This window comes from Pandoraea sp. XJJ-1, assembly GCF_026802345.1.
In the GTDB taxonomy this organism is placed as follows: domain Bacteria; phylum Pseudomonadota; class Gammaproteobacteria; order Burkholderiales; family Burkholderiaceae; genus Pandoraea; species Pandoraea cepalis.
In genome coordinates this window covers 2,237,083-2,352,425 of sequence record NZ_CP113827.1, presented here as the reverse complement: position 1 = coordinate 2,352,425, position 115,343 = coordinate 2,237,083, and the positions used below count along the sequence as shown (strand labels likewise).

The following is a 115,343-nucleotide window of genomic DNA, read 5'->3' as shown; positions in this document are numbered from 1 at the left end:
GGCGTAGTCATCACGTAGCGCTCCTGAATATCGAGGGCATTGCCAAATAACCCACGATAATGGAAGATTATCGTTAGCTATTTGCTGATTTGATTATATTTAGTACATATTACATATTAAATCATATGTCCGGTAAAAAAATAACACCCACGCGACCGTGGCCGGCCGAATCGGCGCCCAGCGCAGCAATGGGAGGCGCGTCGGCCCTCGGTCTGCCCCCACCGCGAAATCCGGCGACGCTCCATGACGACGCGCTCAATGCGGCACAATCGCTCGCCCGGGAAGGCGACTCGCAGAACACGCGTCAGAGCTATCAATCGGCCATGCGCTACTGGATGGGCTGGTATCGCCTGAGGTACGGGCAGGCGCTCGTCGCGCCGCTGCCGGTCGCCGTGATCGTGCAGTTCGTGGTCGATCATGCGCTGCATCAAGGCAAGCACGGTCTCAGAACCGAGATGCCAGACGCACTCGACGCCGCACTCGTCGCTCAAGGCCTCAAGGCCCGTGTGGGGCCACCGGCGCTCGCCACACTGCTCCACCGGTTGAGCGTCATCGCCAAGCTGCACACGTCGCACCACCTGCCGAACCCGTGCGCGGAACCGGCGGTGCGCGAACTGCTGGCAAAGACGCGTCGCGCCTATGCAAAACGGGGCGTTCGCACGGCAAAAAAAGAGGCACTGACGCGCGAGCCTTTGCGTGCGCTATTGGCAACCTGCGACGACACCCTGCGAGGCAAACGCGATCGCGCGCTATTGCTGTTCGCATGGGCGAGCGGCGGCCGCAGGCGCTCGGAAGTCGTACGGGCGACATGCGAGAACGTGCGGCGCAGCGGACCCGACCATTACGTCTACACGCTCGCTTGGTCGAAGACGAATCAGCAGGGCGCAGACCTGCCCGAGAACGAAAAACCGGTCACGGGTGCGGCGGCCGTGGCGCTCACGGATTGGCTGACGGCGGCGGACATCACGGAAGGGGCGATCTTTCGGCGCGTTCGACGCGGCGGTCACGTGGGCGAACCGCTCTCCGAGGCCGCCGTGCGCGACATCGTGCGCGAGCGATGCGCACTCGCCGGTCTCGAGGGCGACTTCTCCGCCCACTCGCTGCGCGCCGGCTTCGTCACCGAGGCCGCGCTTCAGCAGGTGCCACTGGCCGAAACCATGTCGATGACGGGACATACGAGCGTGGCGACCGTCATCGGCTACTTCAGGCGGGCCGATATGCAGCGCTCGCGCGCCGCCGATCTGATGGGCGCCGAAGATACGGGCGGAACCCACGAAGGCCCCGGCGAACGTGCGGGCCCCAAAGCGTGACCCCGATATCGCGAGCCAATGCCCCCGCCGGTGCTGCGGGTGGTCGACATAAAGATACATTTTAGTGATATCTTTTGTCGCCCCGTGTGTATGCCATAGTGAATCTACTCCCTGCTGCGACGGGTCCGGTTTCCCCCTACCGAACACTCAAAGGTGCAGATCGTCATGTCAAGCTCCACCGTCTCGCAATCCCGCCACCGCGCACTCATAGAACGACTCGGCCTGTCGACGCCGATCGTTCAGGCCCCGATGGCCGGCACGTCCACCCCCGCCCTCGCGGCGGCCGTCTCCAACGCGGGCGGGCTCGGCTCGATCGGTGTCGCCGCGATGAATGCCGACGCCGCTCGCAAGGCCATTCACGATACGCGCACCCTGACGCGCAAGCCGTTCAACGTCAACGTGTTCTGCCATGCGCCCGCCACGCTCGACGCGTCGCGCGACGCCGCCTGGTTGGCGTATCTCGCCCCGGAGTTCGCGCGTTTCGACGCCGCGCCGCCGACCACGCTCGGCGAGATCTACAAGACCTTTGCGGCCGACGACGCCATGTTTGCCATGCTTCTGGAAGAACGCCCGGCCGTGGTCAGCTTCCATTTCGGACTGCCGTCGCAGGAGAGAATCGATGCACTGCACGCCGCGGGCATCGTGCTGTTCGCCTCGGCGACGAACCTGGCGGAAGCCAAGACGATCGAGGCTGCGGGGGTCGACGCTATCGTTGCGCAAGGGTATGAGGCAGGCGGTCATCGTGGCCGCTTTGAAGATCTCGGCGACCGTGTGCCGACCGATGACGAGCAACTGGGCACGCTGGCGCTGGTGCGGCTGATCGTCACACACACGTCGGTGCCGGTGATTGCCGCCGGCGGCATCATGGACGGCGCGGGCATCGCTGCGGCCCTCGCGCTGGGTGCGCAGGCCGCTCAACTCGGGACTGCCTTTGTCCCATGCCCCGAATCGTCGGCCGATGCAGCCTACCGCGAACGGCTGACCGGCGGCGCTGCGCCGCGAACCGCCTTGATTCGTGCGATCTCCGGGCGTCCGGCCCGCGGCTTCGTGAACCGCCTCTATACGCTGGAGCAAGCAGCCGACCGCCCCGACCTGCCCGCCTATCCGGTGACGTATGACGCAGGCAAGGCGATCAACGCCGCCGCCAAGGCCAAGGGCAACAGCGATTACGCGGCCCAGTGGGCCGGTCAGGCGGCACCGCTGGCTCGCGCCATGCCCGCCGCCGACCTCGTGGCCACGCTACGGACCGAACTGCGCGAGACGTTCAACACGCTACGCGAGCTTTCCGCCACCTACTGAGCGAGGTACGCCGGCAAAGGTCAGTGACTGCCGCCGAGATAAGCGGCGCGCACCTTGTCGTCGTTGCGCAGGTTTTCCGCCGGGCCGTGCACGGAAATCTGGCCGTTCTCCAGCACGTAGCCATAGTCGGCCACGGCCAGCGCGGCCGCGGCGAACTGCTCCACGAGCAGCATCGTCACGCCCTCCGACTTCAGGTTGCTGATAATGCGGAAGACCTCGTCGACCAGGATCGGCGCCAGCCCCATCGACGGCTCGTCGAGCAGTACGATATCGGGGCGCAGCATCACCGCGCGGGCCATGGCGAGCATTTGCTGCTCGCCGCCCGACAGCGTGCCGGATAACTGATTACGCCGCTCTTTCAGACGCGGGAACAGGTCCATCGCGCGCTCCAGATCGGCCGCCACATCGCCGCGTGGGCGGCTACCGGTCAGACGCGGAAAGGCACCCAGGCGCAGGTTGTCCATCACCGACATGGTCGAGAACACGCGTCGGCCTTCGGGGGAGTGCGCCAGGCCAAGCTTGGCGATGCGATGCGAGTCGAGTCCGTCGATACGCTTGTCACCCAGCGTGATCTCGCCTGCCGTCGGCTTGATCATGCCGGACACGGCACGCATGGTCGTCGTCTTGCCCGCGCCGTTCGATCCGATGAGTGTGACGACCTGGCCGCTCGGCACATTGATGTCGATGCCGTGCAGCACCTGCACCTTGCCGTAGCCGGCTTGCAGATTACGAATGGAAAGCATAGTGGTTCCGTTTGTCCGTCGTGGCTGCGGCGCAGGGCATCGTCCCCGCCGTGCGCCGCATGCGCGAATGTCGTCAGTGCGCCGTCGATGCGCCGCCCAGATACGCTTCGATCACCTTCGGATCGGCCTGGATCTGCGCCGGCAGGCCCTCGGCGATCTTCTGTCCGAAGTCGAGCACGGAGACCGTCTGGCACGTGCTCATCACCACGTCCATGTGGTGCTCGATCAGGATGACCGTAATACCGTGGTCGCGAATCTTGCGGATGATCGTGAGCAATTCACGAATGTCGGGGGCCGTCAGACCGGCGGCCGGCTCGTCAAGCAACAGCAGACGCGGATCGAGTGCCAGTGCGCGCGCGATTTCGAGCAGACGCTGCTTGCCATACGGCAGGTTGCGCGCCTCCTCGTCGGCGAGCGACGCCAGCCCCACGAAGTCGAGCAGTCGCATCGCCCGGGCCCGTGCCGCCCCTTCCTCGCGCTTGTAACGCGGCAGACGCAGCGATACATCGATCAGCGTCGCGCCGAACGTGTGATGCAAGCCGACGAGCACGTTTTCCAGCGCCGTCATTTCGCCGAACAACTGCACGTTCTGGAACGTACGGGCCACGCCCGAGAGCGCAATATCCGACGACGAGCGCCCCGCAAGCGACTGACCCGCGAACTCGATGCTGCCCGCCGTCGGCACGTAAATGCCCGTGAGCACGTTCATCATCGTGCTCTTGCCCGAGCCGTTCGGGCCGATCAACCCGTGAATGGTGCCGCGCTTCACACTCAGATCCACTTGATTGAGCGCTTTCAGGCCGTCGAACTGCATGAGCAACTGGCGCACGTTGAGCAGTTCGTCGGGACCGCCCGCCGCCGCTGTCAGGACCGGGTCGCGCTCGCCGTCGACCGACTCGTCGATTTGCGTGGCCGAGACGGTCAACGTGCGACGGCGATGCAGAATGCGCGAGCGCACGAAGCCGATGATGCCGTCCGGCAGGTAGTACACGACAAATAGAATCATCAGCCCGAAGATCGTCAGGCGCCAGTCGGTGATGCTGTCGCGCCACCAGGTTACGCCGGCCAGGGCCGCCGTCCCCACGATCGGCACCGCCGCCTTGGCGAGCGAGGTGCGCCCGCGGGCGATGGCGGTCACCGCCACGACGGCGGTCACCGCGGCGATGGCTGTCGCGACGATTCGGAAGGTGCCGATGTCGTCGAGCAATTGCGGCAACAAGACGACGATCGCCGCGCCTAACAACGCGCCGCTGCGCGTCTTGCGCCCGCCCATGATGACGGCGAGCAGGAACAGGATCGTCAGCTCGAAGTTATACGTGTTCGGCGAGATGTACTGCTCCGAGTAGGCGTACAGACTGCCCGCCAGGCCGGCGAATCCGGCGCTGATCACGAACGCATACACCTTGTAGCGATACACCGACACGCCCATGCAGTCCGACGCCACCGGTGAATCCCGCAACGCCTCGAAGGCCCGCCCGAGATGCGACTTGAGAATCCGGTGCGCCACGAGCATGCTCGCCAGCAGCAACGCGGCCACCAGCCAGTAGTACTCGGTCTCATTGATCGGATGCCCCCCGACGAGTGGCTTCGTGAGCGTGATGCCCATGGGCCCGTCGGTCAGGAAATCCATCTCGTTGATGAGAATCTGGATGATGGTGCCGAACGCGAGCGTCACCATCGCCAGATACGGGCCGATGACCCGTAGCGCGGGCAAAGCGAGCACGGCGCCGAACGCGGCCGTAATCAGGATCGAGGCCGGAAGCGCGAGCCAGAGCGTGAGTCCGAGCTTGGTGAAGAACACCCCCGCCACGTAGGCGCCGATGCCGAACAGGCCCGCATGGCCCAGCGACACCTGCCCGGTGTAACCCACGACGATATCCAGCCCGAACAGCAGGATCGCGTAGATCATGATCGTCTCGATCATGTGGATGTAATAAGGATTGCCGATGGCCATCGGAAAACCGAACAGCGCAACGATGCCCACGATGGCAGCCAGCGTCGTGGTCACGCGCAGGCCGCCGAGATCGCGGGCCCCGCGTGCGGTGGAGGTCTGAGCGGTCATGGTTACACCTTCTTGATGGCGGTCTTGCCGAACAGGCCCGCCGGCTTCACGGCCAGCACGAGCAGCAGCAGTACGAGACCCGGCACGTCTTTGTAGCCGGTCGAAATGTAGAACGCGGTCGTCGTCTCCGCGATGCCGAGAATCACGCCACCCACGAGCATGCCCATCCCGCTCGACAGCCCGCCGATGATCGCCACGGCGAACGCCTTGAGCCCGAGCACCGCGCCCATCGTGGCGCCGGTGAGCGTGAGCGGGGCGACGAGCACGCCCGCAAACGCGGCCGCCATGGACGACAGCGCATACGAGAACGTGATGACCAGACTGGTGTTGATGCCCATGAGACCGGCGGCGTCGCGGTCGTTGGACGTGGCCACCACCGCCTTGCCATAAATCGAGCGCCGGTTGAAGAACTCGACGGCGGCCATCATGAGCAGCGCGCCGACCACGACGAGCAGCTCCATCGGCAACACGTTTGCGCCGAACAGGTGGATGGGCGACTCTGGCAGCGGCGAAGGAAACTTGAGATCGTCGCGTCCCCAAACGTTTTCCGCGACGTTACGAAAGATGATGCCCAACGCGATCGTCGACATGATCCAGCCGAACTCCGACTTGATCCGCAAGGCAGGCTTCACGCCGATGCGCTCGACCAGCGCCCCTTGCACGAGACCGAACAGGCAGACGATGGGGATCATCAGCCAGTAATTCAGACCCAGGGTATCGACCAGTGTCAGGCCGACCAGTGCGCCGAGCATCAGCGATTCGCCCTGGCCGAAGTTCAGCGTGCCGGACGTCGCGAACGTCAGTTGGTAACCGAAGGCGATCACGGCGTAGATCATCCCCAGCGCGATACCGCTGTAGATGAGTTGAATCAGGATGGTCATGCGGTCCTCTCTCGCGAGTGCGAGCCTACGAGCGATGCACGGGAGGTATTCGAGACGTGTGCCATGCGCCGGTCCCGAGTGCCGGTGCATGGCCCGGTTGAACAGACGGCGCGCGCGCTGCCCCCGGACACCCCGTTGCCAGGGGCCCGGATCGCAAGCAACGCGCGCCGTTGTTCATCCGTCATGGCTGCAGAGCGCAACCGAAATGCAAGGCGGTGGGAGGGCGAGTTACTTCGCAGCCTTCTCGCGGACCTTGCTGCCCGCCTTCAGATCGCTGTCGTAGGCATACACGACACGGCCGCCCTTCACTTCGCCCATCACCGGAATATTGGCGGTGATGGCGTCGTGATCGTCATGCGTGAACGGGTGATCGTAGGTCGTGACCACGCCGTCGACCGGTGCCTTCAGATCTTCGAGCGCTGCACGTACCTTCGGGCCATCGGTGCTGCCGGCCTGCTTGATGGCCGCAGCCAGCAAGTAGATCGAGTCGTAGCCCTGCGCCGCCGACACCGCCGAGTCAATGCGATTGTTCTTCGGCTTGAACATGGCCAGGTACGCGTCGATGAAGGCCTTGCGCTTCGGCGTGTTGGGTTCCTGAATGAACGTTTGCGGCATGCGGGCACCTTCGCCGTTCGCCCCCGAGTTGTCGATGTAGTTCGACATCGCGAGCGTCCAGCTACCGACCAGCGGCAGCTTCCAGCCGAGCTTGGCCATGCCATTGGCGATCTGCGCCAGTTCCGGGCCAATGCCGTACGTGAGGATGACGTCAGCGCCGGCCTGCTTGGCCTTGAGCAACTGGGCCGTCATGTCGACGTCCTTGATGTTGAACTTCTCTTCGGCCACCGGCTTGATGCCCTTGGCGGCGAGCGCCTTTTCCAGATCCTCGCGGCCAAGCTGGCCGTAGTTGGTCGAGTCCGCGAGAATCGCCGGCTTCTTGAAGCCACGGCGCGTAATCGCCTCTTCCACGATCATCGGCGCCTGGATGCTGTCCTTGGCCGAGTTGCGGAAGACATAGTTATCGGCGTACTGAGGCGGTTTGAATTGCTGGGTGATGACCGTACCCGTCGCCACGTTGTTGAACACCGGAATCTTGGCGTCTTGATAGAAACGCTGCGAGGCAAGCGCCACGCCGGTATTGATGAAGCCGACGGTCGCGACCACCTTTTCCTTGTTGATCAGTTCCTGCGCGACCTGCACGCCGCGCTCGTTCTTCGCTTCTTCGTCGCGCTCGACCAGCACGATCTGGCGGCCCAGCACGCCACCCGACTTGTTGATTTCCGATGCGGCGAGACGCACGCCGTCGCGCATGGAAACGCCCATCGACGACGAGCCGCCGGTGAACGGGCCGGATACGCCAATCTTGATCGGATCGGCCGCCACAGCCATCGAGGCGGACAGGGCAAATGCCACGGCGCCAGCCATGACCTTGAATCGGAATTGCATAAGGGTCTCCTTCGGTGCGATGCGTTTCGATATGACGCTTTTCTGCTGCGATTTCCTGATGTCGCAGGCCCTGCCGTAGAATGCGCGACGCGCGAGTCGACTTCCCCCCGCCGCATCCCCCCGATGTTGTAATTCGTGTCAGGGCGATGCCGTACCGCACGCGTTGAACGACCAAGCTAGCGCGCCGATTATGTGTTCGCTGAGTTTTGCCCGCAAAGGCGGGAATACCCCTACGCTCGCGAGGGTATACGCGCTGCTATCGCCGATTGGCGCGGGTTTCCAAGGGGTTTGACGGCACGCGCCACGGGTGGCGCGTGTCTTGAGATCGGCACGGAGTGCCAAAGAGTTCGACTCGGAGGGCGGGTCGTAAGGCAGGTGTAAGGGATGGCGATTACTCGCCCGGTGCAATCACTTCGCGCGCGCCGTTTCGCCCCATCGGGCTGACGAGTCCAGCCGTTTCCATCTGCTCGATGAGACGGGCGGCGCGGTTGTAGCCGATACGCAATTGCCGCTGCACCGCGGAGATCGAGGCGCGACGGGAATTCAGCACGAATGCCGCCGCGTCGTCGTAGAGCGGATCGGCCTCGGCATCGCCCGACGATTCGCCGAACAGATCGGCGGAAGCGGCCTCGCTCGGGTCGCCCGCGAGGATCGCTTCATCGTAGTCCGGTTCGCCATATTGCTGCCAGTGCTGGACGACGCGATGCACCTCGTCGTCGGCAACGAACGCCCCATGCACACGTTGCGGATACCCCGTGCCCGGCGGCAGGAACAGCATGTCGCCCTGCCCCAGCAACGATTCCGCGCCCATCTGGTCGAGAATCGTGCGCGAATCGATCTTCGACGACACCTGAAAGGCCACCCGCGTCGGGATGTTCGCCTTGATGAGGCCGGTAATGACGTCAACCGAAGGCCGCTGCGTCGCGAGAATCAGGTGAATGCCCGCCGCGCGCGCTTTCTGCGCCAGCCGTGCGATCAGTTCTTCGATCTTCTTGCCCGCCACCATCATGAGATCCGCCAACTCGTCGATGACCACGACGATGAATGGCAGACGGTCCAGCGGCTCCGGTGCGTCCGGGGTGAGCGAGAACGGGTTGCGCACCTTGTCGCCCGCCGCGCGTGCGGCATCGATCTTCTCGTTGTATCCGGCCAGATTGCGCACGCCAAGCGCGGACATCAGCCGGTAACGCTTTTCCATCTCGCCCACGCACCAGTTCAGGGCATGCGCCGCCTGCTTCATGTCGGTCACGACCGGAGCGAGCAAATGCGGAATGCCACCGTAGACGGATAGCTCCAACATCTTCGGATCGATCATGATGAGGCGCACGTCGTCCGGGGTTGCCTTGTAGAGCAACGACAGGATCATCGCGTTGACGGCCACCGACTTGCCCGAGCCGGTCGTGCCCGCCACCAGCAGGTGCGGTGCACGCGCCAGATCGGCCACGACGGGCTCACCCGTGATGTCCTTGCCCATGGCGAGCGCAAGGTGCGAGCGATGGGTGTCGAACACGGGGGCGGTCAGGATTTCAGACAGGCGAATCATTTGCCGCTGCGCGTTGGGCAGTTCCAGTCCCATGCAGGTCTTGCCGGGAATCGTCTCGACCACGCGGATCGACGTCACGCCCAGCGCTCGCGCCAGATCCCGTACGAGTCCGACGACCTGCGCCCCGCGCACCCCCACCGCCGGCTCGACTTCGAAACGCGTGATGACCGGGCCGGCCGACGCGCCCACCACCGTGACCGGCACCTTGAATTCGGCCAGACGCTGCTCGATCAACTGGCTCACGGCCGCGAGCGCTTCGTCCGAAACGACATTGGCGACATCCAGCGACGTCACAGGCGACAGCAGGTCGAGCGACGGCAAGTCGTAATCGATGACGACGCGGGGCGGCGCAAGTTCGTAGGGGGTGTTCCCCGAGAAGCTGGCGGCGCGCGGCTCAGCCGTCGTCGCCATGCCGAACGGCGGTGACGCGGCGAACGCCGGAATGGCAGGCACGGCGGCCGCGGGCGACGGCATGGTGGGCGTCGATGACGAGATGGCGTCGTCGTGCGTCAACGGTGCGTAGGCCGGATGGCCGGGATGGGGAGACGCTTCAGCGCGTGCCCAGGTGCCGTCGGCACGCAAGACATAATGCGGCTTCGACGCTAACGCTTCGGCCTCCAGCGCGTCGGGTACGTCTACGGATGCAGCGTCCTCTGCCCGGTAGCCCGGTTCGTCGCGCGTGGCGTTGTGTGACACATCGAAAGGTACGTCGATCGGCACGTCCTTCGGCACATCGAAAGCTTCGACGCTGGCCAACACATCCGCAAAGACGAACGGACGATGTGGCGTCGAAGCCGCAGGGGCAGAAGGCGAATCGGGTGCGAACGGCGCCGCAGCGGTCATGTCGACGCGCCCGGCGGCCGGTGGCGATGGGTCGGACGCGGCCGACACCGGCATGGCTTTCGCAATGGCGACGGGTTCGATAACGTTCGCCACTTCCATGCTCAAGCGTTCCTCGTCTACCGCGACGCTTTCCCGGCGATCGACGGTGGTCGCCGGATACGCCGATGCCAACGCGGGTGCATCAGTTGCCTGCGCCGTGTCGGATGCTGTCCATTGACGCAAGTCGCGAAGCAACGCTTGCGCCTCGTCGCGCAGCACGGCCAAGGCCTGCACGCGCGCCTGTTCGGCGGCACGCGCGGCCGCTTGTTGGGCCAGCACCTCCGAGGTGGGGGCAGGCGGCAAGGCTTCGAAGACGGGTGCGTCAACGTCCTTCGCCGACAAATCGACGGGCGAAAATGCGGAGACGGCCGCGCAAAGCGGTGAGGCGGCATCGGTCGCGGACCAGGACGCGGCCCCCCGCATCGCAGGCGCCGCCGGGCGAGGCGCGACAGCGCCCGACGCCGCAACGTTGGCCGACGTGTCGACGATCGCCGGCATCCCGGCATCCGCCGGGGACGACGGGACAGGCGGCGCCCCCCGTGGCGGCATTTCTTCAAGCCCGAGCTGCGGCTTGCGGAACGGGCTATGCACGATCGTGCCGCGCAGATGGGCGGGCGCGACGCCCACGGGGCGGCGATATCCCGTCGCCCCAGAAATCGACGTCGAATTCAGCGGATCGGCGGGCATCGGCGGCTTCGCGGGCATGCCTGCCTTGGTTGCCGTGAGCGGCGCAGCAACACTAGAGGGAGCGGTCGACGCAACCGATGTCGCGGTCCTGACCGAAGCCGCAGATAAGGAAGCCCCGCTCGCCCTCGTGGTCGCTGCGGAGGCGACGGTGGCAGCCACGGCGGTCCCTGCACGTCCCACCGAGGCGCCCTTGCCTGTCGGACGAAGTCGCGCGCCATTCGCAAACGACGGCTCGGTGCGCGGCGCACCCGGCACCCTCAACGGCGGCGGTCGCATGGCGTCGAGCCGCGCGCGCTCCTCGTCGGACAACTTCCAGCGCGGCTGTGCCGCCAGACCACGGCGGCGCGGCACCGGGTCTTCCCTCAGGCTACCGACATCGTGATGCCCTTGTCCGAGCGTGGGCGTGAAACGCTCACCACGCTCACCACGCTCACTCGTGTCGAACGACATGTGCGAGAGACCCCGCGCCGGCTCGCGGGCGGCGCCATCGAAACGCGATTCGTAGCCGGGCGCCTCGATATCGTCGTCGGACGATTTGCCGCGCGCGAACATGCCCCACCAAGTGGTGCCGAAGACCAGCGGAAGGGAAAAGAGCAGGACGAAGCTGGCCACGCCCATCGCGAGCGTACCGCCCAACGCGACATGCAAGCCGTGAGACAGGGATTGGCCGACGCTGCCACCCGCGGTGTTGCCCTCCCCGCCCGTCAGCGCGGCGAGCGTGGCACTCGATCCGATCGCGAGCGGTATACCGAGCAGCATGCGCAGCGTGCCGGGGCCGAAGATTCGTATCTCACCGCCAAGCAGACCCCGCACGCCAGGCCAGCACAACGCCAGCAACCAAAACGTCGACAGTCCGAACCAGCCAAACCCCATAATCGCTCGTGCTTCAGGAAAACCCGGAGTGCGATTGTAGCAGGTAGACCACCGTGCGGAGGCCCTCTCGGCAAGGACTTTCGCGCATCGGCTGACGTGGGTGCCGCGCGTGGCAGACGTTACGGCCGACCGTGCGTGCCGGTCGAGCGCCACGTCGGCATGCTGCCGAGACCGGCGCTCTCGCCGCTCGCGTCCGGTACGACCAGACTCAGGTTCCGGCGACGCAGCGCGCGCCAGTCGACTTTGGCGAAGATGTCGTCCCCCAGCGCGCTCGCTTGTGACAGGTTCTCGACGCGCACACCGCGTGCGCGCAAGACCGCCGACGCGTGGCGGAACGACGGCTCGATCAGGCTGGAGAACTCCACGTCCAACCGCGTCGGCGCACGCGTTTGCAGGGTCTCGTAGAACCGTGGCGTCTGCGCGGCGTCGCGCAAGTCGACCCCATGCAGATACACCTCGGTGAAGCCCAGCCACGTCGCCACCTGGAGTGCAAAATACGCGACGGTGCCACCGTGGAAGAAGCCATGGTCGAGATCGAAGCTGTACCCGAGGCGGCCCTGCTCGCCCTGGAACGCCGCGCTTGCCGCGACCTGCGGGTTCGCGCGCAGCGCTTCGGGCGTCCTGGCCGCCTCCATCCCGCGCTTGAAAATATCGTCTACAAGATAGAAGCGGCACCCGAACGCCGACGCCGGGAACGTGTCCAGCAGACGGGCGAGCACGACCGGCGTGACGAACAACACCAGATCGCGCGCCACGACGCGGCGCGCCAGATCCGGACGCTGACGCACGAAACCGGCGTCGAGAATGCAGTAGAAATTGAATTTGACCGGCGCGTGGTCGGTCAGCGCGATGGCCCCATTCACGCCCATGACGTGATGCATCGGCAGCGCTTCATAATCGATATCGGCAACCGATGGGCCGCTGGCGATGATGTGGCACGGCAAGCGGCGCAGGCGCTGCAATTCGGCGCGCCGAACGAGTGGCACCCGGCGCGAGCGCCACGTAAAGCGCTCGATGGCTCCCATGGCATCGCGCTCGATGCGCGCGTGCGGCCAGAGGCGTTCGTTGTGCCGCCACTTCGCTGTATGGCTGTAGCGGTAGACGAGTTTGAGAAGCGTCGAGATCATTGTCGTTGTTCTGGCTAGGTCCTACGGTTGCGCCGCGCGCATCTCGTGAATGTGCGCGTTCCTAACCCCGTTGCATATCGCGTGCCTGTCATTTGCCGGACGCCGATGCGCCGCATTGCATTCCGCGTCATGCCCCACCCACGGATACGGCTCACCGGCGCATGGAGGATGCGCTCCACCACGTCGATGCGTTGATTCTGCCACCCGGCCTTTACCGGGGACAAGATTTATTCCAATTGGAATTCTTACTTCGGGTTACGTTTTGATGACGCCCCGAAAAAAATGACTTGACGCGGAAACGCCCGATTCATGGGGGTTTCCGGCATATTGGGCACTGCGGATCGAGTGCCGGGCGGGAATCGCGCGGGCAATACAGTATTGCGAAAAATACGGATAATTCGCACGACAAATCGTCGACTGATGCGACTTTTATCGGCTAACGGACGCACCTCGCCGACGGACTGTCGAAGCGTCGCGTCGGGAGAATCGAATCAGTGCAATGCCGAGTTGCTGCGATGACGCGGGTAGAACGCATCCCCCAACTCGAGCAGCAAAGATGCCAGTTGGGGATCGCGAACGAAACTGACGGCCGAGTCGGCGGCCAGGATAGCCTCGGGCGTTTGCGGGCGCGCAATCAGAAAGCCCTGAACATAGTCGACCCCCAGTTCCGACAAGGCTTCGAGCGTTGCGGTGTCTTCCACCCACTCCGCGACGCTGCGAATTCCGAGATTCTTCGCCAGCGCCACAATCGCTTCGACGATCGCCAGATTGGCCGGATGCGCCGCCATGCTTTTCACGAACGCGCCGTCGATCTTGATGGCGTCGACCGCCAGATCCTTCAGGTATGAGAAAGAACTGAAGCCCGCACCGAAGTCGTCCAGCGCGATGCGTCCGCCCAGTTGGTGAATCCGATCGACAAAGCGACGCGTATTGTCGAGATCGTGCAGCGCCACGGTTTCCGTGATCTCGATGCACAGCAACCCGACGGCACGCTCATGGGCCGCCAGCGTGGCGAAGATGTCCCGAATGAAATGTTCGTCGTTGAGCGACGCCCCCGACAGATTGACACACACAAACCGTGTTTTTGCGAGACGGTCGCGGTTCAGGTCGATCCAGGCGAGCGTGTTCGTCAGTACCCATTTATCGATCATGCCGATGCTGCCGTTCTCCTCGGCCGCGCTGATGACACGCGAGGCCGGTACGATGTTGCCGTCGGAATCGCGCATGCGCAGCAACACCTCGAAGTTGAGCGACTCGCCGGGCGACGCCATCTCCATGATCGGCTGCATTTCGAGAAACAGCGTGTTGGGCGTGAGTCCGGCGTCGAGCGCATCGATCAACCGCAATTCGGCGAGGCGCTCACGGAATGCCGCCGCCCCGCGCTCATAGACCACCAACTCCCGGCGACTCTTCTTGGCCTCGCGACAGGCGCGGTCGGCCGATGAAATCGCGTCGGGCACCCGCATATCGGCGGTCAGCTCGATGACCCCGGCCGACGCGCGCACCTGAAACGCGCGCTCCCCAATCTGATAAGGCTCGCCGCAAATCGCGTCGACCAGACGGCGCGCCACGGCGGCCGCCTCCTTGATCGTCGCATCGCGAAACACCACGATGAACTCGTCGCCGCCGGTGCGCCCCACGCTCTGATCCGTCGACAAGCGTGCTCGCATCCGATCGCATGCCTGGCGCAACACCTCGTCGCCCGCCGCATGGCCGAAGAGATCGTTGACTAGCTTGAACCGATCCAGATCCAGATAGGCCAATGCCGCCGGCCGGGCGTCGGATAAGGTACGGATGGCCTCGGCCAGCGCCTTTTCGATGCCGCGCCGGTTCGAGACGCCGGTGAGCGGGTCGTTCTCCGCCAGATAGCGCAATTGCTCCATCGTGCGAGCCCGTTCGGTGATGTCCTGCAACGAGCCTTCGATTCGTCCTGCGGAGAAAATAGCCTTGACGAGATAGCGGCTGGTGCGGCCGTCGTCGCGGGGCAGCGAGAGAATTTCGAGTTCCGATTCCTCGCTGTGCTGCGCGACGTCGAGCAGCATGCGCCAGGTGCTCTGGCCGAAGTACTGGTCCCAGCGGAACGTTCGCCCTTCGGTATTGGGAATGCCCAGCATGGTGTGCAACGCCGCGTTGCCACGAACGAAAACACCCTGATCGTCGAGGGTGAACAAGCCGACAGGCGTCACGTCGTAGGCGTTGCGCAGTTCGGTCTGGGCTTCGAGCTTGCCCTGGTGCTCGGCCCGCATCTGCTCGGCAATGGCCAGCGCCGCCATGAGGCTCGAGAACAGCGCCGCGGTCACGCTGTTGAACGCCGTCGCCAACGCGCGCGCATTGAACGCGGCGGCGATCACTTCGGAAAACGTGGCAAACAGGACGATGGACAGCGACGCGCTGTACCACATCGCGACCCGCGAGCGCGTCAGCACGAGAATGCGGGTCAGCAGCACCAGGACGATGGCGATGCCCAGGGCAGCCACAACCCACAGCACGGGGATGAAATGCGCATACGGCAATGCGATGGCCGCGCAGCAGAGCACCACGCCGGCCCATTGCAGCACCATCACCATCCACCGCCAGCCGATGCGGCGCAACTCCCGCTTGAAGAGCTGCGTGAACAGTGAATACGTCAGCACGTAGTAGATGGCGAATGTCGCCTTGCGCACCAGGGCGTCAAGGTCGGTCGGAATGGCGCGTTCCAGCCATTGCGTGTCGGCCCCGAGCGAGTTCGCCGCGAGCCGCAAGTTGCCGATCAGCCACGCCGCGAACAGGACGTAGAGCCATTCCTTGTTGATGATGGCGGTGACGAGCACGAATGCCGAAAGCGTCAACAGACCGCCTTCGAGCAAGCCGTTGCTGCGATGGAACTCGCGTTCGGAGACATTCAGTTCGGACGCCGGCCAGGCGACCAGCGTGAGATGCGCCGGCCCGGAGAATGTGCCCTCGCACAGGAGCGTTACCGGCGCGACGAGTTGCCCGAGATCGATCGCAAAGCCCGCTTTCGACATTCGGATCGCCCCGCGCACGGCGCTGCGGTCCGCGCGTCCGATGGCCGGGGCGTCGGGGTTGCGCCAGCAGATCAGCGTTTGCGCGTGGCGCGAGGGAAATTCGATGACCGTATGTTGGGCAGCGCCCACGGGCGGCACGGTGACCCGGAACCACACCGGCGCCTCGGACAGATGCGTGCTGAACTGCCGAACGGCGGGCGCGCGCTCAAGGACGCCCTGCACCATCGGCGGGCCGAAAGTCGCGGGTACATCGCCTTTCGCCTGAAAGGTCAACGATGTTTCACCCCGCACGGCGTACTGGCTCTCCTGGAACATCAGCACCAGGCCCGAGAGCAGCATGATGGCGGCGGGAACGGCGTACAGCGAAATCGTACGAAAAAGCTCGTCGAGCCGCGCGCTCACGCGCCAACGGCGCCGCGAACCGGAGCGTTCCGCCCACTCGTCGGCGAAATCGGTCGAATTGCGGCTGTAATCGTCACGCTCGTTGCCGAGTTCCCCCGCCATAGAAATCTTAAGCCCTTATCTTATTGGTCGCCCCCGCGAGCTTCGCCGGGCAAGGCGTACCCCTCGGCACGCCCTGCCGGCCGGGCCGGCCCTGGCCCGTGCGACCCCGATGCAGGTCGACACGGGCAGGTCTCTTTTGCCCGCCTTGCGCGTTATCGCCATCGCCCAAAAGACCGAATGCGGCAGGCGACGGGATAACGTTAGTTCGAATAACGGCATTACACCGACAAGCTGAAGCCTGATGCACCGCATCGTACCGCGTCGCCACCAAAAGATAAATCCCGCAAATGCGCGCCAACACTGGCTTCGCCTGATGACGCCCGCACAACGTCCTGCATTCCGGGCACCCCCAGCCGCAGGTCGGGATGATGGGTGAGGCACATATAGGCGAACAAAGGATGCTCCGCCGCCTGCCAACGCGTGCGTGCCTGCGCCACGTCCAGCGCCAGCACGCGGTGTCCGATGCCGCCGACGTGTGCCATCGGGATCAGGGCTTGCGACGGGAACACGTCGATAAACATCAGGGCTTCATACTGCCGATGCAGCGGCGGACGCGCCGTAATCACCATCCAGTCGACCCCGGACAGCAGGCAATACTGATAGAAGGCCTTGAACAGCGCCGTCTTGACGACACGTCCGGCCGGCCCGGCTACCACGCCCAGACGCGTCGCCTCGGCCAACGCGGCGCTGTCCAGCCACTGGGGCAACGGCGCCGAATCCTCCAGATGCAACGGCTGGTAACGGTTGGTCTGGATACGCATTGTGCCAAGGACCGCGCCGTCGAGCCGCGCGCGCGCCACGAGCACGATGGCCCCCGGCTCGCGGTCGCTGGGCTCCGGCTCGCTCAACGTGGCGGCCAGATCGGGAAGGTGGCGGCCGTAGGCGGCCTGACGCATGGCGACGGCGTCGCGCAACGCTGCGTCGTCGCTCGCGATGGTGACGATGAAGGGCAGACGCTCTTCTCGCATCGTATCGAGATCGGCCGCCGGGGCGCGCACCGCAGCCGGCAACGACGTGGGACGGCGCTGACCGGACGACAGGTCGGTCGGGGTGATGGACAGGACATCCGAGGCTTGGGCGAGGTCAAACATGATTGATACTCCTTAAGGTCAATAGAGGATGAGTGCCATGCACAGGCGTGCTCGCCGATACATCGCACATATCCTTTCTTGATCCGCCAAGGCGAAGTGTCAAGTGCTTATTTTTCTTGGCTTTTTCAGATTTTCACGGGCGGCGCAACAGCGTCTGTCCGGGGATTGTGCCCACCGCCCGCGAACCCTCGTCACACCGGGCGAAACCGGCCGACCACATTTCAGCGCCTTCGGCCGTCGAGTATGGGTGTCACCTATTTGCGACAGTTGCAGTCCGAAGAAAGTGTCTGGCAAAATGATAAACCTGTTTACTAATTGACCTTGCCGGGACTCCCCGAAGGCGACCCCGGCGCACCTTCCGATATGCCGAAAATCGATTGGTCTTCCCGTTTCGGCACGCTGGTACATGACGTCGCGCGCGTTCATTCGCGCCTGTTCGACCGGCGTGCCCGCGGCAACTTCGACCTCACGCGCGCGCAATGCCGCGTGCTGGTCATGTTGCATCGCTATGGGGTCCAGACACAGGCCGAATTGGCCGAACGCATGGAGTTGACGCCGATGGCGCTGGTGAGACTGCTGGACCGGCTCAGGGACAAGGGACTCGTGCGGCGCGAACGGGATCCGAACGACAAACGCGCGCACCTGCTCTATCTGACGGAGGCCTCGGAGGCCAAGATCGACATGATCGTCGCATTCGCCAACGCGACCGAACGCGAAGCGCTGGCCGACCTCACCCCGGCTGAACGGACCGAACTGTCGCGCTTACTGGGCAAGGTGCTGACGAACCTGACGCGCGCCGAAGCCGAATGCCCGTCACCGGCGCGTCGCGATAACCCTCACGATCCAGTAAAAGAATGACCGTGGCATCCCCCCAAACAGCTGACGATCCGGGCAAGCATCGCGCGCTCGTCAGCCTGTCCGTCATGCTCGCGACGGTGTTGCAGACACTCGACAGCACCATCGCCAACGTGGCACTCCCCCACATGCAGGGCAGTCTTTCCGCCTCGCAGGACTCCATCACCTGGGTATTGACGTCCTATATCGTGGCGGCCGCCATCGCCACGCCGCTCACCGGCACGCTCTGCGCGCGCTTCGGTCGCCGGCGCGTCTTCCTGTGGTCCGTCGCCGGCTTCACGATCGCCTCGGCCTTGTGCGGCATGGCGCATTCGCTCACGGAAATCGTGGCCGCACGGCTGTTCCAGGGGATTTGCGGCGCGGCGCTCGTGCCGCTGTCGCAGGCGACCATGCTCGACATCAACCCGCCGCACAAGCACGGCTCGGCGATGGCGGTGTTCGGCATGGGCGTGATGGTCGGGCCAATTCTCGGCCCGTCACTCGGCGGCTGGCTTACCGACAGCTACAACTGGCGCTGGGTGTTCTACATCAACCTGCCCATCGGGTTGATCGCGTTCCTCGGTATTGCCGCTTATCTCAGAGAGCCGCCGGAGCAGAAGGCCGGGAAATTCGATGTGCTCGGTTTCGTCACCCTCAGTCTGGCCATCGGCCTGCTGCAACTGCTGCTCGATCGCGGGGAACAGCAGGATTGGCTGAACGCCACCGAGATCTGGCTGGAGATGCTCGGCGCCATCATCTGCTTTGCGTACTTCGTCGTCCACACGTGGACGGCCGGCGAGCATTCGTTCTTCGACCGCGCGTTGCTGCGTGACCGAAACTTCAACACGGGCGTCGTCTACATCTTCGTCGTCGGCATCATTCTTTACGCCACGCGCGCCCTGCTCCCGCCGATGCTGCAAAGTCTGTTCGGCTACCCTGCGATTCTCACCGGGCTGGTGACGGCGCCCTCCGGCGCGGGGACCATGGCCGCCATGCTGATCGTCGGACGCCTGGTCGGCAAGGTCGACGTTCGCTACCTGCTGGGTTTCGGCTTCGCACTGACCGCCTATTCGCTGTATCTGATGGCCGGTTACTCGCTCACGCTGCGGCCGTCGGACATCATCTGGCCGGGGGTCATTCAGGGTTTCGGTCTCGGCTTCGTCTTCGTGCCGCTCACCACGGTCACGTTTGCCACGCTCGCCGGCACGCTACGCGCGGACGGCGCCGCCATCTACAGCCTGTCGCGCAACATCGGCAGCAGTATCGGTATCTCGGTCGTGCAGACGCTGCTCACCCAGAACACGCAGGTCAACCATGCGGTGCTCTCGGAGCGCATTACGCCGTTTACACAAGGCGTGGAAGCTTACGTGCAGACGTACGGTGCGGCGGCGATGGCCGCCCTGAATGCGGAAGTCACGCGACAGGCGGCGATGATCGCTTACCTGGACGACTTCCGGCTCATGATGGCACTCACGATCGCCGTCATGCCGCTGCTGCTCTTCATTCGGCTGAAAAAACGCGCCCCCGGCGAGATCGACAAGCACGACGAGATCGTGCACGTGGCGGCCGACTGACGCGGCGTCAGCTCTCCTGGCGCCGCCGCGCCGACAACGCACCAGCCGTCTGGATCACGAGGTCGGCGAAGCGCCGTTCATCGCGTTCGGCGTTCCACCGCACGCGCGGCACGGCAATGTTGATCGCCCCGATGGCCCGGCCGTCCTGGTTCACCACGGCCGCAGCCGTCGAAATGTCGCCCATGAAGAATTCGTCTTCCGTGTGCGCATATCCCTGCTTGCGAATGCGCGCGAGCCGTTCCTTGATCTTGCGCGGCTGCGCCACGGTCGCCGGCGTGAACTGCACGAGATTCGTGCGCGCAAGAATGTCGTCGACCTCGGCATCGTCGAGCGTAGCCAGCAACGCCAGCCCGGGTGCCGTGCAATAGGCCGGCAGGCGCGAGCCGACGATGACGTTCGCATTGAACACGCTGCGGCTCACAATACGCAGCACGAACACAATGTCCGTGTCGAGCCGCACCGTCAGGTTCGTCGCCTCCTCGGTTTCCGCCGCGAGTTGCTGAAGATACGGAGCGGCGCGGCTCACGAGTTCGTTCGAGACGAGGTAGTGATAGGTGAAGTCCAGCAGCTTCGGCGAGAGTTCGTACTTCTTGCTCTGCGCGTCCTTGAGCAGATAGCCCAACGCCGAGAGCGTGAAGGTGAAGCGCTGCGCCGCGCTGATGTCCAGCCCCGTGGCCGCGGCGATTTCCGAAAGCGACAGATGGCGCTTCGACCCGTCGAACGCCGTCAGCACCTTCATCGCCTTCTCCACGGACTGCACGTAAAGCGTGGATTCGGTCGATGGGGCGGGAGCAGCAGCTATCTCGCTGGCGGTTGCCGCTTTGGCGCGGGTGCGGGGTGTCTTGGTGGTGGCCACGATATCGAGGAAATGGGGCAGGCAGGGACGAATTATCTCATAAAAATAACAGTCTATCTTATACCGATAACGCCAGAATCACCGTCATCGTCGCCGCGCCGGTGACGACCGCGCTGCCCACACGGATTACGTTGCCTCCGTCACCTCCCACGCCTGCGAGGTATCGCGCGAGAGAAGATGCTTGCGAATGCGCTCCGAAGGCGTCGTTTCGAAACCTTCGGTGGCGCGATAGTAACGCGGGCGCTGGTAGCTGGCGAGTTTGTCGGCGGCCCATTGCGCGAGTACGGTCCAGTCCAGTGTCTGGCCGTCGCGGAACTGGACGTAAAGCATCACATCCTGCTCCCCGATGTCGCTTGCCACGCCGATGGCGGCACAGGCCACCACCGCCGGGTGTCGCGCAAACACACGCTCGATTTCCCAGGCCGACACGTTCTCGCCGCGCACCCGCATGCTGTCCGTGCGCCGGCCGATGAAGACCAGGCTGCCGTCGGGGCCACGCCGCGCACTGTCGCCCGTGAAAAGCTTGCCGTCGCGCAACGCCTTCGACGTGGCTTCCGGATTATCGAGATAGCCTGGCAGGAAGACGCCTTCCACGTCGCTCGACAGCACGATCTCACCGGGTTCGCCGTCGGGCACGGGCTGTCCCGCGTCGTCGAGCAACGCCAGCGTCAGCCACGGCAGGGTGTGGCCGATGGCACCCGGCACATCCGCGTCGTTGAGGGTGGCGAAGCTCGAGCACTCCGTCATCCCATAGCATTCGCGCAACGCGCATTGCAGCCGCTCTCGTGTGGCTTGCCAGGCGCTCGCCGACACGCCCGCGCCCCACGCCACGCGCAATGAGTTCTGCGCCGGCTGGGCCTCGCGCGGCAGTTGCATGAGGATGTCGAGGATGCCGCCGAGATAGTGCAGATGCGTGGCCTGCGCAGCGGCGCATTGCTGCCAGAAGCGGCTGGCCGAGAAACGCTCCACCACGTGCATCTCGACATCGGCGAGAAAGGGCAGCAGCAGCATCTGGGCACCGCCGATATGGCACAGCGGCTCCCACAGAAACAGCCGGTCGCCGTCGTGCGCGTCGGCCACGCGCAGCGCCGCCTCACTGGCGATGCGCATCATGCGGTGCGTGAACAGCACCCCCTTGGGCGCGCCGGTGGTGCCCGACGTGTAGATGATGCACAGCACCGACGCGGGCGTGAGCTCCGCCGCCGCCGGCGCGCTACCCATGTACGCCGCGGCCTGGGTCATGACGTCCGCGAGCCAGTGACGCACGACGCGTGTCCCGTGGTGCCCCGGCTGCTGTGCCGCGAGGGTGGCACCCGCGTCGAGCACGTCGGCGAAGGCCGGTTCGGCAATGAGCAGCGTCGGCTTGGCGTGGCCGAGCAGGTATTCGATACCGTCGCCCTTCAGGCGCGTGTTGACGGGCACCCACACCAGACCGGAAAGCATGAGCGCATAGATCAACGCCACCTGCGCCGCACTGTTGCCCAGCATCACCGCCACGCGGTCGCCCGGCACGAGGCCTTGCGCGGCAAGCCAGCCCTGCATGGCGCCCACGCGCGCGGCCATCTGGGCCCGGTCGATGGCTTCACCCTCGAACACGACGACCGGCTTGGCCGACGTGCCGTGGAGCCCTGCCAAGAGCAGCGGTACGACATCGAGCCGGTCGCCCTCGGCCCGCTGGGGAAAGTACTTCGTATAAGGATGCACGGAAGAAAACGTCTGCGCATTCACCGGCGCGACTCGGGCAACGTTGGACATGGACATACAGAGTTCCGCAGATATCAATAGCGCTTGCGTTTAAAGATCGACGACAGCCAGACGATGAACACCATCAGAAACACCAGCGAGGTCGCCACGGCAGCCAGCGTCGGCGTGACGGCCAACTGGATGTCGTCCCACATCTGCTTGGGTAGCGTGGTGTTGATGCCGCCAGACACGAAGATGGCGATGGTCAGGTCGTCGAACGACACGATGAAGGCGAACAGGAATGCCGATCCCAGGCTCGCCGCGAGCAACGGCAGCAACACGGTGCGCACGCGGGTAAAGGCCGATGCACCGAGCATCTTGGCGGCATCGTCGAGCCGCCAGTCGAAGCGCTTGAAGCTCGCCGAAAGCGTGACCACGACATAGGGAATCGCAAGCACCGTGTGGCCGATGACGAGACCGGCATTGGTGCCGGCGAGCCCCCAGCGCGCAAACAAATACAGCAAGCCGACGGCGACCACTATGCGCGGCACGATCAACGGTGCGATGAACATGGCGAACAGCGGCTTGCGCCACCGCGACGGCAGCCGCACGAGCGCCAGGCTGGCGCCGAAACCGAGGATGAGGGCAAGCGTCGCCGTGGCGAAGCCCACGCCGAGCGAGCGCAGCAACGCCGCCTGCCACACGCTCGACTCGATGAACGCCACAAACCATTTCACTGTGAAGAGTTGCGGGGGAAACGCCACGAACGACTGCTTGGTAAAGGCCAGCGGCACCACGAACGCAATTGGCAACACCAGGGCGAACACGACCGCCCCCGTGTACGCCTTGAGACCGAAGCCGCCCCCGGCCCGCGCGCGTCCGCCCGAGAGCGACACCTTGCCCGCGAGCCGCCCAATGGCGATGAGCATGGGCAACATGCGCCCACCGGTCCCCGCACGGCGTTCCGGCGCTTCGCCGGCGAGCGACGATAACCCCACGACGCGGTCGTACACGAAGAACACGACAATCGAGCACAGCAGCAGCACGCTCGAGAGCGCGCCGGCAAAGCGCAGGTCGAACAGATCGAGTACCGACGAGATGACGAGCTGCGCCACCATCGATTCGCGCGGCGAGCCAAGCAGTGCGGGCACGATAAAGAAGCCCAGGCTCGTGATGAAGACCAGCAACCCGGCCGCCGCCGCGCCCGCCCCGGACAGCGGCAGGAAAACGGTGAAGAAGCCCGTCGCGCGGTCGGCCCCGAGCGTTTGCGCCGCTTGCACCAGTTGCATGTTGATGCCGCGCATGATCGGCAACATCGTCATGACGGCGAGTGGCAGCATCGCGTGCACCATGCCGATCAGCACACCGGTGAGCGACGGCGCAAGCGTGCCCGCGCTATCGATCAGCCCGAGATGCGTGGCCACGACCGTGAGCAGGCCGGTCTTCGAGAGCAGCAGCATCCACGCATACGTCTTGACGAGATAACTGGTCCAGAACGGCAGCACGATCCATAGCAACCAGCGCTCACGCGAGCGCGCCGACAACCGCGCGAGCAGATACGCCACCGGATAACCGAGCAGGACAGAAAGCCCGGCGGTGAGAAACGCAATCCAGAACGTCGAAGCCAGCACTTTGATGTACACAGCCGAGTGCGTCATGCGGGCAAACTGAGCGACGGACAGCACGCCGTCGGCATCGTAGAGGCCGCCCTGCAGAATCTCGACGACCGGCACGATGAAGAACACCACGAGGAACAGCAACGCGGGCAAGGCCGGCAACCACCGGGCCACCTGTCGCGGCCAGGCAATACGAGGCCCCGCCTGAGGTAGGCGCTGAACAAGCCACATGACAAAAACTCCTGAAGCGGATGACGAGGGCGTTGACGAAATTTGCTCAGCGCGTGAGCAGCGTCGCACGGCCGTGATCCCACGCCAGTCCAACGCGCTCACCGACGCGCGGCGTCAGGTCGCGCGGGCAGCGCACGGTGAAGTCGGCCCCCTGCGCCCCATCGTTCCCGTGCCCCAGCGAGACAATGGCGCGCGTATCCGAGCCCACGAAAACGACCTGGCGAATCGTGCCGGCGAGCGCGCCGTCTTCGGGCGACGTCAGACGCGCCGCCTCCGGGCGCACCAGCAGACTGGCCTCTCCCGCCGCGGGCAAGTCGGGACTCGGGCCGATCGGCACCCAACGCTCGCCCACCCGTAGCGCAACACGGCCATCGTCCATGCGCTCGACCACGCCGTCGAGCAAATTGGAATGGCCGAGGAAATCCGCCGCGAAGCGCGTTGCCGGGCGGTCGTACAACTGTGTCGGCGTACCGATCTGCTCGATGCGCGCCTGATTCATTAGGCAAATGCGGTCGGACAGCGTGAGCGCCTCATCCTGATCGTGCGTGACGTAGATGAACGTCGCGCCCAACTCCTGGTGCAGACGCCGGATTTCCAGCTGCATGTGCTCGCGCAATTTCTTGTCGAGCGCGCCGAGCGGTTCGTCGAGCAAGATGATCGAGGGACGGAACGCGAAGCAACGGGCAAGCGCAATGCGCTGCTGCTGCCCACCCGACAACTCCGACGGCAGTCGCTGCGCGAACGCTTGCATCTTGACCATCGCGAGCGCGGCGTCGACGGCCGGCGCCAGTTCGGCGCGCGGCAGCTTGCGCATGCGCAAGCCGTACGCCACGTTGTCCCAGACCGTCATGTGCGGAAAGAGCGCGTAGCTCTGGAACACCATCCCGATGCCGCGCTTGCCGGGCGCTTCGTGCGTGGCGTCGCGCCCGTCGATGAGCAGTTGCCCGGCGCTCGGCTCGACCAGCCCCGAAATCATCTGCAACAGCGTGGTCTTGCCCGAACCTGACGGGCCGAGCAAGGTCAGAAATTCTCCCGCCGCGACCCGCAGGTCGGTCGGCAGGAGCGCGGGGGTCTCGCGATACGTCTTGGCAAGACCGATGGTTTCCAGTTTGGTACTCATAGTCGTCTCTTCCTGCTTCGCGGTGCTTGACGGCTTACGACAACAGCCATGCGTTGAAACGCTCGGTCGCCTTCGTACGGTTCTCGGCCCACCACTGCGGGCTTGGCAAACGCATGCCCTTCAAATTGGCCGGGGCCGTGGGCATCAACGGGGCGCGATCCTTCGGGATCGCGTCGAACGCCTTGAGGTTCGTCGGACCGTACGCAAGATCCTGGGTAATCAACGCCTGACGTGCCGGGTCGCCGCAGAACCGAACGAACTGCCGTGCGAATTCGGCGCGCGGCGTGCCCTTCGGAATGCCCCACCCTTCAATGGAATACAGCCCCTGGTTCCAGACGATCTTCACCGGCGCCTTGTTGTCGATGGCGGCCTGTGCGCGACCGTTCCACGTCGACATCATGTCGACGTCGCCGTTCTGGATCGCTTGCATGGCCTGCGCGCCAGACGTCCACCAAAGATCGATGTGCGGCTTGATCTTGTCGAGCGACTTGAAGGCGCGGTCGAGATCGAGCGGGTAGAGCTTGTCGATCGACACACCGTCGGCCATGAGCGCCTGCTCGAGCGTGTCGAGCGGGCTGCGGCGCAGCGAGCGGCGGCCCGGAAAGCGCTTTACGTCCCAGAAGTCCGCCCACGTCTGCGGCGCGTCTTTCGGGAATTTGTCGGTGCGGTAGGCCAGTACGGTCGAATACACGTCGACCCCCAGCCAGTCGGGCGTCACCGCCTCGGGCATGATGCCGGGGAAATCGGCGACCTTCATGCCGATGGGCTCGAGAAAGCCCTTCGACTCCAGATACGGAATGTCGGCGGAGAGCGTGAGCGTCGTCACATCCCACACGAAGTTCTTCGTCTGCACCATCGCGGCGAACTGCGCCACCGGCTGCGAATCGCGCGCCACGCTCACCACCTTGATGCCGGTGGCTTTCTCGAACGGATCGTAGAACGCGCGGCGGTACGCCGTCGTGTACGGGCCGCCCGGATCGGAGACGATCAATTGGCGTGCCTGGGCATACGCCGTGCGCGATGCGGCCAACGGCAAAGCACCTGCCAGCGCGGCGGTGCCGGCCATCTGCAGAAGGCGGCGACGGGACGGGTTTTGCGGGTCGTGCGAATGTGACATTAGAAACTCCGCTAGCGTGTGGACAGACGCGGTGCGCATGCCCTGTTATGGTTGCCGCCCGGCAATGCTGAGCCCAATGCCGAGCGGCGCGACGTGATTGAACAGTGGACGGAAGCGCTCAGGCCTTCGCTGTCTCGGCCTTGGCCGCGCGCTTGGCAAAGAACGCCGCCATCATGCGTGCCGGCTCGCCCGATTCATACGACTCGCGTTGAATGCGCATACCGGCGGCGATGGCATCCTGGAACGTCCCTTCGGTCATCTCGCGAAAGCGCTGCTTGTCCAGGCGCATGGCCACCGGCGGCTTTTCGGCCAGCTCGGAGGCGATCTCCAGGGCCTTCTCGAACACCTTCTCCTCCGGTACGAGGTGATGAATCAAGCCGAGGCGGTGGCACTCGTCAGCTTCCATCAGACGGCCGGTGAGCGTGAGTTCGATGGTGCGCGACAGGCCGAGCATGTGATTCATGATCCACGGGCCGGTCGTGCTGGCGATCCCGGCGTTGATCTCCGGCTGCCCCATGCGCACGCCTGGATGGCCGACGCGAATATCGCCAAGCAGCGACACCTGGAAGGCCGAACCCGCTGCCGTACCGTTCAGCGCCATGACAAGCGGTTTCTTCAGGCTGCGAATCACGTCGTAATAGTGCTCCCAGCCCTTGATCCATTCGATGGCGGTGTCACCGTCGAAATGCTTTGCCTCGGCCAGATCCTGCCCCGCGGAGAAGGCGCGCCCCGCCCCGGTCATGATCACGGCGGCCACGCTGTCGTCGGTATTGAACCGCTCGAGCGCATCGATGATCAGTTCGCGCATGGCGATGGTCCAGGCGTTGAGCGCCTGCGGGCGGTTCAACGTAATCACCGCGACACGACCGACCTGCGTGAAAAGAACTTCCTGCTCCGATTGCTTTGCTGTCTCGCTCATTTGAACTCCAAGGGCACGCCACGCGTGGCATCACGCGGGCATTGAGATGACGATCATGCGATGAACGCATTTCTCACTAAACAGTTATCTCAGTGCAATAACTGTTATCTGAGAGAAATATAGTTATTTCAAAAAGATGGCGCAAGTCGAATCGCTTCGGGGTTTACCTCAGGGGGTTGCACCTCGGGAGCGAGGGGCGAAAAAAAACGGGCAGCCCGTGAGGACTGCCCGTCTTGCTGGCGTTGGCGTTGGCGCCGATGCGCCGTGTCACTGGCTCAGCGAGACCCCTTTTGCTTGCGAATGCGTCGGATGGCCTGCAATTGCGCCACAGCTTCCGTCAGCTCCGCTTGCGCCTTGGCGTAATCGATATTGCTCGCCTGGGTTTCGAGCACCGCCTTGGCCTCCTCGCGCGCGCGCTCGGCGCGGGCTTCATCAAGACTCTCGGCGCGGATGGCGGTGTCGGCCAGAATCGTCACCCGATTCGGCTGAATCTCGACGAAACCGCCTGCGATGTAAAGAAACGTATCGGTGCCGTCACTCGCCTCGATCCTCACCGTGCCGGGACGCACGCCCGTGAGCAGCGGCGTGTGCCCGGGGAGCACACCCAATTCGCCCGCTGTGCCGGGCACCGCGATGAAACGGGCCTCGCCCGAAAATATCGCCCGCTCGGTGCTCACCACGTCGACCTTGAGTAATGCCATGCCTTTCACTTCTCCCTGCGATGCCGCGGACATCGCTTAAATCGATTCGCTGTTCACGTTGCGTTGCGTCGCGCCAAGATATGGGTTGCCACGCATGGGTATCGCTTTCCTCTGGGGATGATGTTTTACGGACGCATCAGGCGGGCTCATAAGGGGGCTGGGGGACGGAATGGCATGCCCGCCGTCGGCATGTGCTGAGGGAATGCCACACGTTGGCTGCGGATTCATGCTAACCGCATTGCGCTTGGCGAGGCAAGCTTGAGCGCAAGGCGCGCCAATGTGCCTGAAAGGCTGGGGGTGCAGGGCCGGCGCGGGTGCAATGCGCAGCGCGCGACGCGCGACTCGGCGCGCATAACGCATCGGATACCGATCAACTCGGCAGGGAATGCGGCATGCGCATTGCCCGTATCGCACCGGAAATGCATGGGTGTCCCGCGACGCGGCCGGTCGGCCGCGATGGGGCAGATGGAGCACAAGCACCCGATGGGGTTAGAAATGCAGCCCGAAATATTCAGGTGCGCCGGCGAAGAGTTGTGTGCTCGATGCAGGATTGGACAGCGCGCGATGCCAGACGGTTTGATACAGGCCCGTCAGCCCGGCGTGAGGTCCGGTGACCATGCCGTCGTCGGATCGCATCACCCCGGCATTCCCCAGCATGCCGCCGAGTGTGCCGCCGCTCACGACAATCGGATCCGACGCCCAGACGCCTGCATCCGTGAACACATCGTGCCACGGGGCCGGCGCGACACCGACGAGTGCCGGCGGCGGGGCGCCCGGCGGTGCGAATTCGGGCGCTCGGGCCGCACGCTTCATGCGTGCGGCCCGCGACAGCCGGACGCCATGCCGGGTGTGTGCGGCCGTGGTCTTCTTGCTTGCCGATGCTCCTGCATGTCGCAGGGTGCCCGACGGATTCGCGGCATGTGCCGATGCCGGTATCCAGAAGCAACACAGCCACGCCAGCGCTAGCATGGCGCCCATGAGGCGAAAGAGCGACTTCGTCATGACATCCTCGTCCACATCGTCTTCTGTCTGCGGTCAATCCCGCCTGTCCCGAGCGATTCACAGCAACTTTCGGACCACGATCCACAACCCATTGATTCTTAGACACTTCCATTTACGTGACATGCGCGCTGCCGCGGCGATACCCCCGAATTGTTTCATTTCAGAAACATCGGATGGCTACGCGTGACACGTCCGCGTGCGATCGGCGCCGGCGATGCGGCAATCGCCGACTCCGGCCTCGGACGGCTCTGAAATCGGGGTGCCCGCCGACGTCCCGAGCCGGTCTCTGGCACAATCGCTCATCGCCAGATGCCGTGCTCGTCGACACGCTGCGCGCACTTGCGCTGCCACGGTTCGACGCGCGGCACGACCAACAGGAGTCAGCAATGCCCCAGTTCGATGTGGACCTTTTCGTGATCGGTGCCGGTTCGGGCGGTGTGCGCGCAGCACGCGTCGCGGCGCAATACGGCGCCCGTGTGAAAGTCGCGGAGGAGTTTCGCGTCGGCGGCACCTGCGTCATTCGCGGTTGTGTGCCGAAGAAGTTGCTCGTCTATGCGAGCCGTTTCGCCGACGAGTTCGAAGATGCCGCCGGTTTCGGCTGGCAAGTGCCCTCCCCCACGTTCGACTGGAAAACGCTCATTGCACGCAAGGACAGCGAAATCGCGCGGCTCGAAGGCATCTATCGAGCCAACCTCGAACGCGCGGGCGCCGAACTCGTCGAGGCGCGGGCCGTGGTCGAAGGTCCGAACACGGTCGTGCTGCCCGCCACGGGCGAGCGCATCACGGCGCGGCACATCCTGATCGCCACCGGGGGAAAACCGGCGGACCAGCCGCACTTCATTGGCCGCGAACATGCGATTTCGTCGAACGAAGTGTTCCATCTTGAATCGCTGCCCGAGCGCATCACGATCATCGGCGGCGGCTACATCGCGCTGGAGTTCGCGGGCGTGTTTGCCGGACTCGGCTCGAAGGTCACACTCGTGCATCGCGGCCCGCACCTGCTGCGCGGCTTCGACGACGACGTTCGCACCTCGCTCGAAGCCGCGTACCGCGACCGCGGTATCGAAATCCTCCTCGAGCGCACGGTGGCACGCGTCGACAAAGCGCCAGGCCAATTGCGTGTGACGATGTCCGACGGCAGCGCGCACGACACCAATGTGTTGCTCAGCGCGGCAGGACGCGTGCCTTACACGCAAGGTCTCGGCCTGGCCGCGAGCGGTGTGGCGCTCAATGAAAAGGGCGCGGTGATCGTCGATGAGTTCTCGCGCACCAACGTGCCGTCGATCTTCGCCGTGGGCGACGTCACCGACCGCGTCAACCTCACGCCGATGGCGATTCGCGAAGGACAGGCATTCGCCGACACGGTGTTCGGGGAACGCACGACACGCGTCGATCACAAGCGGATTCCGACGGCCGTGTTCAGCACGCCCGAGATCGGTGTGGTGGGTCTCACCGAGAGCGAAGCGCGCGCCGATTATGCACAGCTTCAGGTGTACAAAGCGTCGTTCCGGCCCCTCAAGGCAACGCTGTCAGGCCGTCAGGAAAGGGTGCTGATGAAACTGCTCGTTGACGGTGCCACCGACAAGATCGTCGGCGCCCACATGGTAGGCGATCACGCCGGCGAACAGGTGCAGTTGCTCGGCGTGGCCCTGACGATGGGCGCCACGAAGGCCGACTTCGACCGCACGCTGGCGGTACATCCGACCGCCGCCGAAGAATGGGTGACCATGCGAACGCCGGTCGCGTGATTCGCTGGCGCGTCGCGTAGGTTGTCCAAGTCGCGGATGCGCGCGACGGTCCGTCGTGCGCATCAGAGGCTCTGATACCACACGCCAACGATGGCAATCGGCGTGAGCACGAGTAATAGCGCTCGCCACACAGGCACGAACCATTGCGCTCGCGTGCCGTCGAGTACGGTGCGCGCCGTTGGCCAAATCCGTACGCCGACGAAGCATGCTACGCACAACCCGCCCGCGGGCATCAGCAGATTGACAGTCGCATAGTCCATCAGCTCGAAAATCGTACGGTCGAAAATACGTATGTCCGACCACACACCGAACGACAATGCGGCGGGGGCACCGAAGGCAAACGTGGCCACCAGCACCGCCGCCACGGCCGGTCCGCGGCGCCATTGATATTCGTCGATGAGAAATGCGACGACCGGCTCGAACAGCGAAACGGCGGACGTGAGCGCTGCAAACAGGAGCAGCAGGAAGAATGCGATCGCCACGAGATGGCCGAATGGCATCTGCGCGAAAATGGCGGGCATCGTGATGAAGGTCAGACCAGGCCCTGCGTTGGGCGCCACGCCGAACGCGAACACCGCTGGCAGAATCATCAGCCCGGCGAGGCAGCAGGCCAGCGTCGCAAGCGTCGCCACCCAAACGGCCGAACCGGCCAGGCGTGCGTCTTTGGGCAGATAGGAGCCGTAGACCACGATCATGCCCGCGCCGAGCGACAACGAGAAGAACGCCAAACCCAGCGCTTCGAGCAGCGTGGCACCGGATATGACGGAAAAGTCCGGCGTCAGGAACCAGGCAACACCGGCCATCGCGCCTGGCAGGGTGAGGGCGCGCGCGATGACCAGCAGCATCAGCAGGAACAGCGCGGGCATGAGCCACTTGCCTGCCCGTTCGATGCCCTTTTGCACACCCGCGGCAACAATGACGGTCGTCAGCCCGAGAAAGACCCCCATGCTGGTCAGCGACGCGACCGGATCCGCGATGAACGCCGCGAATTCGCCAACCAGACGCTCGGTGTCGTTGGCCAGCACCGTGCCGGTCATGGCCCGGACGAGATACGCCACCGTCCAGCCACCCACGACGACGTAAAACGACAGAATCGCGAACGCGTTGAATGTCGCAATACGTCCGACCCAGGCCCAGCGGCGCCCGCCCAATTCACGCAGCGCCGTCGTGATCGACTTGCCCGTCAACCGGCCGATCGCCATTTCGGCAAGCAGCAGCCCGACGCCAAGCGTCAGCACGCAGCCCAGATATACCGCAAGGAACGCGCCACCGCCGTGCTTGCCCACCACGTAGGGGAATTTCCATACCGCGCCAAGTCCCACGGCAGAACCGGCCGCCGCGAGAATAAAGCCCAGCCGCGATCCCCAGGTGGCGCGGCCGGCGACGGCGAGCGCGTCGGGCGTGGCACACGCCGAGGCGACGGGCGGTACTACGGGCGTATCAGGCAAATGGGACACGGGGCTCCTCCGGAAACGGCCGTGCACGCCGTGTCAACCGGGGTCGACCTCAGCGCATCACGACACTTGTATGGAATGGCGTCAGGCAGATTACCGGCGTGGCACGGCATCGACGTCGGGACGATGCGACCCAGAAGTGCCAGCGCACAACACCATCAGGGTGGCCGGAGAGTCTACGCGGGAAAAGGTGCCGACCGAATTAGGAAAGCGCCCAAAATGATTGGCGACGCCGGAGAACGGGCGTTCCCGGCGCAAGGCACGTCAGTGGCCCAGTGCGACTTCGCCGGCCGACGCGGAGCGTGTGCCCGGCGTTGGCGGATTACTCTCGCCGCGATACGCAAACACGACGGAGAATTTCGTGGTATCGCCCTCGTTGCGCCCGGCCGCGTGGAACAGACCGCTGTGAAACAACACGACATCACCCTGCGCCAGGGCCACCTGCCGACCCCGTGCGACGAGCGGCTGATTGTCGGGCTCGTCGGGACGCAGGAAGTCCAGCGAATCGAGCTGGTGCGGCTGGAGTTGTTCGCGATGCGACCCGGGGATGAAGCGTAGCGCACCGTTCTCACGCGTTTCCGGCCCCAACGCCAGCCACACGGAGATCAGCGAATTCTGCGGGAATGACCAATACCGAATATCGCGATGCCAACCGGTCGCCGTGCCGAAATGGGGATGTTTGGTCATCACGCAATTGTGATGCGCCAGCGTGAGCACTACATCCTCGCCAAAGATTTGCGCAAGCGACTCGACCAGATCCGGACGCGTTGCCCAGCGACGCAGCGCATCGCCACGATCGTAGGCCTTGAGCAGACGACGAACGGTCTGGCCCCCCTGCGCGTCACGCGATGCCGGTGCTCCTGCATAGCCCACATCGGCTTCGAACTCGAGCGGTAACGTGGCCGAGGCCAGTTGCGCTCGCGCGTCGGCCAGCATCGCCTCGCAGTCGGCCTGCGCCACATAGCGCGGGAGAATCAGATAACCGTCGTTACGGAAGGTTTCGAGTTGCGATGCGGTAAGCGCCATGATGGTCGGCGAAGCGGGCAAGTAACTGGACGTTGAGGGAAATTCGGTGGCTTAACGAAGTCGATCGGGAGAACTGGCTCGGCAGGCTTTCCGAGACGGCGGACTCAGGCGGCGCGTTTGCGTCGTCGCGGCGGTAGTTCGGCGGCGGGCTTGCGCTCAAGGGCGAGTTCAGGCTGCGGCACGTCGGTGCCGGGCAGCGATGCTTGCGGATTTCCGACAGGGCGCGGCGTATCGACTACAGTGCGAAGTCGATCGAGTTCGCGCGTGAGCTTCGCCAACTGGTACTCGAGCTGACAATTTCGGCGGTACAACGTGCGCATCTTCTGGCTAAGCGCCTGCGTCTGCGTCCAGTACTCCGGATACATGACGAAACGCCCGTCGGGGCGCTCGACGACACCCAGTCCGCTCTGCCCCATCACATCGATGGTTTCCAGCGCGTAGCGTCGAACTTTTTTTACCGTACCTGCCGCCATTGAATTCCTACAGTCCCAGCCTGAGAGAGTCAGGCGCGGAATTTTGCCACGAATTCGCCCCGGCCGGGCGGCAAACCACCACCGGGCCGAGATTTATTTTCGGCCGCCAGCCCCGCCCGCGGGACCTGTCGAGTCACCCGATGTCGACTTGGGCGCCCGTTTTGGCTTGTCGATTTCGATGGAAACCGGGTCACTTGCCGGAAACGTCTCCTCAAGGGCTTCATCAAGGTCGCGTTCCACGACGTCCTCCGGCTCAGACTTCTGTTGGACCGGCTTGCGCGTCTGGGTATCGCTCATCAAGTCCTCCTCGGGTAAAGCCGCGCCGAAGCGCGACGGCAGCTCCCACTATACTGCGAGCGACGTGTCTTCGCCTGGAACCGGCCTCACCCAGCCGGCGTCAGCCGCTCACGATGGCGGACGAGCGCTTCACGCACCAGCACGTGCATCTCGGCGGAGACCGGCGTGTCGGCCAATGCGAGGATCTCGGCGCGCATGCGTGGATCCCAGAACTTGTGCAGATGCGCGGCGACTTCATCCAGCGCTTCGTCGCGATCAGGTAACGATTCAAAGAAGTCCGCGATGCGATTGGCCATGCGCACGAGGTTATTACCGTCCATCAGGAAGCTCCTGCTCGTTTGTTGGCGTCAGGCGCTGGCGTCGAGCGCCGCCCCGCCGGTGTAGATCACGCACTGCTCCCCGCGCACGAAGCCGACCAGCGTCACGCCCGCCGACGCTGCCGTTTGCACCGCGAGGGCCGTCGCCGCCGAAACGGCCGCGACCATCGGAATGCCGACCTGCGCGGCCTTTTGCACGATTTCGACGCTCGCACGACTCGTCATCAGCACAAAGCCACGATCGAACGGCTGTTCGCTGCGCGCGAGCGCGCCGATCAGCTTGTCGAGCGCGTTGTGCCGGCCGACGTCTTCACGCAAGCAAAGTATCTCGCCCTGCGGCGAGCACCAGGCCGCGCCGTGCACGGCGCCCGTCACGCCGTTCAGCGGCTGATGGCGCGCCAGCCCGGCATACGCGGCGGCCAGCGCCGCGTGCGACACACGCAGCGGCGCACCGGCGGCCGGCAACGGCCGCAGAACCTGATCGAGACTTTCCGTGCCGCACAGTCCGCAGCCGGTGCGTCCCGTGAGATTGCGGCGCCGTTCCTTGAGTCCGGCAAACGCGCGCGACGAGACGTCGAGATGCGCCGTCACGCCCTGTGTCGTTGCCGTCACGTCAATGCCGTAGCACTCGCGCCGGTCGTTGAGAATGCCCTCGGACAACGCGAACCCCAAGGCAAAGTCGTCGACGTCTGCAGGCGTGGCGAGCATCACCACGTGGGAGATGCCATTGAACTCCAGCGCTACGGGCACTTCTTCGGCCAGTTCGTCGCTCGCCGACTGCCACGTCCCATGACGGAAGCGCCGCACGGCAACCGTCGCACTCGGCGCGAGACTGTCCGGGTCGAGCACGGCGGGCGCCGCGTCGCACACCGGCGCGACACGTCCGCCAACCGTCTCGTCGATCACGTCGGCATCGCCCGGCCCCGCACGCTCGCCCTGCGGTTCGCCTGCAGGCTGCCGGTTGTCCCGGTCACCTAATGGGTTGAACATCGTCAAACGCTGACTCCACGTCAATTCACCGAACGCGCCCTACTTCGCCGGCACCGGCTCGGAGGGCACATGGGCCGCATCGAGCAGCGCGAGCTGCGTGCGGTTGAAGGTTGAGTATTCCGACTGCCATGCGGAGGGCTGTACCACCGGCAGCACTTGCACGGCCGTCACCTTGTACTCGGGACAGTTGGTCGCCCAGTCCGAGTTGTCGGTCGTGATGACGTTTGCGCCCGACTCCGGGAAATGGAAGGTCGTGTACACCACGCCCGGCTGCATGCGCTCGCTGATGACAGCACGCAGCACTGTTTCGCCCGCGCGGCTGCGGATGCCGACCCAATCGTTGTCCTTGATGCCGCGATCCTCCGCATCGACCGGGTGAATTTCGAGCCGGTCTTCATCGTGCCAGGCCACGTTGTGCGTGCGACGTGTCTGCGCGCCGACATTGTATTGCGAGAGAATGCGTCCCGTGGTGAGCAGCAGCGGGTAGCGCGGCGTAACCTTCTCGTCCGTCGGCACATATCGGGTGATGATGAAGCGTCCCTTGCCGCGCACGAACGCATGCACGTGCATGATCGGCGTGCCGTCGGGCGCCTCGTCGTTACACGGCCATTGCAGACTGCCGGCTTCATCGAGACGCGCGTAGCTCACGCCGCTGAACGTCGGGGTCAATCGGGCGATCTCGTCCATGATCTGCGACGGATGTGTATAAGGCATGTCGTACCCCAGTCGCTTCGCCAGCGCGATCGTCACCTCCCAGTCCGCCATGCCCGGCAGCGGCGCCATCACCCGACGCACACGTGAGATGCGCCGCTCCGCATTCGTGAATGTGCCGTCCTTTTCGAGGAACGTCGTGCCCGGCAGCAGCACATGCGCGTACTTGGCCGTTTCGTTCAGGAAGATATCCTGCACGACGAGGCACTCCATCGCCTCCATCGCCGCCGCCACGTGCTGCGTGTTCGGGTCGGACTGCACGATGTCCTCGCCCTGGCAGTAAAGCCCCTTGAAGCTGCCCTGCACCGCCGCGTCGAACATGTTCGGAATCCGCAGCCCCGGCTCGGCCTGCAGCGTGACGCCCCAAGCGGCCTCGAACGACTCGCGTACCAACGTATCGGAGACGTGGCGATAACCGGGCAGTTCATGGGGGAACGACCCCATGTCGCACGACCCTTGAACATTGTTCTGGCCGCGCAACGGGTTCACGCCAACGCCCTCGCGCCCGACATTCCCGGTGGCCATCGCCAGGTTGGCAATGCCCATGACCGCGGTCGACCCCTGAACGTGCTCGGTCACCCCCAGTCCGTAATAGATTGCCGCGTTGCCGCCCGTGGCGTACAAACGCGCCGCGCCGCGGATCTGCTCGGCGTCCACGCCGGTGACGACCGACACGGCTTCGGGAGAATTCTCCGGCAGCGCCACAAAGTCGCGCCATTGCGCGAAGGCCCGGTCTTCACAGCGCTCGGCGATGAAGTCCTCGGCCAGCAGCCCTTCGGTGACGATCACGTGCGCGAGGGCATTGACCATTGCCACGTTCGTTCCGGGGCGCAGCGGCAAGTGGAATGCGGCCTTCACGTGCGGCCCGTCGACGATGTCGATGCGCCGCGGATCGATCACGATGAGGTTCGCCCCCTCGCGCACACGACGCTTGAGTCGCGAGGCGAACACCGGATGCCCATCGGTCGGATTGGCGCCCATCACGAGAATCACGTCCGAGTGCTCGATCGACTTGAACGTCTGCGTGCCCGCCGACTCGCCGAGCGTCTGCTTGAGCCCGTAACCGGTCGGTGAATGACACACGCGCGCACAGGTGTCGACGTTGTTGTTACCGAACGCGGCACGCACCAGCTTCTGCACGAGATACGTCTCTTCGTTCGTGCAACGCGACGACGTGATGCCGCCAATGGCGTCGCGCCCATACGTCGCCTGAATGCGCCGGAACTCCGACGCCGCGTAGTCCAGCGCCTCGTCCCACGACACCTCGCGCCACGGATCGGTAATCTTGCTGCGGATCATCGGCTTGGTGATGCGCTCCTTGTGCGTGGCGTATCCCCACGCAAAGCGCCCCTTCACGCAGGCGTGGCCCTCATTCGCCCCGCCATCCTTGTACGGGGTCATGCGAACGACTTCCCCGCCCTTCATTTCCGCCTTGAACGCGCAGCCCACGCCGCAGTACGCACACGTGGTAACCACCGCGTGCTCGGGCTGCCCCATCTCGATGACGCTTTTTTCCTGCAGCGTCGCCGTCGGGCAGGCCGATACGCACGCGCCGCACGACACGCACTCCGAATCCATGAACGGCTGATCCTGCCCGGCCGAAACCCGCGCCTCGAAGCCACGGCCGGAAATCGTCAGCGCAAACGTGCCCTGCGTCTCCTCGCACGCCCGCACACAACGATTGCAGACGATGCATTTCGACGGGTCATACGTGAAATACGGATTCGACTCGTCCTTCGCGCTGTGAATATGGTTTTCGCCCTCGAAGCCGTAGCGCACCTCGCGCAGCCCCGTGACGCCCGCCATGTCCTGCAATTCGCAATCGCCGTTGGCCGCGCAGGTCAGGCAGTCGAGCGGGTGATCGGAGATGTAAAGCTCCATCACGTTGCGACGCAGATCCTGCAGCGCCGGCGACTGCGTGCGTACCTTCATGCCCGGCTCGACGGGTGTCGTACACGAGGCGGGAAATCCGCGCCGCCCCTCGATCTCGACCAGACACAAGCGGCAAGACCCGAACGGTTCGAGCGAATCCGTCGCACAGAGCTTGGGGATGTTGACGTCGCGGCCCGCCGCCGCCCGCATGATCGACGTGCCGGCCGGCACGGTTACGCGCTCGCCGTCGATTTCGAGGGTAATGCCGACATCGCTCTCACGCAGCGGCGTGCCCATGTCCAGGTCGTGGCCCGGGGTCACTGAGGTGCTCGGATGAATCATGTGTTCTCCTCCCTGCCTGACGCATGCGCGTCAGGCGGCTTCGGCGCGCCCGGCGCCATCGGGCAGACCGAAGTCTGCCGGGAAATGTTCGAGCGCCGAGCGCACCGGGAACGGCGTCATGCCGCCCATCGCGCACAGCGACCCCGCCACCATCGTGTCGCACAGATCACGCAGCAGTTTTACCTGACGCACGGAGGTGTCTCCGCGTCGGATCTGGTCGATCACCTCGACTCCGCGCGTCGCACCAATGCGGCACGGCGTACATTTGCCGCACGACTCGTGCGCACAGAACTGCATCGCGTAGCTCGCCAACGCCGCGAGGTCGGCCGTGTCGTCGTGGACGACCACCCCGCCGTGACCGACGACCGCGCCGAGCGAGGCATACGCCTCGTAATCCATCGGCACGTCCCACTGCGCGCTTGGCAGATACGCCCCGAGCGGGCCCCCGACCTGAATGGCCTTGGCAGGGCGCCCGCTGGCCGTCCCGCCGCCGAACTCGTCGAGCAGTGTGCGCAGCGTCACGCCGAACGCCAGCTCCACCAGCCCGCCGCGACGCACGTTGCCCGCGAGTTGCACCGCCAGTGTGCCTTGCGAGCGGCCCATGCCGAACTCGCGATAGGCGTCGGCGCCATGCGCGAAGATGAACGGCACGCTTGCGAGGGTAACGACGTTGTTGACGAGTGTCGGCTGCCCGAAGAGTCCGGCCACCGCGGGAATCGGCGGCTTCGCCCGGACCACGCCGCGCTTGCCTTCCAGGCTTTCGAGCAACGCCGTTTCCTCGCCGCAGATATAAGCGCCCGCCGCCTTGGCGACGCGCAACTCGCAAGCGCGTCCCGAGCCCAGCACGTCCGGGCCGAGCCAGCCTTCCCGGCGCGCGACGGCAATCGCCGACTCGAGTGCCGCAATGGCATGCGGATACTCGCTGCGCACGTAGATGATGCCCTCGCTCGCCCCCACGCAGAGCGCTGCGATGGCCATCCCTTCGATGAGAACGAACGGATCGCTCTCCATGATGAGCCGATCGGCAAATGTGCCCGAGTCGCCTTCGTCGGCATTGCAGACGACGTATTTGGTTGCCGCCTGGGCGCGGCTGACGGTTTGCCACTTGATGCCCGCCGGAAACGCCGCACCACCGCGTCCGCGCAGGCCCGAGTCGAGCACGGTCTGGCACCCTGCGGCCGCGTCGAGCGCCAGGCATGCGCGCAGTCCGACCAGGCCACCATGCGCTTCATAGTCCACCGGGCTGAGCGGGTCGGTCACGCCAATGCGCGCGAACGTCAGGCGCTGTTGCCGCGCCAGATACGGAATCGCATCGACCCGACCGACGCAGGCAGGCATGGGGGCGCCCCAACTCCCGTCGGGATTGTCCGCGGGAACCTCGCGCTCGGCGTCCTGAACAGCACATGCGGGCCAGCCGCTATCGAACAAGGCGGCGACCTGAGCGGCCTGCACGTTGCTGTACCCGATGCGCCCGGCGGGGGTCTCCACTTCGACGAGGGGTTCGAGCCAAAACAGCCCACGAGAGCCATTGCGCACGATATCGACGGCAATGCCTCGCTGGGTGGCTTCCGTTGCCACAGCGGCGGCGACCCGGTCCGCGCCCAAGGCGAGCGCAGCGGAGTCGCGCGGGATATACACGCGGTACGGACCGCGCTTCGAAGACTCAGACATGGTCACCTGCCTTGCGCGCCGGCAGCAGCGCATCGAAGCGCGCCGGACTCACGCGCGCGTGCAGTTCGCCGTTGATCATCACGGCCGGGGACAACGCACATTGCCCGAGGCAATACACCGATTCGACGCCGACGCCGCGACACGGCGCGCCGTCCACGGGTGCGCCGGTAGACGCCTCGATATGGGCCACGAGCGCTTCGCCACCCCGACTGCGACAGGCCTCCGCGCGGCAGACCTGCACCACGATCGGGGGCGGCGGCGCGCTGCGGAAGTGATGATAGAAGGTAATCACGCCATGTACTTCGGCGCGAGAAAGATTCAGCGCGGCGGCGATCGCCGGCACATGGGCGGGGTCGACGTAACCGTCGCTGTCCTGCAGGGCATGCAACAGCGGCAACAACTCGTGCGCACGGCCGGCGTGGCGAGCCAGCAGCGGCGCGAGCGTCGCGTGAGGGGTGGACACCATCTCGTATGTCTCCTGGGGCGAAACGGCGCCTCATATGTTCTACGTTGCATATGATGGCGGCGCGTTTCTGGGGGCTCGACAGTTAGGACATTAGTCCAAACGTCCCCTCCCAACAAGCCTCGTGGAAACACCGATAGCTTGCGTTGCTCGCTTTTCCCACGCTCGCCGCACAGCAGCATGCCAAAGCCGCATAAACCGCGCCGGCTGGCCGTTCGACGCGACCGATGCTCGGGCGCAACATATGCATATCATTGCATATTATTTTTCAACCCAACGAGGGAAACGCCTCAGACAGCGGGGCGATGCTACCGGTCGCCGCCTCGCTGTAGCCGGGGATGGCATGCACCGCCTGCCGATACGCGTCGCTTTGCAGAATTTCCAGCAGCGCCCGCAAATGCGCGGACTCGCTGCCGGTCTCGGGAAACATCAGGCAATAGCGCTCCGTCAGGATTGGCAGGAAATCGAGCCCGAACTGGCTTGCCGCTGCCTCGATGGCGAGACCCGCGTCGGCGCGTCCGCTGGCGATGTACGCCGCCACGGCGGCGTGCGTAAACTCGATGTTCTCCGCTCCCGCCACGGCAGCCGGATCGATTCCCTCACGCGCGAGCAGCAGATCGAAGATGATTCGGGTGCCGGATCCGCGCTCCCGGTTCGCGAAGCGCGCCCCCGTGCGCGGCAGGTCGGCCAGCGTATGAATGCCGAGCGGATTGCCGCGTGCAACGAGCAACCCGAGACGGCGCGAAGCGACGTCGGCCACCCGATACGACTTGCCCTTGAGCAAGGGCCCATAGTGATCGAGCACCGGTTCTGCAAGCGCGCCGATCGGCACGTGAAAACTCGCGACCTCGCACTCGTGCTTCGCGAGCGCGGCAATCGCTTCGATGCTGCCGCGATAGCTCACTTCGATGGGCAGGCCCGCGCGCCCCGCGAAATCGACCAGCGCCGCGATCGCCAGCCCATGACTGGCAAACAGCCGCAGTTGGTCGCTGTCCTGCAACAGCAGATCGTCAAGCTCGGTCTGCAACTCCGACGCCATCGTCTCCAGCAGGGGGCCGAGCCTAGCCTGCAGGCGCTTTTGCCCCCACAGCAGCCGCTGAGCAAGCGGCGTGAGCACCGCGCCACGGCCACGCGCCATCGTCAGCAAGGGCGCCCCCATGAGCGCCTCGACTTCCTTCACGTGGCCCCACGCACCTCGATACGATTGCCCGAGCGCTTGGCTGGCCGCCTGCAGGTTGCCGTGCGCCTGCACCTCGGCGAGTAGCGACAGCACCTTGTCGAGCGGAAGATCGTTGCCGTCGTGGTGAAACCGGAGTTGCGGGGCGATCGATATCTGCTTCATTGACTCACCTTATATGCTATTAATTGCATAAATCAATTTATGCAATATCCTGATAAGATGCCTGAAAACGTCGAATTCATGGGGCTTTCCAGATCGACGTCGGCACCAAAATACCGTTGCAACATCGTTAAATTATGCATCATTTTGCCTATTTAACGTTAACCGTTTGGCTATGGCCGAAGCATTCCCCAGATGCCGACGCGCCGCGCCACCTCTTCTCGTCAGAAAACGCACCATGTCCGCCTCGAAAATCGCCCCTTACGATCGCCCCGCCGGCGGCTGGGGAGCCCTCAAGAACGTTGCCATTCAACTTGTCACCCAAGGCATTCCGCTCAAAGGCGCCCGCACACTGCTCAGCGCAAACCAACCCAGCGGCTTCGATTGCCCGGGCTGCGCGTGGCCGGATCGCGAACACGCCTCGACGTTCGAATTCTGCGAAAACGGGGCCAAGGCGGTCGCCGCCGAAGCCACCAAGCGCCGCGTCACCCCTGACTTTTTTGCCGAGCACAGTGTGACCGACTTGCTCGCGCTGGACGATTACACGCTCGAAGGCTACGGCCGTCTCACGCACCCCATGCGCTACGACGCCGCCACCGACCGCTATGCACCGATCGCCTGGACCGACGCCTTCGCGTTGATCGGCGAGCACTTGCGCGCCCTGCCCGACCCCGATCAGGCAGCGTTCTATACGTCCGGTCGCACCAGCAACGAAGCCGCGTTCCTTTATCAGCTCTTCGTGCGCCAGTACGGCACGAACAATTTTCCCGACTGCTCGAACATGTGTCACGAGCCGACGAGCGTTGGCCTGCCGCCCACGATCGGCATCGGCAAGGGCACCGTCACCCTCGACGACTTCGAACAGGCCGATACGCTGCTGCTGTTCGGCCAGAACCCGGGCACCAATCATCCGCGCATGCTCGGTGAGTTGCGCGAGGCAGCCCGGCGCGGCGCGACCATCGTGTCGGTCAATCTGCTGCACGAACGCGGATTGGAACGCTTTGCCGACCCGCAAAGTCCGGCCGAAATGCTGAGCCTCGGCGGCACCGCGATCAGCAGCCATTACATCACGCCGGCGTGCGGCGGCGACTTTGCATTCGTGAAGGGCGTCATCAAGCGCGTGCTGGAGCGCGACGCCCTTGCGCGCGCCAATGGCGAATCCGCGCTGCTCGACGATGCCTTCATCGCGGAACACACACACGGTTTCGACGATTTCGCCGCCGACGTACGCAGCGAACGCTGGGACGATCTCACGCGCGCGTCCGGTGTCTCGCAAGCCCAGATGTGCCAGATTGCCGACGTCTATCTGCGCGGCGAGCGCGTCATTGCGACGTGGGGCATGGGCATTACGCAGCACAAGCACGCCGTCGCGACCATTCAGATGATCGTCAACCTGATGCTCCTGCGCGGCAACATCGGACGCCCGGGGGCGGGTCTGTGTCCCGTGCGCGGTCACAGCAACGTGCAGGGCGACCGTACCGTCGGCATCAACGAAAAGCCGTCGGCCGCCTTCCTTGACCGGCTTGGCCAAGCGTTCGCGTTTGCGCCGCCGCGACGCGACGGGTTGAGCGTCGTCGATACGATCTCGGCCATGCGCGACGGCCGCGTCAAGGTCTTCATCGGCATGGGCGGCAACTTCGCGATGGCCACACCCGACACGCCGCGCACCTGGGAGGGGCTTCGCCAGTGCGACCTGACTGTGCACGTGGCGACCAAGCTCAATCGCAGCCATCTCGTGCACGGGCGCGATGCACTGATCCTGCCGTGTCTGGGCCGCACCGAAATCGACATGCAGCAAGGCGCGGTGCAGGGCGTCACGGTGGAAGACTCGATGAGCATGGTGCACCTGTCGTATGGCATCAACGCCCCGGCGTCCGAGCATCTGCGTTCCGAACCGGCCATTGTCGCGGGCATCGCGCAGGCAACGATGGGCCGCGCGCTCGGCGGTGTCGAGGATTGGCACTGGTACGTGGAGGACTACGATCGCATTCGCGACGCCATGGCCGCCACCTTTGATGACTTTGCGGACTTCAATCGCCGCGTGCGCCATCCGGGGGGCTTCCGGCTGCCCGTGCCGCCGTCAACGCGTCAGTGGCTGACCGCCAACGCGCGCGCCAACTTCACGACACACCCGCTGCCGCACGAGATGCCGATCGACGTGGCACGGCGCCAGGCGGGTGAGCGTGGCGCCGATGTGCTGCAACTCGCCACGATTCGCTCCCACGATCAATACAACACCACAATCTACGGCCTGAACGACCGATATCGTGGGGTGTTCGGACAGCGCCGCGTTGTCTTCGCCAACTCGGAAGATCTGGATGCGCGAGGCTTTCGTGCAGGCGAGCACGTTGACCTCGTGGGTGTCTGGCACGACGGCATTGCGCGTCGCGCCGATGACTTCCTGCTCGTTGCCTACGACATTCCGCGTGGCTGCATCGCGGCATACTACCCCGAGACCAACGGACTGGTGCCGCTCGACGCTATCGCCGAGGGTGCTGGGACGCCGACCTCCAAGTCGATCCCGGTGCTGCTGGAGCGCCGTCCGGCCTGATGAGGCGAGGCGGCCTGACGCGCAACGCTTGCCGCCTCACGCCTGACGCTTGGCGCTTGGCGTTTACCGTTTGCCGTTTGTCGCCCGACGCTTGCCATCTGGCGCCTGGCGCCTGGCGCCTGACGTGTGCTCAGGCGTGGCACCCCATTTCCAGGTGCGCTATTTCGGGATTCTGACGATTCATGCTATAAATGCGAATCGTTTTTGTTACCATTCGCATAATCACCGAAAAATGTGTGACCGCTGCGTTTGCCCGGAACCGTTTTCGATCGGCCTCGACCGTCGCGTCGCCAAAGGGTGACGTCTTCGCTTGCGGGCCATATTTTCATGTGATTCCCGAGCATGTTGATTGGATTGGCTATTGCCCTGGCATGGCTTGCAGGCGGCGCCTGCTATCTCACCTCTGAGCACCAGCGTGTGTGCGCACGACGTTTGGCTGCGCAGCCCACCCGGTCACTCTCGCTGTTGGCCGCCATTGCCAGCCTGGGTTGCTGGTGGCTGGCGGCCGGCCCTTCGGCCGGCATCGCGGCGGCGTTCATGTCGCTGTGTTTCGGCCAGCTTTTCTGGCCGTATGCAGTGGGCGGCTGGCGCTCTTTGCGCGGAGACGCTCATGTGGAGTAGAACCTTCGCGGGCCTGGTGCTCGGCGGCTTCGCGGCGATGGCGCTGTGCGGCACTATCGCCCATCTGACGCCGGTCGGTTGGCAAACGGCGGTGATTCCCGTCATCGCCCTCTTCCCGCTCCTGTGGCTTGGCCTGTGTGCCGTCGCCTACGCGAGCCGCACCGCCAAACACGCGTGGGTTGGCCTTGGCGCCACCACCGTCGTCGCCTGGGTTGCGCTGCTGTTGGCGCACGCCGTCGGGTAAGGATTGTTCAATGCGCGCCCAAACCCTTCGCCAATATCTGAGTGTCCACACGTGGGCCGGCATCGTCGCCGGTTTCGCGCTGTTCATCGCCATGCTCGGCGGCGCCCTGACCGTCTTCCATCATGAGATCGAACGCTGGGAGCAGCCCGCCACGCGTCATGCACCGCTCTCGCTCGCGCAAACGGAACAGCTCGCCGAGCGGGTTCGCATGCAATTCCCGGCCGCGCGCGAGCAGATGGGCGTGGTGTTGCCCAATCACTCGCAAACGCCCTTTGCCTACTGGCAGGAACCGAACGGCGAATGGCAACAGGCACGCTTGCCCGCTAACGCCGAGGGTACCGCGCCGTCGCTCGTGATCGGCGAGGCGCGCCCGGGCCTGTCGGGCACGATCAATGCGCTGCACTACTCGCTGTCGATCCCGACCTACGGGCTATATCTGATGGGCGTGGTGTCGCTGTTCTACGGCATGGCGTTGATCTCGGGCGTGATCGTGCATCTGCCGCGCGTCACGCGAGACCTCTTTGCGTTGCGCCCGGGACGCAACGTCAAGCGCTTCTGGCAGGACGCGCATAACGCCATCGGCGTGCTGAGTCTGCCGTTTCATATTGTCTTCGCGCTGACAGGGGCGCTGCTGTGCCTCCTCCTGCCGCTGATGATGGCGTTCAACGTCGTGACGTTCGATAACAAGCTGCTGTCGCAAATTCCGCAGATAACGGGCGCAGTGCCGGCAACGATCGCACCGGTCGACGGCAAGCCGCTTGGTCTCACGGCCCTGCTCGCCCGCGCCGAGCACGCGGCGCCCGGCATGGAAGCGACCGCCGTGGCGTGGACCCGCTACGGCAAGCCGGACGCGGTGGCCGAAGTCTACGGCGAGGCCAGCGACTCGCTGGGAGTGTTCTCGGCCGTGGCCGTGCGCCTGAACGACGGGGCGATTGTCGGTCAGCACAGCCCCGGCGTACGGGACGCCAACCACGCGATGCTCAGCATGATCTACGGCGCCCACTTCGGTAACTTCGCGGGCGATGCCATGCGCTGGGTGTACTTCGTCCTGGGCCTGATGGGTGCGGTGCTCGTCTACAGTGGCAACCTGCTCTGGCTCGAATCGCGTCGCAAGCGCAACGCAGCCGTACAACCCGCCCATCTGCGAGGGATGGCCAAGGCCACCGCCGGCGTGTTTCTCGGCACATGCCTGGGGATTGCCGCGGCCTTCGTCGGTGCGATCGTCGCCCCCGACATGACGGCGCTCTCAATCTTCATCGCCACGCTCACCGCCTCGATGCTTTTCGCCGCGCTCGCGGCGCCGGCGGTGGCAGCCACGGGACTACTTGCAGCGACGGCGCTCGTCTGCCTCATTATCCCGGCCGCCGACGCCGTGCTCACGCCGGACAATCTCGTGCGCTCGATGGCTGCGGGCGATTGGGTGCTGGCCGGCGTTGACCTCGTCGCGATCGTCTTCGCGGGCGGCTTTGCACTGTTCGCGTGCGCGACCTGGAAACGCGCCCGCCGCGGCGATCCCTACAGCGTGTGGGCACGACCCGCGCCGACTTCCGCTGCCCCGACCTCAGAAGCCAGCGCTGACCTGAGCGCCAAGCCCTAGCAGCGAGTCGCACGCACGGCCACGTCGACGCGCGCCTGACCGGCTGCCGGTCGATCCGAGGCGCGCCGCCTTCCAAGATGAGTCAGGCCCCAGCCGGGTCCGGCTGGCGGCTTGCGTAGCGCGCTTGCCCCCACATTGGATCGCGCCATTCATCGCCCGTCGGAACGTCGCCTCGTCTCAACAGACGTCCACACAATCATTCCGCCAGCGCTCGTTGCTCACGCCATCGGCGCGTGTCCCGTCTCCAGCCAACGAAAGCGCATTTCACATTGCGGAATTCCCTCGAAATTTCGCTCGCCTCATTTTTCCGTCACCCGAAAACGTGTTTCGAATTGCGAAATATTGCACATATGTCATTGAAAAATAAGCATAAATTAACTCTTATGTCTTATATAAGACTTGACCCAATCGCGCCAAACGGCGGTACCATTTCGTCATGCAGTTCGCTTCGACATACGGGGGCGACACGCTGAACCCTTTATTCAAACGCGCTTTGCTCTCAGGAGAGGCACATGACCCAATATCAAGACGACATCACCGCTGTGGCTGGTTTGAAGCAGAAACAAGGCAGCGCCTGGGATGCCATCAATCCCGAATATGCCGCACGCATGCGTGCCCAGAACCGATTCAAAACGGGTCTGGACATTGCCAAGTACACGGCCAAGATCATGCGCGCCGACATGGCCGCCTACGATGCGGACCCGTCCAAGTACACCCAGTCGCTGGGTTGCTGGCACGGCTTCATCGGCCAGCAGAAGATGATCTCCATCAAGAAGCACTTCAACACCACCGACCGCAGCTACCTTTATCTGTCGGGTTGGATGGTTGCAGCACTGCGCTCGGAGTTCGGACCGCTGCCGGACCAGTCGATGCACGAAAAAACCTCCGTCACCGCGTTGATCCGCGAGCTGTACACGTTCCTGCGCCAAGCGGACGCCCGCGAACTCGGCGGCCTGTTCCGCCAACTGGACGCGGCCGACGGGGCTGCCAAGGCCGCCATCCAGGAGAAAATCGACAACCACGTCACCCACGTCGTGCCGATCATCGCCGACATCGACGCGGGTTTCGGTAACGCGGAAGCCACCTACCTGCTGGCCAAGCAGTTCATCGAAGCCGGCGCATGCTGCATTCAGATCGAGAATCAGGTGTCCGACGAGAAGCAATGCGGTCACCAGGATGGCAAAGTCACCGTGCCGCACGAAGACTTCCTCGCCAAGATTCGCGCGATTCGCTACGCCTTCCTTGAACTGGGCGTGGACGACGGCATTATCGTGTCCCGTACCGACTCACTGGGCGCCGGCCTGACCAAGCAGATCGCCGTGACCCACACGCCGGGCGACTTGGGCGACCAATACAATTCGTTCCTTGATTGCGACGAAATTTCGGCGGATGCCCTCGGCAATGGCGACGTCGTCATCAAGCGCGACGGCAAGCTGCTGCGCCCCAAGCGCCTGCCCAGCAACCTGTTCCAGTTCCGCCCTGGCACGGGCGAAGCACGCTGCGTGCTGGATTCCATCACCGCACTGCAAAACGGCGCCGACCTGCTGTGGATCGAAACCGAAAAGCCGCATATCGCCCAGATCGCCGGCATGGTCAGCGAGATTCGCAAAGTGATCCCGAACGCCAAGCTGGTGTACAACAACAGCCCGTCGTTCAACTGGACCTTGAACTTCCGCCAGCAGACGTATGACGCGATGAAGGCGGCCGGCAAGGATGTCTCAGCCTACGAGCGCGGCCAGTTGATGAGCGAGGAATACGATGACACCGAATTGGCGGCCGTCGCCGACGAAAAAATTCGCACGTTCCAGGCCGATGCGGCGCGCGAAGCCGGTGTCTTCCACCACCTGATCACACTGCCGACGTACCACACCGCCGCACTCTCGACCGACAACCTGGCCAAGGAATACTTCGGCGATCAGGGCATGCTCGGCTATGTGGCCGGCGTGCAGCGCAAGGAAATTCGCCAGGGCATCGCCTGCGTGAAGCACCAGAATATGTCCGGCTCGGACATCGGCGACGACCACAAGGAGTATTTCAGCGGCGCAGCGGCCCTCAAGGCAGCGGGGAAAGACAACACCATGAACCAGTTCTAACCGGTTCCGATGACAAAAAAAACCGCTCGATTGAGCGGTTTTTTTTCGTCCCAAGGAAGCAAGCGCTGCCTTGAGCGTAGGGGCCGACGGACTTAGCCGACGAACGCACGCTCGACGAGGTAGTGCCCCGGGGCGTGGTTGTGGCCTTCCACGAAGCCACGCTTCTCCAGCAGCTCGCGGGTGTCCTTGAGCATAGCCGGGCTGCCGCACAACATGATGCGGTCGTTTTCCGGCGAAAATTCCGGCAAACCGATGTCGGCGAACATCTTGCCCGACTCAACCAGCTCCGTGATACGGCCCTGGTTTTCGAATTCTTCGCGCGTCACCGTCGGATAATAGATCAGCTTGTCGCGCACGTATTCACCGAGATACTCGTGCGCCGGCAGATGCTGCGTAATGAGATCGCGATACGCCAATTCGCTGGTGAAGCGGCAGCCGTGAACCAGAATGATGTGCTCGTAGCGATCGTAGACTTCCGGATCGCGGATGATACTCATGAACGGCGCGAGGCCCGTGCCCGTCGAAAGCAGGTACAGATGCTTGCCCGGCAACAGGTTGTCGTCGATGAGCGTACCGGTCGGCTTGCGTCCAACGATGACCTTGTCGCCCGGCTTCAAGTGCTGCAGACGCGAGGTCAGCGGACCGTCCTGCACCTTGATGCTCAGGAACTCAAGCTCTTCCTCGTAATTCGCGCTCGCCATGCTGTAGGCGCGCAGCAGCGGTTTGCCTTCCACTTCCAGCCCGATCATCGTGAACTGGCCATTGACGTAACGGAACGAAGCGTCGCGAGTGGTCTTGAAGCTGAACAACGTATCAGTCCAGTGGTGGACTTCCAGCACGGTCTGTTGATTCTGAGTACTCATATTGGCTTGACGTATGACGACGGGCGGGGCGCGGCACATCGACGGAACTAATGCCCGAATCGCCTGACATGCGAATGCGCGAGCCGTCCTTGATGGCCCCGATGCCCGGACCCCAGGCGCGCCTAGCAGACGCACTTCCGGTTTTGGGCGGGAAAACTCCATTATTTTACCTCAAACGGGAATTGCTTTCATTTGTCCCCATCGGACCGCAAGGGTTTTGGCGGAATCGTGCGCCAACGCAGCGCGTCGACTCGACCGAACACGCGCGAAGTCCTTCGTATTCCGACCGATGTGACGCATCGAGCCGCTCGCAGGGCAAGTTGACGCCAACCAAAAGTCGCGCCAGTACGCAAGCCCCCATCGGCTAGGGAAACCCCCAAAGCCCGCCCAGCAAGGGATTGCGCCGGTGCATGACCGGAGATGCCCGTAGTTACCGTGTTTTTGTCATCATGAACGAGAAAGTACGCGGCATCGCACAACAAAATCGCCGCAAACCGTTGTCAGCACTGGCCCACAGCCCGCCGATGGCTCTATAATGCGGCTGCCCGGCCAGTGTCGGCGCCCTCTCGAGGCGTGACGGGATGGATCTTAGGATCGCGTTTGCGTGACGTGTCGCGATGGCGACTTTCTGGCATGTGCCGCGTGCCTTATGGCGCGGATACAACACCGACACTCGCCAAATGGCGAAAGTGTTAGAGTTGTCGCCGGTATTCACCACCTCTCAAGGGAAACACACATGAACAAACAGGAACTGATCGACGCCGTCGCCGGTGTTACGGGTGCTAGCAAGGCTCAAACTGGCGAAACCCTCGACACTCTGCTCGAGACCATCAAGAAGGCCGTCGCCAAGGGTGACGCGGTCCAGTTGATCGGCTTCGGCTCGTTCGGTTCGGGCAAGCGCGCCGCACGTACCGGCCGCAACCCGAAGACCGGCGAAGCGATCAAGATCCCGGCCGCCAAGACCGTGAAGTTCACGGCTGGCAAGGCGTTCAAGGACGCTGTGAACAAGAAGTAAAACCAGTTGCGCGCAGGCCGGCCTTCGGGCCGGCCTATCTTTTTTGCTCGCATGGCCGCGCCGCGGTGTGCAGCAATGGATAGGCGTCACGTCATCCTCTCGCGAGGTCCACGACTGATGTGACGCTGCGTGCCTCGCGGGTGTCCTGCACACCACAGCTCGGGCACCGGGCGCCCGCGACGAGACGCTCCCAGCGTCGTCTCCTGCCCCACTCCGGCAGCGACTCTCCTGTTGTCATCCCCTGCCGTCAACACCCACCGTCCTGACGCGCGTTGCCGATGGCTTTTTGCGAATCGCCGCACCTCGCGCAGCCCCCGCGCCACCCTGTCGCATCGGTCTTCCTTGGCGCTTGGCCCCAGGCAACTATGCTATGTTGCGTGACATGACACGCGTGACGACAGCGGCCATCGCCGCCGCCATCGAGGGACCGTCCGCTGCCGGCCAGGCCCCCACGGAGACGCGCACGGCGCTTGGCGCCGCGCGCATGCGGCGCATGTCCGCTGCACGCCTGCTCGTCACCCTCGCCGCGCAGATCCTGCAACAATGGCCATCGCTACCGAAGGCGGGCGAGGACAGCGACATCGCGTCCATCGACGCCGAGGTCGTGCACGAGTTGCGAATTGCGATACGTCGTCTGCGCGCGTTGATCGATGTCTTTTCGCCGTGGCTCAAGCCTCGCTGGCACCATCGGTTGAACGAGGAATTGCGCTGGCTGGGGCAATCGATGGGCCCTGCGCGAGATACCGATGTGTTAGCGACAACGACATTACCCGCGTTGCGCGCCGACTTTCCCGACATCGACTGGCCTGCGGTGGACAGGCACGTGGAACACCTGCGCCGCGTCGCCCGCGCACAAGTTGCCGCGGCATTGACCGGCGAGCGCCAACAGGCGTTGCATGGGTTGCTGCTCAGCGCCTTCGGGATGCGCGAGGACGGCCGATGCAAGATTCGCTCGGCCAAGGCATTGCGACGCCCCTCTCGTACGCCAGGCAAGCGGTCGCGCGCGTTGGCGAAGCATGCCCGCAACATGCTGCGCGCCCAATACATCGCGCTGTTTCCGGATTGTCGCCAGTTGGCCATGCTCGACACCGAGCAGTTGCACGCGTTGCGCGTGAAGATCAAGAAGGCCCGTTACAGCGCCGAACTGTTGGCGCCCTGGCTACGTAAATCGGTCTGCTCGCCCTACGAGAGCACACTGCATGCCGCACAGACGCTCCTTGGGCAACTCAACGATGCCGTCGTCGCGCAGCGAATGTGCGAAGCCATGCCGTTGCACGACGCGCAGCGCAGTGCCATGATCCGACGCCTCGATACGATCATCGTCAACACCACAAGCCGCGCGGCGCACGTGCTGGGCCAGTTGCCGGATGCGCACACGCTGGAGCGCGGCATGCGCGCCCGCTGAGCGCTCACGCCACCTTCGTGCGCAGCAGGCGCATGCCGTTTGCAATCACCAGCAGACTGGCCCCCACATCGGCGAACACCGCCATCCACAGCGACGCCAGCCCGACCACCGCCAGCGCGAAGAACACGGCCTTGATGGCGAGCGCCACGGCAATATTCTGCTTGAGCACCGTTGCGGCACGCCTCGACAGCGCCAGGAAGGCCGGCAGCTTGTGGAGGTCATCATCCATCAGCGTGACGTCGGCCGTCTCCAGCGCGCTGTCGGTGCCGGCCACTCCCATCGCGAAACCGACGTCGGCGGCTGCGAGCGCAGGGGCGTCGTTAATACCGTCGCCGACCATGCCCACGTACCCGTACGTCACTCGCAAGGCCGACACCGCCTGCCATTTGTCTTCCGGCAGCATTTCGGCACGCACGTCGCTCACGCCCGCCTGCCGACCGATCACTTCCGCGGTCGCACGATTGTCCCCGGTCAGCATCACCGTGTGAACACCCATGGCAGCCAGACGCGCGATGGCGTCACGGCTTTCCGCGCGCAGCGTGTCAGCCACCGCCAACACGGCGATCGCCTGCGTTTCGCTGGCCAGCACGATGGCCGTGCGGGCTTGCGCCTCGAGACGTGCCAACGTCGCCTCTACGTGCGCATTGCACACGCCGAGCGATTCGATCAGACGATGGTTGCCGAGGTAGTAAAGGGTCTGACCGACACGCCCCTTCACGCCCATTCCCGCGAGTGCTTCGACCTCCGTGACCGACGGTAATGCGCCAAGACCCGCTCGCGTATGACCGTCGACCACGGCGCGCGCCACGGGATGGGTGGTCTGCGCGTCGAGCGCGGCGGCGAGCGTGAGTGCCTCGTCGTGTGACGTTTCGCCCAACGGCACCACGTCGGTCAGGCGCGGCTCGCCACGCGTCAGCGTGCCCGTCTTGTCGAGCGCGACCGCGCGGACCAGACGGCCGGTTTCCAGAAACGCACCGCCTTTGATCAGAATGCCTGCACGAGCAGCAGCCGTCAGGCCGCTCACGACCGTGACCGGCGTAGAAATCACGAGCGCACACGGACACGCGATGACCAGCATCACCAGCGCCTTGTAGATCCAGGGCGACCATGCCAGACCGAAGGCCAGCGGCGGCAGGAGCGCGACGAGCAACGCGCACAGCACGACAACCGGCGTGTAGATCCGCGAGAACTTGTCGACGAAACGCTGCGTCGGTGAACGTTGCTGCTGTGCGGTCTCCACGATACGCACGATGCGCGCAAGCGTCGTATCGCCCGGCGCAACGCGCGTGCGATACACGATCAAACCGCTTTCGTTGATGCTGCCCGCGTAGACCTCGTCGCCCACTGTCTTGTCGACGGGGACGCTCTCCCCAGTGATCGACGCCTGATTGAGCGCCGAACTGCCCTGCTCGATCACGCCGTCGATGGCAATGCGCTCCCCCGGCCGTGCACGCACGCGCGTGCCTACCGCAAGTGACGCCGAGGGCACATCCAACCAGGTACCGTCCGGCTGTTCGACCGACGCCCGATCGGGCGCCAGGCGCATCAGCGCTTCGACGGCGCGGCGGGCACGCGTGAGCGATGCGGCTTCGAGCTTTTCCGACAAGGCGAACAGCACGATCACCATCGCCGCTTCCGGCCATTGACCGATGCACATCGCGCCAATCACAGCGAGCGACATCAGGAAATGAATGTTCAGCGTGAGGTGACGCAGCGCGATCCAGCCTTTCTTGAGCGTTGGTAGTCCGCACGCGAGAATGGCGGCCACGACCACAGCGCCGACCCAGGGACTGTGCTCAGGCACGCCGGACCAGACCGCGATCTCGCTTGCCGCAGCCAGCAAGACGCCCGCCACCAGACGGGCAATGTCTGCCTTTCGGCTCGCGGGGGGCGGCGGTGCATTGGTGTCGCCGGCGGCCAGCGGCACCGGCGTCATGCCAAGCTTGCGCAAGGTGTCGGCGACCGCCTCCCCATGCCGGGCAACGTCGGTCGACGACGCGTTGACGTCGAAAACGATCGTCAATTCTCGCTTGAGCAGGTTGAAGTACAGCGCATCGACGCCGGGCCGATGCTCAAGCTGATCGCGGATGAGACGCTCTTCCGTCGGGCAATCCATCTGATCGATTCGGAAACGGGCCTGCGGCGCCCCCGTCGCTGGCATCGGTTCGTCCGGCGCAAAACGCGCAGCGTCTGCGCAACACGACGCATCGTCGTGCGCATGCGCGGAACTTGGGGCGCATGGGGCGACATGATCGTGTGCATGTTCGCGGTCGTGGTCGTGCGAGTGGTCGTGCGAGTGGCCGTGTTCGCTATCGTTGGCGTGCGAGGGGTCGTGCCGATGCCCGTGATCGTGACGATGACCGGAGTCATGCGTGGGGTGATCTGTCGCCGTCGAGCCGGCCAGACGGGCCGAATCCGAGGGGTGGGACATGGGAACTCCTGATTGACTGATTCGTGTTACCCTCCATTCAAAACCCTGTAGTCACTACGGAGTCAAGCATGAAAATCGGAGAACTGGCCCGCGCGGCGGGCACCGATGTCGAAACGATCCGCTATTACGAGCGTGCAGGCCTGCTGGCGGCCCCGCCGCGCACGGACGCCGGGTATCGCGCCTACGGCGACGACCATCTTGAAGCGCTGCGTTTCATCCGCCACTGCCGCTCGCTCGACATGCCGCTCGCCGATGCGAAACGACTCGGCGAACTCGCCCACGACACGAACGTGACGTGCGAAGACGCGAACCAGTTGATCGAAGCCCACCTTACTCGCGTGCATGCCCGCATTCACGAGTTGCAGGCGCTCGAACAACAGTTGCTGCACCTTCAGGCGCAATGCCATAGCCGCCACGAAACCAGCGATTGCGGCATCTTGCGTGCCCTCATGCAAGGCGCGCATGGCGAAGCCTGCGCGTGCCACAGCGAAACCGATCCGATCGAAGTCGCCTGCGACCACAATCACTCGCCCATGTGAGCGTCGCGGGCGTCGCTGTCCTGCGGCGCCCCTCTGCCGACGCCTGCGGGTATCGGCATCACCTGTCACGACAAAGTGTGCACGCCTTGACAGCACCTCGCGCGTGCTCGCCACTCGCTCGCCAACCTCGGCTCGGTTCACCCTGAACGTGGCGACGATTATGAAGAATGGCGGAATTTCCCCTGAAAACAAGGGCAAACCGACACGGTTTCTATATACAATGTCCCGCACACGAACACGCAGGTAGGAACCTATTCGTGTGAGCCGCCATCGCGCGGCGTTCAGGATGGCCATCGATATGTCGGCATCCGTTTCAATTTTGCTTATTTGTCGGAGACCTTATGTCCAGCGATGTATCCGCTACGCCCACCCCCGCGACGGAAAGCACCGCCGACATCGTGATCATGGGTGCCGGGGCGGCGGGGATTTCCGTGGCGGCCAGTCTGCGACGCCGCCGTCCGTCGCTCTCGATCACGATCGTGGACCCTGCCGACACGCATTACTACCAGCCGGCCTGGACGCTCGTCGGTGCCGGCGAGTTCGATGCGGCACGCACGGCGCGTCCGATGTCGAGCGTCATTCCCAACGGCGTGACGTGGATTCAGGCGGCTGTCACCGCTTTCGCGCCGGACCACCAGCAAATCCTGCTCTCGGACGGTCGTCGCCTCGGCTATCGCTACCTCGTCGTGGCGCCGGGCCTGCAATTGAACTGGGAGGCCATCGACGGCCTGACCGACACGCTCGGACGTAACGGTGTCACGTCCAACTATCGCTTCGATCTCGCGCCCTACACGTGGTCGCTGGTGCGTGACTTCAAGGGTGGCAATGCGCTGTTCACGCAACCGCCGATGCCGATCAAGTGCGCAGGGGCACCGCAAAAGGCCATGTATCTGTCGGCACACACGTGGCGTCAGAACGGTGTGCACAACAAGACGAAGATTGAATTCCATCTTGTGGCCCCGGCCCTTTTTGGCGTGAAGGATTACATCCCCGCGCTCATGGAATACGTCAAGCGCTACGAGATTTCGCTCAATCATCTCTCGCACCTGCGCGCGGTTGATGGCGAACGTCGCGTGGCCCGCTTCGAGATTTTCGACGCCGACGGTCAATCGCAATTCGTCGACAAGCCCTTCGACTTGCTGCACGTCGTCCCGCCGCAAAGTGCACCGGATGTGTTGCGCGCAAGCCCGTTGGCCGACGCGGCCGGCTGGTGCGAAGTCGATCCGGCCACACTGCGCCACGCGCGCTTTGCCAATATTTTCGGCGCGGGCGATGCCATCTCCGCACCCAACGCGAAGACAGCGGCCGCCGCACGCAAGCAGGCGGTTGTCGTTGCCGAGAACCTGCTCGCCGCCATGGACGGCCGCCCGCAGCCCATGCACTACGACGGCTATGGCGCTTGTCCGCTCACGGTCGAACACGGCAAGATCGTGCTCGCGGAATTTGGCTATGGCGGCAAGCTCATGCCCACGTTCCCCCTCGACGGCACGAAAGCGAACCGTATCGCGTGGATGCTGAAAAAGTACGTGCTGCCAAAGATTTATTGGGATGTCATGCTTCGCGGTCGCGAGTGGCTGGCGCAACCCAGTCGTCCCGGCCATAGGTAAAACCCGAACTCAATTTTCAAAGACGGGTGCCGTTAATGGACATAGGACCCGGTTTCCCGACCGGGCACGAGCTTCTTGTCGGGCCACGCCTAGTGCGCGGTCTGCCCGAGCGCGAGGAACGCGGTGCCATGGCCGGCAAGCCTTATCCGCCTCCTCGCACGACGGCCGACACATTTTCGCGTCTTATGCAGAACATGATTCAAGGGCTTTCTGGCGGCACGACCTGTTCGACGCGTGAGCTTCCTCTGCCGGGTGGCACTGCCTGCGGCGATGACAAACGTTCAACCTTACGGGCGACGTCTGCCTGCTTGCCGAGATGAACGATACCAACGCGTTGCGACGGCAAGTCGTGCTCGCCGACCTACTGCTGGATCGCCAGCGGCTCCTGCGCGCCCTTAGCCTGGAGTTGCGCACACCAAACCCGCCGGGCTGCCATTGTGCGCTGGTCGTGCTGCACGTGGGCCGCGGTCAGCGCATGGCGACCCGCCAACCGGCCATTTCGGACGCCGATCTGCTCGCCACTGTTGCGTTTCGCGTCGGTTCGCGCATTCGTCGCCGCGACATCATCGGTCGCGTGTCCGATCAGCAGATCGCCATCTTGCTGCGCGATCTCGGCAGCCGCGACGCGGCGATACAGATCACCCGCCGCTTCATTCGCGCCGGCGAATCGCCGGTGCCCTGCGGTGACGGCCTGCTCTACCCGATCATCTCGGCGGGGATCACCCATCTGCCCCAGGTGCCGGTGTGGCCCGCCACACTGCTTGAGCACACGTCGGATGTCGCCGACCAGGCGATTCGCGAGAGCGCCTCGCGGTTTCTCGTGACCGAAGCCCCGGCGACGCCCACAGACAGTGTCAATCCGCCGGACGAAGCCGGCAACGAACATCACTGGCGCAACGCCATCGAACGCGCGCTGTCGGGGTCGGAATTCCGGCTGCACTACCAGCCACAGATCGACATGCGCACGCACCGGCTGACCGGACTCGAGGCGCTCATCCGCTGGCAGCGCGACGACGAACTGATCATGCCGGGCGAATTTATCCCGGCTGCCGAGCGTTGCGACGTGATCGGCCCGATCGGCGACTGGACACTGCACGAAGCCTGCCGTCAGCTCGATCAATGGCATACGAACGGTCACGAGTATCCGCGTGTGGCGGTGAACCTGTCAGCGCAACAAATGCGCGTGCACACCCTGGACACGATCCGCTACGCCCTCAAGCACCATCGAGTCCCGCCGGACAAGCTCGAAATCGAGATCACCGAGTCGTCGCTGATCTCGCACCTCGACGAGGCTGCAACGCTGATGAACGAACTCGTGGCGATGGGCGTGCGCCTCTCGCTTGATGACTTCGGCACCGGCTATTCAAGCTTTGTGCGGCTCAAGCGCTGGCCGTTCGGCACCGTCAAGATCGACTACCAGTTCGTGGCCGGCGTGCTGCTTGGCGGCTACGACACCGAGTTGATTCGCGCCATCATCGCCATTGCCCGCAAGCTCGAAATCGAGACGGTGGCGGAAGGCGTCGAAACCATTGCCCAGCGCGATGCGCTCGCGTCGATGGGTTGCCACGCATGGCAGGGGTATCATTGCACGCGCCCCCTACCGCCAGGACACATCGAGACGTTCATCCGCGACTGGCACGGGCGGCTGTAAGCGCGCCCGCCGCCTTCAACCGGCCCACCCGGGTCGGTGCGCGGTGCAATCGTCGCCGTCCACCGAAAGCCCGCCCCGGCTACGCCCGGGGCGAGTCGACCCAGACATCGGGCTCACGGGCCCGGGGTCGCCAACCCAGACAGGTCCGATGCCCAAGACGAATCCCGATGCATTCGCCCCATCACCGTTTCGCGCCATTTCACTCGTTGCCGCCACCCTCTGCCTGACCCTGAGCACCGCGGCACGTGCCGACCTATCGCTCTTGCAACCCCCGCGCGCCCTCTCGGGCGGTGCGCCGTTGCAACTGACGTTGCTGGCCACGCACGACGGCCCGGGGCACAAGACGCTTGCGTTGCCGAACAAGATCGTCGTGCGTATCTCGAACGACGACTTTAAACCCACGCTGATCTCCCTCAAGCGCGCGGCACTCGCGCCCGCGCACGTGACCCTCTCGAGCGGCCAGTTCCGGCGCATCACATACGCCGCCGACCTGCCGAAGGAGCTACGCGGCTCGGTGCGCGTCGAGCCGGTCGATTGGGATGCCTCGACCACCACGATCGTGCTCGATCGTGCCGCACCGACCCAGCCGATGGTCGCCGCCACCCCGGTCCCACGCGGCAGCGGTGCCGTGCCGGGTACCGCAGTCGGTGCGTCCGCGTCAGCCGCTGCGCTCACCGCGGCCGCCTCCGACGCCCTCGCCAGCACCGCTTCCGACGCGATTGCACCGACCAGCGACGCCGAGTTTGCGCGCATCTCCTCGAACGAGCCGATGTACATCGCATTCGGAAAGAATGGCGACGCCAACGCACGCTTCCAGCTCAGCTTCAAGTTCCATATCCTCAAGCCGGAAAATCCCGCCTCGAAGGCCTTCCTCGACAACCTGTACTTCGGCTATACGCAGCTATCGGTCTGGGATCTGGAGGCCGAATCGGCCCCGTTTCGCGACTCGAACTATCGGCCAAGCCTCTTCTACTACGTCCCCGACACCGGCGTGCGCGCGGGTTGGTTCTCGTCTCTGGGCGTCGCGGCAGGGTTCGAACACGAGTCCAACGGCAAGGCAGGCGAGGATTCTCGCAGCATCAACACACTGTTCGTCAAACCGATCTTCAAGTTCGGCAATCCCGCCGAGTACCACTGGACGGTGGCGCCGAAGCTCTATGCGTATCTCGAGAAGAAAGACAACCCCGACATCCAGGACTACCGCGGCTACCTGGATCTGCTCGTGTTGTGGGGCAAACCGAACGGGTGGCAGATCGGCGCGACCTTGCGCAAGGGCATGAAACGCAACTATGGCAGCGTGGACCTGCAGGTGACCTATCCGCTGGGCAAGCTGATACCGGGCACCGGCGGCTACCTGTGGCTCGGCTACTTCACCGGTTATGGCGAAGACATGCTCGACTACAACCGCCACTCTCGGTCGCAGGTGCGGGTCGGGTATAGCGTATTCCGCTGGTAGCCGAGCGAACGTCCGGCTGGGGCGGATCGTCACCGGACGGCCGCCCGGTGCCCCGCGTCGACATCATCCCCAGCAAAAGCTCAGAACACCAGCACGAGGGCGCCCGCGACGATCAGCGCACCGCCAAGGGCTTCCTTGAGCGAGAACGGTTCACCGAGCACGCTCCAACCAATGATCATCGCTATCGCCACGCTGAGCTTGTCGAGCGGCGCAACGCCCGACACGGGCCCCAACTGCAGCGCACGGAAGTAGCAAAGCCACGACAAACCGGTCGCCACGCCGGAGAGCACCAGAAACCACCATGTGTTTGCGCTCAGGCTCGCCGGCCGCTGCCACTCGCCGCGCATGCCCACGATCGCCAACGTCACGGCAAAGATGATGACCGTGCGTATCAGCGTGGCCATGTTCGAGTTCACCTGCGCCACCCCGAGCTTTCCGAAAACCGCCGTCAGCGCGGCAAAGAACGCCGAGCCCAGCGCAAACAGTTGCCAGCTACGCAACATAAATCGTCCTTATGGCTATCCCTTGGGCCGGCCCCGGCCCCCAACCTGAAACTCACCGGCATGTCCACCGCCAAGCCCCTGCCGTAGGGGATTCAACGGCAATCCGGCCATCAATGCGATAATGGCGCCTGCTTTGAACGCCCATCCCGCCTTTGGCCGACACGCCCCCTATGTCCGAATTGCACGACCGCCCCGACAGCCCCTGCATTGGCGTTTGCTCGACGCTCTTCGACGACGTCTGCAAGGGTTGCGGGCGCACCGCCGACGAAGTGTCGAACTGGGTATTCTTGACCGACGCCGAGAAGGCCGCCGTGTGGGCGCGCATCACCCGCGAGGGCAAGGCGATGCGTTTTTGCGAGAGCCGCTCTACGACTTCGCAGCCTTGAACTGAAGCGACTTGTACTCGAGGAACTCCTCGAAGCCGTACACGCCGTTCTCACGTCCGTGCCCGGACTGTTTGAATCCGCCGAACGGCGCCTTCACGTTGAATTCCCCGCCATTGATATCCACTTGTCCCGTGCGGATCTGACGCGCCACCCGCACCGCGCGTGCCTCGTCGCCCGACCACACGCCACCGCCCAGCCCGTAGATCGAGTCGTTGGCAATACGCACGGCATCGGCGTCGTCCTGATACGTGATGATCGAGAGCACCGGACCGAAAATCTCTTCCTGCGCGACCGTCGCGTCAGGCGCCACGCGGCCCAGCACCGTCGGCTGTACGAAGAACCCCGCCTCGAAGCCGGCCGGCACAGCATCCCCGCCCGCGATCAACTCCGCGCCTTCCGCCAGACCTTTGCGGATATAGGTCTGAACTCGTTCGCGCTGTGCGGCGGACGCCAACGGTCCGAGACGCGTCGTTTCCTCACGCGGATCGCCCAGCGTGAAGCGCGCGACAGCCTCCTTCGCCAATGCCTTGACTTCCTCATAACGTGAGGCAGGCACGAGCATGCGCGTGTGCGCCGAACACGTCTGGCCGGAATTCAGATAGCAGGCGTTGAGCGTGCCTTTGACCGCGGCGGCGAGATCGGCATCGTCGAGCACGACCGATGCCGATTTCCCGCCGAGTTCCAGTGCCACCCGTTTGACCGTCTGCGACGCGACTTCGGACACGCGCTTACCTGCCCGCGTCGATCCCGTAAAGGACACCATGTCGACGTTCGGATGCCGCGCCAACGCCTCACCGACCACCGGCCCGAGCCCGGTCACCAGATTGAACACCCCCGGCGGCAGCCCCGCTTCGGCGATGACCTCGGCCAGGATAAATGCGTTGAAAGGCGCCACTTCCGACGGCTTGAGCACCACCGTGCAACCGGCCGCCAGGGCCGGCGCCACCTTCAGCGTGATTTGATTCAGCGGGTAATTCCACGGCGTGATCGCCGCCACCACGCCGACCGGCTCGCGCACCACCAGCGAATTGCCGACGCGCGCTTCAAATTCGAATGTTTCGGCCAATTCGGCGTATTGATTCCAGTGATAGACAGGTCCGCCCACCTGAATGGCGCGAGCCAGCTTGATCGGCATGCCGGTCTCACCGGTGATGACTTGCGCGAGCGCGTCCGTGCGAGCCTTCAGGCCCGCAGCAATCCTGCGCAGGTAGACGGCCCGCTCGGCAGGCGGCGTGGCCGCCCAGCGATCGCGCGCATTCAGCGCGGCGGCAACGGCCGCCTGCACGTCGTCCGTTGCGCCCTCGGGAATGCGGCCCATGAGCGTCCCGTCAGCCGAATGAAAGACGTCCAGCGTTGCGCGCCCAACCGGCGTCACCCACCGGCCGTCGATGAAAAATTTGTCGTACGTGATCATGCGATGTCTCCTGCTGGGAGGTTCCCGACGAGCGATCATTGTAGTCCGCGCGCCCACGCATCTCGCACGCTTGCGACGAAATCAGTCGACTCCGACACGCAGCTTCCGAGATTCCTAAGTTGCGCTCAGATGACGCAAGCACCGATTGCCCACATCGGGCCGACGCGTCTACGCCATCGGGTGTCCAAAAGGCACGCATTCTCGTCAGAGTATTGGGCCCGCCCCATGCGCCACATAGCGCTATCGTCACGCCGCCCCCCATAAGGACATTTCTCCCAGATCGCCCAATGATGCGATAAGATGTATTTACGATACATCTTATCGCGGAGGTCGCGATGTCAATCAGCCAACCCACCACGAGACCATCGTCGCAATCAGTCCCCGGGCTGCCCCTGCTTCGGCTTGGCTTTCGCCCGTTTTACCTAGGCGGCGCAGGCTTTGCGGCATTGGCCATTGCGCTATGGCTGGCCGCGCTTCACGGCTATCCGGTCGCCGGTCGGGCCGCGCCCATGAACGGCCTCGTCTGGCACGTTCACGAGATGATATTTGGCGGCTTCGCCGCCATCGTTGTGGGATTTTTGCTCACCGCGGTTCGCGCGTGGACCTCGCTCGATACGCCCCGGGGTGCACCGCTTATGTGGCTGTGGGGCTTGTGGGCAGCGGGACGCGTACTTGTTTATTACGGGCCGGAATGGCTCGCCGCGGGCGTCGATTCCCTTTTTCTTCCCGTGGTTGCCATCGTGCTGATGCGCGTGCTGATCAAGGCGAACAATCGTCGCAACCTATTTCTCCCCGTCGCCCTCGGCGCTTTCGGCGCGTTGAACGCCCTCTTCCACTGGTGGGCGTGGCAAGGACGCGTTGATCTCTCATTACAGGCCGCTTACGCCGCCATCGGACTGGTCGTCATGTTCGTGACGGTGATCGCAGGGCGCGTGGTGCCGATGTTCACCACGAACGCGGTGCCGGGCTATTCCGCGAAGCGCTGGAAATGGATTGAAACGCTGGCCGCCCCGAGCGTCGTCATCACGCTCCTCGCAGATGCATTCCTGTCGGTGCCCGCCGTGACGATCGTGTGCGCCGGATTCACGGTGCTGATTCACGGTATCCGGCTGGCAGGATGGCGTTCCTGGCGTGTCGGGCCTCGACCGATACTGGCGATCCTGCATGTGGCCTATGCGTGGATTCCGATCGGCTTTGCGCTTCTGGCGCTCGCGGCGGCGGGAACGATTGCGCACTCCCTTGCGATCCACGCCTTGACGGTCGGCGCGATCGGGTGCGCCATCATGGGCATGATCACGCGCACGGCACTGGGACATACCGGCCGCGCGCTGATCGCCGGGCGCTTCGAGATGGCCGGTTACGGATTGATCATTGCCGCGGCGCTCTTGCGCGTCTTCGGCCCCTGGTTGGCGAGGGGTGCCACAAGCGTCTGGATTGACGCAGCGGGCGTGTGCTGGCTAGCGGCATTTTCCGTCTATCTGATGCGCTATGCGCCCTATCTGATGACGGCGCGGGTTGACGGAAAGGACGGTTGACCCGTCAGACCGCTCGGCAAACTGGAACGCCGCGGCGCCAATGAAAAAAACCCGCCGAAGCGGGTTCTTTCGTTTGAACGACGGAGGCCGAACGCGACTCAGACTTCCACGCCCTGGCTCGCCAGATATTCGTCGTACGTGCCTTGGTAATCAATGAGCGTACCGTCGTTCTTCACTTCGATGACACGCGTGGCCAGGCCCGACACGAATTCCCGGTCATGCGAGACGAACACCAGCGTGCCCGGATACTTGTCGAGCGCGATCTGCAGCGACTCGATCGACTCCATGTCCATGTGGTTGGTCGGCTCGTCCATCATCAGCACATTGTGACGGCCCAGCATCAGCTTGCCCCAGATCATGCGGCCCTTCTCGCCCCCGGAGAGCACACGCACCGATTTGCGCACGTCGTCGCCACCGAAGAGCAGACGGCCGAGCGAGCCACGAATCACCTGATCGTCGTCGCCCTCCTTGCCCCACTGCGTCATCCAGTCGGTGAGCGTCAGGTCTTGCGGAAACGCTTCCGACGTGTCTTGCGGCATGTAACCGATGTTCGCGTTCTCCGCCCACTTCACATCGCCCGCGTCGACCGGCAACGCCGCCATCAGGCTGCGAAGCAGCGTAGTCTTGCCTGCGCCGTTCTCGCCGATGATCGCCACACGTTCGCCGGCGCGCACGGCGCCGGAGACGTTCTTGAAGATCTGACGATCGTACGACTTCGAAATGCCTTCGAATTCGAACGCCAGATTGTGCAGCTTCTTCTCAAACTCGAAGCGGATGAACGGATTCTGACGCGACGACGGCTTGATGTCCTCCACCTTGATCTTGTCGATCTGCTTGAGACGGCTTGTCGCCTGACGCGCCTTCGACTTGTTCGCCGAGAAACGACGTACGAAGTCCTGCAGGTCGGCGATACGCTCCTTCGCCTTCGTGCTTGCCGCCATCTGGCGTTCACGGGCCTGGGCCGAGGCGAGCATGTAGTCGTCGTAGTTGCCCGGGTAGATCTTCAGCGTGCCGTAGTCCATATCCGCCATGTGCGTACACACAGCATTCAAAAAGTGGCGATCGTGCGAGATGATGATCATGGTGGAGTTGCGCTCGTTGAGCACGTCTTCCAGCCAGCGGATCGTGTTGATGTCCAGGTTGTTGGTCGGTTCGTCGAGCAGCAGCACGTCCGGATTCGAGAACAGCGCCTGCGCGAGCAGCACCCGCAGCTTCCAGCCCGGCGCAACATTGCTCATCGGCCCCTGATGCTGGTCCGTCGGAATGCCCACGCCGAGCAACAGTTCGCCGGCACGCGCTTCGGCCGTGTAGCCGTCGTACTCGGCGAACTTCGCCTCGAGCTCGGCCGCGTGCATGTAGTCGTCGTCCGTCGCCTCCGGATTGGCGTAGATGGCGTCGCGCTCGCTCATGGCCGCCCACATCTCGGTGTGCCCCATCATCACGACATCGAGCACGCGCATCTCTTCATACGCGAACTGGTCCTGCTTGAGCTTGCCCAGGCGAACGTTCGGCTCGAGCATGACGTTGCCCCCGCTCGGCTCCAGATCGCCGCCAAGGATCTTCATGAACGTCGATTTGCCGCAACCGTTGGCGCCGATCAGGCCGTAGCGGTTGCCCCCGCCGAACTTGACGGAGATGTTCTCGAAGAGCGGCTTCGCGCCGAATTGCATCGTGATATTGGCAGTAGACAGCACAGGTGGTATCCGGGAGATGAGGTGCGGCGGCACGAAATTGCGCCACGAAACCCGGTATTTTAACACCGATGCATGTCATGCGCCCCGGGCCGCCCCCAGCGGTTGTGAAGCATCCGAATTGTGGCGTACGCAGGGGCCGACAGGTCATCGACTGTCTTACGCTGCCCGAAGCCACGTCAATCGGTGCGTCGTCCGCGCCTGTGCCTGCGCGTATGCGTGCGCTTAAGTCTGCGCGGGCTCGGCACAGCAGCCGCTGTCGGTCGCCGCCCCCGACGCGGGCAAACTCGCGTGGGACCCGACCGTGCAGCCAGCCCGCGATTAACGTTGTTGTAGCGCCTGTCGCCTCGCGAACGACAGGCGCCAAGATCGCCGGTAGGGGCTTTCCGCTATAGAAGCGTATGGGAATTGTGCTTCATAATGATTTCCTTATGCAATTCACAGTCCGACATATGCGGATTGTTATATTCCTTATGAGCCAGAACCGCGAACCGATTGACACTTATTTGCTGCGCGTCCTTCATACCTTGCTGATCGAGCGCAGCGTGACGCGCGCGGCCGTCAAGCTGAACCAGTCGCAGCCGGCGATCAGCGCGGCGCTGCGGCGGTTGCGCGACATCACCGGCGATCCGCTACTGGTGCGCGGCAAATCGGGCATGGTGCCCACGGAGTACGGTCAATCGCTGCTGGAGCCCACACAGAACGCTTTGCGCGAGATTGAGCGCATCACGGTTCAGCAATCAAATTTCGATCCGGCGACGACAGTACGCACGTTCCGCATCGGCTCGCCCGACTATCTGAATACGCTATTCGTACCGACAGTCGTCGAGCGCTTTCGCCAGCAGGCACCCAACGCCCAGCTCGAACTCCATTCGCTGGGGCCCGCCTTCGACTATGAGCACGCCCTCGAAGACGGCAAGGTCGACATCGTGATCGGCAACTGGCCCGAGCCGCCGGAGCAGCTTCACCTCTCGAACTTGTTCGTCGATCAGATCGTTTGCCTGGTGCGCAATACGCACCCCTACGCCAAACGCGGCCTCACACTCGACCAGTATCTCGCCAGCCCGCATCTCGCTCCGACGCCCTATTCCGTTGCGCAACGCGGCGCGATCGATATGCACCTCGCGCGCGAGCGCCTGAAGCGCAATGTGGTCGTGACGATTCCGTATTTCAATCTGGCGCCGTACGTTTTGCTCAAATCCGATCTGATCTTCACCACGACGCGCCTGTTCGCCGACTATTACGCGGAGTTCCTGCCGCTCACCGTGCTCGAAGCGCCCATCGACTTCCCGCCGATGCAGTATTACCAGTTGTGGCACGAACGCACGCACTATTCGGATGAGGTGCGCTGGCTACGCAGCGTCATTTCCGACGCCACGCGGACTTTGCTTGAGATGCGCCCCCAGACCTAGGCCATCGCCGCAGTCGTCACCTGCCGTTACCCGCGCTTACCTGCGCCATCGATTCGCCTCGGGGTTCCCGCGAGGTTTTTACCGGCGGAGCGGCCCCCACCGCTCCGCCGAACCGCACGGCAGCATGCCCGAAGTCCAGGCACACCACCCCCGACGTCCCGCCGGCCCGTTGCCGCGCCGGGCCGCACACCGTGAAGGTGTGGCCGGTGCGGCAGGGCCTTATCGGGATGCCTCGGCCAGTTGCCGCGCCAGCGCGTTGTGACGCGTGACGAGCGACGGCAGGTCGAGCGTCGCCAGACGCCCTTCGCGCACCACCACCCGCCCGTTCACCACGCTGTAGGCGGCTTGTCCGGGATTACAGAAGACCAGCGCCGCCACCGGATCGTGCAGGCCACCCGCCATGCCGATGCCACGTGTGTCGAACGCCACGAAGTCCGCCGCCATGCCGGGCGCGAGCACGCCGATGTCGTCTCGCCCCAGCACGCGTGCGCCCCCCACCGTGGCGATCTCCAGGGCCTCGCGCGCGGTCATCGCGCTCGGGCCGAAGCCCACGCGTTGCAGCAGCAATGCCTGGCGCGCCTCGCCGATCATGTTGGCCGCATCGTTCGACGCCGATCCGTCCACCCCCAGCCCAACGGGCACGCCCGCGTCACGCATGCGTCGAATCGGGGCGATGCCCGATGCGAGCCGCATGTTCGAACACGGGCAATGCGCCACGCCGGTGCCGGTCTTGGCGAACAGCGCGATGCCCGCGTCGTCGAGTTGCACGCAGTGGGCATGCCAGACATCGTGGCCGACCCAGCCCAGATCCTGCGCATACTCGGCCGGCGTCATGCCGAACATCTCGCGGCTGTAGGCAATATCGTTGACGTTCTCCGCCAGATGGGTATGCATCGATACGCCGTACTGACGCGCCATCGTCGCCGACTCACGCATCAGGTCACGACTCACGGAAAACGGCGAGCACGGCGCCACGACCACGCGCAGCATCGCGTAGCGACCTGCGTCGTGATACGTCTCGATGAGACGTTGCGTGTCGGTGAGAATGTCGTCTTCGCGCTCCACGACACGATCGGGCGGCAGCCCGCCCTGGCTCTGCCCGACGCTCATGCTGCCACGGCTGGCATGAAAGCGCATGCCGATCTCGGCGGCCGCTTCGATGCTGTGGTCGAGCTTGCAACCGTTCGGGTAGATGTACAGGTGGTCGCTCGACGTGGTGCAGCCCGAGAGCAGCAACTCGGCCATGGCCGTCTGGGTCGAAACGCGGATCATCTCCGGCGTGAGGTTCGCCCACACCGGATACAGGTTCGTCAGCCAGTTGAACAGTTCGCCGTCCTGCGCCGCCGGAATGGCGCGCGTGAGGCTCTGATACATGTGGTGATGCGTGTTGACCAGGCCGGGAATCACGACGTGCCCGGTCAGATCGAGCACGTCGTCAGCCGTGTCCGGCAGCGTATCGCGGGTGCCGACCGCCACGATTCGGTTGTCCTCGATGTAAAGGCCGCCTCGGGCAATTTCGCGGCGGCCCGCATCCATGGTGACCAGCACGTCGGCATTCGTGACGAGCAGCGTTTTCATCAATGCGCCTCCAGTCCCATCGCCGACCCGTTCTGCTCGCCGTGGCCATTGGCGGCCGGCGCTTTGAAGCCATTGAAGTAGGCGTTCAGAATCACTGCCGAGAGCGTGGCCAGCAGAATCCCGCTGTGGAGCAACGGCGCGAGTTGTTCCGGCATCTTCGCGAAGAACTTATTCGACGCCACCGGAATCATCGCCATGCCGATGCTGATGGCCACAATGTACAGGTTATAGCGGTTGTTCGAGTAGTCGACCTTGGACAGAATCTTGATGCCCGTGGCGAGCACCATGCCAAACATGACCACGCCGGCGCCGCCCAGCACGAATTGCGGAATCGAGGCCACCACCACCGACATCTTCGGAATGAAGCCGAACACGAGCAGGATGGCGCCCGCCGCCACGCACACCCAACGACTTTTCACCCCCGTCACGCCCACGAGGCCGATATTCTGCGAAAAGGAGGTATGTGGGAACGTATTGAACAGGCCGCCGATCACGGTGGCCAAGCCGTCGACACGCAGACCGGCCACCAGCGCCTTCTCGTCGACCGGCTTGCCCACGATCTCGCCAAGCGCCAGGAACATGCCCGTCGATTCGATGAACGTGATCAGCATCACGATGGTGAGCGTCACAATCGCCCACGGATCGAACACCGGCATGCCGAAATGGAACGGCAGCACGACGTCGAACCACTTCACCTGATCGAGGCCGTCGAAATTGACTTTGTGAAGCATCAACGCAATGGCGAAGCCAAACAGAATACCGAGCAGCACGGCAATGTTCGAGAAGAAGCCCTTCACGAAGCGCGTGATCAACAAGATGAAGATGAGGACCGCGAAGGACACCCCCAGGTAGACCGGGTCGCCGTAATCGGGATTGCCCACCCCGCCCGCCGCCCAATTGATCCCCACGCCGATGATGGTCAGGCCGATCGACGTGATGACAATGCCCGTGACAATGGGCGGAAAGAAGCGCAGCAGCTTGCCAACGGCCGGCGCGAGCAGCGTACCGATGATACCGGCGGCGATGGTCGCCCCGAAAATGCCGGGCAACCCGAGCGATGGATTGGTGCCGATCGCGAGCATTGGACCGACCGCGGCGAACGTGACGGCCATGACGACCGGCATGCGAATGCCGAAACGACCCACGCCCACGCTCTGGATCAGCGTGGCAATGCCACAGCACATCAGGTCGGCGGAAATGAGAAAAGCGATCTGGTCCTTGGGCAAGCCAAGGGCGCCGCCGATGATGAGCGGCACGGCGACCGCCCCCGCATACATCACGAGCACGTGCTGCAGGCCCAGCATGAACAGTTTTCCGATCGGCAGTCGCTCGTCGACCGGATCCACGGTGTTGGTTGTCACACTCATTTCGTCTCCGTCCCAAGGGGGGCTGTTTGATTGCTATTTTTGGGTGACTCAATGGTGCAGGTCGACGCCTTTTGCGACAAGACCGTCGGAGGCTATAGTGTTTTTTTCATGGAACGTATGCCTGAATGCTTATCTTGCCGCTCGGGTTTTCCCGAGGCAGGTACGTCGCCATTGGGCTTTCCGGGCGATGCGCGTCCAGTGGCGGACACACATCATATGCACGGCGTTATACGGCGGATAAACGAAACAAATAGTGCTCCCAAAAATCCCCATCGCAGGGCACGCGGGGTACGCTGAGCACGTCGGCATGTCGCAGGGATGCCCGTCACGTATTTGTCCGGCGTGGCGTGGTATGTGCGCGTTTTTATCTTTGGTATTGCGCCCGTTGCCACGCCGCCATCTCCCTACAATGCATCCATCCATCACAGGAGACATCATGGGACGACTGACTACCCACGTACTTGATACATCGCACGGCAAGCCAGGCGCGGGCATCCGTGTCGAGCTATGGCGTGTGGACGGCGAGCGCCGCTCGCTGCGCGACGTGCAGACGAATCACGACGGCCGTTGCGACAAGCCGCTGCTCGAAGGCGAGGAATTCGTCGCGGGCGAATATGAACTCGTGTTCCATGCAGGTGACTATTTCGCCGCCCAGGGCGTGGACGTCCCGTCGCCGCGCTTCGTGGATCGCGTTGTGCTGCGTTTCGGCGTGGCCGAGCCTTCCCAGCATTACCACGTGCCCCTTCTGGTGTCGCCGTGGAGCTTTTCCACGTATCGCGGTAGTTGATAAGCGCGAGCGTGAACGTCAGGCAGTTGAGGAGAACATAAGATGGAAGCGTTTATTACCGACTGGGTCAATCTGTTGTTGCGCTGGCTGCATGTGATAGCGGCCATCGCCTGGATTGGCGAGTCGTTCTATTTCGTGATGCTGGACAATGGTCTGAAGCCGCCGAAGGCGGCCGACGACAAGCAAAAGGGCGTGTTCGGTGAGATGTGGTCGGTGCACGGGGGCGGTTTCTACCACGCGCAAAAGTACCTGAACTCGCCTCCGCAGATGCCGGAAGACCTGCACTGGTCGAAGTGGAAGTCGTATACGACGTGGCTCTCGGGCTTTGGCCTGTTCTGTGCGCTGTATCTGCTGCAGCCGCAGACGTATCTCATCGACAAGACCGTGATGGATCTGCAGCCGGGTCAGGCGGTGGGTCTTGCGGTGGCGTTTCTGATTGGCGGCTGGTTTGTCTACGATTTCCTGTGCCGCATGCTGGGCAAGAACGAACGGGTGCTGGGCATTGCGGTTGCGCTGTTCGTGGTCGCCGCGACGTATGCCACGACGCATATTTTTGCCGGGCGCGCGGCCTTCCTGATTGTCGGCGCCATGATGGCGACGTCGATGTCGGCAAACGTGTTCTTCTGGATCATCCCGGGACAGCGCAAGAGCGTCGATGCGCTGTCGAAAGGCGAGGTGCCGAACCCGATCTGGGGCAAGCTGGGCAAGCAGCGCTCGGTTCACAACACGTATTTCACATTGCCGGTCGTGTTCATCATGATCAGCAACCACTACGCGTTCACGTATAGCAATCCGCACAATTGGGTGATTCTTTCGATCATCATGGCTGCGGGCGCGATGATTCGTCAGTTCTTCGTGCTGCGTCACGCGGGGAAGAATCTGTACGTGCTGCCGGTCGCGGGCGCGGCCCTGCTCGCCGGGGTCGCCGTGTTCGCCGCACCGCGCCCTGCCCCGACGCCCGCCGCAGGTGCGCATGGCGAAGCGGTGGCGTCGAACGTGAAGCTCTCGGAAATCCAGCCGATCCTGACGCAACGCTGCGCGACGTGTCACTCGGCCAAGCCGACGATGATGGGCAGCGCACCGGCAGGGGTGATGTTCGATACGCCGGCCGAGATTTCGCAAAACGCCCAGCGGATCTATCAGCAGGCGGTGGCGCTCAAGGCGATGCCTTTGGGCAACGTGACCCAGATGACCGACGACGAACGCCAGAAGATCGCCGCGTGGTTCAACGGCGGCGCGCAGCAGTAACCTTCACGAACGTCTTTCTTGCTGGACCCATGTTGGGGCGCTTCGGCGCCCCGTTTTTTTACGTCATCGCGTTAGGTTGCGCTGATGCACTGCACGGCGTTGTGAGCGGTGAAAGTGACGTGCACGTTTTCGACTGTTCCCCGACAAAACAATCGCTTGGGAACTTCGGTACGGGTACGCAGGTCTGTAGTACGCGTCCGGCAGTCCGGGCGTGACGTATTTGCGAAGGCGGCATCCGCTCAACCTTCCCATCACGTCAAACTACGGGTGCGATGCCGACAGCGGCAGGCGCATCACGAATCAGACATCATGAATTTCCTGCTTTTCTCCGCTTCCCGGCAAGGCGTTGTCTGGGTGCATCTGCACCAGGCAATGTTTCCGCCGTCCGATCTGACTGCCTGACGACGTCTGCGCGCCACTGCTGCGCGTGATGTTGCGGGCGGGACGGGTGCGCCGTCGCTTGCGCGTGCCCGATCGATCTCCCATCTCGAAGTTTCGATGTGCAAGCCACGGTGAGCTGCGTCCCGACACGACGCGGCGATATGTCATCGGGGGGACCATGTCTCATTCCACTCTTCATCAATCCACGCAGGGCACAAGGACGCCGCTGCTCAAACAATTTACGTCGCTCGCGATTCCAACCATTCTTTCCGGCTGGGTATACACGGTCTACACGTTGATCGACGGGATCTTCATCGGTCGATACGTCGGCGAACAGGCGTTGGCAGCGCTCAATCTCGTCGTCCCGTTGCTGTATGTCCCGTATGCGTTCAGTGTCATGATCGGTGTGGGCGGCGCCACGCTCATTGCCCGCTTGTTGGGAGAGGGACGCGACGCACAGGCGCGTCGCGCATTCTCGCAGGTGCTCTGGGTGATGCTCGCCTTCAGTATCGCGATGAGCGCCGGGGTGCTGTCCTTCCGTCACGAAATCGCCGCCGCGCTCGGCGCACACGGCGAAATTACACAACACGTGGTGGGCTTTCTGTCCGGCTGGGGCTGGTTCGTGCTTTTCGCGAACGGTCTTTACGCGATGGAGCTGTTCCTGCGCGTGGAAGGCGCGCCGGCGGCGCGATTCGGACTGTACGCGATGTTTCTTGGCGCGCTCGCCAATGTGGCGCTGGACTATTGGTTCATCGTGGTGAAGGAGATGGGCATGTACGGGGCGTCGCTCGCCACCGGCTTGTCGATGATGGTCTCCAGCAGCGTGATGCTCGCCTATCACTTCGTGCTGGCCAAGAAGGTCGTGCCTGCATGGCGGGCTTCCGCAGACACCGAAGTCCATATCTGGCGCGTGATGTACAACGGCGCCTCGGAGTTTCTGGGGGCGATCGCCCCGGCGGTGACCGTGTTCGCGTTCAATCGCGTCATTCTGTGGAACTTCGGCGAGCCCGGGCTGGCCGCCTACGCCATTCTGGAATACATGACGCTCGGTGCCACGGTGACGATGGTCGCGCTCGTGCAAAGCATGCAGCCGATGATCAGCTTCTACCGTGGCTCGCGCGATCTGAACGCGTTGCGCGAGTCGTTCCGGCTCGGCGTCATGGCGGTGACGGGGTTCTCGGTGCTGGTGGCGGTCGCCATGGCTACACTGGCTCGCCCGCTGACGTTCCTGTTCTTGCCGGCAGGCGTTCAGGCGTGGTCGATTCTCGAGCACGCGGTGCTTTGGTACGCGCTGGCGTTTCTGCCCGCAGCCGGCAATTTGATCGTGGCGGGCTTTCTGACGGCCGTGGAGTCACCGGGACCGTCGGCGGCCATTGCCATGCTGCGAAGCTGGGTGTTACTGCTGGGCATTCTTTGGCTGCTCAATGTTGGGTTCGGCGGCGCGGCGATCTGGTACACGCTGTTGATCACTGAAATGCTGACGCTTGCCATCAGCGTCTGGCTATATTGGCGCAGTGACCGAGGCGACGCGCTCTTGGCGCGCGCAGCGTCGCGCTGAGGCTCTGGCCCCTGGCTACCCGGCAAAACGGCGTGACTTCGCGGTCACGCCGTTTTTTATGGTCATGCCGCGACGGCTCAGCTCGGCATCTTTAGCGAGAACGTTTGCGCGAGTGACTGCACGCTGGACGCGTCGTCCGCGCCCGGCGCGCCTTCGGGCGGCGCGGCGCGTGGCGGCAGCGCTGCGGGCCGGCTAACTTCGCTGGCAGCCCACTGCGGTTCGGGCAGTTCGTCGAACACTTGGCGCAGGCGTGCTCCCCACGATTCGTGGATCATCTTGTAGTAGACGTTTTCGTCGTCGAGCGACGCGAACCGCGTCACGCGCAGGCTGTTTTCTTCATACACGAGAAGATCGAGCGGCAGCCCCACGGAGACGTTGGAGCGAAGCGTGGAATCCATGGAAATCAGCGCGCACTTGGCGCCGTCGTCGAGTGAGGTCGCGGGCGTGACGAGCCGATCAATGATGGGCTTGCCGTATTTGGACTCGCCGATCTGGAAGTACGGGTTGACCGACGACGCTTCGATAAAGTTACCTGCGGAGTACAGTTGATAAAGGCGGCTCGGCGCACCGGCGATTTGCCCGCCGAGCAGAAAGCTGCAATTGAAGTCGACACCGAAGGCTTCGAGCGCCTTGGCATCGCGTGTGTGGACGTCTCGAATCGCCTGGCCGACGACGCGCGCGACGTCGGTCATGCTTTTGGCGTTCCACAGCGTTTCGGTGTCGCGCGCTTCGACAAGTTGTTGGCGCACGGCCTGCGTGAGCGCGAGATTACCCGCCGAGAGCAGGACGAGCACGCGCTCGCCCGCGCGCTCGAACACGAGCATCTTGCGAAAGGTGCTCACGTGATCGACGCCCGCATTGGTCCGGGTATCGGAGAGAAAGACGAGCCCGGCATCGAGCTTCATGGCCACGCAATACGTCATGTCGTTCCTGTCTTGCCGTGCGGGGCCCTCGGCCCAGGCACGCTGAAAGCTATTGTTGTTGATCGAGCGGCACGGTATCGACTGTGACCGATACGTGCAGCGCTTCTGTCGCACCGCCGCTGCGCATGCCTCTGACGGGCGCGGCAGACTCATAATCGCGTCCGACGGCCAATCGGCAGTAGTTGCCGCTGGCGAAGCAGGCATGAGTCACGTCGATGCTGACCCAGCCCGCCCCGTCGAGCCACACGTCGACCCATGCGTGACTGGCCGCGTGCGGCACGTCGCCCGGATCGATATACCCGCTGACGTATCGCGCCGGCACGCCACGCGCACGGCAAACGGCGAGCATCAGGTGAGCATGATCCTGGCAGACGCCTCGCCCAAGCGCAAGTGCCTGTGCGGCGGTACTGGTCACGCCGGTGATTCCGGATTCGTAGTCGACTTGTTCGCAGAGGGTGGCCGCGAGCGCCAGCAGTTCGCCCGGCGTGGTCACGCCGGCGGCGGCGGCAAGCGCGTCGATGGCGTCGTTGCGCGCGGTGAGCGGCGTCGGGCTCGCGAAGGATAACACCGGTACGGCGTGGGTCGTCTCGCCGAGCCGTCCATCGATAAGCGGTGTGGTGTCGACCTCGCCTTCGGCCATGAGATGGATTTCGCTGTGCGGCTGATGAAGTACCAGGGTATGCATGTCGTTCCCGAACGCGTCGCGCGCGGGCGTGAGTTTGCCGGGCGCGCTCAGCCGCCAGTGCGCGATACGCTGCACTTCGGACGCCGCAGGCGTGAGCCGAAGCTGCTGGATGGTGTAACGCACCGGCGTGTCGTAGCGGTAGGTGGTCTCGTGACGGATGGTCAGGCGCATGGCATCAGGCGGCGAGCGGGATCAGGAAGGTCTGGCTGATCTTGTTGCCGAGCACGGAGACGCGCTCGAGGAATGCAGTCAGGACGGGGTGGAGGCCTTGTTGGTGGATCTGCTGGATGTCGGTGTACTTGAGTTCGGCTTGTAATTTTCCCGCGTAGCGTTCCACATCCCCGGACTGGGCATTGGACAGGGTGGCGAGGTTTTCGCATACGCCGCTGAGCGAGGCGAGCAAGGAGCGTGGCATGTGCGCGTTGAGCATGAGCAGTTCGACGACGCGCTCTGGGGTAATCACGTCTCGGTAGACTTTGCGGTAGATCTCGAAGCCGGACACGCTGCGCAGCACGGCGGACCAGTAGTAGAAGTCGGTGGGATGGGAGGCGTCGGGGCCTGCGCGGTCGGTGCGCACGGCTTCGTGGAAGCGGACGTCGAGAATTCGCGCGGTGTTGTCGGCGCGCTCCAGGAATAGGCCAAGCCGAGTAAAGTAGAAAGCATCATCCTGGAACAAGGTGCCGAAGCTGACGCCGCGCGAGAGGTGCGAGCGCACTTTGACCCATTCGAATAGTTGGGCCGGGTCGCGCTCCAGCAAGTCGAGCATGCGCGGAAATTCGAGCCAGGTGCTGTTGACGGTTTCCCATAGTTCGGTGGTGAGCGTGCCCCGCACGGCGCGCGCGTTTTCGCGTGCCGCCTCGAGACAACAGGCGATGCTCGACGGGTTATCGCGGTCACGTACGACGAAGTCGAGGACATTGGCACGCGTGGCACGCCCATGTTTGCGATTGAACGCGGGCTCGAGTTCGGAGATGCGCAAGGTGGCGCGCCAGCCAGCCTCGTCGTTGAAGGTGCCGGCGTGCGCACGGGCGCCGTCGGCATCGTCGTCGTCGTCGATGGCATCTTGCGGCAAGAGCAGGTTCTGCAAGTTGACGTCGAGCAGGCGTGCGGTGTTTTCGGCCCGCTCCATGTAGCGAGCCATCCAGAACAGGTGATCGGCGGTACGGCTGAGCATGATGGCTTCCCGATAGGATTTTTTGTCGTGTCCGGCGAACGTGGCTTATTTTTCGAGTACCCAGGTGTCTTTTGTCCCCCCGCCCTGGGAGGAATTGACGACGAGTGAGCCTTCGGTAAGCGCAACGCGGGTGAGTCCGCCCGGCACCATGGTGACGCCTTTGCCGGAGGAGAGCACGAAGGGACGCAGGTCGATGTGTCGCGGCGCAATGCCGGCCTCGACGAAGGTGGGGCACGCGGACAGTGCGAGCGTAGGTTGGGCGATGTAGCCGTCGGGTTTGGCGATGAGCCGTTGGCGGAATGCCTCGATTTCGGCTCGGGTGGCCGCCGGGCCCACGAGCATGCCGTAGCCTCCGGCACCATGCACTTCTTTGACGACGAGTTCGCCAAGGTTGTCGAGGGTGTAGGCGAGATCGTCCGCTCGACGACATTGGTAGGTCGGAACGTTGTTGAGAATGGGCTTCTCACCGAGGTAAAACTCGATCATGTCCGGCACGAACGGGTAGATGGATTTGTCGTCGGCAACGCCGGCCCCGATGGCATTGGCCAAGGTGACACGCCCCGCCCGGTAGACGCTGAGCAAGCCAGGCACGCCCAAGGTGGAGTCGGCGCGGAAGGCCAACGGGTCGAGAAAGTCGTCGTCGATTCGGCGATAGATGACGTCGACGCGCTTCGGACCATTGGTGGTTCGCATGTAGACGAGGTTGTCCTCGACGAACAGGTCTTGCCCCTCGACTAACTCGATACCCATCTGTTGCGCCAGAAAGGCATGCTCGAAGTACGCGGAGTTGTAGATGCCCGGGGTCATGACGACGACGGTAGGATCGTCGACCCCCACCGGCGCCACGGCGCGCAGACTGTCTAGCAACAGGTCAGGATAATGCTCGACCGGCGCAATCCGGTTTCTCGCGAACAGTTCAGGGAATAACCGCATCATCATTTTGCGGTTTTCCAGCATGTACGACACGCCGGACGGCACTCTGAGATTGTCCTCCAGCACGTAGAACACGCCATCGTCGCCCGCCCCCGCCCGCACGACATCCACACCCGCGATATGTGCGTAAATGTCGCCCGGTACGTCCACCCCCTGCATCTCGGGACGATACTGCGCGTTCTGTAATACCTGCTCCGCCGGAATGACCCCGGCACGCAAGATGTCCTGCTCATGGTAGACGTCATGAACGAACCGGTTCAACGCGTCCACGCGCTGGCGCAAACCCGCCTGCAAGGTCTGCCACTCCTGGGCAGGAACAATTCTGGGAATCAAATCGAATGGGATCAAGCGCTCTGTGCCCGCCTCATTGCCATACACAGCAAATGTGATCCCCACTCGCCGGAACGCCAAGTCGGCCTCGGCCCGCTTGTGGTGCAAGACATCCTCGGACTGGCATTTAAGCCAATCGTCAAACCGCCGGTAATGCGCACGCGTCGCACCCGTGATGCTCGCCATCTCGTTGTAGCTCTCGACCATTTGCTTCTCCGCAAATTGCTGTGTCGAGATCCTGCAATATCCATGCCCGTGCCGTTTTTTATCCCTTTCGCACGATTTTCGTGCGCCCCATGCATTTTTTTGCACCACATCCGTGATTTGAACTCAACACCACTCCCCTAGACGGACCGGGGCCCCTTTCCGCCTCTCAAACATAAACCCAACTCGCTGCAGAAAGGGGCCCCGGTCCATCCCCCTCCACGCCCCCAGTCCTCCCACCGACACCGCCCGCTTCCCTCGCCTCCACCACACCGCCCCTGTCCCGTCGACACCGCCCGTCTCCATCGCCATCGCGACGCCGCACCCGCCCCGCGCGTGCTCCGCATCTGCCGCAGGACGGCCGCGTCGTCGCCCACGCCTCTCCAGTCCCTCTTCTCCTCCTACCTCCTTCTTGCTTCTCCTAGTGCCTCCTAGTGCCTCCTAGCGTCTCCTCTCGCTCGCCTCCATCCCTCGCTTTTTCATCCCCCCATATGCAAAACGCCGGGCTCTCCCCGGCGTCTTCGCTGTCCTGCACTTATCGTTCGCTACCACTTTGCTTATGCCGCCTTTCTCGCTGAGCGCACCGCCTCCAACGCCGCTCGCGTCAACACATACGTGCCCGGCAAATCCTGCTCGTCACAGTTGTGACCCTCTCCACCCCGATCCACCACCACGAAGTCACTCACCTCATCCAACGCCAACAACGGGTGATGCCACACGCCACGCGCATAGTTCACCCCCTGCCACCCCTCCGAAACAAACGCCCTCATCTGACTCACGTCCAATTCGCCCGCCGGCGCTACCACCACCAGGTACGGCGTCGTCTTCAACGGTATGAACGCCTGACTCCCCAACGGATGCCGCTCCAACATCTTCACCTCATACGGCAACTGCCTCGGCTGGCCACGAAACACATTGACCAACGTGCGGCCGCCCTCCGGCCCCAAATCTACCGTCGCCAAATCGTGAAACCGCTCCGTCGTCCCGCCATTGATCCCGAAATGCTTCGCCCCCGACAACTCAATCACATCGCCAAACGGCGCAAACGCCTCTCGCGTCAATCGCTCGATCTTCAACGCCGCTCCCGCCATGTCACTCTCCTTTTTTTCCCTTTTTTCATTTCCCCCTCTCGCAAACGTCGCCGACCGCGAGAGGGATTCATTCACGCTTACGCTTTCTTTTCGCTCAACCGGCCCCACAACCGCAAACGCGATACACCCCCGTCCGGAATGATGTTGAAGCGAATGTGCGTGATCGCCCCCAGCCTCTGTACCTGCTCCTCAAAGCTGAATTGCTTGTCCATCGCCAATTTCTGCTCAGGCAACAGCTCCGGCCAGAACATCGACTGCGTAATCAAGGACTGCTCGGTGCCGCCCGTTACATACGCCGCCTGAATGGAACAACGATCCGGGAAGTTGCCCTTGAAGTGCGCCGTGTCCACTTCGATCTTCGCAATCTCGCCCGGCTGCGCCAACGCAATGATCGCCCAGTCGTTGCCCGGCTCACGACGTCGACGCGTCTCCCACCCATCGCCCATGTTCACCCCCCGGCCCGGCATCAACAGGTTCGACGCCATCCCGAAGTGCTGGTTGTTCGCCGCGACGACGTAACCGCCATTCTCCATCGCGATGAGGTCGATCAACTCGTCACGCGAGCGTCGCGCCCAATCGCTCTGCGGCAACCCATACACGCGCAAACGCGCCAGGCCACCATCGGGGTACAGGTTCACTCGCACATGGGTCACCGCACGCGACTGCGTAATCGCATGGTAGTGGTGCGCATTGCCCTGCAAGCTGGTCGACGCCAGCAATTCGAACCACTCGGCCGACTCGCCCGGGGCGCCGTCCGGGCTGTGGCAACCCTCGAGCGACGCGGCCGGCGGAAAGTTGCCGGTGAAGTGGCTGGTGTCGAGGTCAACGCCAAACAACACGCCCGGTCGCGCCAGCTTGACCACACACCAGTCGTAGCCGTTCACACGCTTGCGACGTGTCTCCCAACCATCCATCCACTTGCCGTTGTCGTCGTATTTGCCAGGGATGAACACGGCCGGCTCAGGGTTGAGCATGCGCTCCTTGGCCGCGAAAAACTCGTCGCTGGCCTCCAACGCCTGCGCACCCAGGCGCGGATCAGCCAAGTTGACGTAACGGCGCACAAATTCCGGTGCGTTCGGGTCTTGCGGGGCGAGGGCCATGCCAACTCCTTGATGCTGGGTAATGTCTGAAACGGGACGAATCGGGTTGCAACGGACGGAATCCACTCGGGCCGACACTATCCGCCCAGTCTCCTTACGGTTCAGTCGCGAACCAGATCCTGCAGACGGAATCCGGCGATACGGAAGATCTGTCGCAAGCATTCGTCGATCTCGTCCGCCCGGCTGTTTGCAACGCGCGCCGCGAAGTTTTCGATGATGCTGGCACGCGTATGCCCACGCACCGCCAGGATGTAAGGGAACCCGAACTTGGCTTTGTACGCATCGTTGAGTTCGGTCAGCCGCGCAAATTCATCGGCACTGCACTGGTCCAGCCCCGCCCCCGCTTGCTCACGCGTGGACTCGGCCGTCAGTTCGCCTCGCACGGCCGCTTTGCCCGCCAATTCGGGGTGAGCACGGATGAGGTCGAGCTGAGGGCCTTCGCCAGCATCGATGACGGCCTGACACATGGCGTCCTGCAACGCCTCGACGGTGGCAAACGGACGGTCGTCCCAAGCCGCTTCGGCCACCCAAGGCGAATGCTCGAAGATGCCGTCGAGCGCCGCAACGAACTCGGCACGGGGCAACGCCGACAGTTCGGCAACGGTACGTTGGGTCATAGACAACGGGGCGTTCATTCACTGCTCTCCCGGAGAACAAAGGTGGCGCCCCGCCATGCTTTTCGCACAGCCGAGTGACGCCTTTCGGATTCAAATTTCTACCAGTGACCACGCCGGTTCCCAACGTAGCCGCCTCACCCAAATCTGCTCGCTCACGCCGCCACGTACGGATGGCGCGTCTGCCAGTGACGTGCCACGTCGATACGACGACACACCCACACACGATCATGTTTCTCAATGTGATCGAGGAATCGCTGCAACGCCGCAAATCGCCCTGGGCGACCCAGCAAGCGGCAATGCATGCCCACCGACAACATCTTCGGTGCCTCGTCCCCTTCCGCATACAAGACGTCAAACGCATCGCGCAGATAATGGAAGAAGTGATCCGCCGTATTGAAGCCCTGCGGTGCCGCGAAGCGCATGTCGTTGGAATCGAGGGTGTAAGGCACGACAAGGTGAGGCTTGACGTCGCCCGTGCCGGTCCGCACCTGTGTCCAGAATGGCAGGTCGTCGCCATAGTTGTCGGAGTCGTACACGAACCCGCCCTGCTCGACCACCAGACGCCGCGTATTCGGGCTGTCACGACCCGTGTACCAGCCAAGCGGCGCGCTACCCGTCATTGCCTTGAAGAGGTCGATCGCGATGCGCATGTGCTCGCGCTCGGTCGCCTCGTCCATGTTCTGGTAGTGAATCCAGCGCCACCCGTGACACGCGATTTCATGCCCCAATTCCTGAAAAGCGGCTGTCACCTCAGGATGACGCTGCATGGCCATCGCCACGCCAAACACGGTCAACGGAAGCCCGCGGCGCTCGAATTCGCGCAAGATGCGCCACACGCCCGCCCGCGACCCATATTCGTAAATAGACTCCATGCTCATGTGACGCGCTTCGTACGCCGCCGCGCCAATGATCTCGGACAGGAATTGCTCGGACGCGCGATCGCCGTGCAATACACAGTTCTCGCCGCCTTCTTCGTAATTCAGAACGAACTGAACGGCAATGCGCGCACGCCCCGGCCAGTCGGCAAACGGTACGTGACGGCCATAACCGATGAGGTCGCGCGGATAGTCGCTGGAACTTGCAATGTGGCTGGCCATGGTGTCCTGGCATTCGGGGAATGGCGAAATGATCGAAGCAGTGTAGCCAAATCCATCCCGCGGAAACATAGCCAGATTCGGATATTCAGGCTGTGCTTAAACGTATAGTCGCCCCCGCACGGCCCCGCCCGTTCACGCGCGCTCCTTCGCCCGCGCTCATTCGGCACCCTCCCCGCCCGTGGATCTTGGTTGTCGACAAATCCACCAAAAACACCCTCAAATAACGCAAAAAATCACGCAACCTCGCCCAATAGACGTCAATCGACGCAACAACAAAAAAGCACGCCGGGCCGTTGTTTCGACCCGGCGTGCTTTCGCTTGCCGCTATGCCGCTTTACCGAACGCTCAGTCGGCGCTCGCTTGGAAATTACGCGTACAGATAGGGATATCCCGTAAGCGTCAGCGTGACCTGCGCCCCGGATGTCTGCAGTCTGGCCTGTCCGCCCACCGGCAAGGTCAGTTTGTCGGGACAGTGACCAAACGGCATATCGGTCACGATCGGAATGCCGATCACTTTACGCACGCTTTCGATCATCGCCGGCATGTCGTATCCGTTGTCATATTCGGTCACTCGGTACTGTGAGAAATCCCCAAGCACCAACGCACGTTGACGCGCCAGAATGCCGGACTGATGCAACTGGTACAGCATCCGCTCAACGCGATACGGCGGCTCGTTGACATCTTCGACGAACAACACGCCCCCCTCGATCTGCGGCAGGTACCGGGTACCGATCAGGCTGCAGACCATCGCCAGGTTGCCGCCCCACAAGGTGCCCGACACGTCGATATCGCCGCTCGCCCCATCCCCCAGCCACTGGGCCACGTGACTCGGCGAACGCAATACGGATTGGAATTGCGTCAGGGTGAAATCGCTCAGCGGATCGGCCCCGAAGTCCGCCAGCAACATCGGCCCCGCAAACGTGGTGAGCTGGGCCTGCGCCAACAGTGCCAACTGCACGGCCGTGAAGTCGCTATGACCGATGATGGCGACCGGTGCTCCCGATAACCGGCGATGCAGGCCTTCGTAGTCAAGCTGGTCGAGCAGATGCACGGCGCCATATCCGCCACGCACCGCGAGCACGATCTCGGGCACGGGATGCTCACGCCCCGCCAGCTGGTTGATTTCGGCAACGCGCTCGGCATCGGTTCCCGCAAAGCGCAAGTACCGACGCGCAAGCGCCTCGCGATTGCTGACGGTGTAGCCGAGTCGCTCCAATGTCTCGATGCCGCGCAAGGCGACGTCGGGGTCGGGGGCGTAGCCCGACGGGGCAATCAGTTCGAGAAGCCTGGTCTGCGTCAATTGAGGGATCCCGGTGTTGGGGTTGGGGTCTCGCCCACCGCCTCGGCGGACGCCGACGAGCGACGCGCCTTCGCAGCGGCACGTCGTTCACTGAAGAAGGTCTGGAGAATGTCGACGCACTCGTCGCGCATGACGCCGCCGAGCACTTCGGCATGATGATTGAGCCGAGGTTCCGCGAACAGGTCGACCACGCTGCCGCACGCCCCGGTCTTGGGATCCGCTGCCCCATACACGACGCGCTTCACGCGCGCATGCATGATCGCACCCGCACACATGACGCACGGCTCGAGCGTCACATACAGTTCGCATTCCGGCAGACGATAGTTGCCCAACGCCTGTGCCGCCGCGCGCAGCGCCTGCATTTCGGCATGAGCCGACGGGTCGTGGCCGCCGACTGGACAGTTGTGCCCAACGGCAATCACCTGTCCGTCGCAAACGACGACGGCACCCACCGGCACCTCTCCCTGCACCATCGCGGCACGGGCCTGCTGCAGCGCCAGGCCCATGTAGGTCTCGTCGGTGGCGGGTAAATCTCGATTCATGAAACGTTGACGAAAAGCCGCCGCACGTCGCCCGCCCCATTTCGGACGCGCTACGCACAGCGCAATTGGCCGCTATCGGCAATGCGCTATTCTCGCACACGCCCCGCCACCGTCACACATCGGGCGCGCGCTCCGCAAGCCCCCGCCGCACCCGCAATCCCCCGACTCGCGCGTATTTCAGTCCCAAGCGGGCGCGAGCGACGCCGGATTGGCCTGACGCTCGTTGCGATCGAGCGTGGCGATCCGTGCCATGTCGTCATTGCTTAGCCTCAGGTCGCACGCCTTCATGTTGCTCGCCAGATTCTCGCGCTTGGTGGACGACGGAATGACGGCGTATCCCTGCTGCATCGCCCAGGCAAGCGCGACTTGCGCCGTGGTAGCCTCGTGCGCCTCGGCAATTTTCACGAGCACCGGATCGTTCAAAACTTTTCCGTACGCCAGCGTCATGTATGACGTGACGTGAACGCCCTGCGAACGCGCAAATTCCGCCAGTTTGCGGTTCTGCAAGTATGGACTCAGCTCGATCTGCAAGGTCGCCAACTCGCCCGGCCCAACAATGCCAATGGCCTGCTGCAGCAGCGCAATGGTGAAGTTGGACACGCCGATGGCACGGGTCAAGCCCTGCTCGCGGGCTTCGCGCAACGCGCCAAGATATTCCGCCATCGGCACTGCATTGGCCGGCGACGGCCAGTGAATCAGCGTGAGATCGACCCGGTCGGTGCCGAGCTTCGAGAGACTGTCCTTCAGGCTCGGAATCAACTTGTCACGGGAAAAGTTGTCGACCCAGATCTTGGTGGTCAGATGCAACGCGTCACGCTTGACGCCCGATGCCGTCAGTGCGTGCCCGATGTCGGCTTCGTTCTCGTAGATCTGCGCGGTGTCGATCGCGCGGTATCCCAGCGCGAGCGCCTGGGTAACGGTATCGACGACGGTTTGCCCCTTCAAACGGAACGTGCCGAGGCCAAAGGCGGGAAGACTCATGAGTGCAACTCCTGTCAGATGCGTCGCGCCAAGGAAATCAACGTCCGTTGAACGGCACGACGGAAGCGCACAGTGTCCCGGATTCGCGCACGCACAAGAAGCCCCCACAGACGAACAAGATTCGTGCATTGAATTCACAAATAATCGCGAATCGGGGCGTCGACCGCTGCGATCGACAGTGGCGACTCAGACTGCAGTCTGCGGGAGGAAGCTGGCGTCTTCCCGCGCCATCGCCTTGATTTCGTTACGGGTGGCGAGGATATGCGCCTCGAGCAGGGACACGACCGCCCCCACGTCGCGACGCCGGCATGCCGCGAGAATTTCGTAGTGATCGTGCTGCGGGTTCTCTTTGCCGGTCGCCTGCGACATCGCCAGATGCGAGTAGCGGTCGGTGTTCAGGCAGTAGGCTTCGACGAGCATCCGCAAACGGCGGTTGTTGGCGGGCGCCGACAGCGCAAGATGGAAACGTCGGTTGTATTCGGCCCACTCCGAGACGGCTTCGGACGCCGAGTAGTCCGCCAGGATCTGTTCCATCCCCTGGAAGTCGCGCTCCGCCATGTTGGGCACGGCAAGCTTCGCGGCATGGCATTCGAGCGCGACACGAATGTCGAGCAACTCGCACAATAGCTCGAGGTTCATGCTCGTCACGGTCGCGCCACGGTTCAGAGGGTGGGTAACCAACCCCTCCGCTTCCAATTGCCGCAACGCTTCGCGCACCGGCACCCGGCTTGCGTTGAAACGCTCAGCCAGGGCTTCCTGACGCAGTTGATACCCACCCGGGAGCACGCCGCGCAAGATTTCGTCTCGCAGCGTGTCGCGGATGGCCTCATGAAGGGCTTGGGATCTGGGTGTTCGCATACTTACTTGCCCGCTCGCGCCTCCGCCAGCGCAATAGTCAGGTGCGCTACCTTCTTCTTGAGCGCATCGCGCTCGGCGGTCATGGCTTTGAGTTCCTTTGACAGACGCGTGAGTTCGTCGGTCGGCTCCGCAGTGGTATCCCACGGCGGCGTGCCGTCGTCTTCGTCAGCGATCTCGTCGTCCTTCCTCTTGCGTGGCTTGACCGGACGCGCCTCACGCACCTGACGCGCCAGCTCACGCAACTCCTGCTTGCCAGCGACCACCGCGGCCACCTGTGCCGCCTGCGGCAAGGTCGAGACGGCCGCGGCCGCGTTGATCGACACCTCCCCACGCTTGACGGCATCCACCAGTTCCGGCGCCGCCGCCGTGTGGATCTGCTCGATCTGCCCCAGCGTATTGCTCGACAATCGCGCCGCACGCGCCAACGCCGCGCGCGTGAGCGCCATCGTATGCGCGGGGATCGACGCATTGGTCCCCATTGCCTCAGCCGCATCGCTCGCCGAAGCGGCCGGCGGCGCCTCGGCTTGCGCCGGATTGTCGCTACCGGTGCGGGCTTCGAGAATGGTCTTCTTGCGCAACGCCAGCACGCCGCGCTGGTAATCGGACACGCTGCGCCGGCCCAGGTGATTGTCAATCATCCACAGGCGCACGTCGTCCATGGACTTGAACGAGAGGTTCTGCACCGTACGGAATTCGATGTTGTGCTTGCGGCAAATCGCGTAGCGATTGTGGCCGTCGACCAGCACGTCGCCCCACAGTACAAGGGCGTCGCGGCATCCCTCGGCCAGCAGGCTCTGTTCGAGCGCCGCATATTCATCAGGCGTGAGCGGATCGATGTACGCCTTGAGTTCTTCGTTGATCTGGACTGTCATGGATTTCTGTGACGATGCCGCCGCCCCCGGCGCCGCTGGCTGCGGCACGACGCGGAACGTCGGCATGGAAAGACGTTGCAGGCGGCATTATCGCCTGTCTGGCCGGCTTTGACGAAACGAACGCCCGGACCCTGCCCGGGTCGGCGCTCAGGACAGCACGCCGTGATCGGTCAGGAACGCCTGAATGCGCGACAGACGCGCCGCCGGATCGACGATGCCCAGCAGGGCCTCTTTCTCGTGCGGCGGCAGCGGCAACAACTCGGCCCATCGATCCGCGACCCAGCCGCACTCGTCCAGACGGTACGGCGGTGCGAGCGGCAATTTTGCCGCGCGTGCCGGGTCGCGCTGCAAACCGGCAATCAGCTTGCCCAGTGTGTCGGCACTGATCTGCAAGTTATCGGGGATGGCGATGTTGACATCGTCCGGCAGCATTTGCGCTTCGCCCGTCCAAAGCCCGTACTTCCCCTGCTCGACGGACGCGAGCCGAAACTTGGTCGTGCCACGGCACACGAGCTCGAGCAGCGACGGCATGGTCGCGCGCCAGTCGTCGATGCGCGCCATCGTGCCGATCATGGCGGGCTCCTCGACGCCGTCGGGCAAGCGTACCTCGCTGCCCTTGCGCAGGACGACCACACCAAATTCGGTGCCATCGGCGAGACATCGCTTGATCATGTCGAGATAGCGCACCTCGAAGATGCGCAGATGCAACACCCCAGCAGGAAACAGGGCGTTGCCAAGCGGGAAGAGTGGGATCTGGACCATGCCATATGATGACACGAAGTCACTCGCGGTATGCGCCATTGTCTTGCCAGGGCGCATAGCGCCTACCCGCTCGCAAGCGACGCAACACGATGACCGTTTGTCGCAATCCCCTGTGGCCGAGCGCGCGGCCAGCGCCTCATCGAACTAGCGAGACGGTGTGTCATCGGGGATGCGCCGAGATGTTACGCTTTCAGACGCGAATCGTAATGCGGGCTGCCGTTGTGGGCATGCCGGCGTCTCTGGAGGTTATCGGTATGACAGTGGAAAAAGTGGCGTTGATTACGGCGGGCGGCAGTGGCATGGGCGCTGCCGCGGCGCGGCGTCTCGCGGCAGATGGCTTCAAAGTCGGCATCCTGTCGTCGTCGGGCAAGGGCGAGGCCCTGGCCACGGCGCTGGGTGGCGTGGGCGTGACGGGGTCGAATCAATCGAACGAAGCGCTGGCGACGCTGGTCGAGTTGGCCGTCGAACGCTGGGGACGTATCGATGTGCTGGTCAATAGCGCAGGTCACGGTCCGAGAGCGCCGATTCTGGAGATTACCGACGACGACTGGCATCGCGGCATGGACACCTATCTGATGAACGTGATCCGCCCGACGCGGCTGGTGACACCGATCATGCAGAAGCAAGGCGCGGGCGCGATCATCAACATCTCGACAGCGTGGGCGTTCGAGCCGAGCGACATGTTTCCGACTTCCGCGGTGTTTCGCGCCGGTCTGGCATCGTTCACGAAGCTGTTTGCGGACAAGTACGCGAAGGACAACGTCCGAATGAACAATGTGCTGCCGGGCTGGATCGACAGTCTGCCGCAGCAAGAAACACGCCGTGAGAGCGTGCCGATGCAGCGCTACGGCACGGCGGAAGAGATCGCTGCGACCGTGGCGTTCCTCGCGTCGGAAGGCGGTGGGTATATCACCGGCCAGAACATTCGCGTTGATGGCGGACTGACGCGCTCGGTGTGAGCGTCGCGCGCCTGCCTTCACCGGACCCATTCGGTCTGGCCGCCTCCCTCACCCATCGCGCACAAGATTGGAGCGGCCCTCCCCCTCGGGTCCTATCGGTTCAGGCACGGCCACGATCATCAGGCCGACATTCCGATCGATGCCCCTTCGTCCGGGGCTTGCTTGACAACGCGACTCGTGGTCGCCCGCAAACTCACGCCTGTGCGAGAACCTGCTGGGCGATGACGCTCGTAATACCGGTCTTGTCGTCGCGGGCGCGCGCCAGCAGACCAATGCTACGTTGCTCGGCCACGTCGGGCAGCGCGACGACGCGCAGGGTGTCTTCTTGCGCCCACGTGGCGTTGCGCAGCATTGGCACGACGGTGACGCCGAGCCCCTGGCGCACCAGTCCCACAATGCCTTCAATGGAACTCAACTCCAGGAATTCATTGACCTTGATGCGCTGACGCCGCAAAGCGCGATCGATCAGCGCCCCCGTGCGTTGTGTGTGGTCGAATCGCAGGAAGGGTTCCGTCGCCAGCAGCCGCGCGCTCAACGCCTGCTTCATCCCGGAAGGGGCAAGCATCACCAGAGGCTCGCGATACAGGGGCGTCCAGCGCACCCCAGCGGGCCGACGCCCCGGCGGCTCGACCAGCACCGCGCAATCAATATCACCGGCGTCGAGCTGGGCCGTCAGTTCCATCGAGCGCGCGGTCACGATCGAGACCTCCAGGCCCGGGCGCGCCTGCTTGATCTGCAGCACGGCGGGCGCCAACGCGCTCACCGCAGACTCGATCGCACCAATCGCGACAGGGCCGACGGGCGACTCGATGCCGGACGCCAATATGCGCATGTTCTGGTATTGCGCCAGCAACAACTGCGCGTGCGGCAGCAACGCCCGGCCCATGGCGTTGAGTGCAATCGAACGCCCCACCCGATCGAATATTGCGTGACCGAACTCCTCTTCCAGCGCGCGCATTTGCATGCTCACCGCCGACTGCGTCATCGCCAGACGTTCGGCCGCCGAAGCGAACGAGCCGTACCGCGCCACCGCTATGAAAGTGCGCATGAATCGCAGGTTGCTCACGGGTTTCCTCGCAGGTCGTGTCGAGATCCCGTCGACCGCGAATTCATCAAAATATTTGCGATGACGGATCACAAATTCTAGCTTTTATTGCTTTTTTTACACAAGCAGAATCAGTCGGAGCAAGTGAATCCGGCTTGCCACAGTCAAACTTCGAGACAGGAGCCTCTCCATGGAAGTTTCAGTTGAGCGCGACAGCGCCGCTACCCCGACAGCCCCGGAACGATCGGGCAAACGTATCGACGTAGGCGTGATTGCGGTATCTACGATCGGCAATGCGCTCGAATGGTTCGATTTCACTGTTTTCACGTTTTTCGCGGCGAACATCGCCCGCCAGTTCTTTCCCAGCGATAACCCGACCGCCGCCTTGCTCGCCACCTGGACGACGTTTGGCGTGGGGTTCCTCACGCGGCCGCTGGGCGGCATCGTTTTGGGTAACGTCGCCGACAGGCATGGCCGCAAGTCAGCCCTGCTGCTGACCATCTCTGTCATGGCGGTCGGTGTCGCGGTCATCGCCTTTGCGCCAACCTATGCGTCAATCGGCATGGCCGCACCGGTACTGATGTTGATCGGCCGTTTCCTGCAAGGCTTTTCCGCCGGCGGCGAAGTGGGCAGCGCCACCGCCTTCCTGGTCGAGCATGCCCCTGTCGAACGACGCGGCGTGTACGGCAGCTTCCAGATGATCGCTCAGGCCTGCAGCATGTTGCTCGGGGCCATCGTATCGGTAGGTATCACCCAAACCCTGACCCCGGAGCAGATCGACGCATTCGGATGGCGCATTCCCTTCGCGATCGGCCTGCTGATCGTGCCAGTCGGCCTGTATGTGCGCTCGCGCCTGGACGAATCCCCGGTATTCAAGCACGCCACCCAGCATGCCGAGCCCCGGCGCTCGCCTTTCATCGAATCGGTGACCACGCACTGGCGACAGGTGCTGGCCGGCTTCGGCCTGACGGTGTACGGCACCATTGGCACGTACATCTTTTATTACTACATGCCGAGTTACGCCACGAAGTCGCTGGGCATTCCGTTCAAGAGCAGCGTGATCGCGTCGCTGTGCGCGGCCGTCGCGTACATCGTCGGCACCTTTGCATCGGGCCGGATTTCAGACGTCATCGGCCGCAAGAAGCCAATGGTAGCGTCCGGCGTGATCAGCCTGGTCATCACGTATCCGCTGTTCCTGGCCGTGAGTCACACGCCGACACTGCCGATGCTGATCCTCGTGCAGTGTTGCCTGATGCTCTCGCTGGGCTTGTTCCAGGGCTCGTATTGCGCCTTCGTCTGTGAACTCTTCCCATCGCGGGTACGTGCCACGTCGATGGCGATTGGCTATAACTTCGCGGTCATGATCTTCGGCGGCTTCGCCGGCGCCATTGCCACGCTACTCATCAGCTGGACGGGGGACAAGCTCGCTGTCGTGTACTACGGAATGTTTGGCGCGGCGGTGGGCCTCATCACGATCCTGATGCTGCAAGACCGCTCGCGCATGCCGCTGCAGTAACAATTCGCGCATCGCTCCCCATGCGCGGGACGTCGTCTCGCGCATGTCTAACTCACTTCAGTCCCACAACACGCCCCATGGCCAATGTCGCGCCCCGGCTTTCTTGACGATCGCCGGCGGCGGCGCCATCGGGGCCTCCATGGAGAACCCGCTTACATGTCCATCATTCCCGAAATCGCTGAACGCACCACCGAGTTGCAGGCCATTCGCCGCGACCTCCACGCCCACCCGGAGCTGCGTTATGAGGAAGCGCGAACGTCCGACATCGTTGCGCGTCTGCTCGAATCCTGGGGTATCGAGGTCACCCGCGGCCTCGGCAAGACAGGGGTCGTCGGCGTGTTGCGCAACGGTACCGGCAAGAAGACCATCGGTCTGCGTGCCGACATGGATGCCCTGCCCATCCAGGAACTCAACAGCTTTGCGCACGCCTCGCAATATGCCGGCAAGATGCATGCGTGCGGTCACGATGGTCATACCGCCATGCTGCTGGGCGCTGCGCAGCAGCTTGCCACGCATCGCACGTTCGACGGCACGATCGTGTTCATCTTCCAGCCCGCGGAAGAAGGCGGCGGCGGCGCCAAGGCCATGCTTCAGGACGGCCTGTTCGAGCGATTCCCGGTCGACGCGGTGTTCGCGCTGCACAACTGGCCGGGACTCGCCGCCGGTAGTTTCGGTGCGCGCGTGGGTGCGACGCAGGCGTCGAGCAATGAGTTCCGGATCGTCGTCAAGGGGACGGGGGCGCACGCCGCCATGCCGCACGATGGCATCGACCCGGTCCTGACGGCCATGCAGATCGGTACCGGTCTGCAGAGCATCATGACGCGCAACAAACGTCCGATCGACGCCGCCGTGCTATCCATCACACAAATGCAGGCCGGCGAAGCGATCAACGTCATCCCCAACACCGCCACGTTGGCCGGCACCGTGCGTACGTTCTCGATCGAAGTGCTCGATCTGGTGGAGACTCGCATGCGCGAGTTCTGCACATCCACGGCGGCCGCCTATGGCTGTACGGCGGAATTCACATTCGTGCGCAATTACCCACCGACCGTCAACACGGCGACCGAGACGCAGTTCGCCGTCGATGTCATGCGAGAGATCGTCGGGCGCGACCACGTCGTCTACCCGATCGACCCGACCATGGGGGCGGAGGACTTTTCATTTTTCCTGCAGGAGCGTCCGGGGTGCTACGCGTATATCGGCAACGGACTGGGCGATCACCGCGCACACGGACACGGACTCGGCCCGTGCATGCTGCACAACACGAGCTATGACTTCAACGACGATGTGCTGACGCTGGGCGCCACGTATTGGGTTCGTCTGGCTGAAGCCTTCCTGGTCGCGTAACGCATCATGGCCAACGCATGCTTTTCCGCGACCTATGCCCAGGCACGCACGCGCTTTGCCGCCGCGGCACGGGCTGCTGGGGTCGCCGTGACGAGCCATCTCATTCCCGGCATCGCGGGGCGTGAAGGCGAGGAACTGGCGACCGACGTTGTGCGGCTCGGGGCACCGCGCACCCGTCGGCTATTGATCCTGACGTCGGGCACCCATGGCGTGGAGGGCTTTAGCGGCAGTGCGGCGCAAGTCGCACTGCTGGGCGATGCAGGGCTACAGGCACGCCTGGCGGCGGCTGATGTGGCGATCCTTGTCGTGCATGCCATCAATCCTTACGGCTTCTCGTGGCTGTCGCGAACCAACGAGGACAACGTGGACTTGAACCGCAACAGCATCGACTTCACACAGCCGCTGCCGGCCAACGATGCCTACGCCGATCTGCACGCCTTGCTGGTGCCACCGACGTGGCCGCCCTCGGACGACAATGTCGAGGCGATCACGCACTATATCGCCGCGCACGGTGAACCCGCGTATCAGCGGGCGCTGACCCTTGGGCAATATCGATTTGCAGACGGGTTGTTCTATGGCGGGCGTGCTCCGGTGGCAAGCACCCGACTGATGGACGCGCTCATTCACGACCATGCGCAGGCTTGCGAAGCGGTGGGGTGGATCGACTTTCATACCGGGCTCGGCCCCCCCGGCCATGGAGAGAAGATCAGCGTGGGACGAGTCGACGCCGCCGAACTCAGCCGCGCTCGTGCCTGGTGGGGTGCCGATCTGGCCAGCCCGGTCGACGGCACGACGGTGGCATCCAACGTTGGCGGGCCATTGCTCGACACGTTGCGGTTTGCGTGTCCGGATGCGCAGGTGACCGCCATGGCCATCGAATATGGCACGGTACCGCTCATCGACATGCTGCACATGCTGCGGGCGGATGCCTGGCTGCGCCAGCATCCGGACGCGCCGGCGGCGCAGGCGGCGGCGATTCGAGCAGCGGTGCGCGCGGCGTTCTGCTTCGAGGACCCGATTTGGCAAGGGCAGATTCTGGGCCAGGCGCGTGTGGCAATCCTGCAAGCCGTAACGGGGTTGGGGCGCGGTGCTGTCGACCACGGTCCGAGGCGAGCCAGCGCCAACCAGTGAAATGCACCAGCCTCCTCGAAGTAAAAATGCCGTTCAGTGCGCTGACTGAACGGCATCTTCCAGCATACGAAACGTTAAGCCTCTTTCGCGCACGCAGAAGTGCTGTAGTCGATCAATGCGATTGATTGGCGACCACGGGAACCGTTTCGATTGTCACGCGACGGTCAACTGCGAGGCATTGCAAGGCGGCAGTCGAACGTCCGTCGGGACATCCCGAAGACACCGGGTTCGCACTCCCCATACCGACGGCATCGATCCGATGGGCATCGATGCCCCGGCTGGCGAAATAGTCGCGAACGGTCTGGGCTCGATGAAGCGACAACTGCTGGTTGTAGGCTTGCGATCCAATTCGGTCGGTGTAACCCGCGACCTTGATTCGCTCACCGTTCGCCACGTTATCGCTAAGCGAGGCCGCGATACTGTCAAGTTTGGCGCGTCCTTCCGGCCGCAAATCGCCGAGCGCGAACTGGTTGAATCCGAACAGCAACGACGCGTCGAGCGTGATTCGCTTGACCGGCGCCGGCGCGGCAGCCGCCACAGGCGTTGGATTCACATACTTCTCGCATTCCGGCTCCTTCCAATACGTCGCCTTGACCAGCCGATTTTCATCGTACTGGACTTGGTACTGGCAGGAGATGAAGTCGTTTCCGTGTCCCGTCCGGAAGTCAAAGATGTAGTTCCACACGCGCACGCCAATCACGCCTTCATCGAAGTGCGGTTCTTTCAGGAGTGCGTAAACTTGCGTCTTATTCAACCCGGGAGCCATCTGCCGCAGATTTTCGACGTTGACAAAGGTCCCTTCTTTCAGCCATGCGCTGTCTCTGTCGGGGAATGCAACGCCCCCATCCGGGCCGGTCGTTGGCACGGTGCCACAACCCGCCAGGCAAGCGCCGTGTCAACGCCCCACAGGTAGCAAAATCCGTTCACGCCTTGACCACACCGCCACGACGTGAGGATTGCCGAGCTTCCGCCGCAGAGCGCGTCGGCAGCCACTGCGCCGTTGGCAAGGGCCGTGGCAAGGCAAAACGACAATACTAACGTGCCCCGTTTCATATTCGCCATTTCCAGTCGCCCCGGCCGCACTGACCGGGCTCGCCCATCGTTCGATCGTCCGAGATCGGATACCCATGCCGACTTGCACCCGGCCATCGATGAACGATAAGTGGTTGATGCCGCGAAATTGGAAAAAATCGTCAACGGTTCATTGCGACGTAAGTGAAATTCAAATATCACCGCTGGTGCGGCGCCGTTACGAATGTCTGGGCGCAAGGCCGTCTGCATTCAAGACCGAATGGCGCCAGCTGTTGCGGAAGAAACGCTGAATACCGTGGCCGAAATCAGTTGACCGCCCCGTCCAATCGCCCAGAACACGCCACCACAGCGCGACTATAAATACAGTATAACTGTACAGTTATACTGTATTTATGTTAGAGTTTGGACATGATCAAATCGTCACTCACATCCAACGCACCCTCAGCGGCCATCCTAGCCGGCGAATTGCGCATTTCACTAGGCAAACTGATTCGACGGGTGCGGGAGCAAGCCCATCCCGGTGACTTCACGTCCGCCCAGAAGTCGGTACTTCTCCGCCTGGATCGCGACGGGCCCGCCACCGTGTCCGCCTTGGCCCGTGCGGAAAGCGTCCGTCCGCAGTCCATGCGTATCACGGTGGCCGGACTAGAGGCGATGAAGGCCGTCAGCGGCAAACCCGATCCCGCCGATGGTCGGCAAACCCTCGTCGACCTGACACCCGGTTTTAGGAAGACCCTCAAGGAGAGCCGGACCGCCAAAGAAGACTGGCTGGTCCGTGCCCTGCAGGCGCAACTATCCCCCCAGGAACAAGGCGAACTCGCGGCTGCAGTGAAGCTGCTGCAACGCCTCGCCGACTTCTGAGCCGGCACCACCCGTTTCAGGAAATCGCATGGCCCTCACCACGCTCGACCCGACTACCGCCCTTATCATCGTTGACCTGCAAAAAGGCATCGTCGGCTCCCCTTTCATTCATCCCATTGACGGGATCGTGGATCGTTCGCGCGCACTGCTCGATGCGTTTCGCGAACGCGGCCTGCCGGTCGTTCTCGTCAACGTTGCCGGCGTAGCACCGGGGCGTACCGAGCGGCCGCGTCACAGCGGATCGTTCCCGGCGGGGTGGACCGACTTCATCCCCGAACTCGATCAGCAGCCCAGCGACATCGTCGTGACGAAGCGAACCTGGGGCGCGTTCGTCAACACCGGTCTCGAAAACCAACTAAAGACACTGGGCGTTACCCAAGTCGTCATCACTGGTGTCGCCACCGGGACGGGCGTTGAGGCGACCGCGCGTCAGGCGTACGAGCATGGCTTCAATGTCACCCTGGCTCTCGACGCCATGACGGACGCGCGTTCTGAGGCGCATGACTACAGCATCAAGAACATTTTTCCGAAGCTGGGTGAAACGGGCACGGCTCAAGACGTCATCGACCTACTGTCAACAAGGAGCGTCTGAAAATGGTATGGCTTCAACTCGTCTCCTACTTCTTCGGCGGCGCCTTTCTCACGAACGCTGTGCCGCACTTCGTCGCCGGCGTAATGGGAGAACCGTTCCAGAGTCCATTCGCAGAACCGCCAGGGCAAGGGCTGTCCTCATCGACGGTAAACGTGCTCTGGGGGTTTCTCAATCTGGTTATCGGTTACGTGCTCGTTTACCGCATCGGTGATTTCGACCTGAGACGCACGAGCGATGCCATCGCGTTCGGGCTTGGCATCCTGGCCATCGGGCTACTTTCCGCGCGGCTATTTGGCCGCTTCCACGGCGGCAATACGCCAGAGCATTCGTGAGCGCGGCAGCAACGGGCGTCTTCCGTTCGCTGAGGAACATCAACTACCGGATCTGGGCGGCTGGAACGCTGGTCTCGAATATCGGGACATGGATGCAGCGCACGGCCCAGGACTGGCTTGTCCTCACCCAACTCACCCATCACGATGCGTCGGCCGTGGGCGCGGTCATGGCGCTCCAGTTCGGGCCACAACTCCTACTGCTGCCCTGGACCGGCTTCGCGGCCGATCACTACAACCAGCGCAAGCTCCTCATGGCGACCCAGGCGACGATGGGTATTCTTGCCTTGGCGCTGGGCCTTCTCACCGCCACGGGTAACGTCCATCTCTGGCATGTCTATGTATTCGCTTTTCTGTCCGGCTGCACTTCGGCCTTTGATGCCCCCGTGCGCCAGGCCTTTGTGACAGAACTGGTCGGCGATGCGGACCTGCCCAACGCGGTCGCGCTCAACTCGACCTCGTTCAATGCGGCGCGAATGATCGGGCCCTCGATGGCCGGTCTGGTCATCGCTTCGATTGGCATCGGTTGGGCGTTTCTGTTAAACGGAGCCAGCTTCGTCGCAGTACTGGCCTCCCTGTTTCTGCTCCGTACCTCCGGTCTGCATGCGAACGCACGGGCACACCGAACCAAGGGGAGTCTGACCGAGGGATTGCGCTATGTAGGGTCTCGACCAGACCTCAAGGCGATCCTGGCCATGTTGTTCCTGATCGGTACGTTCGGACTGAATTTCCCGATCTTCATCTCAACCATGGCCGTCAGTGTCTTCCATGCAGATGCACGTAGCTACGGCTTCCTGTCGTCGATCATGGCCATCGGTACCGTCTCAGGGGCACTGATGGCCGCCGGCCGCGGTCGGCCACAATTCACCTCGCTGCTGATCGGTGCCACGATTTTCGGACTCGGTTGCGCGCTGGCCGCTATTGCCCCGAACTATTGGCTGTTCGCCGGTGCGTTGGTCGTCATCGGGGTCGCCGCCTTGACCTTCACCAACGCGACCAACAGCCTGATGCAGCTCACGACCGAGCCCGCCATGCGGGGACGGGTGATGGCACTGCGCGTGGCCATCGCGCTCGGGGGTACGCCGATCGGTGCACCTATCGCGGGTTGGGTGGCGAACCATCTGGGTCCACGCTGGGCACTCGGCGTTGGGGCGGCATCGGGTATCGCCGCGGCCATCGTGGCCGTCTCCGCCATGACGCGGCAGATTCATCAGCCGTGGCGGGGCGAACTTCACAAGGGCGACCACTCGCGCTAATGTAACGACTCAGCGGAACCTGCTCAATGCGTTATCAGGTCGGCGACAGCGCGGAGCCGCACCAGTCCTATACGAAGACGGGTGCCAAGCGCTTCATCGTTGACTGAGCAGCGGCTACTGAGATCGTCAGCGGACAGCACGAGGTCGTGTTATACCGACCGCATGAGGTGCGCACCCGATGTGATCGTCGCACTCGGTAGTCGGACGCTAGCCGGCGACTGCCGTTCATTCGACGCCTGAGCCAAATTGTCCGCTGGCCCCGCCTTTCAGGGCAAAACTGTCTCTCACTTTGACGCCTTGCAACCGATCATCGAGATTGGATATGACGATTAACGGGCCAAAGCAAACCATGAATCGACGCTACGTCACCGCCGATGTATTCACAGCCGAGAAATTTAAGGGCAATCCAGTCGCCGTCGTGCTTGACGCCTCCGGCTTGTCTACCCGTCAGATGCAGGCAATCGCCAGCGAGTTCGCTTATAGCGAAACGACATTCGTCTTGCCTCCCCGCGATGCTTCAAACACTGCGTGGGTGAGGATATTCACGCCAAGTCGCGAGATACCTTTCGCGGGACACCCGAACATCGGCACTGCATTCGTGCTCGCCTCACAGGCTGCGTCAAATGGTGTGGAGGTGCCGGACTTACTCGTCTTCGAGGAGCTTGCCGGTCTTGTTCCGGTGAGCCTGTTGAAGGAGGGGGCGACGATTCTTGGTGCTGAACTCATTGCACCGGAACCGTTGGCGCAGCTTTCACAGGTCGCCGAAATTCGTGTGGCGGCTTGCCTCTCACTCAGCGTTGACGATATTCGGTTCGACGCTCATGCGCCTCAGGTCGCGTCAGTTGGCCTCCCGTTTCTCGTCGTCGAACTTGCTTCACGCGATGCGCTAAGACGATGCGTACCTGATCTAGTGGCATTCAAAGGCCTTCTGCCAATCGACGGAGCTGTTTCTATTTACGCTTATACGCGCGATGTCGACCATGCGAGAGCGGGGCACGCCTGTGATTTGGAGGCCCGCATGTTCACGCCGCGCATGACAGAAGACCCCGCGACAGGCAGCGCAACAGCAGCGACTGCAGCGCTCATCGCACACGTGCGCGGGGTGCCAGAGTTGGCATTATGCGTTGCTCAAGGCGTTGACATGGGCCGACCCAGCATTCTCAGCGCCAGAATTGACTTGCATGACGGGCAGACACGGATTCGTGTTGGCGGGAAATGCGTCCGCGTCATGGAGGGATCGTTTCAACTTGAAGGCGATGATTGACGTTCGTGAGTGAATGCCCGGGACACCAGCCATTGCCAGACAAGAATACGAAAAAGCCCGCAGAATCGCGGGCTTAGGTATGTTTTACTGCCAACGTATGCCGGCCGGTGCCGGACGCCGAATCACTCCCACTCGATCGTCGCAGGCGGCTTGCCCGAGATGTCATACACGACCCGGTTCAAACCACGCACTTCGTTAATGATGCGGTTCGACACCTTGCCGAGCAGGTCATGCGGCAGGTGTGCCCAGTGCGCCGTCATGAAATCTTGCGTCTGCACGGCGCGCAGCGCCACGACCCACTCATACGTGCGGCCATCGCCCATCACGCCCACACTCTTGACCGGCAGGAACACCGCGAAGGCCTGGCTCGTCAACTCATACCACGTCTTGCCGCTGTTCGGCTCGACCGTGTTGCGAAGCTCTTCGATGAAGATCGCATCGGCGCGACGCAGCAGATCGGCGTAATCGCGCTTCACTTCGCCCAGAATGCGCACACCCAGACCCGGGCCCGGGAACGGGTGACGATAAACCATGTCGTGCGGCAGACCCAGCGCCACCCCCAACTCGCGCACTTCATCCTTGAACAGGTCACGCAGCGGCTCCAGCAGCTTAAGACCCAGCGTCTCCGGCAGGCCGCCCACGTTGTGGTGGCTCTTGATCGTCTTCGCCTTCTTCGTCTTCGCACCGCCCGACTCGATCACGTCCGGATAGATCGTGCCTTGCGCCAGCCACTTCGCATTCTTCAGCTTCTTCGCTTCCGCCTGGAACACTTCAACGAACTCACGGCCGATGATCTTGCGCTTCTGCTCCGGATCGGTCACGCCCTTCAAATGCCCCATGAACTGCTCGGCGGCGTCCACGTGCACAACCTTCGCATGCAGTCGGCCCTCGAACATCTCCATCACCATCTGGCCTTCGTTCAAACGCAGCAGACCGTGATCGACGAACACGCACGTCAGTTGGTCGCCAATGGCGCGATGAATCAACGCCGCCGCAACGCTCGAATCGACACCGCCCGACAAGCCCAGAATCACTTCCTCGTCGCCCACCTGCTCGCGGATCGCCTTGACGGCTTCCTCGATGTGGTCGCGCATGATCCAGTCCGGCTTCGCCCCGGCAATCTCCAGCACGAAGCGCTCGAGCAACTCACGGCCCTTCACGGTGTGCGTGACTTCCGGGTGGAACTGAACCGCGTAATAGTGACGCGATACGTCGGCCATGCCGGCGATCGGGCAGCTCGGCGTCGACGCCATCAGCACAAAACCCGGCGGCAATTGCGTGACCTTGTCACCGTGGCTCATCCACACCTTCAGCATGCCGTGGCCTTCAGCCGTACGGAAATCCTCGATACCGTCGAGCAGCGGCGTATGGCCCTGCGCGCGCACTTCGGCGTAACCGAACTCGCGATGATGGCTAGCCTCGACCTGACCGCCCAACTGAACCGTCATCGCGAACATACCGTAGCAAATGCCCAGCACCGGCACGCCCAGATCCCAGACGGCCTGCGGGGCACGCAGATCCTGATCCTCATACGTGCTCGCATGGCTACCCGACAGAATGATCGCCTTCGGATTGAATTCACGAATGAACTCGTCCGACACGTCGTTCGGGTGGATCTCGCAGTAAACGTGCGCTTCGCGAACGCGGCGGCCGATGAGCTGGGTGACTTGCGAACCGAAGTCAAGAATGAGGATTTTGTCGTGCATCGTGAGGTACGGAGGAAGTGGATTCGTTGGACGTCGGCGCCGTGGCGGAAGGCACGGGCGTGACAATGCCGGTGGTGCCCGCAGGCGCGACCGGCGTGGTATTGACGGAAGCGGAGCCGCCGCGAGGCGCCTCCATGCGCGGCTCAGCGCGCTTGCCTCGGGCCTCGTCGCCGGCCCGGGCATCGGGATCATCGTACGGTGCGTCGCGCCGGGTGTCGCTCACGACCCCGCCACGCCCGCGACCGGCCGCCTGCTGTGCCGCCTGCACGCGCTCTTTCGTACGCACGCTCGACGCCAGCTTGACGAGAATGGCACCCACCACCAGCAAGACGGCCCCAAGCGCCGGCATCAACCACTTGCCGCCCCCCGTCACCGCCAACTGGCCGGAAATCAGCCACCCCAGCACGAAAGCACCGATCACCCAGTTGATATGCCCCGTCACTTTCGCGACGGTCGCCGTCAACTGGCCGTTCACGGTGGCGTGCCATTGCAGCCAGGCCACACCGACGAAGGCCACGCCAAGCGCCTGCGCATACAGCACGGGCGATGGCGCGGGCACTTCAATGGCCGCATACAGCGATGACCAGAACGACGCGATCAACAGCACACCGAGTGCCAGATTCAACGCCGCATCGAGGAACAGTACCGTACGCAACATGGCCTTCATGGGTGATCACTCCACGTGGTAGTTGGGGGCTTCCTTCATGATCTGGACGTCGTGCACATGCGATTCGCGCATGCCGGCGGCCGTGATTTGTACAAACTCCGCCTTCTCGTGCAGGTCCTGGATCGTCGGGCAACCCAGATACCCCATCGACGAACGGATACCACCCGTCAACTGATGCAGGATGGCCATCACGCTGCCCTTGTAGGCCACACGGCCTTCAATGCCTTCCGGCACCAGCTTGTCGGCGTTGTTCGCCGGATCCTGGAAGTAACGGTCGGCGGCGCCATCCTTCATTGCCCCCACCGAACCCATGCCGCGATAGCTCTTGTACGAACGGCCCTGGTACAGGAACACCTCGCCCGGCGCTTCTTCCGTGCCCGAGAACATGCTGCCCATCATCACCGTGTGCGCGCCAGCGGCCAGCGCCTTGGAGATGTCGCCCGAGTAACGAATACCACCGTCCGCGATGAGCGGAACACCCGTGTCCTTGAGCGCTTCGGCGACGTTGGCAATTGCCGTGATTTGCGGCACACCCACGCCCGCCACAATACGCGTCGTGCAGATCGAGCCCGGGCCGATACCGACCTTGACGGCGTCCGCCCCATGTTCGACCAGCGCCACGGCGGCACTCGCCGTCGCGATGTTGCCGCCGACCACTTCGATCTGCGGGAAATGCTTCTTGACCCACTGCACGCGGTCCAGCACACCCTGGCTGTGGCCGTGCGCCGTGTCGACCACGATCACGTCGACACCCGCCGCCACCAGCAGCTCGACACGCTCTTCATTGTCCGCGCCCACGCCAACGGCGGCGCCGACACGCAGCTTGCCGTGCTCGTCCTTGTTCGCGAGCGGGTGCTCGGTCGCCTTCATGATGTCCTTGACAGTCATCAGGCCGCGCAGCTCGAAGGCGTCATTGACGACCAGCACGCGCTCCAGGCGGTGGCTGTGCATCAAGTGCTCGGCGTCGGCCGGCGACGCGCCTTCGCGCACGGTGATGAGCTTTTCCTTGGGCGTCATGATCGCGCGCACCGGCTCGTCCAGGCGGCTCTCGAAACGCAGGTCACGGTTCGTCACGATACCGATGAGCTGAGCTCCCTCGACGACCGGGAAACCGGAAATGCCATGCTGGCGCGACAACGCGATCACATCGCGCACCTTCATGTGCGGCGGAATCGTGATCGGATCGCGCAGAACGCCTGATTCAAAGCGCTTGACCTTCGACACTTCACGCGCCTGCTCGGCCGGCTTCAGATTCTTGTGAATAATGCCGATGCCGCCCTGTTGTGCCATGGCGATAGCCAGACGCGCTTCGGTCACCGTATCCATGGCGGCCGACAGCAAAGGCATGTTCAAGGTGATGTTGCGCGTGAGCTTGGTTTTCAGGCTGGTGTCGCGCGGAAGAACGGCAGAGTAAGCCGGGACGAGGAGCACGTCATCGAAAGTGAGTGCTTTTTGGATCAGACGCATGGCAAATCCTATAGGCGCAAAACCGAATTATACAGAAATCGCAGGACGCATGGCACGTCTGCCCCACATGTCAAGGGGCTTTTTCCCCGAGGGCCGGAACGAACGCGCATCCGCGCCTCGCGGCGACCGATTTGCCAACCCAGCCGACTGCCGGATTTCACAAGAGCGGCGCCCTGGGCCCATGCTATTCTTCGGCCCTTCCTGCACCGCCCCGGCCGGTATAACGAGGCGATGTCCGGCGCGGATCATCGGCATCTCGCCAACACGAACCACGGGTACGAATTTCATGGGGCAAGGCATTTCTTTCGGACTGGCTGCGGGCGCCTTGTGGGGCCTGGTCTTCCTGGCCCCTCGCCTGCTGCCCGGGTTCTCGCCGCTGGAACTGTCGGCCGCCCGTTACGTCCTGTATGGACTGGTATCCGCCGTGCTGCTCGCTCCCCTCTGGGCGCGTCTACGGCATACCGTCACTGGCAGTGACTGGCGGGCGCTGTTCCGGCTGAGTCTTGTCGGCAATCTCATCTACTACCTGTTTCTCGCGGGCGCGGTCCAGATGGCGGGGATTGCGCCGGCCTCGTTGATCGTAGGCGTGCTGCCCGTAACGGTCACACTGGTCGGCAGCCGTGACCACGGCGCCCTCCCCCTGTCGCGGCTGGCGGGGCCCCTGGTACTGGTCGCGGCGGGCATCGTCTGCATCAACGTCGACGTGTTCGCCCACGCCTCGGCAAGCGGCGGAGACTGGCGGCTCACCCTCGCCGGCATTGGCTGCGCAGTCGGCGCGCTCGTGAGTTGGACATGGTATGCGGTAGCCAACGCCCGCTATCTGGCGCGATTCGGACACTTCACGAGTCAGGAATGGTCGCTGCTGACGGGCGTCGCCACGGGCGTGCTCGCGCTCATGCTGGCGATTCCGGCCGTGTGGCTCCCGCACCCGGTCGTGCTCGACGCGCCGCGCGACTGGCAGATGTTTCTGATCGTGAACATCGCCGTAGCGGTGGGCGCATCGACCATTGGCAATGCGTTCTGGAATGCGGCAAGCCGACGGCTACCGCTCACCCTGTCGGGACAGATGATCGTGTTTGAAACGCTCTTCGCGCTGATTTACGGCTTTGTCTACGAACAGCGCTTGCCACGCCTGCTGGAACTCGCCGCCATCGCGTTGCTGCTAGCGGGTGTCAGCGCTTCGGTAAGATTGCATGCACGGAAATCGGTGCACTGATTCGCGCCCCGTGATTCGAATAAAGACGCTAATCGGCGCCCCCCCCCGCTAGCGCACCACTTAACACTCCACTCAGCGCCCACGCGAGCGTTTTGGTTAGCTTGCCGGTCAGCGCGGCACCGGGTCACACACCGCAGACGTCAACTGCCGCGACGGCTACCGAGCCATTTCTGCCCTTCTCGGCTGCCTTCGTTGCGTACCTTTTCCACGCGTCGCTGACGTGCGAGCTTGGGATCGGCCTTCAACGCCCGGTAGATTTCGATGCGATCCCCGTCCTCCACGGCGGCGTCAAGCGCGCGCAGCTTACCGAAGACGCCGGCTTTCATGCGCGACATGTCCAACTCCGGAAACCGCTGCAGCAGCCCGCTGCGCTCGATCGCCTCGCGCATTGTGGCGCCTTGCGACAACGTCAGCGCGACGATCGTCTGCTCGGCGGGCAATGCGTAGCAAACCTCGACATTCACCTCACCCGGCATAAACGGTCTCCGCACGTTTGACAAAGGCGTCGACGAACGTATTGGCGATGTGGCTGAATACCGGGCCGATCACCTTCTCGAGCAGAAAACTCGCAAATTCGTAGTGAAGGCCGAACTCGATCTTGCAAGCGTTCTCGCGCAGCGGCGTGAACTTCCAGGTGCCGTGAAAACGTTTGAAAGGCCCTTCGACGAAGGTCATCTGAATGGAATGCGGGCGCTCCTGGAGATTGCGCGTCGCGAACGAGTGCTTCAGCCCTTTGAAGTCGATGATCAGCGACGCCTCCATGCTGTGCTCGTCCTGGTGCCGAATATCGACACCACCGCACCAGGGCAGGAATTTGGGGTAATCGGCGACATTGGTCACCAGGTCGTACATTTGCTCAGCGGAGAAATGCACGAGAACGGTTTTACTGACTTCGGCCATCGTCTGTCGGTCGAGGTGCATGCAGGACGCGTCGGCCATCGAGGTCATATCGATGCGCGCGCGACGCAAGCCGCCTGTTGCCGAGACTCTTTGTTAAAATCGGTATTTTACCCGAGCCCGACTCACCGGGTCCGACCAAGTTACCCGCCAAGGATCCATGAGCATCATCGACAACAAGAAGGCCTTCTTCGATTACTTCATCGAGGAGCGATACGAAGCCGGGATCGCGCTCGAAGGGTGGGAAGTCAAGGCCATTCGCGCCGGGCGGGCGCAGATCAAGGAAGGCTATGTCGTCATCAAGCATGGCGAGATCTTTCTGATCGGCACACACATCAGCCCGCTGCAATCCGCATCGACGCACATCAACCCCGACCCCGTGCGCACCCGGAAGCTCTTGCTCAAGGCCGACGAAATCAAGAAGCTCATCGGCAAGGTGGAGCAACGCGGCTACACGCTCGTACCGCTGAACCTGCACTACAGCAAAGGCCTCGTGAAATGCGAGATAGGGCTGGCCAAGGGCAAGAAGCTGCACGATAAGCGGGAGACGGAAAAGGCGCGCGACTGGGAACGCGAGCGAGCGCGCCTGATGCGCACGCCGACGTAAGGCGCTGCATCAGGGGGCGTGTGCATCGAGGCAGACCACCGCCTCCGCCCGCTACCCAGCGAAAACGGCCCGCATTGCACTGAACCCCAGACGTTGGGCGGTTCAGTTCAGCGCGGGCCGTTTTTCTTTGCGCGGCCGGACTAACGTCGTGCCCCCGAATGGCCGAAGCCCCCCACATCGTCACCGCTCGCCGTCGACCCACCCGCCGTCGAACCGCCTTCAGTACCACGCACAATCTTGAGCGCCGAGGCGATCATGCTGCTCATGTCCGTCAGATTCCCCGGCACGATCAAGGTGTTATTGGTTCGGGCGATCTTGCTGAACGCTTCCACGTACTGCTCCGCGACCTTCAGGTTGACCGCTTCCATGCCGCCCTGCGTCTGAATGGCCGTCGCGACCTTGTGGATGGCCTCGGCGTTGGCTTCCGCCACCGCCAGAATGGCCGAGGCCTGACCTTGCGCCTGGTTGATCGCGGCCTGACGCTCCCCTTCCGACTTCTGAATCGCCGCCTCCCTCGCACCGGACGCCAGGTTGATCTGTTCCTGCTTCTTGCCTTCCGACGCCGCGATCAACGCGCGCTTTTCGCGCTCGGCCGTGATCTGCGCCTGCATCGCATGCAGGATCTCCTTCGGCGGCGTGAGGTCCTTGATTTCATAGCGCAAGACCTTCACGCCCCAGTTCGACGCCGCCTCGTCGAGGGCATTCACCACACTGTGGTTGATGAATTCGCGCTCCTCGAACGTCTTGTCGAGTTCGAGCTTGCCGACCACGCTACGCAGCGTCGTTTGCGCCAGTTGCGTAATGGCGATGATGAAGTTGCTCGACCCATACGACGCCTTCATGGGATCCGTGACCTGGAAGTACAGAATTCCGTCGACCTGCAACTGCGTGTTGTCCTTCGTGATACAGACCTGGCTCGGCACGTCGAGCGGCACTTCCTTGAGCATATGTTTGTATGCCACGCGATCCACGAATGGCACGACGATGGACAGTCCCGGTGTGAGCGTCGCGTGATACTTGCCGAGACGCTCGACCACCCAGGCGTGCTGCTGCGGCACGATCTTGATCGAGCGTGCCGCAACGATCACGGCGATGATGAAGAGAATAAACGCGACGTTGGAAAACATGTTCCCCCCTTGAAGCGCCTGCCATGACGGCGGGCGAATTCCCCGTCGCCCGCGACCACGGGCGATACGATGCGATGCATGCCATGCGACGACGCCGAAGCGAAAGCGAGACGCGCGTTTGCGCGCCGATCCCGGCGACTATGCCGTCACATGCGCGACGTACAGCCGGCTGCCGCGAACCTCGCAAATGACGAACCATCCTGCGCTGGGCAACTCGCCGGGCAAAAGCTCGACGTCCCATTCGGCACCGCGATACATCGCCCGCGCCTGACCATCAGGGCCCCAGACATCCACGCGCAGACGCTGCCCGATATCGAGGTTGGTATTGGGGTCGGCCGTCGCGTCGACCTTGATGCGCCGCTGACCGAAGCGGCTGCGGCGCAGAATCCAGACCGCCACGCCCGCGACCGCCGCCGCTGCCACCCACTGCAATGGCCAGTCGATACGCAACAGCGCCGCAATACCACCGGCCGTCATGCCGAGCGCCACCATCAGGAGATAGAACGTACCACTTGCCAGCTCCAGCACCACGGTCAATCCGGCAATGCCGAACCACAGCCAAGCCTGTTCCATTGCAACTCCCAGACACAAAAAAACCCCGGTGTGATACCGGGGTTTATAGCACGAAACCCACCGATCAGCGCGCGCATCCCAAGGGATGAGTCAGCCTTTCGGCAGCGTCCGAGGTGCCACTCGGACGCGTCCTAACCGAGGTCGCTATCGTGACCGTCGGCGACGGTTACTTCGCCAGTTTGGCGAGTTGCTGCCACGTTTCCATCACCGTGTCCGGGTTCAACGACATCGATGCAATGCCTTCGTTCGCCAGCCACACGGCCAGATCCGGATGGTCCGACGGGCCCTGACCGCAGATGCCGACGTACTTGCCCTTGGACAGGCACGCCTTGATCGCACGACTGAGCATGAACCGCACCGCCGGGTCGCGCTCGTCGAAGTCCTTGGCCAGCAGCTCCATGCCCGAATCGCGGTCCAGACCCAGCGTGAGCTGCGTCAGGTCGTTCGAACCGATCGAGAATCCGTCGAAGTACTCGAGGAACTCATCGGCCAGAATGGCGTTCGACGGCACTTCGCACATCATCACCAGCTTCAGACCGTTCTCGCCACGCTTCAGGCCGTAACCGGCCAGCATGTTGACCACACGCTCCGCCTGGCCCAGCGTACGCACGAACGGCACCATGATCTCGACATTGGTCAGGCCCATTTCGTCGCGCACGCGCTTGAGCGCACGGCACTCCATCTCGAACGCTTCGGCGAAGTCTTCCGAGATGTAACGCGACGCGCCACGGAAGCCCAGCATCGGGTTTTCTTCATCCGGCTCGTAGCGCGAACCGCCAATGAGCTTCTTGTACTCGTTCGACTTGAAGTCCGACAGACGCACGATCACGCTCTTCGGATAGAAGGCAGCGGCAATCGTGGCGATCCCTTCGGCCAGCTTGTCGACGTAGAACGCGCGGGGCGATGCATGACCGCGAGCCACCGATTCGACCGCTTTCTTCAGGTCGGCGTCGATGTTCGGGTACTCGAGAATCGCGCGCGGGTGCACACCGATGTTGTTGTTGATGATGAATTCCAGACGCGCCAGACCCACGCCTTCGTTCGGCAGTTGCGCGAAGTCGAAGGCGAGTTGCGGGTTGCCCACGTTCATCATGATCTTCACCGGGATCTTCGGCATTTCGCCGCGGTGGATCTCGGTGATTTCGGTTTCGAGCAGCCCGTCGTAAATCTTGCCTTCGTCGCCCTCGGCGCACGAGACGGTCACGAGCGCGCCATCCTTCAGCACGTCGGTGGCGTCGCCGCAACCCACGACGGCCGGCACCCCCAGTTCGCGCGCGATGATCGCCGCGTGGCAGGTACGGCCGCCGCGGTTCGTCACGATGGCGGCGGCACGCTTCATCACCGGCTCCCAGTTCGGGTCGGTCATGTCGGCCACCAGCACGTCGCCCGGCTGCACGCGTTCCATCTCGCTCGGGTCCATGATCACGCGCACTGCGCCTGCACCGATCTTCTGGCCGATGGCACGGCCCGTGGCCAATACCGGCGCCTCGCCCTTGAGCTTGAAGCGCTGCTCGACCTTGCCGATCGCCTGGCTCTTCACGGTTTCCGGACGTGCCTGCAGAATGTAGATCTTGCCGTCCTTACCGTCCTTGCCCCACTCGATGTCCATCGGACGGCCATAGTGCTTCTCGATGATCAATGCGAACTTGGCCAGCTCGACGCAATCGTCGTCGGTAATCGAGTAACGGTTGCGCAGTTCCATCGGCACGTCGATGGTCTTCACGCGGCCCGGCTCGCCCGGTTGCGTGAATTCCATCTTGAGCAGCTTCGAGCCGAGCGTGCGGCGAATGATCGGGTACTTGCCGGCCTTGAGCGTCGGCTTGAAGACGTAGAACTCGTCCGGGTTCACGGCGCCCTGCACAACCGTTTCCCCCAGGCCGTAGCTGGCCGTGATGAAAACGACGTCCTGGAAGCCCGACTCGGTGTCGATCGTGAACATCACGCCCGACGCGCCGCAGTCCGAGCGCACCATACGCTGCACGCCGGCCGACAACGCCACATCGGCGTGCGTGAAGCCCTTGTGAACGCGGTACGAAATGGCCCGGTCGTTGTACAGCGACGCGAACACGTGCTTCATGCGATCGAGCACGTCTTCGATGCCGACGACGTTCAGATAGCTTTCCTGCTGACCGGCGAACGATGCGTCGGGCAAGTCTTCCGCGGTAGCCGAGGAGCGCACGGCGAACGATGCGTCCGGCTGATCGGCCGTGATACGGGCAAACTGCTCGCGGATATCCTTCTCAAGCTGCGGCTGCAGCGGGGCGTCGACGATCCATTGACGGATTTCGGCACCGGCTTGCGCGAGCGCCTTGACGTCATCCACATCCAAACCCTCAAGGCGCTGGGCGACACGCTCGGTCAGGTTGTTGTGATGGAGGAATTCGCGGAAGGCGTAGGCCGTCGTGGCGAAACCACCCGGCACGCGCACGCCGGCACCGGCCAGTTGGCTGATCATTTCGCCAAGCGATGCATTCTTGCCGCCGACCGACTCGACGTCGGTCATGCGCAGATGCTCAAACGGCACCACGTAGGCGCCGTCGTGTGCTGCGTTAGTCATAAAAGCCCCTAAGGTAAGAAAAAAAATTCTCGGAGGATCGGCTGGGACTGACAGGGGCCGATCGACCTGTTGGATAAGAAATCGCGCATACGCGGCGTCATGAACCGGGGGCAAGGTCTCGACGACGAGCGACGCCCCCTCCAGACTTCCCGCGACGCCCCGCCCCACGGGCCTGAAGCCGGGCGGCGCGCGACGGTCGCACAATTGCTTATCCAACAAGTTGCCGCTATTCTACCGTGCAACGCACCATTTTGCGATTCTGCGCATGACCGACGCCACGACACCCGGAAACTCCCCGACATCCCCCGCCGCACCGACCCAACCGGTGGCTGCGCGCCCGGTCTTCATCGTGTCCGACGGCACGGGGATTACTGCCGAAACCTTCGCGCATTCGATCCTCGCGCAGTTCGAGATGCGTTTTCGTCAGATTCGCGTTCCTTTCGTGGATTCCGTCGATAAAGCCTATGAAACGGCGCAACGGATCAATGAAATGTATCGGACCGACAACATCCGCCCGATCATTTTCAGCACGCTCGTCGATGCCCGGGCCAATGAGATCCTGCGCAATTGCCAGGGCGTGATTCTCGACATGTTCCAGACGTTCATCGAACCGCTGGAACTGGAGCTGGGCCTCAAGTCGATGCACGCCATCGGCCGCGTCCACCAGAACGCCGACAGTGAGGCGTACAAGAACCGGATCGAGGCGGTGAATTTCTCGCTCGCGCATGACGACGGGCAGTCCAACAAGAACCTGCAAAGCGCGGATGTGATCCTCGTGGGCGTGTCGCGCAGCGGCAAGACACCCACGACGCTCTATCTCGCCATGCAATACGGCGTGAAGGCCGCGAACTATCCGTTGATTCCAGAAGACTTCGTGCGTGAGAAGCTGCCCTCCACGCTCGATCAGTACAAGGAAAAGATTTTCGGGCTTTCCATCGATCCGCAACGCCTCTCGGAGATTCGCAACGAACGTCGCCCCGGCAGCAAGTATGCGTCGCTGGAAAACTGCCGATACGAGGTCAACGAGGCCGAGGCGATGATGCGGCGCGAGGGCATCAAGTGGCTGTCCTCGACGCACAAGTCGATTGAAGAAATCGCCACGACCATACTGCAGGAAATCAAGCTGGAGCGTGACGTCTACTGACGTTGCCCGCCGCGCATGCATGCGCCATGCCGAATGCAGGAAGGGACGCCATGAGCGTCCCTTCTTGTTGATATCCCGGATCTCCCCGTGCGCCCCGCCGCGCGTCGCCTCAGGAGAGCCGCTGACGCACCGCTTCGAACAGGCAGATGGCTGCACAAGCCGCCACGTTAAGCGACTCCATGCCGCCCGGCTGCGGGATACGGATCGGCCGTTGCACGCGTTCGAGCCACTGCGGGGACACACCGGCCCCCTCGTTTCCGAACACCCACGCCACCGGCGCACGCAGATCCTGCGCATAGAGCGACGTGCTGGCCTGCAAGCTCGTCGCCAGCAACGGCACCGACAAGCGCGGCGCGAGCGAATCCGGCGTGCAATGCTCCACGATGTTCAGCGAGAAATGTGCCCCCATACCGGCACGTAGCACCTTGCTAGACCAAGCGAGCGCCGTGCCCGACATGCAATACACGTCGCGAACACCGGCCGCCGCCGCGCTACGCAGGATCGAACCGACATTGCCCGCGTCCTGCACGGCGTCGAGAATGACGCAATCCGTCGTTTGCGTTGCCGGCACGTGCCCCGACGGCATCTCGATCACGAAAAGCAGCGGCACACCGTTGACGAGCGTCGACAACGGCTCGAACAGCGCATGCGGCAGACACACGCGCCGATCACGGTCTACGCGCGCCCAGATCTGTGCCACTTCGGGGTTCTCCAGCGCCGATTCCGCTGCCACGCAAACAAGCGGCTGTCCGAGCGCGTCGAGATAGGCGTCGGCCAGGTGCACGCCTTCGAGCAGCGTCTGGCCGAGTTTGCGCCGCTGCGGATTCGACTGCGCCAACTGTTTTAGCCGCTTGTAGAACGGGTTGTCTTTGGAACTGATCAGCTTCATGACGAATGGCCCACGCGGGCGACGGTAAGCCCGCCGAACAATGCAAAGGCCTCGCGCACCGGCGCGAACGATTGGCGATGATGCGGACTCGGTCCGTGCAGACGCAGCGCGGCGAGATGGCGCGGCGTGCCGTAACCGACATGCTCATCGAAACCGTACTGCGGGAATGCCTCGTGCATCGCGACCAGTTGGCGGTCGCGTGTGACCTTCGCGAGAATCGACGCGGCTGAAATCGCAGGCACCTTGTCGTCGCCCTTGACGATGGCCTCCGCGCGCATCGGCAACGCGGGGCAGCGATTGCCATCGATGAGCGCCAGCGTCGGAACACGCGGGAGTCCGTTCACCGCGCGCTGCATCGCGAGCATCGTCGCGTGGAGAATGTTCAGTGAATCGATCTCCGCCACACTTGCCTCGGCAATGCAATAGGCGAGCGAACGTTCAACGATCTCCTCGTAAAGCGCCTCGCGACGCTGCGCCGTGAGCTTCTTGGAGTCGGCCAGCCCCTTGATCGGACGCGCCGGGTCGAGAATCACTGCCGCCGTCACGACAGGCCCTGCGAGCGGGCCGCGCCCCACTTCATCCACGCCGCAAGTCAGTTCGGCAGCCACGTCGGCGAACAGATCGAGGGCCATTTGCGGTAGCGTCGCCTTGGGCGCGCGGGGACGCGGCTTTGCGGCCGGTACGTCGTCGCCCGAGGTCCCCTTGCGCGCACCGCGACGCCCCTTCACTTCCTCGCTCATAACCGCCCCTTCTCACGCAGCACGCGCTCGATCACTTCTGCCGCGCGCGCGGCCGTATTTTGGCGCAGTTGCTCGTGGATCTTCGTGAAGCGCACCTGCAAGGACGCGCGCAACGCCGGGTCGGTCAATTGCTTCCAGACGGCGTCAGCGAGTGCTTCCGGGGTCGCGAACTGCTGCAACAACTCCGGCACGACGAACTCGCCCGACAGAATGTTCGGCAAACCTACGTACGGCAGATAACCCTGACGCTTCATGATCTGCGCCGTCAACCAAGGCACCTTGTAGGAGATGACCATCGGCTTCTTGTAAAGGGCCGCTTCCAGCGTGGCGGTACCGCTCGCCAGAAGCACGCTGTCCGCCGCCTCCAATGCGAGCGGTGCTCGGCCGTCGATCACGGTCAGGTTGAGATCGCTATGCGCGTCCACGATCGGTTGCATCAACGTGCGCAGCCGCGGCGTCGCCGCCGGGAGCACGAACTGAATCGACGGCTCGCGCTCGGCCAGCAGGCGCATGGCCGCGAAGAACACGGGCGTGAGCCGTTGCACTTCCGACGTCCGGCTACCCGGCAAAATAGCGACGACCGGGCCAGTGCCTTGCAGCGCCAGCCTGGCGCGCGCGCCTGCGACATCGGGCACCATCGGAATCTTGTCGGCCATCGGATGGCCGACAAACGTCGCGTCGATGCCTGCCCGACGGTAAATCTCCGGCTCGAACGGGAACAGGCACAACATGTGATCGACGGCGCGCTTGATCTTCTTGATGCGCCCCCCGCGCCACGCCCAGATCGACGGGCTCACGAAATGAATCGTGGGAATGCCCGCCTCACGCAGCTTGATTTCGAGATCGAAGTTGAAGTCGGGGGCATCGAAGCCGACGAACGCGAGCGGCTTCTCGGCCAGCCAGCGCTCGCGAAGTTGCTTGCGAATCGAGAGAATCTCGCGCAAATGCTTGATGACTTCGACATAGCCCATGACGGAGAGCTTGTCGATGGGCCAATAAGCATCGAAGCCCTCCTCCGCCATATGCGGACCGCCGACACCGGCGTAAGCGATGTCGGACGGAAGGCTCTGCTTGAGACCGGCAAGCACGTTGCCGGCAATGAGATCGCCGGACAGCTCCCCGGCCACCATCGCCAGGGTTCGCTGGCCGGCACCGGGAAGGGTCGGCGGCATGGGTCAGCGCACGATACCGCGCGTGCTGGCGTTGAGGAAGTCGAGCAGCGCGCGCACGGCATCGGACACGTCCGGGGCACCCGCGTTACCGAAGGCTTCGATCTGCACCTTCGCTTCGTCGAGCGTCAGCCCACTCTTGTAGAGCAGCTTGTACGCGTGACGCAGCGCCGTGATCGCGTCAGCCGTGAAGTTGCGGCGACGCAGCCCCTCGACGTTGATGCCGTAAGGCACTGCACGGTCGCCCGAGGCGATGACGAACGGCGGCACGTCCTGCACGAGCACCGACGCGCCACCGATCATCGAGTGCGCGCCGATGCGCACGAACTGGTGCACCCCGGTCATGCCGCCAACGATCGCCCAGTCGCCGACAATGACGTGACCCGCCAATTGCGCGTTGCTCGAGAAGACCGTGTGGTTGCCCACGTGGCAATCGTGCGCGATGTGCACGTAAGCCATGATCCAGTTGTCGTTGCCGACGCCGGTCAGACCGCCGTCCTGCACCGTACCGGTGTGAATCGTCGTGAATTCGCGAATCGTATTGCGATCGCCGATGACGAGCCGCGTCGGCTCGCCGGCGTACTTCATATCCTGCGGACTGCCGCCGATCGAGGCGAACGGGCCAATCTTGTTGCCCTCGCCCAGCGTCGTATGACCGTCGACAATCGAGTGCGAGAGAATCTGCGTACCGGCGCCGACTGTGACATTCGGCCCGATGATCGCATAGGGACCGACGACGACGTCGTCGGCCAGTTGCGCCTTCGCATCGACGACTGCAGTGGGGTGAATATTCGTCATGAGCGTCTTAATTCCGGTTATTCGCCGTTCTTCTTGACCATGCACATGAACTCGGCTTCCGCCGCGATCTTGCCGTCTACCAGCGCCTTGCCCTTGAACTTGTAGAAGCCGCGACGCTCGCTCAGGAAATCGATGTCGAGCACGAGTTGGTCACCCGGTTCGACCGGACGCTTGAAGCGAACGTTCTCGATACCTACGAAATAGTAGAGCGTGTTCTCGTCGTGCACCGGCTCGTCGGAGAACGTCAGGAGTGCGGCGGCTTGCGCCAGCGCTTCGACGATCAGCACGCCCGGCATCACCGGACGCTGCGGATAATGCCCCGTGAAATACGGCTCATTGATCGTGACGTTCTTGATGACCTGGATGTTTTTGTGCGGCTCCAGCCCGATCACGCGATCCACCATCAGCATCGGGTACCGATGCGGCAGCAGCTTCATGATCTTGTGGATGTCGATATTGATTGTGGTCTCGCTCATTTGTCTTGCAGGTCTTTGACCTTCGCTTCAAGTTGACGCACGCGATCGCGCATCTTGTCCAGATTGCGCATGATGGCCGCGTTTTTGTTCCATTCGGCGTTCGGGATGGCCGGAAAGGCGCTTGTATAGGTACCCGGGCCGGGAATCGACTTCGACACCCCCGACTTGGCCGTCACGATGACGCGGTCGCCAATCGTGACATGCCCGGCCACGCCCACGGCGCCGCCGAGCATGCAGAATTTACCGATGGTACTGCTGCCGGCAATGCCCGTGCACGCGGCAATCACCGTGAAGGCGCCGACCCGCACGTTATGCGCGATCTGCACCTGGTTGTCGATCTTGCAACCGCGCTCGATCACCGTATCGGCCATCGCCCCGCGGTCGATGGAGGTCGACGCACCGATTTCGACGTCGTCTTCGATCACGGCGCGCCCGACCTGCGGAATCTTCACCCATTCGCCGCCAGCGGCGGAGAAATCGGGTGCGAAACCGAAACCGTCCGAACCGATCACGGCGCCCGCGTGAATCACGCAACGCGCGCCGATCACACTCGCGTGGTACAGCGTGGCATTCGGATACACGAGCACGTCGTCGCCCAAGGTCGTGCCTCGACCGACGAACACGTTCGCCACCAGACGCACCCGCTCGCCCAGTCGAGCACCTGCCTCGATCACGACGTTCGGGCCAATCACGCACGATGTGGGCACGACGGCCGTCGGATCGACGACCGCGCTCGGATGAATGCCTGCTGCGGGAACCGGCGCCGCGGC

General features: G+C 63.5%; 96 protein-coding genes and 3 pseudogenes (2 of these 99 only partly in view). 34 read left to right on the top strand and 65 right to left on the bottom strand.

Translation table 11 applies throughout. The features are described 5' to 3' along the window. A protein-coding gene (locus tag OYT13_RS10665; RefSeq protein ID WP_261938653.1) for a DNA-binding protein crosses the window boundary here: on the bottom strand, positions 1-11 show its start. Its footprint begins 1,015 nt before the window's first position; the window shows 11 of its 1,026 coding nt (coding positions 1-11); its start codon is at positions 9-11; its stop codon lies beyond the left edge, outside the window. 177 nt (positions 12-188) lie between these two features. On the opposite strand from OYT13_RS10665, the gene OYT13_RS10660 reads away from it, so the two are divergent. After that, positions 189-1,310, top strand: a complete 1,122-nt coding sequence (locus OYT13_RS10660) for a site-specific integrase (RefSeq protein ID WP_017234340.1) — start codon at positions 189-191, stop codon at positions 1,308-1,310. Between the two features lie 165 nt (positions 1,311-1,475). Continuing rightward, on the top strand, positions 1,476-2,609 hold the full coding sequence (locus tag OYT13_RS10655) for an NAD(P)H-dependent flavin oxidoreductase (RefSeq protein ID WP_268567693.1): 1,134 nt from the start codon (positions 1,476-1,478) through the stop codon (positions 2,607-2,609). Between the two features lie 20 nt (positions 2,610-2,629). On the opposite strand, the gene OYT13_RS10650 is transcribed toward OYT13_RS10655, so the two are convergent. From OYT13_RS10650 to OYT13_RS10615, 8 genes are all read right to left on the bottom strand, one after another. Continuing rightward, complete coding sequence (locus OYT13_RS10650; protein ID WP_017234338.1) at positions 2,630-3,352, bottom strand: ABC transporter ATP-binding protein; 723 nt, start codon at positions 3,350-3,352, stop codon at positions 2,630-2,632. Positions 3,353-3,425: 73 nt separating this feature from the next. Continuing rightward, positions 3,426-5,306 (bottom strand): branched-chain amino acid ABC transporter ATP-binding protein/permease, encoded by a 1,881-nt coding sequence (locus tag OYT13_RS10645; RefSeq protein WP_051060217.1) that lies wholly within the window; start codon positions 5,304-5,306, stop codon positions 3,426-3,428. 110 nt (positions 5,307-5,416) lie between these two features. Next, positions 5,417-6,295, bottom strand: coding sequence for a branched-chain amino acid ABC transporter permease (locus OYT13_RS10640; RefSeq protein ID WP_017234336.1), 879 nt, complete (start codon positions 6,293-6,295; stop codon positions 5,417-5,419). A 228-nt stretch (positions 6,296-6,523) separates the two neighbouring features. Continuing rightward, a complete protein-coding gene (locus tag OYT13_RS10635; protein ID WP_268567692.1) occupies positions 6,524-7,738 on the bottom strand; it encodes an ABC transporter substrate-binding protein in 1,215 nt (404 codons plus the stop codon). 391 nt (positions 7,739-8,129) lie between these two features. After that, positions 8,130-11,723: a DNA translocase FtsK gene (locus OYT13_RS10630; RefSeq protein WP_268567691.1), complete on the bottom strand. Its 3,594-nt coding sequence runs from the start codon at positions 11,721-11,723 to the stop codon at positions 8,130-8,132. A gap of 119 nt (positions 11,724-11,842) precedes the next feature. Beyond that, positions 11,843-12,850, bottom strand: coding sequence for a hypothetical protein (locus tag OYT13_RS10625; protein ID WP_261938656.1), 1,008 nt, complete (start codon positions 12,848-12,850; stop codon positions 11,843-11,845). A gap of 491 nt (positions 12,851-13,341) precedes the next feature. Further along, positions 13,342-16,359 (bottom strand): putative bifunctional diguanylate cyclase/phosphodiesterase, encoded by a 3,018-nt coding sequence (locus OYT13_RS10620; protein ID WP_268567690.1) that lies wholly within the window; start codon positions 16,357-16,359, stop codon positions 13,342-13,344. A 218-nt stretch (positions 16,360-16,577) separates the two neighbouring features. After that, entirely contained in the window at positions 16,578-17,450 is an 873-nt protein-coding gene (locus OYT13_RS10615) for an N-acyl amino acid synthase FeeM domain-containing protein (RefSeq protein ID WP_268567689.1), read from the bottom strand. A 363-nt stretch (positions 17,451-17,813) separates the two neighbouring features. On the opposite strand from OYT13_RS10615, the gene OYT13_RS10610 reads away from it, so the two are divergent. Together OYT13_RS10610 and OYT13_RS10605 are read left to right on the top strand one after the other, a co-directional pair. Continuing rightward, entirely contained in the window at positions 17,814-18,308 is a 495-nt protein-coding gene (locus OYT13_RS10610; protein WP_268567688.1) for a MarR family winged helix-turn-helix transcriptional regulator, read from the top strand. Beyond that, positions 18,305-19,858 (top strand): MDR family MFS transporter, encoded by a 1,554-nt coding sequence (locus OYT13_RS10605; RefSeq protein ID WP_268567687.1) that lies wholly within the window; start codon positions 18,305-18,307, stop codon positions 19,856-19,858. Before OYT13_RS10610 ends, OYT13_RS10605 begins: the two co-directional genes overlap by 4 nt. 7 nt (positions 19,859-19,865) lie before the next feature. Here the strand turns inward: OYT13_RS10605 and OYT13_RS10600 are convergent, their stop codons facing one another. The 8 genes from OYT13_RS10600 to OYT13_RS10565 all read right to left on the bottom strand — a co-directional run bounded on the left by OYT13_RS10600 (position 19,866) and on the right by OYT13_RS10565 (position 29,103). Continuing rightward, positions 19,866-20,660, bottom strand: a complete 795-nt coding sequence (locus OYT13_RS10600) for an IclR family transcriptional regulator (protein WP_232424641.1) — start codon at positions 20,658-20,660, stop codon at positions 19,866-19,868. Positions 20,661-20,840: 180 nt separating this feature from the next. Further along, positions 20,841-22,475 carry an AMP-binding protein gene (locus tag OYT13_RS10595; protein ID WP_268567686.1) on the bottom strand — a complete coding sequence of 545 codons (1,635 nt, stop codon included), beginning with the start codon at positions 22,473-22,475 and terminating at the stop codon, positions 20,841-20,843. A gap of 17 nt (positions 22,476-22,492) precedes the next feature. After that, a complete protein-coding gene (locus OYT13_RS10590; RefSeq protein WP_017234328.1) occupies positions 22,493-24,244 on the bottom strand; it encodes an ABC transporter permease subunit in 1,752 nt (583 codons plus the stop codon). 46 nt (positions 24,245-24,290) lie between these two features. Beyond that, positions 24,291-25,364, bottom strand: a complete 1,074-nt coding sequence (locus OYT13_RS10585) for an ABC transporter ATP-binding protein (RefSeq protein WP_017234327.1) — start codon at positions 25,362-25,364, stop codon at positions 24,291-24,293. A 34-nt stretch (positions 25,365-25,398) separates the two neighbouring features. Next, entirely contained in the window at positions 25,399-26,481 is a 1,083-nt protein-coding gene (locus tag OYT13_RS10580; RefSeq protein ID WP_017234326.1) for an ABC transporter substrate-binding protein, read from the bottom strand. 118 nt (positions 26,482-26,599) lie between these two features. Further along, entirely contained in the window at positions 26,600-27,400 is an 801-nt protein-coding gene (locus tag OYT13_RS10575) for an enoyl-CoA hydratase/isomerase family protein (RefSeq protein ID WP_150563861.1), read from the bottom strand. Positions 27,401-27,675: 275 nt separating this feature from the next. Next, a complete protein-coding gene (locus tag OYT13_RS10570) occupies positions 27,676-28,101 on the bottom strand; it encodes a F0F1 ATP synthase subunit epsilon (RefSeq protein ID WP_026132016.1) in 426 nt (141 codons plus the stop codon). A gap of 489 nt (positions 28,102-28,590) precedes the next feature. Next, on the bottom strand, positions 28,591-29,103 hold the full coding sequence (locus OYT13_RS10565) for a hypothetical protein (protein WP_268567685.1): 513 nt from the start codon (positions 29,101-29,103) through the stop codon (positions 28,591-28,593). A 386-nt stretch (positions 29,104-29,489) separates the two neighbouring features. Here OYT13_RS10565 and gor point away from each other — a divergent pair, with 386 nt between their 5' ends. After that, positions 29,490-30,851, top strand: coding sequence for a glutathione-disulfide reductase (gene gor / locus OYT13_RS10560; RefSeq protein WP_268567684.1), 1,362 nt, complete (start codon positions 29,490-29,492; stop codon positions 30,849-30,851). A 62-nt stretch (positions 30,852-30,913) separates the two neighbouring features. Here the strand turns inward: gor and OYT13_RS10555 are convergent, their stop codons facing one another. The 11 genes and pseudogenes from OYT13_RS10555 to OYT13_RS10510 form a co-directional block, all read right to left on the bottom strand. Then, positions 30,914-32,308: a sodium-dependent transporter gene (locus OYT13_RS10555; protein ID WP_254441081.1), complete on the bottom strand. Its 1,395-nt coding sequence runs from the start codon at positions 32,306-32,308 to the stop codon at positions 30,914-30,916. Between the two features lie 261 nt (positions 32,309-32,569). Next, entirely contained in the window at positions 32,570-33,331 is a 762-nt protein-coding gene (locus tag OYT13_RS10550; RefSeq protein WP_039830415.1) for a phytanoyl-CoA dioxygenase family protein, read from the bottom strand. Positions 33,332-33,435: 104 nt separating this feature from the next. Next, entirely contained in the window at positions 33,436-33,804 is a 369-nt protein-coding gene (locus tag OYT13_RS10545) for a hypothetical protein (protein WP_017234319.1), read from the bottom strand. A 93-nt stretch (positions 33,805-33,897) separates the two neighbouring features. Then, a complete protein-coding gene (locus tag OYT13_RS10540) occupies positions 33,898-34,101 on the bottom strand; it encodes a hypothetical protein (RefSeq protein WP_017234318.1) in 204 nt (67 codons plus the stop codon). 86 nt (positions 34,102-34,187) lie between these two features. Further along, a complete protein-coding gene (locus tag OYT13_RS10535) occupies positions 34,188-34,421 on the bottom strand; it encodes a formate dehydrogenase subunit delta (protein WP_017234317.1) in 234 nt (77 codons plus the stop codon). Positions 34,422-34,448: 27 nt separating this feature from the next. After that, the gene (gene fdhD / locus OYT13_RS10530; RefSeq protein WP_327198123.1) at positions 34,449-35,414 is read right to left on the bottom strand and encodes a formate dehydrogenase accessory sulfurtransferase FdhD; all 966 of its coding nucleotides are present in this window, start codon (positions 35,412-35,414) and stop codon (positions 34,449-34,451) included. A gap of 33 nt (positions 35,415-35,447) precedes the next feature. After that, positions 35,448-38,333: a formate dehydrogenase subunit alpha gene (fdhF, locus tag OYT13_RS10525; protein ID WP_017234315.1), complete on the bottom strand. Its 2,886-nt coding sequence runs from the start codon at positions 38,331-38,333 to the stop codon at positions 35,448-35,450. 30 nt (positions 38,334-38,363) lie between these two features. Then, positions 38,364-39,668: pseudogene (locus OYT13_RS10520) on the bottom strand (complex I 51 kDa subunit family protein); the annotation flags it as partial. A gap of 74 nt (positions 39,669-39,742) precedes the next feature. Beyond that, positions 39,743-40,004 (bottom strand): annotated as a pseudogene (locus OYT13_RS25245) (formate dehydrogenase); the annotation flags it as partial. Beyond that, positions 39,997-40,470 carry an NAD(P)H-dependent oxidoreductase subunit E gene (locus OYT13_RS10515; protein ID WP_017234313.1) on the bottom strand — a complete coding sequence of 158 codons (474 nt, stop codon included), beginning with the start codon at positions 40,468-40,470 and terminating at the stop codon, positions 39,997-39,999. The gene OYT13_RS10515 and the pseudogene OYT13_RS25245, both read right to left, overlap by 8 nt. Before the next feature lie 265 nt (positions 40,471-40,735). Further along, positions 40,736-41,809 carry a substrate-binding domain-containing protein gene (locus tag OYT13_RS10510; RefSeq protein WP_268567681.1) on the bottom strand — a complete coding sequence of 358 codons (1,074 nt, stop codon included), beginning with the start codon at positions 41,807-41,809 and terminating at the stop codon, positions 40,736-40,738. A 235-nt stretch (positions 41,810-42,044) separates the two neighbouring features. Here OYT13_RS10510 and OYT13_RS10505 point away from each other — a divergent pair, with 235 nt between their 5' ends. The 5 genes from OYT13_RS10505 to OYT13_RS10485 all read left to right on the top strand — a co-directional run bounded on the left by OYT13_RS10505 (position 42,045) and on the right by OYT13_RS10485 (position 48,912). Next, positions 42,045-44,357, top strand: a complete 2,313-nt coding sequence (locus tag OYT13_RS10505) for an FdhF/YdeP family oxidoreductase (protein WP_268567680.1) — start codon at positions 42,045-42,047, stop codon at positions 44,355-44,357. 342 nt (positions 44,358-44,699) lie between these two features. Continuing rightward, on the top strand, positions 44,700-44,978 hold the full coding sequence (locus tag OYT13_RS10500; protein WP_268567679.1) for a hypothetical protein: 279 nt from the start codon (positions 44,700-44,702) through the stop codon (positions 44,976-44,978). Continuing rightward, positions 44,968-45,222: a hypothetical protein gene (locus OYT13_RS10495; RefSeq protein WP_017234309.1), complete on the top strand. Its 255-nt coding sequence runs from the start codon at positions 44,968-44,970 to the stop codon at positions 45,220-45,222. The genes OYT13_RS10500 and OYT13_RS10495 overlap by 11 nt, the downstream gene beginning before the upstream one ends. Before the next feature lie 10 nt (positions 45,223-45,232). After that, a complete protein-coding gene (locus OYT13_RS10490; RefSeq protein WP_268567678.1) occupies positions 45,233-46,819 on the top strand; it encodes a PepSY-associated TM helix domain-containing protein in 1,587 nt (528 codons plus the stop codon). 512 nt (positions 46,820-47,331) lie between these two features. Then, on the top strand, positions 47,332-48,912 hold the full coding sequence (locus OYT13_RS10485) for an isocitrate lyase (protein ID WP_017234307.1): 1,581 nt from the start codon (positions 47,332-47,334) through the stop codon (positions 48,910-48,912). A gap of 92 nt (positions 48,913-49,004) precedes the next feature. On the opposite strand, the gene OYT13_RS10480 is transcribed toward OYT13_RS10485, so the two are convergent. Then, entirely contained in the window at positions 49,005-49,775 is a 771-nt protein-coding gene (locus OYT13_RS10480) for a ferredoxin--NADP reductase (RefSeq protein ID WP_026132014.1), read from the bottom strand. Between the two features lie 736 nt (positions 49,776-50,511). Between OYT13_RS10480 and OYT13_RS10475 the strand changes: the two genes are divergently transcribed. After that, a complete protein-coding gene (locus OYT13_RS10475; RefSeq protein WP_017234305.1) occupies positions 50,512-50,790 on the top strand; it encodes an HU family DNA-binding protein in 279 nt (92 codons plus the stop codon). Positions 50,791-51,160: 370 nt separating this feature from the next. Beyond that, a complete protein-coding gene (locus OYT13_RS10470; RefSeq protein ID WP_017234304.1) occupies positions 51,161-52,195 on the top strand; it encodes a CHAD domain-containing protein in 1,035 nt (344 codons plus the stop codon). 4 nt (positions 52,196-52,199) lie between these two features. Here OYT13_RS10470 and OYT13_RS10465 read toward each other — a convergent pair whose 3' ends face one another. Next, positions 52,200-54,626, bottom strand: a complete 2,427-nt coding sequence (locus OYT13_RS10465; protein WP_261938667.1) for a heavy metal translocating P-type ATPase — start codon at positions 54,624-54,626, stop codon at positions 52,200-52,202. A 68-nt stretch (positions 54,627-54,694) separates the two neighbouring features. On the opposite strand from OYT13_RS10465, the gene OYT13_RS10460 reads away from it, so the two are divergent. The 4 genes and pseudogenes from OYT13_RS10460 (at position 54,695) to OYT13_RS10445 (ending at position 59,879) form a co-directional block, all read left to right on the top strand. Further along, positions 54,695-55,165: a Cd(II)/Pb(II)-responsive transcriptional regulator gene (locus tag OYT13_RS10460; protein ID WP_150563849.1), complete on the top strand. Its 471-nt coding sequence runs from the start codon at positions 54,695-54,697 to the stop codon at positions 55,163-55,165. Between the two features lie 371 nt (positions 55,166-55,536). Next, positions 55,537-56,772 (top strand): annotated as a pseudogene (locus OYT13_RS10455) (FAD-dependent oxidoreductase); the annotation flags it as partial. A 316-nt stretch (positions 56,773-57,088) separates the two neighbouring features. Then, positions 57,089-58,423: a putative bifunctional diguanylate cyclase/phosphodiesterase gene (locus tag OYT13_RS10450; protein ID WP_150563847.1), complete on the top strand. Its 1,335-nt coding sequence runs from the start codon at positions 57,089-57,091 to the stop codon at positions 58,421-58,423. A 148-nt stretch (positions 58,424-58,571) separates the two neighbouring features. Then, entirely contained in the window at positions 58,572-59,879 is a 1,308-nt protein-coding gene (locus OYT13_RS10445) for a phospholipase A (protein WP_268567677.1), read from the top strand. An 80-nt stretch (positions 59,880-59,959) separates the two neighbouring features. Here the strand turns inward: OYT13_RS10445 and OYT13_RS10440 are convergent, their stop codons facing one another. After that, positions 59,960-60,382: an EamA family transporter gene (locus OYT13_RS10440; protein WP_268567676.1), complete on the bottom strand. Its 423-nt coding sequence runs from the start codon at positions 60,380-60,382 to the stop codon at positions 59,960-59,962. A gap of 170 nt (positions 60,383-60,552) precedes the next feature. Here OYT13_RS10440 and OYT13_RS10435 point away from each other — a divergent pair, with 170 nt between their 5' ends. Continuing rightward, a complete protein-coding gene (locus tag OYT13_RS10435; protein WP_150563845.1) occupies positions 60,553-60,768 on the top strand; it encodes a DUF1289 domain-containing protein in 216 nt (71 codons plus the stop codon). Here OYT13_RS10435 and OYT13_RS10430 read toward each other — a convergent pair. Continuing rightward, positions 60,749-62,182: an aldehyde dehydrogenase family protein gene (locus tag OYT13_RS10430; protein ID WP_017234296.1), complete on the bottom strand. Its 1,434-nt coding sequence runs from the start codon at positions 62,180-62,182 to the stop codon at positions 60,749-60,751. The genes OYT13_RS10435 and OYT13_RS10430 overlap by 20 nt on opposite strands. Before the next feature lie 335 nt (positions 62,183-62,517). Between OYT13_RS10430 and OYT13_RS10425 the strand changes: the two genes are divergently transcribed. Beyond that, on the top strand, positions 62,518-63,717 hold the full coding sequence (locus OYT13_RS10425) for an NnrS family protein (RefSeq protein ID WP_268567675.1): 1,200 nt from the start codon (positions 62,518-62,520) through the stop codon (positions 63,715-63,717). 98 nt (positions 63,718-63,815) lie between these two features. Here the strand turns inward: OYT13_RS10425 and OYT13_RS10420 are convergent, their stop codons facing one another. After that, positions 63,816-65,411, bottom strand: coding sequence for an ABC-F family ATPase (locus OYT13_RS10420; RefSeq protein WP_026132012.1), 1,596 nt, complete (start codon positions 65,409-65,411; stop codon positions 63,816-63,818). A 470-nt stretch (positions 65,412-65,881) separates the two neighbouring features. Here OYT13_RS10420 and OYT13_RS10415 point away from each other — a divergent pair, with 470 nt between their 5' ends. After that, on the top strand, positions 65,882-66,820 hold the full coding sequence (locus tag OYT13_RS10415) for a LysR substrate-binding domain-containing protein (RefSeq protein WP_017234293.1): 939 nt from the start codon (positions 65,882-65,884) through the stop codon (positions 66,818-66,820). 219 nt (positions 66,821-67,039) lie between these two features. Here OYT13_RS10415 and OYT13_RS10410 read toward each other — a convergent pair whose 3' ends face one another. Together OYT13_RS10410 and OYT13_RS10405 are read right to left on the bottom strand one after the other, a co-directional pair. Continuing rightward, positions 67,040-68,398: an 8-oxoguanine deaminase gene (locus OYT13_RS10410; RefSeq protein WP_017234292.1), complete on the bottom strand. Its 1,359-nt coding sequence runs from the start codon at positions 68,396-68,398 to the stop codon at positions 67,040-67,042. Continuing rightward, positions 68,398-69,759, bottom strand: a complete 1,362-nt coding sequence (locus tag OYT13_RS10405; protein ID WP_286798664.1) for a nucleobase:cation symporter-2 family protein — start codon at positions 69,757-69,759, stop codon at positions 68,398-68,400. The genes OYT13_RS10410 and OYT13_RS10405 overlap by 1 nt, the downstream gene beginning before the upstream one ends. Before the next feature lie 442 nt (positions 69,760-70,201). Here OYT13_RS10405 and uraH point away from each other — a divergent pair, with 442 nt between their 5' ends. From uraH to OYT13_RS10390, 3 genes are all read left to right on the top strand, one after another. Then, positions 70,202-70,552, top strand: a complete 351-nt coding sequence (gene uraH / locus OYT13_RS10400) for a hydroxyisourate hydrolase (RefSeq protein WP_017234290.1) — start codon at positions 70,202-70,204, stop codon at positions 70,550-70,552. Positions 70,553-70,594: 42 nt separating this feature from the next. Further along, on the top strand, positions 70,595-71,800 hold the full coding sequence (locus OYT13_RS10395) for a urate hydroxylase PuuD (RefSeq protein WP_150563839.1): 1,206 nt from the start codon (positions 70,595-70,597) through the stop codon (positions 71,798-71,800). Positions 71,801-72,359: 559 nt separating this feature from the next. Next, on the top strand, positions 72,360-73,739 hold the full coding sequence (locus OYT13_RS10390; RefSeq protein WP_268567674.1) for an MATE family efflux transporter: 1,380 nt from the start codon (positions 72,360-72,362) through the stop codon (positions 73,737-73,739). A 77-nt stretch (positions 73,740-73,816) separates the two neighbouring features. Here OYT13_RS10390 and OYT13_RS10385 read toward each other — a convergent pair whose 3' ends face one another. The 14 genes from OYT13_RS10385 to OYT13_RS10320 all read right to left on the bottom strand — a co-directional run bounded on the left by OYT13_RS10385 (position 73,817) and on the right by OYT13_RS10320 (position 87,208). Beyond that, positions 73,817-74,662: a proteasome-type protease gene (locus tag OYT13_RS10385; RefSeq protein WP_268567673.1), complete on the bottom strand. Its 846-nt coding sequence runs from the start codon at positions 74,660-74,662 to the stop codon at positions 73,817-73,819. Positions 74,663-74,711: 49 nt separating this feature from the next. Continuing rightward, a complete protein-coding gene (locus tag OYT13_RS10380) occupies positions 74,712-75,518 on the bottom strand; it encodes a transglutaminase family protein (RefSeq protein WP_017234286.1) in 807 nt (268 codons plus the stop codon). Positions 75,519-75,522: 4 nt separating this feature from the next. Next, complete coding sequence (locus OYT13_RS10375; protein WP_017234285.1) at positions 75,523-76,521, bottom strand: alpha-E domain-containing protein; 999 nt, start codon at positions 76,519-76,521, stop codon at positions 75,523-75,525. Between the two features lie 45 nt (positions 76,522-76,566). Next, positions 76,567-77,991 (bottom strand): circularly permuted type 2 ATP-grasp protein, encoded by a 1,425-nt coding sequence (locus OYT13_RS10370; RefSeq protein WP_268567672.1) that lies wholly within the window; start codon positions 77,989-77,991, stop codon positions 76,567-76,569. 554 nt (positions 77,992-78,545) lie between these two features. Next, positions 78,546-79,079 (bottom strand): ureidoglycolate lyase, encoded by a 534-nt coding sequence (locus tag OYT13_RS10365; protein ID WP_150564802.1) that lies wholly within the window; start codon positions 79,077-79,079, stop codon positions 78,546-78,548. 77 nt (positions 79,080-79,156) lie between these two features. After that, positions 79,157-80,179 carry an allantoicase gene (gene alc, locus OYT13_RS10360; RefSeq protein ID WP_261938232.1) on the bottom strand — a complete coding sequence of 341 codons (1,023 nt, stop codon included), beginning with the start codon at positions 80,177-80,179 and terminating at the stop codon, positions 79,157-79,159. A 101-nt stretch (positions 80,180-80,280) separates the two neighbouring features. After that, positions 80,281-80,802 (bottom strand): 2-oxo-4-hydroxy-4-carboxy-5-ureidoimidazoline decarboxylase, encoded by a 522-nt coding sequence (gene uraD / locus OYT13_RS10355; protein WP_026131624.1) that lies wholly within the window; start codon positions 80,800-80,802, stop codon positions 80,281-80,283. A gap of 146 nt (positions 80,803-80,948) precedes the next feature. Next, positions 80,949-81,893 (bottom strand): allantoinase PuuE, encoded by a 945-nt coding sequence (puuE, locus tag OYT13_RS10350; RefSeq protein WP_039829837.1) that lies wholly within the window; start codon positions 81,891-81,893, stop codon positions 80,949-80,951. A gap of 367 nt (positions 81,894-82,260) precedes the next feature. Next, entirely contained in the window at positions 82,261-83,193 is a 933-nt protein-coding gene (gene ldcA / locus OYT13_RS10345) for a muramoyltetrapeptide carboxypeptidase (protein WP_268567671.1), read from the bottom strand. Next, positions 83,190-83,735, bottom strand: a complete 546-nt coding sequence (gene tadA, locus OYT13_RS10340) for a tRNA adenosine(34) deaminase TadA (RefSeq protein ID WP_261938675.1) — start codon at positions 83,733-83,735, stop codon at positions 83,190-83,192. Before tadA ends, ldcA begins: the two co-directional genes overlap by 4 nt. A 177-nt stretch (positions 83,736-83,912) precedes the next feature. Continuing rightward, entirely contained in the window at positions 83,913-84,716 is an 804-nt protein-coding gene (gene dkgB, locus OYT13_RS10335) for a 2,5-didehydrogluconate reductase DkgB (RefSeq protein ID WP_150564798.1), read from the bottom strand. 186 nt (positions 84,717-84,902) lie between these two features. Next, positions 84,903-85,574, bottom strand: coding sequence for a GntR family transcriptional regulator (locus OYT13_RS10330; RefSeq protein ID WP_268567670.1), 672 nt, complete (start codon positions 85,572-85,574; stop codon positions 84,903-84,905). A 2-nt stretch (positions 85,575-85,576) separates the two neighbouring features. After that, the gene (locus tag OYT13_RS10325; protein ID WP_268567669.1) at positions 85,577-86,446 is read right to left on the bottom strand and encodes a hypothetical protein; all 870 of its coding nucleotides are present in this window, start codon (positions 86,444-86,446) and stop codon (positions 85,577-85,579) included. A 147-nt stretch (positions 86,447-86,593) separates the two neighbouring features. After that, on the bottom strand, positions 86,594-87,208 hold the full coding sequence (locus OYT13_RS10320; protein ID WP_026131620.1) for an LON peptidase substrate-binding domain-containing protein: 615 nt from the start codon (positions 87,206-87,208) through the stop codon (positions 86,594-86,596). A gap of 254 nt (positions 87,209-87,462) precedes the next feature. Here OYT13_RS10320 and OYT13_RS10315 point away from each other — a divergent pair, with 254 nt between their 5' ends. Next, positions 87,463-88,167, top strand: a complete 705-nt coding sequence (locus OYT13_RS10315) for an SDR family oxidoreductase (RefSeq protein WP_026131619.1) — start codon at positions 87,463-87,465, stop codon at positions 88,165-88,167. 193 nt (positions 88,168-88,360) lie between these two features. Here OYT13_RS10315 and OYT13_RS10310 read toward each other — a convergent pair whose 3' ends face one another. Then, complete coding sequence (locus tag OYT13_RS10310) at positions 88,361-89,215, bottom strand: LysR family transcriptional regulator (RefSeq protein WP_261938677.1); 855 nt, start codon at positions 89,213-89,215, stop codon at positions 88,361-88,363. A 187-nt stretch (positions 89,216-89,402) separates the two neighbouring features. Here OYT13_RS10310 and OYT13_RS10305 point away from each other — a divergent pair, with 187 nt between their 5' ends. From OYT13_RS10305 to OYT13_RS10295, 3 genes are all read left to right on the top strand, one after another. Beyond that, positions 89,403-90,728: an MFS transporter gene (locus OYT13_RS10305; RefSeq protein ID WP_017232069.1), complete on the top strand. Its 1,326-nt coding sequence runs from the start codon at positions 89,403-89,405 to the stop codon at positions 90,726-90,728. A gap of 156 nt (positions 90,729-90,884) precedes the next feature. After that, on the top strand, positions 90,885-92,075 hold the full coding sequence (locus OYT13_RS10300; RefSeq protein WP_017232068.1) for a M20 aminoacylase family protein: 1,191 nt from the start codon (positions 90,885-90,887) through the stop codon (positions 92,073-92,075). A 6-nt stretch (positions 92,076-92,081) separates the two neighbouring features. Further along, entirely contained in the window at positions 92,082-93,206 is a 1,125-nt protein-coding gene (locus tag OYT13_RS10295) for a M14 family metallopeptidase (RefSeq protein ID WP_268567668.1), read from the top strand. Between the two features lie 112 nt (positions 93,207-93,318). Here the strand turns inward: OYT13_RS10295 and OYT13_RS10290 are convergent, their stop codons facing one another. After that, a complete protein-coding gene (locus OYT13_RS10290; RefSeq protein WP_268567667.1) occupies positions 93,319-94,071 on the bottom strand; it encodes an OmpA family protein in 753 nt (250 codons plus the stop codon). Positions 94,072-94,646: 575 nt separating this feature from the next. On the opposite strand from OYT13_RS10290, the gene OYT13_RS10285 reads away from it, so the two are divergent. From OYT13_RS10285 to OYT13_RS10265, 5 genes are all read left to right on the top strand, one after another. Beyond that, the gene (locus tag OYT13_RS10285) at positions 94,647-95,099 is read left to right on the top strand and encodes a MarR family winged helix-turn-helix transcriptional regulator (protein WP_268567666.1); all 453 of its coding nucleotides are present in this window, start codon (positions 94,647-94,649) and stop codon (positions 95,097-95,099) included. Between the two features lie 28 nt (positions 95,100-95,127). Continuing rightward, entirely contained in the window at positions 95,128-95,691 is a 564-nt protein-coding gene (locus tag OYT13_RS10280) for an isochorismatase family protein (RefSeq protein WP_150564793.1), read from the top strand. Between the two features lie 2 nt (positions 95,692-95,693). Continuing rightward, entirely contained in the window at positions 95,694-96,023 is a 330-nt protein-coding gene (locus OYT13_RS10275) for a hypothetical protein (protein ID WP_150564792.1), read from the top strand. Continuing rightward, entirely contained in the window at positions 96,020-97,276 is a 1,257-nt protein-coding gene (locus OYT13_RS10270; protein ID WP_268567665.1) for an MFS transporter, read from the top strand. The genes OYT13_RS10275 and OYT13_RS10270 overlap by 4 nt, the downstream gene beginning before the upstream one ends. Before the next feature lie 322 nt (positions 97,277-97,598). Continuing rightward, a complete protein-coding gene (locus OYT13_RS10265) occupies positions 97,599-98,540 on the top strand; it encodes a PhzF family phenazine biosynthesis protein (protein WP_254441283.1) in 942 nt (313 codons plus the stop codon). A 122-nt stretch (positions 98,541-98,662) separates the two neighbouring features. On the opposite strand, the gene guaA is transcribed toward OYT13_RS10265, so the two are convergent. From guaA to guaB, 3 genes are read right to left on the bottom strand one after another with little or no spacing between them, the layout of a single operon-like run. Then, positions 98,663-100,246, bottom strand: a complete 1,584-nt coding sequence (gene guaA / locus OYT13_RS10260; protein ID WP_268567664.1) for a glutamine-hydrolyzing GMP synthase — start codon at positions 100,244-100,246, stop codon at positions 98,663-98,665. After that, entirely contained in the window at positions 100,221-100,913 is a 693-nt protein-coding gene (locus tag OYT13_RS10255; protein ID WP_017234117.1) for a hypothetical protein, read from the bottom strand. The genes guaA and OYT13_RS10255 overlap by 26 nt, the downstream gene beginning before the upstream one ends. 6 nt (positions 100,914-100,919) lie before the next feature. Then, on the bottom strand, positions 100,920-102,380 hold the full coding sequence (guaB, locus tag OYT13_RS10250) for an IMP dehydrogenase (RefSeq protein WP_017234118.1): 1,461 nt from the start codon (positions 102,378-102,380) through the stop codon (positions 100,920-100,922). A 286-nt stretch (positions 102,381-102,666) separates the two neighbouring features. On the opposite strand from guaB, the gene OYT13_RS10245 reads away from it, so the two are divergent. Beyond that, positions 102,667-103,596, top strand: a complete 930-nt coding sequence (locus OYT13_RS10245) for a DMT family transporter (protein ID WP_261938681.1) — start codon at positions 102,667-102,669, stop codon at positions 103,594-103,596. Positions 103,597-103,736: 140 nt separating this feature from the next. Here the strand turns inward: OYT13_RS10245 and OYT13_RS10240 are convergent, their stop codons facing one another. Both OYT13_RS10240 and OYT13_RS10235 read right to left on the bottom strand, forming a co-directional pair. Next, a complete protein-coding gene (locus OYT13_RS10240; RefSeq protein WP_017234120.1) occupies positions 103,737-104,072 on the bottom strand; it encodes an RnfH family protein in 336 nt (111 codons plus the stop codon). Then, a complete protein-coding gene (locus OYT13_RS10235; RefSeq protein ID WP_026131979.1) occupies positions 104,062-104,496 on the bottom strand; it encodes a type II toxin-antitoxin system RatA family toxin in 435 nt (144 codons plus the stop codon). Before OYT13_RS10235 ends, OYT13_RS10240 begins: the two co-directional genes overlap by 11 nt. A 157-nt stretch (positions 104,497-104,653) precedes the next feature. Between OYT13_RS10235 and smpB the strand changes: the two genes are divergently transcribed. Beyond that, the gene (smpB, locus tag OYT13_RS10230) at positions 104,654-105,100 is read left to right on the top strand and encodes an SsrA-binding protein SmpB (RefSeq protein ID WP_017234122.1); all 447 of its coding nucleotides are present in this window, start codon (positions 104,654-104,656) and stop codon (positions 105,098-105,100) included. Between the two features lie 140 nt (positions 105,101-105,240). Here the strand turns inward: smpB and OYT13_RS10225 are convergent, their stop codons facing one another. From OYT13_RS10225 to ppsA, 3 genes are all read right to left on the bottom strand, one after another. Then, positions 105,241-106,227 (bottom strand): SPFH domain-containing protein, encoded by a 987-nt coding sequence (locus OYT13_RS10225; protein WP_268567663.1) that lies wholly within the window; start codon positions 106,225-106,227, stop codon positions 105,241-105,243. A gap of 138 nt (positions 106,228-106,365) precedes the next feature. Beyond that, on the bottom strand, positions 106,366-106,800 hold the full coding sequence (locus OYT13_RS10220; protein WP_017234124.1) for an NfeD family protein: 435 nt from the start codon (positions 106,798-106,800) through the stop codon (positions 106,366-106,368). A gap of 166 nt (positions 106,801-106,966) precedes the next feature. After that, positions 106,967-109,357, bottom strand: a complete 2,391-nt coding sequence (gene ppsA, locus OYT13_RS10215; protein WP_268567662.1) for a phosphoenolpyruvate synthase — start codon at positions 109,355-109,357, stop codon at positions 106,967-106,969. 265 nt (positions 109,358-109,622) lie between these two features. Between ppsA and ppsR the strand changes: the two genes are divergently transcribed. Next, on the top strand, positions 109,623-110,501 hold the full coding sequence (ppsR, locus tag OYT13_RS10210) for a posphoenolpyruvate synthetase regulatory kinase/phosphorylase PpsR (RefSeq protein WP_150564786.1): 879 nt from the start codon (positions 109,623-109,625) through the stop codon (positions 110,499-110,501). Positions 110,502-110,610: 109 nt separating this feature from the next. On the opposite strand, the gene OYT13_RS10205 is transcribed toward ppsR, so the two are convergent. From OYT13_RS10205 to lpxD, 6 genes are all read right to left on the bottom strand, one after another. Beyond that, on the bottom strand, positions 110,611-111,390 hold the full coding sequence (locus OYT13_RS10205; protein WP_268567661.1) for a TrmH family RNA methyltransferase: 780 nt from the start codon (positions 111,388-111,390) through the stop codon (positions 110,611-110,613). Next, entirely contained in the window at positions 111,387-112,022 is a 636-nt protein-coding gene (rnhB, locus tag OYT13_RS10200) for a ribonuclease HII (RefSeq protein ID WP_051060196.1), read from the bottom strand. Before rnhB ends, OYT13_RS10205 begins: the two co-directional genes overlap by 4 nt. A 104-nt stretch (positions 112,023-112,126) precedes the next feature. Continuing rightward, a complete protein-coding gene (gene lpxB, locus OYT13_RS10195) occupies positions 112,127-113,302 on the bottom strand; it encodes a lipid-A-disaccharide synthase (protein WP_026131980.1) in 1,176 nt (391 codons plus the stop codon). A 3-nt stretch (positions 113,303-113,305) separates the two neighbouring features. Further along, positions 113,306-114,097 carry an acyl-ACP--UDP-N-acetylglucosamine O-acyltransferase gene (lpxA, locus tag OYT13_RS10190; protein WP_017234129.1) on the bottom strand — a complete coding sequence of 264 codons (792 nt, stop codon included), beginning with the start codon at positions 114,095-114,097 and terminating at the stop codon, positions 113,306-113,308. 17 nt (positions 114,098-114,114) lie between these two features. Continuing rightward, complete coding sequence (gene fabZ, locus OYT13_RS10185; RefSeq protein WP_017234130.1) at positions 114,115-114,573, bottom strand: 3-hydroxyacyl-ACP dehydratase FabZ; 459 nt, start codon at positions 114,571-114,573, stop codon at positions 114,115-114,117. Beyond that, a protein-coding gene (lpxD, locus tag OYT13_RS10180) for a UDP-3-O-(3-hydroxymyristoyl)glucosamine N-acyltransferase (RefSeq protein WP_017234131.1) crosses the window boundary here: on the bottom strand, positions 114,570-115,343 show its 3' portion. It continues 297 nt past the right edge of the window; the window shows 774 of its 1,071 coding nt (coding positions 298-1,071); its start codon lies off the right edge, out of view; its stop codon occupies positions 114,570-114,572. The genes fabZ and lpxD overlap by 4 nt, the downstream gene beginning before the upstream one ends.

What these genes read in the sequence shown, in the direction of transcription:
- OYT13_RS10570 (WP_026132016.1), bottom strand. Translation starts at nt 28,101, where the DNA reads ATGGCATTACTCAAGGTCGACGTGGTGAGCACCGAGCGGGCGATATTT.
- OYT13_RS10450 (WP_150563847.1), top strand. Translation starts at nt 57,089, where the DNA reads ATGAACGATACCAACGCGTTGCGACGGCAAGTCGTGCTCGCCGACCTA.
- alc (WP_261938232.1), bottom strand. Translation starts at nt 80,179, where the DNA reads ATGGCCCTCGCCCCGCAAGACCCGAACGCACCGGAATTTGTGCGCCGT.
- uraH (WP_017234290.1), top strand. Translation starts at nt 70,202, where the DNA reads ATGGGACGACTGACTACCCACGTACTTGATACATCGCACGGCAAGCCA.
- OYT13_RS10650 (WP_017234338.1), bottom strand. Translation starts at nt 3,352, where the DNA reads ATGCTTTCCATTCGTAATCTGCAAGCCGGCTACGGCAAGGTGCAGGTG.
- OYT13_RS10415 (WP_017234293.1), top strand. Translation starts at nt 65,882, where the DNA reads ATGAGCCAGAACCGCGAACCGATTGACACTTATTTGCTGCGCGTCCTT.
- guaB (WP_017234118.1), bottom strand. Translation starts at nt 102,380, where the DNA reads ATGCGTCTGATCCAAAAAGCACTCACTTTCGATGACGTGCTCCTCGTC.
- dkgB (WP_150564798.1), bottom strand. Translation starts at nt 84,716, where the DNA reads ATGAGTCTTCCCGCCTTTGGCCTCGGCACGTTCCGTTTGAAGGGGCAA.
- OYT13_RS10430 (WP_017234296.1), bottom strand. Translation starts at nt 62,182, where the DNA reads ATGATCACGTACGACAAATTTTTCATCGACGGCCGGTGGGTGACGCCG.
- OYT13_RS10625 (WP_261938656.1), bottom strand. Translation starts at nt 12,850, where the DNA reads ATGATCTCGACGCTTCTCAAACTCGTCTACCGCTACAGCCATACAGCG.
- OYT13_RS10395 (WP_150563839.1), top strand. Translation starts at nt 70,595, where the DNA reads ATGGAAGCGTTTATTACCGACTGGGTCAATCTGTTGTTGCGCTGGCTG.
- OYT13_RS10640 (WP_017234336.1), bottom strand. Translation starts at nt 6,295, where the DNA reads ATGACCATCCTGATTCAACTCATCTACAGCGGTATCGCGCTGGGGATG.
- OYT13_RS10660 (WP_017234340.1), top strand. Translation starts at nt 189, where the DNA reads ATGGGAGGCGCGTCGGCCCTCGGTCTGCCCCCACCGCGAAATCCGGCG.
- smpB (WP_017234122.1), top strand. Translation starts at nt 104,654, where the DNA reads ATGAGCATCATCGACAACAAGAAGGCCTTCTTCGATTACTTCATCGAG.
- OYT13_RS10315 (WP_026131619.1), top strand. Translation starts at nt 87,463, where the DNA reads ATGACAGTGGAAAAAGTGGCGTTGATTACGGCGGGCGGCAGTGGCATG.
- OYT13_RS10535 (WP_017234317.1), bottom strand. Translation starts at nt 34,421, where the DNA reads ATGGACGGTAATAACCTCGTGCGCATGGCCAATCGCATCGCGGACTTC.
- OYT13_RS10245 (WP_261938681.1), top strand. Translation starts at nt 102,667, where the DNA reads ATGGGGCAAGGCATTTCTTTCGGACTGGCTGCGGGCGCCTTGTGGGGC.
- OYT13_RS10295 (WP_268567668.1), top strand. Translation starts at nt 92,082, where the DNA reads ATGGCCAACGCATGCTTTTCCGCGACCTATGCCCAGGCACGCACGCGC.
- OYT13_RS10275 (WP_150564792.1), top strand. Translation starts at nt 95,694, where the DNA reads ATGGTATGGCTTCAACTCGTCTCCTACTTCTTCGGCGGCGCCTTTCTC.
- OYT13_RS10280 (WP_150564793.1), top strand. Translation starts at nt 95,128, where the DNA reads ATGGCCCTCACCACGCTCGACCCGACTACCGCCCTTATCATCGTTGAC.
- OYT13_RS10375 (WP_017234285.1), bottom strand. Translation starts at nt 76,521, where the DNA reads ATGCTCAGCCGTACCGCCGATCACCTGTTCTGGATGGCTCGCTACATG.
- OYT13_RS10365 (WP_150564802.1), bottom strand. Translation starts at nt 79,079, where the DNA reads ATGGCGGGAGCGGCGTTGAAGATCGAGCGATTGACGCGAGAGGCGTTT.
- OYT13_RS10615 (WP_268567689.1), bottom strand. Translation starts at nt 17,450, where the DNA reads ATGTTTGACCTCGCCCAAGCCTCGGATGTCCTGTCCATCACCCCGACC.
- OYT13_RS10370 (WP_268567672.1), bottom strand. Translation starts at nt 77,991, where the DNA reads ATGGTCGAGAGCTACAACGAGATGGCGAGCATCACGGGTGCGACGCGT.
- OYT13_RS10540 (WP_017234318.1), bottom strand. Translation starts at nt 34,101, where the DNA reads ATGAGCGATACCCAGACGCGCAAGCCGGTCCAACAGAAGTCTGAGCCG.
- lpxA (WP_017234129.1), bottom strand. Translation starts at nt 114,097, where the DNA reads ATGACGAATATTCACCCCACTGCAGTCGTCGATGCGAAGGCGCAACTG.
- OYT13_RS10255 (WP_017234117.1), bottom strand. Translation starts at nt 100,913, where the DNA reads ATGAAGGCCATGTTGCGTACGGTACTGTTCCTCGATGCGGCGTTGAAT.
- OYT13_RS10300 (WP_017232068.1), top strand. Translation starts at nt 90,885, where the DNA reads ATGTCCATCATTCCCGAAATCGCTGAACGCACCACCGAGTTGCAGGCC.
- OYT13_RS10575 (WP_150563861.1), bottom strand. Translation starts at nt 27,400, where the DNA reads ATGAGCGAGACAGCAAAGCAATCGGAGCAGGAAGTTCTTTTCACGCAG.
- OYT13_RS10630 (WP_268567691.1), bottom strand. Translation starts at nt 11,723, where the DNA reads ATGGGGTTTGGCTGGTTCGGACTGTCGACGTTTTGGTTGCTGGCGTTG.
- OYT13_RS10590 (WP_017234328.1), bottom strand. Translation starts at nt 24,244, where the DNA reads ATGTGGCTTGTTCAGCGCCTACCTCAGGCGGGGCCTCGTATTGCCTGG.
- OYT13_RS10385 (WP_268567673.1), bottom strand. Translation starts at nt 74,662, where the DNA reads ATGACGTATTGCGTGGCCATGAAGCTCGATGCCGGGCTCGTCTTTCTC.
- OYT13_RS10435 (WP_150563845.1), top strand. Translation starts at nt 60,553, where the DNA reads ATGTCCGAATTGCACGACCGCCCCGACAGCCCCTGCATTGGCGTTTGC.
- OYT13_RS10265 (WP_254441283.1), top strand. Translation starts at nt 97,599, where the DNA reads ATGACGATTAACGGGCCAAAGCAAACCATGAATCGACGCTACGTCACC.
- OYT13_RS10330 (WP_268567670.1), bottom strand. Translation starts at nt 85,574, where the DNA reads ATGCGAACACCCAGATCCCAAGCCCTTCATGAGGCCATCCGCGACACG.
- OYT13_RS10440 (WP_268567676.1), bottom strand. Translation starts at nt 60,382, where the DNA reads ATGTTGCGTAGCTGGCAACTGTTTGCGCTGGGCTCGGCGTTCTTTGCC.
- OYT13_RS10470 (WP_017234304.1), top strand. Translation starts at nt 51,161, where the DNA reads ATGTTGCGTGACATGACACGCGTGACGACAGCGGCCATCGCCGCCGCC.
- OYT13_RS10465 (WP_261938667.1), bottom strand. Translation starts at nt 54,626, where the DNA reads ATGTCCCACCCCTCGGATTCGGCCCGTCTGGCCGGCTCGACGGCGACA.
- OYT13_RS10515 (WP_017234313.1), bottom strand. Translation starts at nt 40,470, where the DNA reads ATGGTGTCCACCCCTCACGCGACGCTCGCGCCGCTGCTGGCTCGCCAC.
- OYT13_RS10510 (WP_268567681.1), bottom strand. Translation starts at nt 41,809, where the DNA reads ATGAAGCAGATATCGATCGCCCCGCAACTCCGGTTTCACCACGACGGC.
- OYT13_RS10460 (WP_150563849.1), top strand. Translation starts at nt 54,695, where the DNA reads ATGAAAATCGGAGAACTGGCCCGCGCGGCGGGCACCGATGTCGAAACG.
- gor (WP_268567684.1), top strand. Translation starts at nt 29,490, where the DNA reads ATGCCCCAGTTCGATGTGGACCTTTTCGTGATCGGTGCCGGTTCGGGC.
- OYT13_RS10445 (WP_268567677.1), top strand. Translation starts at nt 58,572, where the DNA reads ATGCCCAAGACGAATCCCGATGCATTCGCCCCATCACCGTTTCGCGCC.
- OYT13_RS10585 (WP_017234327.1), bottom strand. Translation starts at nt 25,364, where the DNA reads ATGAGTACCAAACTGGAAACCATCGGTCTTGCCAAGACGTATCGCGAG.
- OYT13_RS10310 (WP_261938677.1), bottom strand. Translation starts at nt 89,215, where the DNA reads ATGCGCACTTTCATAGCGGTGGCGCGGTACGGCTCGTTCGCTTCGGCG.
- OYT13_RS10240 (WP_017234120.1), bottom strand. Translation starts at nt 104,072, where the DNA reads ATGCCGGGTGAGGTGAATGTCGAGGTTTGCTACGCATTGCCCGCCGAG.
- OYT13_RS10425 (WP_268567675.1), top strand. Translation starts at nt 62,518, where the DNA reads ATGTCAATCAGCCAACCCACCACGAGACCATCGTCGCAATCAGTCCCC.
- OYT13_RS10235 (WP_026131979.1), bottom strand. Translation starts at nt 104,496, where the DNA reads ATGGCCGAAGTCAGTAAAACCGTTCTCGTGCATTTCTCCGCTGAGCAA.
- tadA (WP_261938675.1), bottom strand. Translation starts at nt 83,735, where the DNA reads ATGAATCGAGATTTACCCGCCACCGACGAGACCTACATGGGCCTGGCG.
- OYT13_RS10490 (WP_268567678.1), top strand. Translation starts at nt 45,233, where the DNA reads ATGCGCGCCCAAACCCTTCGCCAATATCTGAGTGTCCACACGTGGGCC.
- OYT13_RS10595 (WP_268567686.1), bottom strand. Translation starts at nt 22,475, where the DNA reads ATGTCCATGTCCAACGTTGCCCGAGTCGCGCCGGTGAATGCGCAGACG.
- OYT13_RS10545 (WP_017234319.1), bottom strand. Translation starts at nt 33,804, where the DNA reads ATGGCGGCAGGTACGGTAAAAAAAGTTCGACGCTACGCGCTGGAAACC.
- OYT13_RS10495 (WP_017234309.1), top strand. Translation starts at nt 44,968, where the DNA reads ATGTGGAGTAGAACCTTCGCGGGCCTGGTGCTCGGCGGCTTCGCGGCG.
- OYT13_RS10390 (WP_268567674.1), top strand. Translation starts at nt 72,360, where the DNA reads ATGTCTCATTCCACTCTTCATCAATCCACGCAGGGCACAAGGACGCCG.
- OYT13_RS10485 (WP_017234307.1), top strand. Translation starts at nt 47,332, where the DNA reads ATGACCCAATATCAAGACGACATCACCGCTGTGGCTGGTTTGAAGCAG.
- OYT13_RS10205 (WP_268567661.1), bottom strand. Translation starts at nt 111,390, where the DNA reads ATGAAGCTGATCAGTTCCAAAGACAACCCGTTCTACAAGCGGCTAAAA.
- OYT13_RS10225 (WP_268567663.1), bottom strand. Translation starts at nt 106,227, where the DNA reads ATGTTTTCCAACGTCGCGTTTATTCTCTTCATCATCGCCGTGATCGTT.
- OYT13_RS10220 (WP_017234124.1), bottom strand. Translation starts at nt 106,800, where the DNA reads ATGGAACAGGCTTGGCTGTGGTTCGGCATTGCCGGATTGACCGTGGTG.
- OYT13_RS10635 (WP_268567692.1), bottom strand. Translation starts at nt 7,738, where the DNA reads ATGCAATTCCGATTCAAGGTCATGGCTGGCGCCGTGGCATTTGCCCTG.
- OYT13_RS10565 (WP_268567685.1), bottom strand. Translation starts at nt 29,103, where the DNA reads ATGACGAAGTCGCTCTTTCGCCTCATGGGCGCCATGCTAGCGCTGGCG.
- OYT13_RS10610 (WP_268567688.1), top strand. Translation starts at nt 17,814, where the DNA reads ATGCCGAAAATCGATTGGTCTTCCCGTTTCGGCACGCTGGTACATGAC.
- OYT13_RS10580 (WP_017234326.1), bottom strand. Translation starts at nt 26,481, where the DNA reads ATGTCACATTCGCACGACCCGCAAAACCCGTCCCGTCGCCGCCTTCTG.
- ppsR (WP_150564786.1), top strand. Translation starts at nt 109,623, where the DNA reads ATGACCGACGCCACGACACCCGGAAACTCCCCGACATCCCCCGCCGCA.
- OYT13_RS10380 (WP_017234286.1), bottom strand. Translation starts at nt 75,518, where the DNA reads ATGCGCCTGACCATCCGTCACGAGACCACCTACCGCTACGACACGCCG.
- OYT13_RS10305 (WP_017232069.1), top strand. Translation starts at nt 89,403, where the DNA reads ATGGAAGTTTCAGTTGAGCGCGACAGCGCCGCTACCCCGACAGCCCCG.
- rnhB (WP_051060196.1), bottom strand. Translation starts at nt 112,022, where the DNA reads ATGGCCCTCGATCTGTTCGCCGACGTGGCTGCCGAACTGACTTGCGGC.
- OYT13_RS10410 (WP_017234292.1), bottom strand. Translation starts at nt 68,398, where the DNA reads ATGAAAACGCTGCTCGTCACGAATGCCGACGTGCTGGTCACCATGGAT.
- puuE (WP_039829837.1), bottom strand. Translation starts at nt 81,893, where the DNA reads ATGGCCAGCCACATTGCAAGTTCCAGCGACTATCCGCGCGACCTCATC.
- OYT13_RS10655 (WP_268567693.1), top strand. Translation starts at nt 1,476, where the DNA reads ATGTCAAGCTCCACCGTCTCGCAATCCCGCCACCGCGCACTCATAGAA.
- OYT13_RS10500 (WP_268567679.1), top strand. Translation starts at nt 44,700, where the DNA reads ATGTTGATTGGATTGGCTATTGCCCTGGCATGGCTTGCAGGCGGCGCC.
- OYT13_RS10325 (WP_268567669.1), bottom strand. Translation starts at nt 86,446, where the DNA reads ATGACAGTCCAGATCAACGAAGAACTCAAGGCGTACATCGATCCGCTC.
- ppsA (WP_268567662.1), bottom strand. Translation starts at nt 109,357, where the DNA reads ATGACTAACGCAGCACACGACGGCGCCTACGTGGTGCCGTTTGAGCAT.
- OYT13_RS10645 (WP_051060217.1), bottom strand. Translation starts at nt 5,306, where the DNA reads ATGGCCATCGGCAATCCTTATTACATCCACATGATCGAGACGATCATG.
- lpxB (WP_026131980.1), bottom strand. Translation starts at nt 113,302, where the DNA reads ATGCCGCCGACCCTTCCCGGTGCCGGCCAGCGAACCCTGGCGATGGTG.
- fdhF (WP_017234315.1), bottom strand. Translation starts at nt 38,333, where the DNA reads ATGATTCATCCGAGCACCTCAGTGACCCCGGGCCACGACCTGGACATG.
- OYT13_RS10605 (WP_268567687.1), top strand. Translation starts at nt 18,305, where the DNA reads ATGACCGTGGCATCCCCCCAAACAGCTGACGATCCGGGCAAGCATCGC.
- OYT13_RS10480 (WP_026132014.1), bottom strand. Translation starts at nt 49,775, where the DNA reads ATGAGTACTCAGAATCAACAGACCGTGCTGGAAGTCCACCACTGGACT.
- OYT13_RS10550 (WP_039830415.1), bottom strand. Translation starts at nt 33,331, where the DNA reads ATGGCGCTTACCGCATCGCAACTCGAAACCTTCCGTAACGACGGTTAT.
- OYT13_RS10475 (WP_017234305.1), top strand. Translation starts at nt 50,512, where the DNA reads ATGAACAAACAGGAACTGATCGACGCCGTCGCCGGTGTTACGGGTGCT.
- OYT13_RS10620 (WP_268567690.1), bottom strand. Translation starts at nt 16,359, where the DNA reads ATGGCGGGGGAACTCGGCAACGAGCGTGACGATTACAGCCGCAATTCG.
- fabZ (WP_017234130.1), bottom strand. Translation starts at nt 114,573, where the DNA reads ATGAGCGAGACCACAATCAATATCGACATCCACAAGATCATGAAGCTG.
- OYT13_RS10320 (WP_026131620.1), bottom strand. Translation starts at nt 87,208, where the DNA reads ATGGTCCAGATCCCACTCTTCCCGCTTGGCAACGCCCTGTTTCCTGCT.
- OYT13_RS10285 (WP_268567666.1), top strand. Translation starts at nt 94,647, where the DNA reads ATGATCAAATCGTCACTCACATCCAACGCACCCTCAGCGGCCATCCTA.
- OYT13_RS10505 (WP_268567680.1), top strand. Translation starts at nt 42,045, where the DNA reads ATGTCCGCCTCGAAAATCGCCCCTTACGATCGCCCCGCCGGCGGCTGG.
- guaA (WP_268567664.1), bottom strand. Translation starts at nt 100,246, where the DNA reads ATGCACGACAAAATCCTCATTCTTGACTTCGGTTCGCAAGTCACCCAG.